This window comes from Pseudomonas sp. 313, assembly GCF_000316965.1.
GTDB lineage: Bacteria > Pseudomonadota > Gammaproteobacteria > Pseudomonadales > Pseudomonadaceae > Chryseomonas > Chryseomonas benzopyrenica.
In genome coordinates this window covers 1-112,808 of the sequence record NZ_ANBZ01000079.1, presented here as the reverse complement: position 1 = coordinate 112,808, position 112,808 = coordinate 1, and the positions used below count along the sequence as shown (strand labels likewise).

The 112,808-nt window shown below is 65.2% G+C and carries 107 protein-coding genes and 5 pseudogenes; 55 read left to right on the top strand and 57 right to left on the bottom strand.

Features of this window, described 5'->3' with window-relative positions; genetic code table 11:
* Positions 1-434 precede the first annotated feature (434 nt).
* From C722_RS0118655 to C722_RS0118635, 8 genes are all read left to right on the top strand, one after another.
* The gene (locus tag C722_RS0118655; RefSeq protein ID WP_017641970.1) at positions 435-3,350 is read left to right on the top strand and encodes a ribonucleoside-diphosphate reductase subunit alpha; all 2,916 of its coding nucleotides are present in this window, start codon (positions 435-437) and stop codon (positions 3,348-3,350) included.
* 179 nt (positions 3,351-3,529) lie between these two features.
* Entirely contained in the window at positions 3,530-4,780 is a 1,251-nt protein-coding gene (locus tag C722_RS0118650; protein WP_017641969.1) for a ribonucleotide-diphosphate reductase subunit beta, read from the top strand.
* A 100-nt stretch (positions 4,781-4,880) separates the two neighbouring features.
* A complete protein-coding gene (locus tag C722_RS26305) occupies positions 4,881-5,312 on the top strand; it encodes a hypothetical protein (protein ID WP_157225854.1) in 432 nt (143 codons plus the stop codon).
* Positions 5,313-5,337: 25 nt separating this feature from the next.
* Entirely contained in the window at positions 5,338-5,508 is a 171-nt protein-coding gene (locus tag C722_RS26300) for a hypothetical protein (RefSeq protein WP_157225853.1), read from the top strand.
* A gap of 316 nt (positions 5,509-5,824) precedes the next feature.
* On the top strand, positions 5,825-6,631 hold the full coding sequence (locus C722_RS25905) for a HAMP domain-containing sensor histidine kinase (protein WP_081594604.1): 807 nt from the start codon (positions 5,825-5,827) through the stop codon (positions 6,629-6,631).
* A gap of 33 nt (positions 6,632-6,664) precedes the next feature.
* Positions 6,665-7,711, top strand: a complete 1,047-nt coding sequence (locus tag C722_RS0118645) for a hypothetical protein (RefSeq protein ID WP_017641968.1) — start codon at positions 6,665-6,667, stop codon at positions 7,709-7,711.
* A 191-nt stretch (positions 7,712-7,902) separates the two neighbouring features.
* Positions 7,903-9,036 (top strand): GGDEF domain-containing protein, encoded by a 1,134-nt coding sequence (locus C722_RS0118640; protein ID WP_017641967.1) that lies wholly within the window; start codon positions 7,903-7,905, stop codon positions 9,034-9,036.
* Positions 9,037-9,084: 48 nt separating this feature from the next.
* The gene (locus C722_RS0118635; protein ID WP_017641966.1) at positions 9,085-9,552 is read left to right on the top strand and encodes a GNAT family N-acetyltransferase; all 468 of its coding nucleotides are present in this window, start codon (positions 9,085-9,087) and stop codon (positions 9,550-9,552) included.
* 62 nt (positions 9,553-9,614) lie between these two features.
* Here the strand turns inward: C722_RS0118635 and C722_RS26295 are convergent, their stop codons facing one another.
* Complete coding sequence (locus tag C722_RS26295) at positions 9,615-10,514, bottom strand: hypothetical protein (RefSeq protein ID WP_157225852.1); 900 nt, start codon at positions 10,512-10,514, stop codon at positions 9,615-9,617.
* 428 nt (positions 10,515-10,942) lie between these two features.
* Entirely contained in the window at positions 10,943-11,686 is a 744-nt protein-coding gene (locus tag C722_RS0118625; protein ID WP_017641964.1) for a class I SAM-dependent methyltransferase, read from the bottom strand.
* A gap of 97 nt (positions 11,687-11,783) precedes the next feature.
* Here C722_RS0118625 and C722_RS0118620 point away from each other — a divergent pair, with 97 nt between their 5' ends.
* Entirely contained in the window at positions 11,784-12,251 is a 468-nt protein-coding gene (locus C722_RS0118620) for an RNA methyltransferase (protein ID WP_026083947.1), read from the top strand.
* On the opposite strand, the gene C722_RS0118615 is transcribed toward C722_RS0118620, so the two are convergent.
* A complete protein-coding gene (locus tag C722_RS0118615) occupies positions 12,248-13,078 on the bottom strand; it encodes an IclR family transcriptional regulator (protein WP_007160504.1) in 831 nt (276 codons plus the stop codon). The two genes, C722_RS0118620 and C722_RS0118615, sit on opposite strands and share 4 nt — an antisense overlap.
* A 239-nt stretch (positions 13,079-13,317) precedes the next feature.
* On the opposite strand from C722_RS0118615, the gene C722_RS0118610 reads away from it, so the two are divergent.
* The 8 genes from C722_RS0118610 to C722_RS0118575 all read left to right on the top strand — a co-directional run bounded on the left by C722_RS0118610 (position 13,318) and on the right by C722_RS0118575 (position 20,270).
* The gene (locus C722_RS0118610) at positions 13,318-14,337 is read left to right on the top strand and encodes an ABC transporter ATP-binding protein (protein ID WP_017641961.1); all 1,020 of its coding nucleotides are present in this window, start codon (positions 13,318-13,320) and stop codon (positions 14,335-14,337) included.
* Positions 14,334-15,200: an ABC transporter permease gene (locus C722_RS0118605; protein ID WP_017641960.1), complete on the top strand. Its 867-nt coding sequence runs from the start codon at positions 14,334-14,336 to the stop codon at positions 15,198-15,200. The genes C722_RS0118610 and C722_RS0118605 overlap by 4 nt, the downstream gene beginning before the upstream one ends.
* Positions 15,201-15,204: 4 nt before the next feature.
* The gene (locus C722_RS0118600) at positions 15,205-16,002 is read left to right on the top strand and encodes an ABC transporter permease (protein WP_017641959.1); all 798 of its coding nucleotides are present in this window, start codon (positions 15,205-15,207) and stop codon (positions 16,000-16,002) included.
* Positions 16,003-16,019: 17 nt separating this feature from the next.
* A complete protein-coding gene (locus C722_RS0118595) occupies positions 16,020-16,310 on the top strand; it encodes a (2Fe-2S)-binding protein (RefSeq protein WP_026083946.1) in 291 nt (96 codons plus the stop codon).
* The gene (locus C722_RS0118590; RefSeq protein ID WP_017641957.1) at positions 16,307-17,668 is read left to right on the top strand and encodes an NAD(P)/FAD-dependent oxidoreductase; all 1,362 of its coding nucleotides are present in this window, start codon (positions 16,307-16,309) and stop codon (positions 17,666-17,668) included. The genes C722_RS0118595 and C722_RS0118590 overlap by 4 nt, the downstream gene beginning before the upstream one ends.
* Positions 17,665-18,801 (top strand): FAD-binding oxidoreductase, encoded by a 1,137-nt coding sequence (locus tag C722_RS0118585; RefSeq protein ID WP_017641956.1) that lies wholly within the window; start codon positions 17,665-17,667, stop codon positions 18,799-18,801. Before C722_RS0118590 ends, C722_RS0118585 begins: the two co-directional genes overlap by 4 nt.
* Positions 18,792-19,820 (top strand): ABC transporter substrate-binding protein, encoded by a 1,029-nt coding sequence (locus C722_RS0118580; RefSeq protein ID WP_017641955.1) that lies wholly within the window; start codon positions 18,792-18,794, stop codon positions 19,818-19,820. The genes C722_RS0118585 and C722_RS0118580 overlap by 10 nt, the downstream gene beginning before the upstream one ends.
* A 102-nt stretch (positions 19,821-19,922) precedes the next feature.
* A complete protein-coding gene (locus tag C722_RS0118575; protein WP_007160512.1) occupies positions 19,923-20,270 on the top strand; it encodes a cupin domain-containing protein in 348 nt (115 codons plus the stop codon).
* A 39-nt stretch (positions 20,271-20,309) separates the two neighbouring features.
* Here C722_RS0118575 and C722_RS0118570 read toward each other — a convergent pair whose 3' ends face one another.
* Together C722_RS0118570 and C722_RS0118565 are read right to left on the bottom strand one after the other, a co-directional pair.
* Positions 20,310-20,933, bottom strand: coding sequence for a glutathione S-transferase family protein (locus C722_RS0118570; protein WP_017641954.1), 624 nt, complete (start codon positions 20,931-20,933; stop codon positions 20,310-20,312).
* Positions 20,927-21,559, bottom strand: coding sequence for a DJ-1/PfpI family protein (locus C722_RS0118565; protein ID WP_017641953.1), 633 nt, complete (start codon positions 21,557-21,559; stop codon positions 20,927-20,929). The genes C722_RS0118570 and C722_RS0118565 overlap by 7 nt, the downstream gene beginning before the upstream one ends.
* Before the next feature lie 243 nt (positions 21,560-21,802).
* On the opposite strand from C722_RS0118565, the gene C722_RS25150 reads away from it, so the two are divergent.
* On the top strand, positions 21,803-22,819 hold the full coding sequence (locus C722_RS25150) for a GGDEF domain-containing protein (RefSeq protein WP_017641952.1): 1,017 nt from the start codon (positions 21,803-21,805) through the stop codon (positions 22,817-22,819).
* 6 nt (positions 22,820-22,825) lie between these two features.
* Here the strand turns inward: C722_RS25150 and C722_RS0118555 are convergent, their stop codons facing one another.
* The 3 genes from C722_RS0118555 to C722_RS0118545 form a co-directional block, all read right to left on the bottom strand.
* Entirely contained in the window at positions 22,826-23,224 is a 399-nt protein-coding gene (locus C722_RS0118555; protein ID WP_017641951.1) for a septal ring lytic transglycosylase RlpA family protein, read from the bottom strand.
* Positions 23,225-23,368: 144 nt separating this feature from the next.
* The gene (locus C722_RS0118550; RefSeq protein WP_017641950.1) at positions 23,369-23,995 is read right to left on the bottom strand and encodes a hemolysin III family protein; all 627 of its coding nucleotides are present in this window, start codon (positions 23,993-23,995) and stop codon (positions 23,369-23,371) included.
* A gap of 29 nt (positions 23,996-24,024) precedes the next feature.
* Complete coding sequence (locus C722_RS0118545) at positions 24,025-25,386, bottom strand: sodium:proton antiporter (protein ID WP_026083945.1); 1,362 nt, start codon at positions 25,384-25,386, stop codon at positions 24,025-24,027.
* Between the two features lie 181 nt (positions 25,387-25,567).
* Here C722_RS0118545 and C722_RS0118540 point away from each other — a divergent pair, with 181 nt between their 5' ends.
* A complete protein-coding gene (locus tag C722_RS0118540) occupies positions 25,568-27,961 on the top strand; it encodes a DEAD/DEAH box helicase (RefSeq protein WP_017641948.1) in 2,394 nt (797 codons plus the stop codon).
* 197 nt (positions 27,962-28,158) lie between these two features.
* Here C722_RS0118540 and C722_RS0118535 read toward each other — a convergent pair whose 3' ends face one another.
* Both C722_RS0118535 and C722_RS0118530 read right to left on the bottom strand, forming a co-directional pair.
* Positions 28,159-28,626: a DUF4442 domain-containing protein gene (locus C722_RS0118535; protein WP_017641947.1), complete on the bottom strand. Its 468-nt coding sequence runs from the start codon at positions 28,624-28,626 to the stop codon at positions 28,159-28,161.
* 157 nt (positions 28,627-28,783) lie between these two features.
* On the bottom strand, positions 28,784-29,974 hold the full coding sequence (locus tag C722_RS0118530) for a sugar transporter (protein WP_017641946.1): 1,191 nt from the start codon (positions 29,972-29,974) through the stop codon (positions 28,784-28,786).
* Positions 29,975-30,391: 417 nt separating this feature from the next.
* Between C722_RS0118530 and C722_RS0118525 the strand changes: the two genes are divergently transcribed.
* Positions 30,392-30,727, top strand: coding sequence for a DUF305 domain-containing protein (locus C722_RS0118525; protein ID WP_017641945.1), 336 nt, complete (start codon positions 30,392-30,394; stop codon positions 30,725-30,727).
* Positions 30,728-30,788: 61 nt separating this feature from the next.
* Positions 30,789-31,169: a VOC family protein gene (locus C722_RS0118520; RefSeq protein ID WP_026083944.1), complete on the top strand. Its 381-nt coding sequence runs from the start codon at positions 30,789-30,791 to the stop codon at positions 31,167-31,169.
* On the opposite strand, the gene C722_RS0118515 is transcribed toward C722_RS0118520, so the two are convergent.
* Positions 31,166-32,014 carry a CAP domain-containing protein gene (locus C722_RS0118515; RefSeq protein ID WP_017641943.1) on the bottom strand — a complete coding sequence of 283 codons (849 nt, stop codon included), beginning with the start codon at positions 32,012-32,014 and terminating at the stop codon, positions 31,166-31,168. The two genes, C722_RS0118520 and C722_RS0118515, sit on opposite strands and share 4 nt — an antisense overlap.
* A gap of 153 nt (positions 32,015-32,167) precedes the next feature.
* Here C722_RS0118515 and C722_RS0118510 point away from each other — a divergent pair, with 153 nt between their 5' ends.
* From C722_RS0118510 to C722_RS0118490, 6 genes and pseudogenes are all read left to right on the top strand, one after another.
* On the top strand, positions 32,168-32,449 hold the full coding sequence (locus tag C722_RS0118510; RefSeq protein WP_007160531.1) for a peptidylprolyl isomerase: 282 nt from the start codon (positions 32,168-32,170) through the stop codon (positions 32,447-32,449).
* 93 nt (positions 32,450-32,542) lie between these two features.
* Complete coding sequence (locus C722_RS0118505) at positions 32,543-32,965, top strand: GFA family protein (RefSeq protein ID WP_017641942.1); 423 nt, start codon at positions 32,543-32,545, stop codon at positions 32,963-32,965.
* A 243-nt stretch (positions 32,966-33,208) separates the two neighbouring features.
* Positions 33,209-34,318 (top strand): annotated as a pseudogene (locus C722_RS27160) (FIST signal transduction protein); the annotation flags it as partial.
* Positions 34,319-34,321: 3 nt separating this feature from the next.
* Entirely contained in the window at positions 34,322-35,242 is a 921-nt protein-coding gene (locus C722_RS27155; RefSeq protein WP_371099825.1) for a methyl-accepting chemotaxis protein, read from the top strand.
* 596 nt (positions 35,243-35,838) lie between these two features.
* A complete protein-coding gene (locus C722_RS0118495; protein WP_017641940.1) occupies positions 35,839-37,434 on the top strand; it encodes an isocitrate lyase in 1,596 nt (531 codons plus the stop codon).
* A 26-nt stretch (positions 37,435-37,460) separates the two neighbouring features.
* Complete coding sequence (locus C722_RS0118490) at positions 37,461-37,790, top strand: hypothetical protein (RefSeq protein WP_017641939.1); 330 nt, start codon at positions 37,461-37,463, stop codon at positions 37,788-37,790.
* Between the two features lie 114 nt (positions 37,791-37,904).
* Here C722_RS0118490 and prpD read toward each other — a convergent pair whose 3' ends face one another.
* From prpD to C722_RS0118470, 4 genes are all read right to left on the bottom strand, one after another.
* Positions 37,905-39,389, bottom strand: coding sequence for a 2-methylcitrate dehydratase (gene prpD / locus C722_RS0118485; RefSeq protein ID WP_017641938.1), 1,485 nt, complete (start codon positions 39,387-39,389; stop codon positions 37,905-37,907).
* A gap of 95 nt (positions 39,390-39,484) precedes the next feature.
* The gene (gene prpC, locus C722_RS0118480) at positions 39,485-40,612 is read right to left on the bottom strand and encodes a 2-methylcitrate synthase (RefSeq protein ID WP_017641937.1); all 1,128 of its coding nucleotides are present in this window, start codon (positions 40,610-40,612) and stop codon (positions 39,485-39,487) included.
* Between the two features lie 54 nt (positions 40,613-40,666).
* Positions 40,667-41,554 carry a methylisocitrate lyase gene (gene prpB / locus C722_RS0118475; protein ID WP_017641936.1) on the bottom strand — a complete coding sequence of 296 codons (888 nt, stop codon included), beginning with the start codon at positions 41,552-41,554 and terminating at the stop codon, positions 40,667-40,669.
* Between the two features lie 4 nt (positions 41,555-41,558).
* Positions 41,559-42,260 (bottom strand): GntR family transcriptional regulator, encoded by a 702-nt coding sequence (locus C722_RS0118470; RefSeq protein WP_017641935.1) that lies wholly within the window; start codon positions 42,258-42,260, stop codon positions 41,559-41,561.
* Positions 42,261-42,414: 154 nt separating this feature from the next.
* On the opposite strand from C722_RS0118470, the gene pabB reads away from it, so the two are divergent.
* Genes pabB through C722_RS0118455 form a run of 3 tightly spaced genes read left to right on the top strand, consistent with a single transcriptional unit; the run spans position 42,415 to position 45,767 of the window.
* Positions 42,415-43,758, top strand: coding sequence for an aminodeoxychorismate synthase component I (gene pabB, locus C722_RS0118465; RefSeq protein ID WP_017641934.1), 1,344 nt, complete (start codon positions 42,415-42,417; stop codon positions 43,756-43,758).
* A 48-nt stretch (positions 43,759-43,806) separates the two neighbouring features.
* Positions 43,807-44,427, top strand: a complete 621-nt coding sequence (locus tag C722_RS0118460; protein WP_017641933.1) for a phosphoadenosine phosphosulfate reductase family protein — start codon at positions 43,807-43,809, stop codon at positions 44,425-44,427.
* Between the two features lie 59 nt (positions 44,428-44,486).
* The gene (locus C722_RS0118455) at positions 44,487-45,767 is read left to right on the top strand and encodes an MFS transporter (protein ID WP_017641932.1); all 1,281 of its coding nucleotides are present in this window, start codon (positions 44,487-44,489) and stop codon (positions 45,765-45,767) included.
* Here C722_RS0118455 and C722_RS0118450 read toward each other — a convergent pair.
* The gene (locus C722_RS0118450) at positions 45,740-47,050 is read right to left on the bottom strand and encodes an MFS transporter (protein ID WP_017641931.1); all 1,311 of its coding nucleotides are present in this window, start codon (positions 47,048-47,050) and stop codon (positions 45,740-45,742) included. The genes C722_RS0118455 and C722_RS0118450 overlap by 28 nt on opposite strands.
* A gap of 268 nt (positions 47,051-47,318) precedes the next feature.
* Here C722_RS0118450 and C722_RS0118445 point away from each other — a divergent pair, with 268 nt between their 5' ends.
* From C722_RS0118445 to C722_RS0118410, 8 genes and pseudogenes are all read left to right on the top strand, one after another.
* Positions 47,319-48,071 carry a FadR/GntR family transcriptional regulator gene (locus tag C722_RS0118445; protein ID WP_017641930.1) on the top strand — a complete coding sequence of 251 codons (753 nt, stop codon included), beginning with the start codon at positions 47,319-47,321 and terminating at the stop codon, positions 48,069-48,071.
* 29 nt (positions 48,072-48,100) lie between these two features.
* A complete protein-coding gene (locus C722_RS0118440; RefSeq protein WP_017641929.1) occupies positions 48,101-48,787 on the top strand; it encodes a FadR/GntR family transcriptional regulator in 687 nt (228 codons plus the stop codon).
* An 80-nt stretch (positions 48,788-48,867) separates the two neighbouring features.
* Positions 48,868-49,737: an SMP-30/gluconolactonase/LRE family protein gene (locus tag C722_RS0118435; protein ID WP_017641928.1), complete on the top strand. Its 870-nt coding sequence runs from the start codon at positions 48,868-48,870 to the stop codon at positions 49,735-49,737.
* Positions 49,738-49,957: 220 nt separating this feature from the next.
* Positions 49,958-50,962, top strand: a complete 1,005-nt coding sequence (locus C722_RS0118430; RefSeq protein ID WP_007160547.1) for a substrate-binding domain-containing protein — start codon at positions 49,958-49,960, stop codon at positions 50,960-50,962.
* 216 nt (positions 50,963-51,178) lie between these two features.
* Entirely contained in the window at positions 51,179-52,705 is a 1,527-nt protein-coding gene (gene araG / locus C722_RS0118425; RefSeq protein ID WP_017641927.1) for an L-arabinose ABC transporter ATP-binding protein AraG, read from the top strand.
* Between the two features lie 44 nt (positions 52,706-52,749).
* Positions 52,750-53,718 (top strand): L-arabinose ABC transporter permease AraH, encoded by a 969-nt coding sequence (araH, locus tag C722_RS0118420; RefSeq protein WP_017641926.1) that lies wholly within the window; start codon positions 52,750-52,752, stop codon positions 53,716-53,718.
* 82 nt (positions 53,719-53,800) lie between these two features.
* A pseudogene (locus C722_RS25145) lies at positions 53,801-55,539 on the top strand (IlvD/Edd family dehydratase).
* Between the two features lie 123 nt (positions 55,540-55,662).
* A complete protein-coding gene (locus C722_RS0118410) occupies positions 55,663-56,811 on the top strand; it encodes an aldose epimerase family protein (RefSeq protein WP_026083941.1) in 1,149 nt (382 codons plus the stop codon).
* Positions 56,812-57,038: 227 nt separating this feature from the next.
* Here C722_RS0118410 and C722_RS0118405 read toward each other — a convergent pair whose 3' ends face one another.
* On the bottom strand, positions 57,039-58,616 hold the full coding sequence (locus C722_RS0118405; protein WP_017641924.1) for an aldehyde dehydrogenase (NADP(+)): 1,578 nt from the start codon (positions 58,614-58,616) through the stop codon (positions 57,039-57,041).
* A 152-nt stretch (positions 58,617-58,768) separates the two neighbouring features.
* On the bottom strand, positions 58,769-59,764 hold the full coding sequence (gene araD1 / locus C722_RS0118400) for an AraD1 family protein (protein ID WP_017641923.1): 996 nt from the start codon (positions 59,762-59,764) through the stop codon (positions 58,769-58,771).
* A 102-nt stretch (positions 59,765-59,866) separates the two neighbouring features.
* Here araD1 and C722_RS0118395 point away from each other — a divergent pair, with 102 nt between their 5' ends.
* A complete protein-coding gene (locus C722_RS0118395; protein WP_017641922.1) occupies positions 59,867-60,790 on the top strand; it encodes a LysR family transcriptional regulator in 924 nt (307 codons plus the stop codon).
* A 243-nt stretch (positions 60,791-61,033) separates the two neighbouring features.
* Here C722_RS0118395 and cysB read toward each other — a convergent pair whose 3' ends face one another.
* The 3 genes from cysB to C722_RS0118380 form a co-directional block, all read right to left on the bottom strand.
* Positions 61,034-62,008 carry an HTH-type transcriptional regulator CysB gene (gene cysB, locus C722_RS0118390; RefSeq protein WP_017641921.1) on the bottom strand — a complete coding sequence of 325 codons (975 nt, stop codon included), beginning with the start codon at positions 62,006-62,008 and terminating at the stop codon, positions 61,034-61,036.
* A 112-nt stretch (positions 62,009-62,120) separates the two neighbouring features.
* Complete coding sequence (locus C722_RS0118385; RefSeq protein ID WP_017641920.1) at positions 62,121-62,603, bottom strand: universal stress protein; 483 nt, start codon at positions 62,601-62,603, stop codon at positions 62,121-62,123.
* A gap of 108 nt (positions 62,604-62,711) precedes the next feature.
* The gene (locus tag C722_RS0118380) at positions 62,712-63,038 is read right to left on the bottom strand and encodes a co-chaperone YbbN (protein WP_017641919.1); all 327 of its coding nucleotides are present in this window, start codon (positions 63,036-63,038) and stop codon (positions 62,712-62,714) included.
* Positions 63,039-63,203: 165 nt separating this feature from the next.
* Between C722_RS0118380 and C722_RS0118375 the strand changes: the two genes are divergently transcribed.
* A complete protein-coding gene (locus C722_RS0118375) occupies positions 63,204-64,283 on the top strand; it encodes a 3-deoxy-7-phosphoheptulonate synthase (RefSeq protein ID WP_017641918.1) in 1,080 nt (359 codons plus the stop codon).
* Positions 64,284-64,341: 58 nt separating this feature from the next.
* On the opposite strand, the gene C722_RS0118370 is transcribed toward C722_RS0118375, so the two are convergent.
* Complete coding sequence (locus tag C722_RS0118370) at positions 64,342-64,623, bottom strand: GNAT family N-acetyltransferase (RefSeq protein ID WP_017641917.1); 282 nt, start codon at positions 64,621-64,623, stop codon at positions 64,342-64,344.
* Positions 64,624-65,071: 448 nt separating this feature from the next.
* Here C722_RS0118370 and C722_RS0118365 point away from each other — a divergent pair, with 448 nt between their 5' ends.
* A complete protein-coding gene (locus tag C722_RS0118365) occupies positions 65,072-65,323 on the top strand; it encodes an Lpp/OprI family alanine-zipper lipoprotein (RefSeq protein ID WP_007160560.1) in 252 nt (83 codons plus the stop codon).
* 124 nt (positions 65,324-65,447) lie between these two features.
* Here C722_RS0118365 and C722_RS0118360 read toward each other — a convergent pair whose 3' ends face one another.
* From C722_RS0118360 to C722_RS0118350, 3 genes are all read right to left on the bottom strand, one after another.
* Positions 65,448-66,425, bottom strand: coding sequence for a L,D-transpeptidase family protein (locus C722_RS0118360; RefSeq protein ID WP_017641916.1), 978 nt, complete (start codon positions 66,423-66,425; stop codon positions 65,448-65,450).
* Positions 66,426-66,499: 74 nt separating this feature from the next.
* A complete protein-coding gene (locus C722_RS0118355; RefSeq protein WP_017641915.1) occupies positions 66,500-66,781 on the bottom strand; it encodes a hypothetical protein in 282 nt (93 codons plus the stop codon).
* A 98-nt stretch (positions 66,782-66,879) separates the two neighbouring features.
* Positions 66,880-67,434 carry an arylesterase gene (locus C722_RS0118350; RefSeq protein ID WP_236712144.1) on the bottom strand — a complete coding sequence of 185 codons (555 nt, stop codon included), beginning with the start codon at positions 67,432-67,434 and terminating at the stop codon, positions 66,880-66,882.
* Positions 67,435-67,582: 148 nt separating this feature from the next.
* Here C722_RS0118350 and C722_RS0118345 point away from each other — a divergent pair, with 148 nt between their 5' ends.
* The 4 genes from C722_RS0118345 to C722_RS0118330 all read left to right on the top strand — a co-directional run bounded on the left by C722_RS0118345 (position 67,583) and on the right by C722_RS0118330 (position 72,516).
* Entirely contained in the window at positions 67,583-68,257 is a 675-nt protein-coding gene (locus C722_RS0118345) for an ABC transporter ATP-binding protein (RefSeq protein ID WP_017641913.1), read from the top strand.
* Positions 68,254-70,764 carry an ABC transporter permease gene (locus C722_RS0118340; RefSeq protein ID WP_017641912.1) on the top strand — a complete coding sequence of 837 codons (2,511 nt, stop codon included), beginning with the start codon at positions 68,254-68,256 and terminating at the stop codon, positions 70,762-70,764. Before C722_RS0118345 ends, C722_RS0118340 begins: the two co-directional genes overlap by 4 nt.
* Positions 70,765-70,767: 3 nt before the next feature.
* Positions 70,768-71,271: a transcription elongation factor GreB gene (gene greB, locus C722_RS0118335; RefSeq protein WP_017641911.1), complete on the top strand. Its 504-nt coding sequence runs from the start codon at positions 70,768-70,770 to the stop codon at positions 71,269-71,271.
* Between the two features lie 114 nt (positions 71,272-71,385).
* Positions 71,386-72,516 carry a diguanylate cyclase gene (locus C722_RS0118330; RefSeq protein WP_081594603.1) on the top strand — a complete coding sequence of 377 codons (1,131 nt, stop codon included), beginning with the start codon at positions 71,386-71,388 and terminating at the stop codon, positions 72,514-72,516.
* On the opposite strand, the gene C722_RS0118325 is transcribed toward C722_RS0118330, so the two are convergent.
* Together C722_RS0118325 and C722_RS0118320 are read right to left on the bottom strand one after the other, a co-directional pair.
* A complete protein-coding gene (locus C722_RS0118325; RefSeq protein ID WP_017641909.1) occupies positions 72,500-72,805 on the bottom strand; it encodes a hypothetical protein in 306 nt (101 codons plus the stop codon). The genes C722_RS0118330 and C722_RS0118325 overlap by 17 nt on opposite strands.
* 153 nt (positions 72,806-72,958) lie before the next feature.
* Entirely contained in the window at positions 72,959-74,389 is a 1,431-nt protein-coding gene (locus C722_RS0118320) for a transglycosylase SLT domain-containing protein (protein ID WP_017641908.1), read from the bottom strand.
* 88 nt (positions 74,390-74,477) lie between these two features.
* On the opposite strand from C722_RS0118320, the gene C722_RS0118315 reads away from it, so the two are divergent.
* The 4 genes and pseudogenes from C722_RS0118315 to C722_RS0118305 all read left to right on the top strand — a co-directional run bounded on the left by C722_RS0118315 (position 74,478) and on the right by C722_RS0118305 (position 76,997).
* Complete coding sequence (locus C722_RS0118315) at positions 74,478-75,308, top strand: TatD family hydrolase (RefSeq protein ID WP_017641907.1); 831 nt, start codon at positions 74,478-74,480, stop codon at positions 75,306-75,308.
* A 160-nt stretch (positions 75,309-75,468) separates the two neighbouring features.
* Positions 75,469-75,879 (top strand): annotated as a pseudogene (locus C722_RS27150) (HAMP domain-containing protein); the annotation flags it as partial.
* A gap of 333 nt (positions 75,880-76,212) precedes the next feature.
* Positions 76,213-76,743: pseudogene (locus tag C722_RS27145) on the top strand (methyl-accepting chemotaxis protein); the annotation flags it as partial.
* A 74-nt stretch (positions 76,744-76,817) separates the two neighbouring features.
* On the top strand, positions 76,818-76,997 hold the full coding sequence (locus C722_RS0118305; RefSeq protein ID WP_017641905.1) for a hypothetical protein: 180 nt from the start codon (positions 76,818-76,820) through the stop codon (positions 76,995-76,997).
* On the opposite strand, the gene C722_RS0118300 is transcribed toward C722_RS0118305, so the two are convergent.
* The 5 genes from C722_RS0118300 to C722_RS0118280 all read right to left on the bottom strand — a co-directional run bounded on the left by C722_RS0118300 (position 76,979) and on the right by C722_RS0118280 (position 82,623).
* Entirely contained in the window at positions 76,979-78,988 is a 2,010-nt protein-coding gene (locus tag C722_RS0118300; protein ID WP_017641904.1) for a DUF3488 and transglutaminase-like domain-containing protein, read from the bottom strand. The genes C722_RS0118305 and C722_RS0118300 overlap by 19 nt on opposite strands.
* A complete protein-coding gene (locus C722_RS0118295; protein ID WP_051226177.1) occupies positions 78,985-79,968 on the bottom strand; it encodes a DUF58 domain-containing protein in 984 nt (327 codons plus the stop codon). The genes C722_RS0118300 and C722_RS0118295 overlap by 4 nt, the downstream gene beginning before the upstream one ends.
* The gene (locus C722_RS0118290; RefSeq protein ID WP_026083939.1) at positions 79,938-80,855 is read right to left on the bottom strand and encodes a MoxR family ATPase; all 918 of its coding nucleotides are present in this window, start codon (positions 80,853-80,855) and stop codon (positions 79,938-79,940) included. Before C722_RS0118290 ends, C722_RS0118295 begins: the two co-directional genes overlap by 31 nt.
* A gap of 103 nt (positions 80,856-80,958) precedes the next feature.
* On the bottom strand, positions 80,959-81,657 hold the full coding sequence (gene pyrF, locus C722_RS0118285) for an orotidine-5'-phosphate decarboxylase (protein WP_017641901.1): 699 nt from the start codon (positions 81,655-81,657) through the stop codon (positions 80,959-80,961).
* A gap of 90 nt (positions 81,658-81,747) precedes the next feature.
* On the bottom strand, positions 81,748-82,623 hold the full coding sequence (locus tag C722_RS0118280) for a LysR family transcriptional regulator (protein WP_017641900.1): 876 nt from the start codon (positions 82,621-82,623) through the stop codon (positions 81,748-81,750).
* Between the two features lie 82 nt (positions 82,624-82,705).
* Here C722_RS0118280 and C722_RS0118275 point away from each other — a divergent pair, with 82 nt between their 5' ends.
* Together C722_RS0118275 and C722_RS25900 are read left to right on the top strand one after the other, a co-directional pair.
* Positions 82,706-83,161, top strand: a complete 456-nt coding sequence (locus C722_RS0118275; protein WP_017641899.1) for a multidrug/biocide efflux PACE transporter — start codon at positions 82,706-82,708, stop codon at positions 83,159-83,161.
* Between the two features lie 48 nt (positions 83,162-83,209).
* Entirely contained in the window at positions 83,210-83,377 is a 168-nt protein-coding gene (locus C722_RS25900; RefSeq protein ID WP_017641898.1) for a DUF2897 family protein, read from the top strand.
* Between the two features lie 60 nt (positions 83,378-83,437).
* Here C722_RS25900 and C722_RS0118265 read toward each other — a convergent pair whose 3' ends face one another.
* The 5 genes from C722_RS0118265 to C722_RS0118245 form a co-directional block, all read right to left on the bottom strand.
* On the bottom strand, positions 83,438-84,547 hold the full coding sequence (locus tag C722_RS0118265; protein ID WP_017641897.1) for a Gfo/Idh/MocA family protein: 1,110 nt from the start codon (positions 84,545-84,547) through the stop codon (positions 83,438-83,440).
* A gap of 113 nt (positions 84,548-84,660) precedes the next feature.
* A complete protein-coding gene (locus tag C722_RS25140; RefSeq protein WP_017641896.1) occupies positions 84,661-85,188 on the bottom strand; it encodes a hypothetical protein in 528 nt (175 codons plus the stop codon).
* 105 nt (positions 85,189-85,293) lie between these two features.
* Positions 85,294-86,727 carry a PLP-dependent aminotransferase family protein gene (locus C722_RS0118255; RefSeq protein WP_017641895.1) on the bottom strand — a complete coding sequence of 478 codons (1,434 nt, stop codon included), beginning with the start codon at positions 86,725-86,727 and terminating at the stop codon, positions 85,294-85,296.
* A 217-nt stretch (positions 86,728-86,944) separates the two neighbouring features.
* A complete protein-coding gene (locus tag C722_RS0118250) occupies positions 86,945-87,874 on the bottom strand; it encodes an electron transfer flavoprotein subunit alpha/FixB family protein (RefSeq protein ID WP_017641894.1) in 930 nt (309 codons plus the stop codon).
* Complete coding sequence (locus C722_RS0118245; RefSeq protein ID WP_017641893.1) at positions 87,874-88,626, bottom strand: electron transfer flavoprotein subunit beta/FixA family protein; 753 nt, start codon at positions 88,624-88,626, stop codon at positions 87,874-87,876. Before C722_RS0118245 ends, C722_RS0118250 begins: the two co-directional genes overlap by 1 nt.
* Before the next feature lie 292 nt (positions 88,627-88,918).
* On the opposite strand from C722_RS0118245, the gene C722_RS0118240 reads away from it, so the two are divergent.
* A complete protein-coding gene (locus tag C722_RS0118240; protein WP_017641892.1) occupies positions 88,919-90,568 on the top strand; it encodes an electron transfer flavoprotein-ubiquinone oxidoreductase in 1,650 nt (549 codons plus the stop codon).
* Between the two features lie 33 nt (positions 90,569-90,601).
* Here the strand turns inward: C722_RS0118240 and C722_RS0118235 are convergent, their stop codons facing one another.
* From C722_RS0118235 to C722_RS0118220, 4 genes are all read right to left on the bottom strand, one after another.
* Positions 90,602-91,162, bottom strand: a complete 561-nt coding sequence (locus C722_RS0118235) for a DUF1285 domain-containing protein (protein ID WP_017641891.1) — start codon at positions 91,160-91,162, stop codon at positions 90,602-90,604.
* 11 nt (positions 91,163-91,173) lie between these two features.
* Positions 91,174-91,788, bottom strand: a complete 615-nt coding sequence (locus tag C722_RS0118230) for a DUF4823 domain-containing protein (protein ID WP_017641890.1) — start codon at positions 91,786-91,788, stop codon at positions 91,174-91,176.
* 87 nt (positions 91,789-91,875) lie between these two features.
* The gene (locus C722_RS0118225; RefSeq protein WP_017641889.1) at positions 91,876-92,844 is read right to left on the bottom strand and encodes a GTP 3',8-cyclase MoaA; all 969 of its coding nucleotides are present in this window, start codon (positions 92,842-92,844) and stop codon (positions 91,876-91,878) included.
* A 65-nt stretch (positions 92,845-92,909) separates the two neighbouring features.
* Complete coding sequence (locus tag C722_RS0118220) at positions 92,910-93,551, bottom strand: TetR/AcrR family transcriptional regulator (RefSeq protein WP_007160588.1); 642 nt, start codon at positions 93,549-93,551, stop codon at positions 92,910-92,912.
* Positions 93,552-93,722: 171 nt separating this feature from the next.
* Here C722_RS0118220 and C722_RS0118215 point away from each other — a divergent pair, with 171 nt between their 5' ends.
* Positions 93,723-94,853 carry an aminotransferase class V-fold PLP-dependent enzyme gene (locus C722_RS0118215; protein ID WP_017641888.1) on the top strand — a complete coding sequence of 377 codons (1,131 nt, stop codon included), beginning with the start codon at positions 93,723-93,725 and terminating at the stop codon, positions 94,851-94,853.
* A 215-nt stretch (positions 94,854-95,068) separates the two neighbouring features.
* Here the strand turns inward: C722_RS0118215 and C722_RS0118210 are convergent, their stop codons facing one another.
* The 13 genes from C722_RS0118210 to C722_RS25895 form a co-directional block, all read right to left on the bottom strand.
* Positions 95,069-95,851, bottom strand: a complete 783-nt coding sequence (locus C722_RS0118210; RefSeq protein WP_017641887.1) for a TatD family hydrolase — start codon at positions 95,849-95,851, stop codon at positions 95,069-95,071.
* A 54-nt stretch (positions 95,852-95,905) separates the two neighbouring features.
* Positions 95,906-96,262 (bottom strand): PilZ domain-containing protein, encoded by a 357-nt coding sequence (locus C722_RS0118205; RefSeq protein ID WP_017641886.1) that lies wholly within the window; start codon positions 96,260-96,262, stop codon positions 95,906-95,908.
* Between the two features lie 39 nt (positions 96,263-96,301).
* Positions 96,302-97,285, bottom strand: coding sequence for a DNA polymerase III subunit delta' (locus C722_RS0118200; protein ID WP_017641885.1), 984 nt, complete (start codon positions 97,283-97,285; stop codon positions 96,302-96,304).
* Positions 97,278-97,916 carry a dTMP kinase gene (gene tmk / locus C722_RS0118195; RefSeq protein ID WP_017641884.1) on the bottom strand — a complete coding sequence of 213 codons (639 nt, stop codon included), beginning with the start codon at positions 97,914-97,916 and terminating at the stop codon, positions 97,278-97,280. Before tmk ends, C722_RS0118200 begins: the two co-directional genes overlap by 8 nt.
* Positions 97,913-98,971, bottom strand: coding sequence for an endolytic transglycosylase MltG (mltG, locus tag C722_RS0118190; protein ID WP_017641883.1), 1,059 nt, complete (start codon positions 98,969-98,971; stop codon positions 97,913-97,915). The genes tmk and mltG overlap by 4 nt, the downstream gene beginning before the upstream one ends.
* A 3-nt stretch (positions 98,972-98,974) precedes the next feature.
* A complete protein-coding gene (gene pabC / locus C722_RS0118185; RefSeq protein ID WP_026083938.1) occupies positions 98,975-99,787 on the bottom strand; it encodes an aminodeoxychorismate lyase in 813 nt (270 codons plus the stop codon).
* Entirely contained in the window at positions 99,787-101,031 is a 1,245-nt protein-coding gene (gene fabF / locus C722_RS0118180) for a beta-ketoacyl-ACP synthase II (RefSeq protein WP_026083937.1), read from the bottom strand. Before fabF ends, pabC begins: the two co-directional genes overlap by 1 nt.
* Positions 101,032-101,168: 137 nt before the next feature.
* Complete coding sequence (gene acpP / locus C722_RS0118175) at positions 101,169-101,405, bottom strand: acyl carrier protein (RefSeq protein WP_007160597.1); 237 nt, start codon at positions 101,403-101,405, stop codon at positions 101,169-101,171.
* A 167-nt stretch (positions 101,406-101,572) separates the two neighbouring features.
* Positions 101,573-102,316, bottom strand: coding sequence for a 3-oxoacyl-ACP reductase FabG (fabG, locus tag C722_RS0118170; RefSeq protein WP_017641880.1), 744 nt, complete (start codon positions 102,314-102,316; stop codon positions 101,573-101,575).
* Positions 102,317-102,330: 14 nt separating this feature from the next.
* The gene (gene fabD, locus C722_RS0118165) at positions 102,331-103,266 is read right to left on the bottom strand and encodes an ACP S-malonyltransferase (RefSeq protein ID WP_017641879.1); all 936 of its coding nucleotides are present in this window, start codon (positions 103,264-103,266) and stop codon (positions 102,331-102,333) included.
* Between the two features lie 82 nt (positions 103,267-103,348).
* Positions 103,349-104,338: a phosphate acyltransferase PlsX gene (gene plsX / locus C722_RS25135; RefSeq protein ID WP_311136205.1), complete on the bottom strand. Its 990-nt coding sequence runs from the start codon at positions 104,336-104,338 to the stop codon at positions 103,349-103,351.
* Between the two features lie 6 nt (positions 104,339-104,344).
* Positions 104,345-104,527, bottom strand: coding sequence for a 50S ribosomal protein L32 (gene rpmF / locus C722_RS0118155; RefSeq protein WP_007160601.1), 183 nt, complete (start codon positions 104,525-104,527; stop codon positions 104,345-104,347).
* Between the two features lie 10 nt (positions 104,528-104,537).
* Entirely contained in the window at positions 104,538-105,065 is a 528-nt protein-coding gene (locus tag C722_RS25895; RefSeq protein WP_081594602.1) for a YceD family protein, read from the bottom strand.
* A gap of 99 nt (positions 105,066-105,164) precedes the next feature.
* Between C722_RS25895 and C722_RS0118150 the strand changes: the two genes are divergently transcribed.
* A complete protein-coding gene (locus tag C722_RS0118150; protein WP_026083935.1) occupies positions 105,165-105,743 on the top strand; it encodes a nucleoside triphosphate pyrophosphatase in 579 nt (192 codons plus the stop codon).
* Positions 105,744-105,761: 18 nt separating this feature from the next.
* Here the strand turns inward: C722_RS0118150 and sppA are convergent, their stop codons facing one another.
* The 3 genes from sppA to rluC are packed head-to-tail and all read right to left on the bottom strand — an operon-like array spanning position 105,762 to position 108,379.
* Positions 105,762-106,754: a signal peptide peptidase SppA gene (gene sppA, locus C722_RS0118145; protein ID WP_017641876.1), complete on the bottom strand. Its 993-nt coding sequence runs from the start codon at positions 106,752-106,754 to the stop codon at positions 105,762-105,764.
* The gene (locus tag C722_RS0118140) at positions 106,747-107,433 is read right to left on the bottom strand and encodes an HAD-IIIA family hydrolase (RefSeq protein WP_017641875.1); all 687 of its coding nucleotides are present in this window, start codon (positions 107,431-107,433) and stop codon (positions 106,747-106,749) included. The genes sppA and C722_RS0118140 overlap by 8 nt, the downstream gene beginning before the upstream one ends.
* Positions 107,426-108,379: a 23S rRNA pseudouridine(955/2504/2580) synthase RluC gene (gene rluC, locus C722_RS0118135; protein WP_017641874.1), complete on the bottom strand. Its 954-nt coding sequence runs from the start codon at positions 108,377-108,379 to the stop codon at positions 107,426-107,428. The genes C722_RS0118140 and rluC overlap by 8 nt, the downstream gene beginning before the upstream one ends.
* 705 nt (positions 108,380-109,084) lie before the next feature.
* On the opposite strand from rluC, the pseudogene rne reads away from it, so the two are divergent.
* A pseudogene (rne, locus tag C722_RS25130) lies at positions 109,085-112,404 on the top strand (ribonuclease E).
* Positions 112,405-112,808: the final 404 nt, after the last annotated feature.

Genomic DNA, 112,808 nt, shown 5'->3' with positions numbered 1-112,808 from the left:
TTAACCACCTCGCTCTGATCCCAGCCTTCACGCGCACTGGCCGGGTACCACCCCCAGGATACCCCCCAGTCCCGAACAGCTTATCCACGTCTTATCCACAGCTGGAAACGTGACAAACGCGACATCTAGTGGCCTTTGCACCCCCGCACCACCATATATAGCAGTTCGTCGGTATAGCCTGGGACGGCGAAACACCCCTCTGTCAAGACTGTCTTCCCTAGCGAGGAGGGCTTATCCTGTCGCCCGAATCATGAATTTCCAGGGTCCCTGACCCCGAACGCCGGCTCCCTCGGGAATCGGTGCCGATACGGCTTTTCGTTGGAATCTTCATTGCTAATGGCGCGACAGGCAGTCGTCGCGCAGGCCCAGGGCCAACACTCTTCCGGATCGCCGGCTCGCCGACGATCCCCTCTTTCCGATCAAGGGAGTTCCGCATGCACACCGACCTGACCCGCGAGCAAGCCCAGCAGGGCCGCCCGGCGCAAGATGACAGCCAGGACCTGGGCGCCACCGCCCCCGGTCAACTGCGCGTCATCAAGCGCAACGGTACCGTCGTCCCCTATACCGACGACAAGATCACCGTGGCCATCAGCAAGGCTTTCCTCGCCGTGGAAGGCGGTACCGCCGCGGCCTCCTCGCGCATCCACACCACCGTCAAGCAGCTCACCGACCAGGTCAGCAGCACCTTCAAGCGCCGCATGCCCTCGGGTGGCACCATCCACATCGAAGAGATTCAGGACCAGGTCGAACTGGCGCTGATGCGCGCCGGCGAGCAGAAGGTCGCCCGCAGCTATGTGATCTACCGTGAGGCCCGCAGCCAGGAGCGCAAGCAGGGCGCCGCCAGCGACATCGCCGAGCCGCACCCGAGCATCCGCGTGACCAAGGCCGACGGCACCACCCAGCCGCTGGACATGGGTCGCCTGAACACCATCATCAGCGAAGCCTGCGAAGGCCTCGAAGAGGTGAACGGCGAGCTGATCCAGAAGGAAACCCTGAAGAACCTGTACGACGGCGTGGCCGAGAAGGACGTCAACACCGCCCTGGTGATGACCGCCCGCACCCTGGTCGAGCGTGAGCCCAACTACTCCTACGTCACCGCCCGCCTGCTGCTGGACAGCCTGCGCGCCGAAGGCCTGAGCTTCCTCGGCGTCGCCGAGTCCGCCACCCACCACGAGATGGCCGACCTCTACGCCAAGGCCCTGCCCGCCTACGTCGCCAAGGGCGTGGAGCTGGAGCTGCTGGACCCGAAACTGGCCAGCTTCGATCTGGAGCGCCTGGGCGCCGCCATCGATCACGAGCGCGACCAGCAGTTCACCTACCTGGGTCTGCAGACCCTGTACGACCGTTACTTCCTGCACAGCCACGGCACCCGCTTCGAGCTGCCGCAGCTGTTCTTCATGCGCGTGGCCATGGGCCTGGCGCACATGGAAAAAGATAAAGAAGCCCGCGCCATCGAGTTCTACAACCTGCTGGCCAGCTTCGACTACATGGCGTCCACCCCGACCCTGTTCAACGCCGGCACCCTGCGTCCGCAGCTGTCCAGCTGCTACCTGACCACCGTGCCCGACGACCTGTCCGGCATCTATGGCGCCATCCACGATAACGCCATGCTGTCGAAGTTCGCTGGCGGCCTGGGCAATGACTGGACCCCGGTACGCGCCCTGGGCTCCTACATCAAGGGCACCAACGGCAAGAGCCAGGGCGTCGTGCCCTTCCTCAAGGTGGTCAACGACACCGCCGTGGCGGTCAACCAGGGGGGCAAGCGCAAGGGCGCGGTCTGCGCCTACCTGGAAACCTGGCACCTGGACATCGAGGAATTCCTCGAACTGCGCAAGAACACCGGTGACGACCGTCGTCGTACCCACGACATGAACACCGCCAACTGGATCCCCGACCTGTTCATGAAGCGCGTCTTCGAGGACGGCAACTGGACCCTGTTCTCCCCCGCCGACGTGCCCGACCTGCACGACCTCTACGGCAAGGCTTTCGAAGAGCGCTACGAGTACTACGAAGCCCTGACCGAGTACGGCAAGCTCAAGCTGCACAAGACCATCAAGGCCAAGGACCTCTGGCGCAAGATGCTCTCCATGCTGTTCGAGACCGGCCACCCGTGGCTGACCTTCAAGGACCCGTGCAACCTGCGCAGCCCGCAGCAGCACGTGGGCGTGGTGCACAGCTCCAACCTCTGCACCGAGATCACCCTGAACACCAACAAGGACGAGATCGCCGTGTGCAACTTGGGTTCGGTGAACCTAGTGAACCACATCGTCGACGGTAAGCTGGACGTGGCCAAGGTCGCCCGTACCGTCAAGACCGCCGTGCGCATGCTCGACAACGTCATCGACATCAACTACTACTCGGTGCCCCAGGCGGAGAACTCCAACCTCAAGCACCGTCCGGTCGGCATGGGCATCATGGGCTTCCAGGATGCGCTGTACCTGCAGCACATCGCCTACGGTTCGGATGCCGCCGTGCAGTTCGCCGACACCTCCATGGAAGTGATCAGCTACTACGCCATCCAGGCCTCCTGTGACCTGGCCGAAGAGCGTGGCAGCTACTCCAGCTTCCCGGGTTCGCTGTGGTCCCAGGGCATCCTGCCGATCGATTCCGAGAAGCGCCTGATCGAAGAGCGCGGCGCCAAGTACATCGAGGTCGACCTGTCCGAGACCCTGGACTGGGCCCCGCTGCGCGAGCGTGCCAAGAAGGGCATCCGCAACTCCAACATCATGGCCATCGCGCCGACCGCGACCATCGCCAACATCACCGGCGTGTCCCAGTCGATCGAGCCGACCTACCAGAACCTCTATGTGAAGTCGAACCTCTCGGGCGAATTCACCGTCATCAACCCCTATCTGGTACGCGACCTCAAGGCCCGCGGCCTGTGGGATTCGGTGATGGTCAACGACCTCAAGTACTACGACGGCTCCGTGCAGCAGATCGAGCGCATCCCGCAGGATCTGAAGGACCTCTACGCCACCGCCTTCGAAGTGGAGACCAAGTGGATCGTCGAGGCCGCCAGCCGTCGCCAGAAGTGGATCGACCAGGCCCAATCGCTGAACCTGTACATCGCCGGCGCCTCGGGCAAGAAGCTCGACGTGACCTACCGCATGGCCTGGTTCCGCGGTCTGAAGACCACCTACTACCTCCGTGCCCTGGCTGCCACCAGTACCGAGAAGTCCACCATCAATACCGGCAAGCTGAACGCCGTGAGCGCCGATCCCATCACCGGCGTCCAGGCCAGTGCAGCGCCCGCCCCGGCGCAGAAAGCCGAAGCTGCTCCCGCCCCCGCACCGGCTCCGGTGCCCAAGGCCTGCAGCCTCGACGATCCCGAGTGCGAAGCCTGCCAGTAACACCCCAAGCCCTCTCCCAGTAGAGGGCTGCTCTTTATCCCCTCTCCCCCGGGAGAGGGCCAGGGTGAGGGCCGAATCCCCCACCCGCGCACCGCTCTTATCCCCTCTCCCTCCGGGAGAGGGTTAGGGTGAGGGCCCGCCGCCCCGCCCCCACCGCACAGCCACCCAGGAGACACCCCATGCTGAACTGGGAAGAATTCGACAAAGACGACGACGCCACCCCCGCCAAGCCCGCGCAGGCCGCTGGCCAGCAGGCGCCCGCCCAGACCGAGCGCCTGGATTCCGAGGGCGACGCCCTGGTCCATGACGCCCGCGCCCTGTCCGCTGACGATTCCGACGCCGTGGCCCGCGCCAAGGCCGCGCTGAACGAGCTGGACATCCAAGAAGGCCTGGACGACCTGGAAGGTTCCTCCGCGCGCGTACACGTCGGCGACAAGCAGATGATCAACGCCCGCGCCGACCTCAACCAGCTCGTACCCTTCAAGTACGACTGGGCCTGGCAGAAGTATCTGGATGGTTGCGCCAACCACTGGATGCCTCAGGAAGTGAACATGAACGCCGACATCGCGACCTGGAAGAGCGCGGACGGCCTCACCGAGGACGAGCGTCGCATCGTCAAGCGCAACCTCGGCTTCTTCTCCACCGCCGACTCGCTGGTCGCCAACAACCTGGTACTGGCCGTCTACCGCCTGATCACCAACCCCGAATGCCGTCAGTACATCCTGCGCCAGGCCTTCGAAGAGGCGATCCACACCCACGCCTACCAGTACTGCATCGAGTCGCTGGGCATGGATGAAGGCGAGATCTTCAACATGTACCACGAGATCCCGAGCGTCGCGAAAAAGGCGAGCTGGGGCCTGAAGTACACCCGCTCCATCTCCGACCCCGAGTTCAAGACCGGCACCCCGGAGACCGATCGCCAGTTCCTCAAGAACCTGATCGCCTACTACTGCGTACTGGAAGGCATCTTCTTCTATTGCGGCTTCACCCAGATCCTCTCCATGGGCCGCCGCAACAAGATGACCGGCACCGCCGAGCAGTTCCAGTACATCCTGCGTGACGAGTCCATGCACCTGAACTTCGGCATCGACATGATCAATCAGATCAAGATCGAGAACCCGAGCCTCTGGGATGCCCAGATGAAGGACGAAGCCACCCAGATGATCCTCCAGGGCACCCAACTGGAGATCGAATACGCCCGTGACACCATGCCCCGCGGCGTACTGGGCATGAACGCGGCGATGATGGAGGACTACCTCAAGTTCATCGCCAACCGCCGCCTGACCCAGATCGGCCTCAAGGAAGAATACCCGGGCGCCACCAACCCCTTCCCCTGGATGAGCGAGATCATGGACCTCAAGAAGGAGAAGAACTTCTTCGAGACCCGCGTAATCGAGTATCAGACCGGTGGAGCGTTGAGCTGGGATTGATGTGACGCATACCCCAGAGTAGATTGCCTTAACCTGTTCAAGGATGCTGGGAATCGATCTTAAACCCCGCTAACAGCGGGGTTTTTTTTGGAGAGAAGAAATGTGGCCATTTAAAAAAACAACTACCTACACACCTCCAACCTTTGATGAGATAAAAAAAAGAGCCAAAATACTTGTAATAGACGATAGCGACTTTGCCTATGCTCCGCTATTCGCACGAGACGGCTACACCATTGAAAAGTGGGACGATATAGAAAACTTAGAAAGATTAGAGAACAACTACTACGACCTTATACTACTAGACATCCAAGGTGTAGGACAAAACGAATCCGAAGAAGAAGGATTCGGAATACTAAAGCATATTCGAGCGAAATCTCCAGCTCAAATTGTAATTGCGTTTTCCAATGCTGATTGGTCGCTAAAATATCAAGAATTTTTTGATTTGGCTGATAAGAAACTAGCTAAAAGTCAAGACTACGTTGAATTCAAAAGGATCGTTGACGACCTTTTTATCTCAAAGATTCAATACTGACTTCTATACAAATAAAATTCAAAACATGAAAAATGTCAGTCAAATAGAAAAACAAAAGCTTATACAAGCCGCAAAATCTTCAATACTAAGCGGAAAACTAGACGATGCTAACAATGTGGCGAAAGGCTTGACAAAAGAAGATGCGCAACTATTTTTAGCAGTAATACAAACAGGTATAGCGGTGCTTGCCTCATGAATAACATTGTCGTTCCGCATGTTTATCAAAAATCCCGCCATGATGGGAGTTTGGTGCGGTGGCCTAACCGGTGCATAATTTGTAAAACAAAAGAGTGCGAAAAACTATTCAACGACGGGAACATGGGGCTCTGCTCTTATGGCTATAATTATATAACCGTCAATAAAATAGTTTTAGCTGGATTCATCTGCCCAGATCACAACTCCCAGTCAAAATCAAAAAGCAAGAATTTGCAGAGCGACAAAAAACAATTAATTAACTTACATTTAATCGAAAGCCAGGCAGCCTTACTGAGGCAACTGGAAATAAAAAGAGCATGCTCCTACAGGAGCAAAAAAGTGCAGCCAGGGATGAGTTTTTAGGAAAAGAATCCTTCAAGGATGAATTTCTTATAGAGCTAAAAGAAGACATTTTAAAAGGGCTATCTTTTGTACACGATTACAAACAAATAAATGCAACGATATCCCAAAACATTAACGTTATAATCGAAACCAAATATTCCGAACTTGATTTCGAAAAAAAGCTAGAGAAAGCCAGCCAGCAAGAGAAAGCGATATATTGGGCTAGTAAGTTTTTGCAAGAAAAACTGAATGTAGCAAAATATTTATTAAATCCAGACTGGATTAACAGAGAGAGTGAAAAAGCGAGTTTCAGATTTCATGGCCTAGCATTAAAATACATAAAGCTCTACGAGGATCTATTTCGCAAAAAAAGTATAAACCTGTCTATTACTGGAACTAGCCACAAATCGGTCTTAGCTAACCCCGAAGCAGTATCGGTGATAATACAGACGCTAGTCGATAATGCTTACAAGTATTCAAAAAAATCTGGAAAAGCTGAAATACACATATCAGATCAAGAAGACCACATTTTGTTCTCGGTTTCTTCTTATGGACCAAGAATATTAGACACTGAAAGGGAGCTCATATTCCTCCCTTTCAAAAGAGCTAAGGATGCTATAAAAACTCAGGAAGAAGGCGCAGGCTACGGCCTCTATATATCGCAGCTAATAGCGAGAAGAATCAATACCATAATAGAGGTAGAGCAGGAAGCACAGCTAAAAGAAAAGCAGGGTCACTGGACAACCTTTTCTATAAATATCCCTTTCACTGATTGGAATTAGCTACTTAAGCTTTATCTGCAGCAAGGACGACCCATGCCCCGCTGGACCGACCAACCCGCCACCGACACGGATGCTGTCTTCGATTTCATCCTCAAGTTCTCCGGCACCTTCTTGCGGCGTCATGCTTCGCTGTTGGCCAAGGTACTGCCGCCGGCCCTCGGCTTCGGGATGTTCCTGGCCTATTTCGCCCGTAATCACTTCTATCCCAGCTTCGATCTCTTCCAGTTTTCGTCACTGTTGCTGGCGGCTGCCTGCCTGGGCTTCCTGACCATTGGCGCCTTCGTTGCCGCACTGTTCCTGCCTGGGGACTGGGTCTATTACCGCTTCATCAATACGGCGGCGATCAAGGAAGACATCACCTACGCCCTGCCCTATCGCGGCGAGGGGCGCTTTCGCAAGATCATGCTGTTGATGGCGGTGGTGTTCTTCGTGCCCTATCTGCTGGCGGGGTTCAGCGATGCGGCCATTCTTTTCGTCGATCCTGAGCTGTTCCTCAGCGTCGCCTTGTTTGCGCCCATCCCCATCACGCTACTGGCGGGCATGGCCATACAGGGGCTGTTCGACTTGCGCCGCTTCAGCTTCCTTAAGTTCGTCTGGGAGGCTTACCTGCCGACGATGGTCGTCGGCCTGTTCATCTTCTGGATGCTGGCCCAGGCCTATCCGCTGGTGAGCGATTGGCAGCCGCTGCTCAAGTGGGGCGCTCTGGCCATCGCCCCCTTCATCATTGCCTTCGTCACGACCATGACATCCATGCTGTTCATCGCCGGCTGGAAGGCGGCGATGATGTTTTCGCTGTTCTTCGCCCTCTTTCTGGCCGGCTATAGCGGTGTGCTCACCACCCTCCCCGAGACCATGGTCAAGACGCTGGGTCTGGGTAACTACCAGGCCAAGGCCATCGTGCTCGACACCTCCTATTGCGCCAAGGAACAGGCCAGGGTGCTGCCTACCGATGAGCAGTGCGTGCTCAAGGACGTCCAGGTGGTCTGGTCGCTGGGCGAGGCCTTCGTGCTGCGGCTGGCGGATGGCAGCACGGCGCGGTTGCCGGCATCGGCGATTCGGACGTTGGTGAAACCCCAGTAACGGACGGTCCGCCTGCGCCAGCCACAGGTCAGGTTTGAATTAGGTTTACTGGCCCGTCATCATGGCGCGCAATCCTCTGCCTCAAGCCCGCGCCTGCCGTGTCGATATGACTGCGGTGCGGCTCCGCTTTGGCGGGTGCTCGTCCCAGGCAGGGAGCGCCCTTTTCGTATCCAGACAGGTCCGATTCGCCCATGGCACTCGATGCCCCCACCATGCTGACCCTCACCATCGCCCTGGCGGCTGCCGCGGCGGGCTATCTGGCCATCGAGTGGCGGTCAGTGCGCGAGTCGGCGTTACTGTACTGGAGCACAGGTTTCGCACTCATTTGCGTGGGTAGCACCCTGGCGCTGTTGCGCAGCCAGGGGCTGTTGCTGGTGGGCATCTGGTTCGCCAATGGGCTGCTGATCTTCGTGCATGGCCTCTTCTTGCTCGGCGTGGCGCGCTTCACCGGGCGCCGCCTGAGTCTGGGCTGGTGGGCCTTCGCTGCGATCTGGCTAGGGATGTTGCTGCTGCCCAATGAGGCCTGGTGGTCCAAGGTGCTGCTGGTGGTGCAGTCGCTCATGATCGGCATCCTGGCGGTGCGGGCGAGTTTGCTGCTGCGGCGGCGCAACGCCGGAGAACGGCAGCTGCGCGTGGTGTTGCTGATCCATGGACTCTTCTATCTGATCAAGATGATTCCGCCGCTCACCCCCGGCGCCCTAATCGACCTGGCGGTCTATCGCGGCGTCATCATCCAGGTCTCGCTGGTAGAGGGGGTGATGGCGGTGATGCTGATCGCCCTGTCGATGACCGGCACGGTGCGCTATCGCCGTGAGCAGCATATCGAGCGTCTGGCGGGCAGCGATCCGCTTACCGGCCTGCATAACCGCCGGGCGCTGGAAGCCGAGGCGCCGCGACTGTTTGGCCAGGCGACACCGGCCCGCCCAGGCGCCCTGCTGCTGATCGATCTGGATAACTTCAAGCTGGTGAACGACCTCCATGGCCATGCGGCCGGCGATGGTCTGCTGATCGCCCTGAGCGACCTGCTGCGTACCGCCCTGCCCCGCCAGGCGCTGGCCGCCCGGCTGGGGGGTGATGAATTCGTGGTGCTGCTGGGTGAGGCAGCTGATGCGGATGTCGTGCGCTTGGCAGACACCCTGCGCCAGCGCTTCAACCAGCTGGCGGCGCAGCGCCTGCGGACACCCGAGCCTGTCACCTTGAGTATCGGCGCCGTGCTGTTCGATCAACCGCCCGAAAGTCTGGCGGCCTTGCTGGAGCGCGGGGACGGTGCCCTCTACGCCGCCAAGCGTGGCGGGCGGGATGGATTGCGGATGAGCCTGGGATAAGGCCGCGCTAATGGCTTAGGCTTGGGCGATCGCCTGACCGGAGCCACCATGCCCATCGCCCTTGAATCTCCCGACCAACCCGAGGTGATCGCCCTGATCGCCGAGCTGGATGCCTATCAGGACGGCCTCTATCCGCCCGAGAGTCGTCATGCCTTGGATCTGACGTCGCTCATGCAGCCGAACGTGCTGTTCCTGGTCGCCCGGGATGACAGCGGCAGTGCCCTGGGCTGTGGGGCCATGGTGCTGCAGGACGACTATGGCGAGATCAAGCGGATGTATGTGAGCCCCAGGGGTCGCGGGCAAGGGTTGGGCGGTCGCCTGTTGGCGGAGCTAGAGCGTGAAGCGACAGGTCGCGGGTGTGAGCTGGCGCGACTGGAGACAGGGCCTTATCAGCCGGAGGCCTTGAGGCTTTATGAATCCGCGGGTTACCAGCGGCGTGGTCCTTTTGGGGCGTATCGGGACGATCCGTTGAGTGTGTTCATGGAGAAGCGGCTGGTACGACCAGCCGCTCCCTAATTGGCGACATAAAAACAATAGGCATCCATAAGGAATAGGTGCTTCCACCGCACCTAAAACGGTCATCTTTTGCAATTTATCCTACTGAAGATATAGCCTTGGTTTTCGTTGGGAACGCCCAAGACAGCCACATCATCATCCAACAACTTCACCTTCCCCATCAAATACTCCTTACCACATACCTCTGCCTTTATGTGAAAAGAAGAAAAAAACAAAGCCCCATTCAAAAATCTCACAGAATGGTCATTAGACAGTAAGTAACCTATAAGCTGCAGTGGCGCAACAGCTGTAATAGCCAAACCAACTACACATGAAGAGTGCACCAAAGAAGAAAATCTCTTTTTTCTTTTCTTAGGCTTTCTTGAGACTGTCAGACCAACACCGGTATAGGCATTATCCTGATTATCTGTGAAGGTCAACCTCGTCAATGCATATGCATATATGATCAAGGCAAAAATCGATAGACCAAAAGTCCAAGACAAGGGGGACAGAACTATCCCCAACCAAGCCATGCCCGTAGCAAATTCAGTTCCAGACACAGTTGTAGCATCTGAAATATAACCATCTGCCCAAACCGCTGACAAAGCCACAGTGACAGAAACGCTAGCTGTGCCTAATACACCCACGAGAAAAGAATTATTTTTTCTGAAGTCAGAAAAATTATACACAACAGACGCCAAGAACAACGAAACACAGCAGAGCAATAAAAGCAGCATCATACCAAACGCCTTTAGCAGCCAACCTCCCGGCCCACCATCTAAAACATAGGACTGACTCACAAATAATAAATACAATAAAACAAATATCAAAACTGGAAATCGATCAGTTATATCACCACGACTCAAACACAGAAACAGAAATCTAAAAACGCCAACACCTTTATGACCTCGAGAGTTTTTATATCTAACCACAACAGCAATTATTGCCGGACTTACAATATATAGAGCCACAATTGAAATCATAAAAAGCCTCACCAAGCCAATTAAAATCTACCATCATTGACAGCGCTTAATGCAGAATCCTCAGCAAGAAATCCGTGCTAACCCTTCCAACATTCAAGCCCTTAGAACTACCAACACGCAGACAATTATATAAACGCGACCACAATATATAGAACACAACCAAAAGAGATACCCCTATTCCCTTAGCCTATGCAATGCACCATGCAAGAAAAAATTATCAAATCAACGCCACACTGAGCTGACGCTTAGGCTCATACACGAACACAGCTATTTATTATTAAATTTTGGTATATAAATTACTATCTGCGCTATCTGAAAATTTCAGCAACCGCAGCAGCCGTAACTCGTCATACATCTTTACTATCAGTAGTCTTACAGAGCCTGAGGATGAGGCGCAGGACCGATCCATGCCCACGCGTATTAGAGCTCTAGCGCCTGACGCAGACGAACAGCGCATTGCCCGCCTCGCCGGCCCAGGGTTCGATGCGCTGGTAGTCGTGCTCCAGCACCTGGACCTCGAAGTGTGGCTCCAGCAGGGCCAGCAATTCGGGGAAGTCCACCGCCACCATGGGATGTTCGTCCTGCCAGGTCTGCTGCTGGCCGGCGTGACGACGTTCGATGCGCAGACGCAGTTGCTGGTGCTCGCCCTCGCCCGGGTAGTGCCAGGCGGAGGCGAAGCTGAAGTGGCCATCGGCCCGCACGACGCTGTGGCCGACGCTGGAGGCATTGTCGATGCGGCGCTTGTCGACGGCGTTGAAGCAGAACAGGCCGCCGGGGGTCAGGGCCGCCTGGACCTGCGTCAAACACGCCTGGAGCCGTGCGAGGCTGCCGCTATAGTGCAGGGAATAGAGAAAGCAGGTGATCAGATCGACCGGCTGCTCCAGCTCGAAGGCGCACATGTCCTGGCAGGAGAACCGGGCCTCGGGGCAACGCAGCGCGGCCTGGGCCAGCATCGGCGGATTGAGGTCCAGCCCGCTGCTCTGGAAGCCGGCATCGAGAAAATGCCGCACATGGGGACCGGTTCCGCAGGCGAGGTCCAGGTGACGGCTGCCGCCATTGCCGAAAAGCCGCTGCAGGCGCAGCACCGCCTGGCTCTGCGCCTGGTAGTCGATGTCGGCGCAGAGCAGGTCGTAGTAGGCCGACAGGTCGGTGTAGAGGGCGGTGGCGGACATCGCAGGGGCTCGGGGCTGGAGATGCGGGCGCGCATCTTAGTCGGTTTTCGCGATGATGGACGCCTTATACTGGCGGTTTTCCCGAGAGTCCCCTGACGTGAGCAACAAGAGATACGCCTGCATCGGCCTGAGCAACCCCAAGTCGCCCTCCAACGTCGGGTCCATCATGAGGGCGGCAGGCTGCTACGGGGTGGCCTCGGTGTTCTATACCGGCACCCGCTACGACCGCGCCAAGGACTTCGTCACCGACACCAAGAAGGTCCACCAGGACATTCCGCTGATCAACATCGACGCCCTGCGCCGCATCCTGCCGCTGGGGTGCGTGCCGGTGGCGGTGGAGCTGGTGGACGGCGCCCGGCCGCTACCCGAGTACACCCATCCCGATCGCGCCCTCTACCTGTTCGGTGCCGAGGACGGCTCCCTGAGTCAGGAGCTGCGCGACTGGTGCGAGGACGTGGTGTACATCCCCACCCAGGGCTGCATGAATCTGGCGGCCACGGTCAACGTGGTGCTCTATGACCGCCTGGCGAAGGGTAATAACACCCGCTCCGGCCCGCTTTTTTAACCAAACCCCTGAGTCGGCCGGCGCAAGACCGGATCGAAGGGGTTGATGCGCGCGGCGATCACCCCGGCTTCGCGGCGGAGCAGTTCGATCACCGTGGGCAGGCGCTGGGCGTTGAGGCGTTCGCTCAGGGTGCCCACGCTCAGGGCCGCCACCGCCCGGCCGTTGCGGTCGAGGATGGGGACGGCGAGGCCCGCCATGCCGGCCAGCACCCCGGTGTTGCGCGCGGCGTAGCCCTGCTGGCGGACGTTGTCGATCTCGGCGCGCAGCAGCACCTCGTCGTAATGATGGGCGTCGCGCAGCCGCGGCAGGTTGTAGCGGATCACCTCTTCGCGTTCTTCCTCGGGCAGGAAGGCCAGGATCGCCAGGGCGCCCTGGCCGCCGCCCAGAGGCACGCGACCGCCGATGTCGCCGGTGAAGGTGCGGATCGGATAGGGTCCTTCGCTGCGGTCCAGGCACATGGCGTCGAAGCCGCTACGCGCCAGCAGGAACAGTGAGTCGCCCAGGGACGCCGACAGCCGCAGCAGACTCGGCCGCGCTAGGTCGCGCAGATTGCCGACCTGGCCAGCGCGAGCCGCCAGGGCGAAGAAGTCCAGGCTCAGCCGGTATCTCTTGCTGCGGGCGCACTGCTCGACCATGCCCTCCTCCACCAGGCCACGCAGCAGCCGGTGGGTGGTGGGTTGCGACAGGCCTACGCGCTCGGCCAGACGGGTGACCTTCTCGCCTTCGGGATCGCCCTCACCGAGAGCGCGCACCACGGCGAACACCCGGCTGATGGCGCCGACGCCTACCTCGCCTACAACCGCCTTTCTTTCACTGGAATCTTCCATCTACCGCGCTCCGAAATATTCCACTGAGTGAATAAACATGAAAAAAGAGTTCATCCAGTGAAAAACCTGCTTGTCCGGCATCCTAGGTCGCCCTTACCTTCAGGTCTATAGGGCGATACTCACAATCACCGGACGCCGCCAGTCGAGCGAGCGCCAACGTCCCAGATCCAGGCTGTCTTTCGCCCTGCCCACACCTTGCCCACCTCTCCCGTGGGCGCGACCGGAGGAGCATTGCGGCCATGGCTTTCCTGACTCTCGACAACCTCAGCAAGCGCTACGGCGACAGCTACGCGGTGGCCGGTTCGACCCTGACCATCGAGCGCGGCGAATTCGTCTCCCTGCTCGGCCCTTCCGGCTGCGGCAAGACCACCACCCTGCAGATGATCGCCGGCTTCGTCGACGTCAGCAGCGGGCGCATCCTGCTCGACGGCCAGGACATCACCCACGCCAAGCCGGCCAGTCGCGGCCTCGGGGTGGTCTTCCAGAGCTACGCGCTGTTCCCGCACATGACGGTGCGCGACAACGTGGCCTTCGGTCTGCGCATGCGCAAGGTGGCGGGCACCGAGCTGGCGCGGCGGGTGGAGGAGGCCCTGGCGCTGGTGCATCTGGGACCGCATGCCGAGCGCTATCCGCGCGAACTCTCCGGCGGTCAGCGCCAGCGGGTGGCCCTGGCGCGGGCGCTGGTGATAGCCCCGCCGGTGCTGCTGCTGGACGAGCCGCTGTCCAACCTGGACGCCCATCTGCGCGAGGAAATGCAGTTCGAGATCCGCCGCATCCAGCGCGAGGTGGGCATCACCACCCTGATGGTGACCCACGACCAGTCCGAGGCGCTGTCCATCAGCGACCGGGTGGTGGTGATGGAGGCCGGGTGCATCACCCAGGTGGATGCGCCCTATCGCCTCTACGAACATCCGCGCAACAGATTCATCTCCGATTTCGTCGGCAAGGCCAACTTGCTGCCCGGCAGCCTGGATGCCCAGGGTCGGCCGCAGATCGCCGCCGGCGGCGCCCTGGCGATCTCGCTGCGGCCGGAAAAGATCGAGTTGCGCCCCGCCGGTGAGGGACGTCTGCAAGGGCGGGTGCTGACCCGTTTCTTCCTCGGCAGCCAGTGGCTGTATCGGCTGGAGACGGCGCTGGGCGAGGTGTCGGTGCTGCGCAGCAACGATGGGCTGCCGCCGCTGGACGAGGGCCAGCGCGTCGGGCTGCACTGGGACGACGGTCTGCTGCGCCGACTGGAAGCCGCGGAGGCCGCCGCATGAGCACCCTGCTGCGCGGCACCGGTCGCGCCTATCTGCTCAGCGCCCCGGCCCTGATGCTGTTCGCCGGACTGCTGCTGGCGCCCCTGGCGCTGACCCTGGCGCTATCCTTCAACGTCTTCGACTACGAGACCGGGATCAAGGAAGGCAGCTACACCCTGGCCCACTACTTGAGCCTGCTGGGCGATCCCTACTTCTACGAGATCTTCCTGCGCACCTTCTGGATCAGCGCCCTGGTCACACTGCTCTGCGTGTTGATCGGGGTACCGGAGGCCATCGTCCTCAGTCGCATGGGCGCGCCCTGGCGCTCGATCTTCCTGATCCTGGTGCTGACGCCGCTGTTGATCTCGGTGGTGGTGCGCGCCTTTGGCTGGAGTCTGCTGCTGGGCGCCGATGGACTGGTCAACCAGGCCATCGTGGCCCTGGGCGGGCGGCCGCTGAAGCTGCTCTACACCCCCTTCGCGGTGATCGTCGGCCTGGTCCACGTGATGCTGCCGTTCATGATCATCCCGGTGTGGACCTCGCTGCAGAAACTCGATCCCGCCGCCGAACAGGCCGCGCTGTCGCTGGGCGCCAGTCACCTGACGGTGCTGCGGCGCATCGTGCTGCCTCAGGTGATGCCCGGGGTGCTGTCGGGAACGCTGATCGTCTTCGGCCTGGCCGCCAGCTCCTTCGCCATCCCCGGCCTGCTGGGCGGACGCCGGCTGAAGATGGTCGCCACCCTGATCTACGACCAGTACCTGGCCGAGCTGAACTGGCCGATGGGCGCCACCCTGGCGGTGGCCCTGCTGCTGCTCAACCTGCTGGTGATGCTGGGCTGGAATCGCCTGGTGGAACGCCGCTACAAACGTGCCCTGGGAGTCTGACCGCATGACCCGCAACGGCCCGCTCGGGCTCGCCTTCCATACCCTGGTGATGGTCTTCATGCTGGCGCCGCTGGTGGTGGTCTGCCTGGTGGCCTTCACCCCGGAGAACACCCTCAGCCTGCCCACCGCCGGCTTCTCGCTGCGCTGGTTCGCCGCCGTGTTCGAGCGGGCGGACTTCCTCACCGCCTTCTACAACAGCCTGCAGCTGGCGGCGCTGTCGGCCACCCTGGCGACGCTGATCGCGGTGCCGGCGGGGCTGGCCATCACCCGCTATCGATTTCCTGGCCAGGGCTTTCTCAACGGCCTGTTCCTCTCGCCGATCATCATCCCGCACCTGGTGCTGGGCGTGGCCATGCTGCGGCTGTTCGCACTGCTGGGGGTGAATGGCAGTTTCAGCTGGCTGGTGCTGGCCCACGTGGTGGTGGTGATCACCCCCTATGTGCTGCGCCTGGTGATCGCCGCCGCCATCGGCATCGACCGCAGCGCCGAGCAGGCCGCCGAGAGCCTGGGCGCCAGTCGCACCACGCTGTTCTGCCGCATCACCCTGCCGATGATCCTGCCCGGGGTGGCCGGCGGCTGGCTGCTGGCCTTCATCAACAGCTTCGACGAGGTGACCCTGTCGATCTTCGTCACCTCGCCGGCGACCCAGACCCTGCCGGTACGGATGTACGTCTACGCCACCGAATCCATCGACCCCATGATGGCGGCGGTGTCGGCGCTGGTGATCGCCCTGACCGCGGCCACCATGATCCTGCTCGACCGCATCTACGGCCTGGATCGCGTGCTGGTGGGCAAACAATGAACAGCCGAGACCCCTCCATGGCACTGCTCAAGCGGGTGGCCGAAGGCGACCGCCCAACCCTGGCCTTCACCCTCGACGGCCAGCCGGCCGAGGGCCTGCAGGGCGATACCCTGCTGACCGCCATCCTCACCCAGAGCGATCACCTGCGCGGCAGCGATTTCGGCGGCGAACCCCGCGCCGGCTTCTGCCTGATGGGCGCCTGCCAGGACTGCTGGGTGCGCCTGGCCGACGGCCGCCGGGTACGTGCCTGCGCCACCTTTCTCGAAGCGGGCCAGCAGGTCAGCCGCGATCCGGGGCGGCCGCTGTGAGCGCCGTCGTGGTGGTGGGCGCCGGGCCAGCGGGCATCCGTGCGGCCCAGACGCTGGTCGCCCATGGCCTGGAGCCGGTGCTGCTGGATGAGAGCGCCCGCGGCGGTGGCCAGATCTATCGCCAGCAACCGGGCAATTTCCGGCGCCCGAGCAAGGCGCTCTATGGCTTCGAAGCGGGCAAGGCCCAGGCGCTGCACGGTGCTTTGACCGAGATGCAGACGACGCTGGACTATCGCCCCGACACCCTGGTGTGGAATGCCGAGCAAAGCGCCCTGGATACCCTGAGCCAGGGCCGCTATGTCGATCGCCTGGCCTTCGACCAGGTGATCGTCGCCACCGGTGCCACCGACCGTATCCTGCCGGTGCCGGGTTGGACCCTGCCCGGCGTCTACAGCCTGGGCGCCGCCCAGGTGGCGCTCAAATTCCAGGGCTGCGCCATCGGCAGCCGCCCGGTGCTGGCCGGTACCGGCCCGTTGCTCTATCTGGTCGCCTATCAATACGCCAAGGCCGGGGCCAAGCCGCTGGCGGTGCTGGACAGCGCGCCCTTCCGCGACCAGGCCGCGGCTACCCCGGCGCTGCTCGGTCAACCGGCCACCTTCGCCAAGGGCCTCTACTACCGCAGCTGGCTGGCGCTGCACGGCGTGCCCGTGCACCAGGGCGCTGAACTCCTTGCCGTCGAAGGCGAACGGCGTGTGGAGGCCGTGCGCTGGCGCGCTGCCGATGGCGAAGCGCATCGGCTGGAATGTGATGCTCTCGGCTTCGGCCAGACACTGCGCAGCGAAACCCAACTGGCCGATCTGCTGGGCTGCGAATTCGCCTGGAATCCGCTCAATCGCGCCTGGCTACCGGTGCGGGACAACGGCGGCCGCAGTAGCCAGGCCGGGGTCTACCTGGCCGGCGACGGCGCCGGTATCCAAGGCGCCGATGCCGCCGAACTGGCCGGTGAGCTGGCCGCCCTGAGCCTGCTGGCCGATCGCGGCCTGGCGGTGGACGCGACGCGGGTCGACGCCTTGCAAGCACGCCTGACCCGCTTCGAGGTCTTTCGCCAGGGCCTGGAGCGCGCCTTCCCCTTCCCCGCGGACTGGGCCGCCAAGGCGCCGGATGAGCTCATGGTCTGTCGCTGCGAGCAGGTCAGCGCTGGCGAGATCCGCGCCGCGGTGGATCAGGGGCACTGGGAGATCAACAGGGTCAAGGCCACCTGCCGGGTCGGCATGGGCCGCTGCCAGGGCCGCCTCTGTGGCGCGGCGGCGGCCGAGCTGATCGCCTGCGCCAGTGGCCGGCCGCTGGACCAGATCGGCCGGTTGCGCGCCCAGGCGCCAATCAAGCCGCTGCCCTTCGGCGTGGAGCTGGCGCCATGAGCCGGCTGGACGTGGATGTCCTGATCATCGGCGGCGGCATCGTCGGCAGCAGCGCGGCGCTGTTCCTGGCCCAGGGCGGCCAGCGCGTCGCCCTGCTGGAACGCAATTTCTGCGGCGCCCAGGCCAGTGGCGTCAACTATGGCGGGGTGCGCCGCCAGGGGCGGCCGCTGGTGCAATTGCCACTGTCCAGCCGTGCCCATCAGCTCTGGGGCGGTCTGCAGGACCTGCTGGGTACCGATGGTGAATACCTCAGATCCGGCCATCTCAAGCTCGCCCGCAGCGAGACCGACTTCGCCTCTCTGCAGGCCTATGCCCAGGCCAGCCAGGGCTTCGACCTCGATCTGCAACTGCTCGACCGCGGCGAATTGCGCCGGCGCTTTCCCTGGGTCGGCGACATCGCCGTGGGCGCCTCCTTCTGCCCCGACGACGGCCACGCCAATCCACGACTGGTCTCCCCGGCCTTCGCCCAGGCGGCTGCCCGCGCCGGTGCCCGAGTCCTCGAACGGACCGCCGTGACCGCCGTCGAGCACGACGGCCAGCGCTTCCAGCTCCGTACTGACAGCGGCCAGACCCTCACCGCGCCCTGGCTGCTGAATTGCGCGGGCGCCTGGGCAGCGGAGCTGGCCGCCCGCTTCGGCGAGCCGGTGCCCCTCACCGCGGCCCATCCGGCCATGCTGGTGACCGAACCGCTGCCGCCCTTCATGACCGCCAGCACCGGTGTGGAAGGCGGCGGCATCTATGCTCGTCAGGTGGCACGGGGCAATTGCGTGCTGGGCGGCGGGCGCGGTTTCGCCCTCGACGCCGATCGCGCCCGCCCCGGCCAGCTGGCCATCCTCGATATCCTGAGAAACGCCGCCGAACTCTATCCGGCGCTCACCGGTGCCCAGGCGATCCGCACCTGGAGCGGCGTCGAGGGTTATCTGCCGGATCACCAGCCGGTGCTCGGCCCCAGTCTCACCACCCCCGGCCTGCTGTACGGCTTCGGCTTTGCCGGCGCGGGCTTCCAGATCGGGCCGGCGGCTGGCGAAGCCCTGGCCGAGTGCATCCTGCAGGGCGCGCCCCGGCACAGCCTGCAGGCCTTTTCCATCGCCCGTTTCCCTTCCCAGCCCAGGAGTTCCCAATCATGCGCCTGACCCCTGCCCTGCTCGTGGCCCTCGCCGGCCTGCCCCTGGCCGCCCTGGCCGAACCGACGCTCTATCTCGGCATGAACGGCGGCACCATGGAGCGCCTCTATGCCGACAGCGTGCTGCCCGCCTTCGAGAAGGCGCACAACGTCAAGGTGGTGATCGTGCCCGGCACCTCGGCGGACATCCTCGCCAAGGTCCAGGCCAGTCCGCAGAAGCCGCCGATCCACGTGATGTTCCTCGACGACGGCATCATGTACCGCGCCATCGGCATGAATCTGTGCAGTCCGCTCAAGCCCAGCGCGAGCCTGGCGCAGATCCCCGACAAGGCCAAGATCAAGGACCAGGCGGCTGCCGTCAGCCTGGGCGTGACAGGGCTTGCCTACAACAGCCGGCTGTTCAAGGAAAAGGGCTGGGCGGCGCCGACCTCCTGGGCCGATCTGGCCGATCCCAAGTACAAGGGCAAGGTGGTGTTCCAATCGCTGTCCTCGTCCACCTTCGGCCTGCACGGCTTCCTGATGTTCAACCGTCTCAAGGGTGGCACCGAGCAGGACGTCGATCCCGGCTTCAAGGCCTGGCCCACCACCGTCGGCCCCAACGTGCTGGAGTACATCCCCAGCTCGGCCAAACTTTCGGAGATGGTGCAGACCGACGAGGCGGCGTTGTTCCCGCTGACGCCCACCCAGGTCACCGCGCTCAAGCTCAAGGGCATCCCGGTGGAATACGCGCCGCCCAAGGAAGGCGCCGTGGTGCTCAACGTCGCCGAATGCGTGACCGCCAACAACGACCAGCCGGAGCTGGCCCAGCAGCTGGCGGAATACCTGCTGACGCCCGAAGCCCAGGCCCCGGCGCTGGAACTGGGCGACCAGATCCCGTCCAACCCCAATACCCCCACCACCGACAAGACCCGTGGCCAGGTGGAGGCCATGCAGAACTACCTGAAGAGCGCCGTGACCATCGACTGGGACGAGGTCAACAAGGTAAGGCCGCAGTGGAACGCCCGCTGGAATCGGCAGGTGGAGCGCTAGTCGGCCGAATAGCGCAAATACGCTGGTCGGTGTCGACCCTGGACAACCCCGGTTCGGGGCGACCCCTCACCCTTGGCGGCTTCCATCACCAGGAGAGCCGCCATGGCCAACCCGCCCATCACCGTTCTGCGCGACACCCAACCCCTGCCCGTGGTCGATGCCTGCAAGTGGGAGCGCATCGAGGGTGAGCCCCATACCGTCAACCTCAATGCCTACACCTCCGATGACGGCAGCAAGATCATGGGCACCTGGATCTGCACCCCCGGCAAGTGGCGCGTCGACTACGTGAAGTGGGAGTACTGCCACTTCCAGGAGGGCTACTGCATCATCACCCCCGATGGCCAGGAACCCATCCACCTCAAGGCCGGCGACATCTTTGTCGTCGAACCCGGCATGAAGGGCACCTGGGAAGTGGTCGAGACGGTGCGCAAGTATTTCGTCTTCGCCTGACGTGCGAGCGGCGCCTGCCGGCGCTGCCCGGCGGGCTGCTCAGGGCGTGGCATCACTGGCATAGCAGGCCCAGGCCGGTCGCGTGGCCAGGCGCGCGAGATAGGCCTCGATGGCTGGTGCCGCGATCCGCTTCATGGGGGTGCTGCGCCAGCGGTGCAGCGACAGCCCCAGGGCGATGTCGGCCAGGCTGAAGCGCTCGCCGACCACATAGGGGCCGTGCTGCGCCAGGTGCGCCTCCAGAATGGCGATACGCCCGTTCCAGGTGGCGATGCCCTGCGCCAGGCGCTGCGGATCGGGCTGCGGCGGCTGTTGCTTCACCAGGGCCAGATAGGCGTAGCTCCAGGCCGGATTGAGTTCGCTGGCCTGCCAGTCCAGCCACTGATCGACCCGTGCCCGTGCCCGCGGTGCGGCGGGATACAACGCCTCGCCGCCCTGGGCGTTGGCCAGGTAGCGCAGGATGCTGTTGGATTCCCAGAGCACGAAGTCGCCGTCCAGCAGCACCGGGATCTGGCCATTGGGATTCCACTGCAGATACTCGGCGGACTGCGCCGAGCGAAAACCGGCGCCCCAGTCTTCACGCTCATAGCCCAGGCCCAGTTCGTCGAGGCACCAGAGCACCTTGCGCACGTTGATCGAAGAGACGCGGCCAAGGACCTTCAGCATGCGCAGGCGACCTCCAGGGGTTCATGGTCGAGATAGGGCTCGATGTTGCCGAGCGCACGCGCCACATAGTCCTCCTTCTCACCCACCGGGGCTACATAGTGCAGCGCCTCGGCAGCTGCCTCGCGGCCCAGCAGCCGGGCGATGACCCAGGCCGCCAGGTAGCTGGAGGCCAGGCAGCCACCGGCGGTGGCCAGATTGCCGCGGGCGAAGAAGGGCTGTGCCAGTACCTCGATGCCGGCCTCCTGTACCCAGGGCTTGGTGGTGAGATCGGTGCAGCCGGGTACGCCGTCGAGCAGGCCGAGACGCGCCAGCAACAGGGTGCCGGAGCACTGGGCGCCGATCAGCTGGCGCACGGGATCGAGCACGGCAAGCTGCTCCAGCAGGTCAGCATCCCGGGCGAGTTCACGCGTCCGGCTGCCGCTGCCCACCAGTACGGCGGTGCAGTCGGCCAGTTCGTCGAAGCCGGCCTGCCGCTCCAGACGGACGCCATTCATGGAGGTCACCCAGGGCGTGGGCGCCAGCAGCGACACCCGCCAGTCCGGACGCTTGATGCGATTGAGGATGCCCAGGGCGATCAGGGAGTCCAGTTCGTTGAAGCCGTCGAAGGTCAGGATGGCGAGGTGCATGGGGCTACCAGGTGCGCGGGGGTGAGCCGAGAGTCTCGGTCTCATCCAGGTGAGTTGGCCAGATACAGCGCCGCGCCAGGCCAGCCATACAGTCAGGCCATTCGCCGGAAACCCTTCTAAACCGCGCCATAGCACCGCCAAGCCACTGGAAGAGATAGCACTTAGACATTACAGTGGCGCCCTTGGCCGAAACGCCTGCCGATTTGCCATCGCCCATCGGCCTTACCCCGTTCCGAGATGTCGATGGACGACGATATTCGTTATGAACAGCATGTCCGGCGGGTGCTGCGCACCCCCCTGCAGGTATTGCAGCCTCTGATGCTGGCGCTGTGGCCGCTGAGTCTGTGGAGCAATCCGCTGATCGGCAGCCCCTACAAGCCACGCTACTTCGCCGTGATGCTGCTGTTGCTGGCGATCAGCGCCCTGCTCAGCGTTGCACGCAGCGCGCGCATGATGAGTCTTACCTTTACCGGCAACATCTGGGCGCTCGCCCTCGCCTTTCGCATCCAGATCCAGGATGGCGGCGCCGTGGGCCACTACTGGAATCTGCCCATCGCCGTGATCATCGTCCTGGGCACCTGCGGCATGACCTATCGTCTCTCCCACTACCTGATCACCCTCGCCGGCGCCGCCTTCATCCTGTTCATCGGTCAGACCCAGCTGGTTCCCACCGCCATGCCAATACACCTGGTCTGGTTGCTGGCCAGTGCCACCCTGGCCATCGGCATCGCCTACAACCACGCCAACAGCCAATGGATGCGACGGACCTTCATTCTCAAGGAGCGCTATCGGATCCTGGCGGAAACCGACGAACTGACCGGGATCGCCAATCGCCGCAAGCTCCTGCAGCAGCTGGACGAGGCTCGCGGCGAGAGCGGGCAGACGCCTGCGCATTTCGTCATGCTCGATATCGACAACTTCAAGGAGATCAACGACCGGCACGGTCATCAGGTCGGCGATCAGGTACTGGTCGCCACGGCGCGGGAAATCGATCAGCTCGATCCGAGGCTGCAGGTCGGTCGCCTGGGTGGCGAGGAATTCGGCCTGCTGATCCGCGGCCTGGACGATGCGCGGGTGAGCCACCTGCTGGAAGTCCTGCGTAACCGCCTGGCCGCCGCCGCCCCTCTGGGCATCAGCTTCAGTGCCGGGGCGCTTCGGCTCGACCCGGAAGTTTCTCTCAACGAGCTGCTGCGGCGGGCGGACGAAGGTCTCTATCAGGCCAAACGCCAGGGCAAAGACCAGATGGTCTGGCCACACTGAGTGGCGTTAATCCAGCTTTTCCACCTTTACCGCGGTGGTGCCGTCGTCGACCATGTCCACCCGCCGCGCAGCGGCCCGTGAGAGGTCGATGATGCGACCCCGGATATAGGGTCCGCGGTCATTGATGCGTACCACCACGGCGCGATCGTTTTCCAGGTTGGTCACCTTGACCCGGGTGCCGAGCGGCAGGGTCTTGTGAGCCGCGACCAGTTCGTTGTTGTTGAAGGTCTCGCCACTGGCGGTTTCCCTGCCGTGGAACTTGCGCGCATAGAAGGACGCCTTGCCGCGCTGTTCGAAGCTGGCGTCCTTCTTGATCGGCGCCGCGACGGTCTTGGCGTCCTTTTCCTGGCAGGCGGTGCAGGCAAGCATCAGGAGCAGTACGAGGGATCTGGGACGGCTGAACACGTTTCACCTTCCTCTTCTTCTTCGTTTTGGGAAAGCAACGCACTGGGGAGTGGATTCAGCTAGCTCTGAGCCGATCCGCTACCCAAGGGTTCGCGAAGTATGGCCATAGGCCGCCATATCTGTGACGAACCCCTCAAGAACGCCCTAGGGCACCGGCAGCACATACCTGAGGATGGCGACGAAGTGCAGGGCGCTGCCGGCCATGACGAAGCCGTGCCAGATGCCATGCCAATGACGAAAGCGGTCGTCGAAGACGAAGAACAGGATGCCGACGGTGTAAAGCACCCCACCGGCCACCAGCCAGGCGAAGCCTTCACCGCCCAGGCGATCCAGCAGCGGCCCCACCGCCACCAGCACGATCCAGCCCATGACGGCGTAGATCACCAGCGACAGGATGCGCGCTTCCGAACGCGGCTTGAGCTCCTGCGCCATGCCGATCAGCGCCAAGCCCCAGACGATGCCGAACAGCGTCCAGCCCCAGGGCCCGCGCAGCGTCACCAGGCAGAACGGCGTGTAGCTGCCGGCGATGAGCAGATAGATCGACAGGTGATCGAGCTTCTGCAACAGGCGTTTCGCCCGCCCCTTCACGCTGTGGTAGAGGGTCGAGACGCTGTAGAGGATCACCAGCGCCACCCCATAGATGGCCACGCTGACGATGCGCCAGGGATCCCCCTGCAGGCTGGCCAGCACCACCAGGGTGACGGCACCGGCCAGGGCCAGCAGGGCACCGATCAGATGGGTCCAGGCATTGAGACGTTCACCGTGATACATGCGTCCTCCGGTATGGGTCGCAAACGGGCTCAGGGTCTCGCCGAGCCCTCGCGACGGGCAGTGAGGCGCTCGTAGCGGTCGAGCAGCGGCTGGATGGAAATCCCGTGGACCGCGATGCTCAAGGCCACCACCGACAGGGTCAGGTCGACGATGGTCCCGGCCCAGTCGGCCGTGACGTGATGCGTGAGCGCGTAGCACAGATAATACAGGCTACCGATGCCGCGGATGCCGAACCAGCCGATCAGTGCCCCCTGCTGGCGATCGATGCGGGTGAAGGGCAGCATGGTCGCCACTCCCAGCGGGCGAATGACCACGAACAGCAAGGCGCCTAGGAGCAGCGCGCGGCTGTCCCAGTGGGTGATGAGCACCACGCCCAGCAGGGTCACCAGGAGCACCTCGAAGGAGCGTTCCACCAGGCTGCCGAAGGCCAGCATGTCGCCCATCATCACCCCGGCGGCCATGCGCGGCTCCTCGATGTCCTCCGCCTTGGCGACCGTGGCGTGCTCCGGTGCGCCGGTGAGATGCCCGATCACCGGCTGCGCCAGGTGCTCGGAAGGCGTTTCCGCATGCCCCGACGTCTGGACTTCCGCCTGGCGCAAACCCAGGCCGGCGGCGAACACCGCGAGAAAGCCGAAGGCGCCGATCTCGTCGGCCAGCACATAGGACAGGGCGATCAGTGCCAGGGCGAGGAAGTCGTTGGGCGAGATGGTGCTGTCGCCATGACGGGTGCGTAGATAGATCATCAGCCGACCCACGCCCTTGCCCATGAAGTAGCCCAGCAGCAGCCCAGCCGGTACACCCCAGACCACGCTCTTGAGAAACCACTCCAGGGTCCAGTCCCATTGCAACTGACCATGTTGCAGTAACAACAGGCCGAGCAGGACGAAGGGAAAAGCGGTGCCGTCGTTGAGGCCTGCCTCGCCGGAGAGACCGAAGCGCACCCGGTCGAAATCCTGGGCGTGGTTGACCTGCACCAGCCCGGCCAGCACCGGATCGGTGGGCGCGAGGATGGCGCCGATCAGCAAGGCCACGCCCCAGGGCAGGCCGAGCAGGTAGTGAGCGACCAGGCAGACGCCGGCGATGCTGAGAATCATCACTGGCCCGGCCAGCAGATAGGCGCCGTGCCAGGAGGAACGATGGAAGGACAGCCGCAGCTTGAGGCCGCTGACGAACAGCGAAAAGAGCACCGCCACCTCGGTCAGGTGGCCGATCCAGGTCGCCGATTGCTGGAAGTTGACCTCGGCCAGCCCCAGGCCGATGGGACTGATGAGCATGCCAAAGGCCAGACAGACCACCGAGGTGGTGACCGGTAGCCAGCGCAAATAGGCGGAGGTCAGGGCGAGGATCATCAACAACGATCCCAATACCCCGACCCAGACGAGAAAAGTCATGTGGGTGGCGTGATCCAGAACAGGAGAGGAAGAGTGGGTGACGGACGCCACCCTCTTGATGGAGACTGCGCCAAGGCCTTGGCGGTGCCCCCTATCTGCCGAATGGCGCACCACGCGGTGACCCCGTGGCTCCGGCCAGGGTCCCATGTCCTAATAGTCCCCCTGGAAAGCCTCTTCTCGCATGAGCGATCACCGCCTCCGCAAGCAACGCCGCCTCGAACGCCTGCAACGCTTCCTCGACTGGGCCGGCCGCACCCATCCCGACTTCGTCGCCAGGCAACAGCATCAGGAACTCTGGTTCAAACCCTACTCGGGTTATCCCCTGCCGCACCTGGGCCGTATCGCCAAGGCCTTCTGGCTGGGTCTCGACGAGGCCGCGGCGGTGGGCGCCGGCAGTGCACCCGATCCCGACCGTCTGCTGGGCCAGGCACTGCTCAGTGCCAGCAAGACCTTCGGCTATCCGGTGGACGTCTTCGGCAGCGAAAAGCTCTTCACCGGCGGCGCGGCGAGCGAGCTGCTCGAACCGCACTGGGCACTGAACCTGGCCGACAGTGACTCCGCCGAGACCTTTGCCGCGGCGGTCGGCCAGCGCCTGGGCGATGCCGTGCGCGAGCGGCTGAGCATCCTGGCGGCACCCTTCGCCGAGATGGCCGAGGAAGATCGTCAGCGCGTGCTGGAGCGGGTACCCCAGGCGCTGATCCGCCTGGACGACTTCCTGCCGCGCGCGGTGGAGGTGCTCAACGAGACGCGCCACGAGTTGAGATTCAATGTGGTGCTGACCCACGAGGACATCCGCCTGGAGATCCCCCGACGGCTGGCGGCCAATCAGGGGCGTCTGCTTGGCGACGCCGATGTGGCCGTGCTCAAGGCGGAGGCCGAGCGGGAATTGCGCGAGCGCTTCGCCGTGATGGTGGGCGAAGCCGATGCCCTGGACTTCGACCTGCACCAGCTCGGCACCCCGCGCCTGCAGGAGCTGATGCGCCTGGAGAGCGACAAGCTGCGTCGCGCCCTGCGCCACGCCGTGGGCCAGCAGCGCGAGAAGATGGCCTTCGCCGTGCTGCTGGAAAACAATCCGCGCTTCGGCCAGTACCACCAGAACTATCCGGCCCGGCGCCTGACCCGCACCTGGACCGCGCTGCTCGGCCCCACCAACAGCGGCAAGACCCACAGGTCCATCGAAGCCATGGCGGCGGTGACCCACGCCATCTACCTGTCACCGTTGCGGCTGATGGCGCTGGAGAACCAGGAGCGCCTGGAATCCCTCGGTGTGCCCTGCTCCCTGGTAACTGGTGAGGAAGAGATCATTCGTCCGGGCGCCACCCACTTCTGCTGCACCGTCGAGGAATTCGCCCGCTTCCGGCGCCAGCAATGGGAGGTGGTGGTGGTCGACGAGGTGCAGATGCTGGCCGATCCGCAACGCGGCTGGGCCTGGGTCGATGCCCTGGTCAGTGCCCATACCAAGCGCCTGCTGATGACCGGTCCGGCGCTGATCGAACCTTCGCTGCGCACCCTCTGCGAGCTGTGCGAGGACCGCCTGGAGATCAAGCCCACCAAGCGCCTGTCGCCGGTTACGGTGGCGCGCCATGCCACCGCCCTGGAGCGCCTGGAGCCCGGGTCGCTGCTGGTGGCCTTCAGCCGGCGGGTGGTGCTGGAGCTCAAGGGCCTGCTGGAGATGGCCGGTCGTCGGGTCTCGGTGGTCTATGGCGCCCTCTCCCCGGAGGTGCGTCGTGAACAGGCGCGGCGATTCCGCGAAGGCGAGACCGAGATCATGGTGGCCACCGATGCGGTGGGCATGGGCCTCAACCTGCCCGCCCACACGCTGTGCTTCTATACCGACGAGAAATTCGACGGGGTGCAGAATCGCCCGCTGCGGGTGCAGGAGGTCAAGCAGATCGGCGGTCGCGCCGGGCGTTTCGGCCATCATGCCGAGGGCGAGATCACCGCGCTGGAACCCCATGTGCTGCGCAACATCAAGCGGCTGTTCCACAGCCCGGACGATCCGGTGGACCTGCACCAGTTCCAGGTGCGACCGAGCCTGGAGCACCTGCGCGCCCTGTCCGACTTCATGGAGGAGCCCAGCCTGCTGCGCACCTGGCTGACCTTCAACCGCAACATCAACTACGGCGATGCCTTCGTCTCGGTGCTCCCCGATGAACTGGCCGAGTGGATCAAGCTGATCGACCTGCCCGGCATCGATTTCCAGCTGCGCTGGATCTTCGCCTGCACGCCGATCCGCGGCGGCCTGGAGGGCCCGGCCAGTGGCCAGGCCCAGCGCTGGCTGCGGATGGTCGCCCGCGGCGAGCCGGTGGATTTGCCGCGCATTCCCATGGGTACCGATCTCGCCGGACTGGAAAGCGCCCTGCACGTGGTGGAGACCTATCTGCACCTGGCGCGCAGTCTGCCCGAGCTGTTTCCCGCGCTGGAACGCGGCCAGGATCATCGCGACCTGCTCAACGACGCCATCACCCGCGAGCTGTCGCGCCGCCGCCGGCCGCGGGGCCAGGAGAAGGGTCAGGGCAAGGGCGGCCGGCGCCAGGGGCGTGGGGAGCGCCGGGGTGGGCGCTTCGGGCGTTAGTTTCGTAGGTTGGCGCTGAGCGCAGCGAAGCCCAACAACGTGGACACCCCTACCCGCGATCGCCTCTCCCCCTTTCCCGCCGGGAGAGGGGGCGGTTGGCCGCGGAGGGTGGATAACGGCGCGGCCTTCCACCGTCTTGCGTTGGGCTTGCCCGTGGAAAACGCTACGCGATTTTTCACGCTACCGGCCGGCCGCTCTTACCGAGACGTCGCCACCGGCAGCCGCGCCTTGAAGCTCCAGGTGAAGAAGAATTCCGCCACCTGCTCGCCACTCTCGTCGGTGCCGACGCTGCGCAGTTGCAGCACCTGGGGCTCGCCCGTCTCCCGGGCCAGCCGCAGCGCCGCAGCGATGGCCTCGCCCTGGTCGCAGCGAAAGACGAGGGTGCCCACGGCCTTCTTGGTGAAGCGGGCGCTCATGGCCACCACCAGCATGGCGTAGCGACTACCGGAACGGCGGATGTGCCGGTCGGCGAGGATGCCGGTGGAAAATTCCGCCGCCATGCCCTCCACCGCCCAGAACATGCTCTTGAAGGGATTCTGGTTCAGCCAGCCATGGGTGACCTGAATCTGGCAGCCGGCATCGTCCAGCTGGCGCAGGCGCAGGCCGGCGATCTTGGCGATGGGCACCTTGGTCCAGACGAAGAGATTGAACAGCAGTCGATTCATGGCGAGCGCATCCGGCAGCCTGGCCAAGGCGCCAGGAGCCCGCAGCTTAGCGCTTCGTCTCGGGCCGCTCCACGACTGACGGGCGCGGCCCGGTAGACAGTTCGCGACCCCTGGGTCGCGTACCCGGGGCGCCTCGTCGAGGAGGCGCCCGCAAGCCTTACAGCGGATTGGCGTTGAGTTGCTCGGCGTAGCGGCGGGTCATGAAGACCGCGAACAGCAGGCCGGCCACCGCCAGGCTGCCGCCGACCAGGCCGACGTAGGGCATGCCGACATGGGTCCCCACCACGCTGCCCAGCAGGGCGCCGCCGCCGATGCCGACGTTGTAGATGCCGGAGAACAGCGCCATGGCGACGTCCGTGGCGTCCTTGGCCAGGGCCAGCACCTTGGCTTGCAGCGCCAGGCCGAAACTCATGATGGCGATGCCCCAGACCACGCTCAGGCCCTCCAGCATGAAGCTCTTCCAGGCGAAGGGCAGCAGCAACAGCAGCGACAGGGCGATGCCGGCGATGGCCGCGACCAGAAAGCCATTGGGGAATCTCAGACTGTAGCGGCTGAACAGCAGCGAACCTATGACCCCGGAACCGCCGAACAGCAGCAGCAAGGCGGTGATCTGCATGCCGCCCATGTCCGCCACTTCCACGGCGAAGGGCTCGATATAGCTGTAGCCGGTGAAATGGGCGGTCACCACCAGGGTGGTGAGCAGGTAGATGCACAGCAGCGCGGGGCGCTTGAACAATACCGGCAGGCTGGCCAGGGAACCGGAATTCTCGCTGGGCAGCAGCGGCAGGTTGCGCGCCAGCCAGAGCACCGTGCCCACCGCCAGCGCCGCGATGGCGACGAAGGTGTAGCGCCAGCCCAACAATTCGCCCAGCACCCGGCCCAACGGGATGCCCAGCACCATGGCCAGGCAGGTACCGGTAGCCAGCAGGCCGAGCGCCTGGGTCTGCTTGCCGACCGGGGCGATGCGCACCGCCAGCGAGGCGGTGATCGACCAGAACACCGCATGGGAGAAGGCTATGCCGATGCGACTGGCCACCAGCACCTCGAAGCTCCAGGCCACCCCGGACAGGCCGTGGCAGGCGACGAACACCGCGAAGACGAACATCAGTAGCCGCCGTCGCTCGATGGAGCGCGTGGCGAGCATCATCGGCAGCGACATCAGGGCGACCACCCAGGCATAGATGGTCAGCATCAGCCCGACCTGCGAGGGACGCATGTCGAAGCTGCGACCGATGTCGCTGAGCAGCGCCACCGGGACAAATTCCGTGGTGTTGAAGATGAAGGCGGCCAGGGCCAGGGCGATGACACCGGACCAGCTGGGCTTCCGGGCTTCGGCGGTAGCATCCATGGGGGGTCTTCTACTCCAGAGCGAAGGGGTGGATAGCGACTTCCGGTCAGAAAGCCGACGACGAAAACCCACGAGCAAAGGCTTGGCCCGCCTGCGACGCCGGGTCGCGAGCGAGAAGTCTGCTGTAGGTAGAGATTGGAATTGGATGTAGTAAAAATTCTACGCTGCTGCGTCGGACCATCACAACCTCTCGCAGTTGCGCCCAGTGATGGCGATCGCCTGGTCGAAGCGGCCAACTGCCTGATCGGCGTCGCTTTTTCGCCCAGGGTTCAGCGCGCCGACCGCCTGGCGCTGCGACAAAACATCGCGAAACCTTTTACCCGGCGCCGGCTCCCAGCGAAACGCGCCGGATGATTTGACCTTACCCCAGGGGCAAGCTCTAGCCTCGGCGTCATCAGCCCAGTCAGGAGTCCGAACATGCGTATCGTCCTTTCCTCCACCCTGCTCGCCCTCACCCTGCTGGCAGGCGGCGTCGCCCAGGCCGCCGAAACCCAGCACCAGAACCACCAGGACATGCAGAAGAGCATGGAGGCCATGCACCAGGGCATGGAAGAAGGCCTCAAGGCCAAGGACCCGGATCTGGCCTTCGCCAAGGGCATGCTGGCCCACCATGAGGGCGCCGTCGACATGGCCCGCTACCAGCTCCAGCACGGCAAGGACCCGGAGATGCGCACGCTGGCCGAGGACATCATCCAGGCCCAGCAGAAGGAGATCGATCAGCTCAATCGCTGGATCAAGGCCCACGCCAAGTGATGGTGCGCCGCGCCCGGGACTGGCACAGTGAAAGACCAGTCCGGTCGCGGAGACCGCCATGCTGATCGATCATCTGGATCATCTGGTCCTGACCACCACGGACCTCGCCGCCTGCGAGGATTTCTACACCCGGGTGCTGGGCATGCGCCTGGAGGTATTCGGTGCGGGGCGCAAGGCGCTGCGCTATGGCAACCAGAAGATCAATCTGCATGAGCGGGGGCACGAATTCGAACCCAAGGCGCACCTGCCGGTGCCGGGCGCCCTCGACCTCTGCTTTATCGCCCACCAGTCGCTGGACGCCGTGATCGCCCATCTCCAACGTGAAGGCTGGCCGATCCTGGAAGGCCCAGTGGCACGCACCGGCGCCACCGGACCGATCCGCTCGGTCTATGTCCGCGATCCCGATCTCAACCTCATCGAGATCGCCGAGTACCCGACCTAGCGCGGCCGGCCGAACACCTGGGTCCAGTAGAGACTGTGGGTGCTGCGCGGATTCAAGGCGTAGGCCGCCCCCATCTCGGTGAACTCCGGATTCATCAGGTTGGCGCAATGCCCCGGGCTGGCCAACCAGCCCTGCATGGCCTGAGCGACCGAACCGGCACCGGCAGCGATGTTCTCGCCGATCCGAGTCCAGCCGTAGCCCTGCTTGGCCACCCGCTCGGCAACGGTGCCGCCGCCGGGCGCCGTGTGGGAGAAGTAGTCGCGGCCGGCCATGTCCTGACTGTGGGCCAGGGCGGCATTGGCCAGGGCCGGATTCCAGCGCAGCGGCGCGGTGGCGGCGAAGCGCCGGGTACCGCAGGTGCGGGCCTGGGCCCGGGCGCGATTGACCTCGGCCAGGACGGCCTTGCCGGCCGTCTGCCAGTCGCCCAGTCCGGCGCTCCCCACCGGGCGCGCCAGCACCAGCTGCCAGCGCGGACCCTGCTGACTCACCCCGATCTGCGCATAGTCGCTGCTGGCCAGCGGCCGGCAATACTGCTGGCGCAGTCCGGCCATGGCCGCCTGGGCGGTGGGGGCGCCCGCCAGCATGATCACCTGCACGGCCGATGCCTGATAACCCGCGGCGCGCAGATCGCCCTGCAGCCGATCGCGACCGGTCAGGCGCACCGCCGCCAGGCGATTGTCGGCGGCGAGCGGCGCCGCGGCGCGGGTGCCCGGGCACCCCTGGGGGGCGGCGCGATAGGCGTTGATCAGACTGACCAGGCGCGCCTCCTCGGGCGTCGCGGCGAGGGCAGCCTGGGTCAGCAGGGTCGTGGTCAGCAGCAGGGACAAGGCGGGGAAACGGGACATGCGCGAGCGGATCCGGAAAAGACGGAAGCGCTATGTACCCGGCCTGAATCCAGGGCGCAAGCCAGACCGGTGGCCAGCCGAGGAACGGATGGCAGTTTGCTTGCAAGGGTGATTGGAGTAGGCTCGCCGGCTCATTCAACAGGAGTCTCTCCCATGGCCAAAGCCTCTGCCCGCCACATCCTGGTTTCCAGCGAAGCCAAGTGCAACGAACTCAAAGCCGCCATCGAAGGGGGCGCCGATTTCGCCCAGGTGGCCAAGGACAACTCCAGCTGCCCCTCCAGCCGCCAGGGCGGTGACCTGGGCACCTTCCGCCCGGGCCAGATGGTCAAGGAATTCGACACCGTGGTGTTCAGCGCGCCGCTGCATCAGGTCCAGGGTCCGGTAAAGACCCAGTTCGGCTATCACCTGGTGGAAGTCACCAGCCGCGAAGATTGATCGCGCCAGTGCTCCCGCTCGCAGCGGGGGCACCTCCCTTCCCTGCGCCCAACCGGCTATCCTGCAGACCTCCTGTCTCACGAGGATAGTGCCATGTCCCTTCCCCTCGAACGTCACGGTCAGTGCCTGTGCGGCGCCGTCCAGCTGGATTGTCGCCTCGACAGCCTTGCCGTCTCGGCCTGTCATTGCCGGACCTGTCGCCGCTGGAGCGGTGGCCCGCTGCTGGCAGTGGACTGTGCTCAGCCACCGGTGATCGGCGGTGGCGATGCCCTGGCCGTCCATGCCTCGTCCGACTGGGCCGAGCGCGGCTTCTGTCGCCACTGCGGCACCCACCTGTTCTACCGCCTCAAGTCCGAGCCGCATTACGCCATTCCGGTGGGCCTGCTCGAAGGCAGCGACTGGTTGCTGGACAGCGAGATCTTCATCGAGGAAAAGCCGGCCTGGTACTGCTTCGCCAACCAGACCCGCCAGCTGACCGGCGCCGAGGCCTTCGCCGAGCACGGCGAACAGGACTAGTCGCCCGCAGTCGCCTTCCGGCGCCAGCCATGACCACCGGTCGCCTCGCTGCGGGCGACCTCGGAGTCCTGCGCACGCTCGTTATCACGCCAAGGCTCATGCCAGAGCCCCGGCCTCTGCCGCCCCCCTGATCCGTTGCGCCCGGTCGCCTGCGGCCTGGGCGCACACCCTATCAAGCCGCCGGCAAACGTGCCGATGCCTGGGTGAGCTCCCTTCCCAGCCTGCCAGACAAGAGGAACAATCATGGGGTTTCTGCAACGCTTCGGCGCGCGTGCCCGCCAGGGCGGTAGCGGCGTGTTCAGCCTGACCTGCTCCGCTCGCGAACTCGGCGACCGCCTCGGCGGCGTCGCCCTCAAGCCCACCTATATCGCCGGCTTCGTTTCGCCACACCTGGACCTGGACGCCATCGCCCGGCAGCTGGCGGGGCGCTTTCCCGGCGCATCCATCAGCCTGTGCACCACCTCCGGCGAACTCTGCGGCACCGAGCAGCGCCTGTATTGCGCCGCCGACGGCGCCTGGGACCGGCTGGTGCTGCAATTCTTCGACGCCTCGGTCATCGCCTCGGCCGAGGTGGTGCACGTTCCGCTGGACAGCGAGGACATCCGCCGTGGCGGACCGCGGCGCAGCATGAAGGAGCGCCTCGCCCGCCTGACCGAGTCGCTCAAGCGCCTGCAGGTGCGCACGCCCATCGATCACCGCGATACCCTGGCCTTCGTGCTGTTCGACGGCCTGTCCGCCTCGGAATCCTTTTTCATGGAGGCGCTGTACGAGTCCGGCCGCTTCCCCTGCCTGTTCGTCGGCGGTTCCGCCGGCGGCAAGGGCGACTTCCGCCAGACGCTGCTGCACGATGGCCGCAAGGCCTATGAAAACCATGCCCAGCTGGTCTTCCTGAAGATGGCCCGGAACACCCGCTTCGGGGTGTTCAAGAGCCAGAATTTCAGCGCCACGCCGCTCAGCCTCAGTGTCCTCACCGCCTCCCTGGAAGAGCGCTACATCAGCCAGGTGGTCGACAGCCGCGGCCAGATCAAGAGCATGGTGGCGGCCCTCTGCGAGGCCCTGAGCTGCCGGGCCGAGCAGCTGGAGCAGCGCCTGGCGGACTATTCCTTCGCCATCCGCGTGGGCGAGGAGCTGTTCGTCCGTTCCATCGCCCGCATCGACTACGAGCGCGAGCGCATCCACCTGTTCTGCGACGTGGCGCCCGGTGAAGAGCTGGTGATGGTCAAGCGCACCTCCCTGGTGGACGCCACCCGCGAGGACTTCGCCCGCTTCCTGCAGGGCAAGAGCGGCACCCCGCTGGTGGGCGTGCTCAACGACTGCATCCTGCGCCGCGCCAACAACGGCGCCGAGTTGCCGCGCATGGGCGAGGTATTCGGCCAGACGCCGGTGGTGGGCTTTTCCACCTTTGGCGAGATCCTTGGCCTGAATCTCAACCAGACGCTCACCGCGGTGTTCTTTTTCCGTACCCCGGAGGGCGCGCCCTTCCGCGACGACTATGTCGACAACTTCGCCGCCCACTACGGCGAGTTCAAGGCCTTCTTCCTGCGCCGACAGATCAAGAAGCTGGCGGGCCTGAGCCAGGTGGTGGTCAACCAGATCGACGAATTCAAGCGGCAGAACTTCACCGGCATCGTGGATGCCCAGGGCCTCGACGACTCCATCCAGGCGGTGTTCGGCGGCCTTGCCGATCTGGGCCAGGTCCTGCGCCAGGCCCACCAGAGTCGCCAGGAGATCGGTGAGCAGCTGCGGCACTACTCCGGCGAACTGCACAGCAGCATGGACGATCTGGCCGGCAACATCCTGCAGCAGGGTGAAGTCACCCGCCAGGCCGACGGCACCGTGCAGAACCTCACCGACCAGGCCGAGGAGGTGGTGCGCAGCGCCAACGAGCTGAGCCAGTCGAGCCTGCGCATCCAGTCCATCGTCCAGGTGATCCAGCAGATCGCCGGCCAGACCAACCTGCTGGCGCTCAACGCGGCCATCGAGGCGGCGCGCGCCGGCGAAAGCGGTCGGGGCTTCGCGGTGGTGGCCGACGAGGTACGCAACCTCGCGGCCATCACCCACAAGAACGCCGCCGAGATCGGGGCCGACATCGACCAGCTGTCCCGCGCCATCAGCGAGGTCGGCGCCCATATCGCCGGCCAGGCCAAGGACGTGGGCTCGCTGCAGGAGCTGCTCGCCGCCCTGCGCGAGTCCGGTCGGCTCACCGCCCAGACCTCCCACCGCACCAAGGACATCGCCGACACCCTGACCGGCCTCACCGCCGCCACGGCACCTTGAGCCCAAGGGACTTACCGTTCGTCGGTACTGACCGGTGAGTCCCGCCGCCTTTGCCTGCCTCTGGCTCTCGCCAGAGGCAGATACCGGAACCCCCCGGATCACCTTCCGAGTGACCGCAAGGTCACGGCCAGTGCCATGGCTTGCGGCCCTGTTTTGCTCAATCCGGCGACCAATGGGTCAGCAATAGACGCCCCAAACCCGCTCCTGGCCGCCTCTACGACTTTTGTAGTGCTTATACGAAAGCACTACAAAACACGGTTGACGACGTGCTCATCTCCTGCAAATCTCTAGTTGCACCGGACGCGAACCCCCTATCCATGCGGGTCGCGCCTGGGCTCAGGGTGACCCTCGGGCCGTCTTGCGTAGTGATGCTCAAGAGGCACTACAAGAGAAGACGACTGAAATGCCGCGCTGCTCGAGGCAGCGTCGCCAGAGGTGACGTCCGGATCCATGCAGGTACGTACGGCGACATGACTCGACAGCTGGGCTGACCTTTCGCCTTCGCGACCGGCATCCGGGGTGGCAACCGCCACCCCGCTGCCGGACGTTGGGAAAAGACTGGTACCCAAGCCAACCTCATCGAGAAGGATCGACTCATGTCCGCTTACGAGAACGACGTTCAGGCCATCGCCGCCCTCAAGACCACTGCCGGCAATCACTGGAGCGCCATCAACCCGGAATACGCCGCGCGGATGCGTCTGCAGAATCGCTTCAAGACCGGTCTCGACATCGCCCGCCACTGCGCGGCCATCCTGCGCCGGGACATGGGCGCCTACGACGCCGACAGCAGCGCCTACACCCAGTCGCTGGGGTGCTGGCACGGCTTCATCGGGCAGCAGAAGCTGATCGCCATCAAGAAGCACCTGGGCAGCACCCAGGGTCGTTACCTCTACCTCTCCGGCTGGATGATCGCCGCGCTGCGCTCGGAATTCGGCCCGTTGCCCGATCAGTCCATGCACGAGAAAACCAGCGTGCCGGCGCTGATCGAAGAGCTCTACACCTTCCTGCGTCAGGCCGACGCCCGCGAGCTGGCCATGCTGTTCCGCGAGCTGGATGCCGCCCGCGCCGCCGACGAGAACGCCAAGGCCGCCGCCATCCAGGCCAAGATCGACAACTACGAGACCCACGTGGTGCCGATCATCGCCGACATCGACGCCGGTTTCGGCAATGCCGAGGCCACCTACCTGCTGGCCAAGAAGATGATCGAAGCCGGAGCCTGCTGCATCCAGCTGGAAAACCAGGTTTCCGACGAGAAACAGTGCGGCCACCAGGACGGCAAGGTCACGGTGCCCCACGAGGACTTCCTGGCCAAGATCAACGCGGTGCGCTACGCCTTCCTCGAACTAGGCGTGGACGAGGGCGTCATCGTCGCCCGCACCGACTCCCTGGGCGCCGGCCTGACCAAGCAGATCGCCGTGAGCAAGCAGCCGGGCGACCTGGGCGACCAGTACAACAGCTTCCTCGACTGCGACGAGGTGGACGCCAGCCAACTGGGCAACGGCGACGTCCTCATCAGCCGCGACGGCAAGCTGCTCAAGCCCAAGCGCCTGGCCAGCGGCCTGTTCCAGTTCCGTGCCGGCAGCGGCGTGGACCGGGTGGTGCTGGACTGCATCACCTCGCTGCAGAACGGCGCCGACCTCCTGTGGATCGAGACCGAGAAGCCCCATGTCGGCCAGATCAAGGCCATGGTCGACCGCATCCGCGAGGTCGTGCCCAACGCCAAGCTGGTCTACAACAACAGCCCGTCGTTCAACTGGACGCTGAGCTTCCGCCAGCAGGTGTTCGACGCCCTGCAGGCCGAGGGCAAGGACGTGTCCGCCTACGACCGCGCCAAGCTGATGAGCGTGGACTACGACGACACCGAACTGGGGCGCCTGGCCGATGCCCGCATCCAGAGCTTCCAGCGCGACGCCGCGCGGGAAGCGGGCATCTTCCACCACCTGATCACCCTGCCCACCTACCACACCGCGGCCCTGTCCACCGACAACCTGGCCAAGGGCTACTTCGCCGAAGAAGGCATGCTGGCCTACGTCAAGGGCGTGCAGCGCCAGGAGATCCGCCAGGGCATCGCCTGCGTCAAGCACCAGAACATGGCCGGCTCGGACATGGGCGACGACCACAAGGAATACTTTGCCGGCGAGGCCGCGCTCAAGGCGGCGGGCAAGGACAACACCATGAACCAGTTCCATTGATCACGGCCACTGCGGAGGACACGCTCATGAACCTGAACGACAACCCCAGCCTGGACGACCTCAAGCAACTCTTCGGCCGGCTCAAGGACAAGAACCACACCCATATCCTCTGGGTCTGCGAGAGCGGCGCGGTGCACGTCGACCGCCTGCCCGGCGGCGAGACGCCCGAGCAGTTCGAGGAGCGCCATCCCAGCCTGCGCATCCGCTTCAAGACCTATAACAAGGGCAGCGGCTACGTCGGCAAGTCGGCCGCGGCGGACGACAACTTCATCAGAAGCGTCCACACCGCCCTACAGGAGCACTGGCGCCTGGCCGGTCGGCAGCAACAGCCGGCCTATGTGGATCGCTACTGCTAGCCATGAAAAAGGGCGCGCCGGGTGATTGACCACCCGCCGCGCCCTGCCCCACCTCCGAGGCGACTCGTCCGCTCCTGCATGGCCTTGCAGGCTCGGGCGAGTCGCCTCTTCTGCTTACAGGACGAACAGATCCACGAAGCGATGCACCGGAGTGGCTTCCAGTCCCGCCTGATCCTTGCACAGCTCGAAGATCTGGGCGCAGCGACCGGCCGGGAAGCGCGTCGCCAGGTTGTTCTGGAACTTGCGCTCCAGCAGCGGAATGCCCTCTTCACGGCGACGGCGATGACCTACCGGGTACTCGATGGCGATCTTCTCGGTACTGCTGCCATCGGTGAAGAACACCTGGAGGGCGTTGGCGATGGAACGCTTGTCGGCTTCCAGGTATTCGCGGCTGTAGCGCTCGTCCTCGACGATCTCCATCTTCTCGCGCAACTGGTCGATGCGCGGATGGGCCTGGTGGAAGGCATCCTCGTAGTGTTCGGCGACCAGATCGCCAAATAGCAGCGGCACGGCGATCATGTACTGCAGGCAGTGGTCACGGTCGGCGGCGTTGGCCATGGGGCCCTGCTTGGAGATGATGCGGATGGCCGATTCGTGGGTGGTCACCACGATCTTCTCGATCTGGTCCACCCGGTCGCAGACCTGGGGATGCAGGATCACCGCGGCCTCGGCGGCGGTCTGGGCGTGGAATTCCGCCGGGAAGCTGATCTTGAACAGCACGTGCTCCATCACGTAGCTGCCGAAGCCCTGGGGGAAGCGGAACTGGCGCTGGTCGACGGGCTTGGTGGCCAAGTCCTTGTTGGTGTGGCTGAACAGCACGTCGTAGAAGCCCCACTGGGGCGCGCTGAGTACGCCAGGGATGCCCATCTCGCCACGCAGGGCGATGTCGGCCAGGCGCACGCCGCGGCTGGAGGCGTCGCCGGCGGCCCAGGACTTGCGGCTGCCGGCATTGGGTGCATGGCGATAGGTGCGCAGCGCCTGGCCATCGACGAAGGCATGGGACAGGGCTGACAGCAGTTGCTCGCGGTTGGCGCCCATCAGCTTGGCGCTGACCGCGGTGGACGCCAGCTTGACCAGGAAGACGTGGTCCAGGCCGACGCGGTTGAAAGAGTTCTCCAGGGCGAACACCCCCTGGATCTCGTGGGCCATGATCATGGCCTCCAGCACCTGGCGCATGGTCAGGGGTGCTTCGCCCTGGGCCACGCGGCGCTGGGAGAGGTGGTCGGCCACCGCCAGGATGGCGCCGAGGTTATCGGAAGGGTGGCCCCATTCGGCCGCCAGCCAGGTGTCATTGTAGTCCAGCCAGCGAATGATGCAGCCGATGTCCCAGGCCGCCTTGACCGGATCCAGGCGATAGCTGGTGCCGGGCACCCGCGCGCCCTGGGGTACCACGGTGCCTTCCACCTGGGGGCCGAGCAGCTTGGTGCACTCGGGGAAGCGCAGGGACAGCAGGCCGCAGCCGAGGGTGTCCATCAGGCAGTTGCGAGCGGTGTCCAGGGCTTCCCGGGATTCCACCTGGTAGTTCAGCACGTAGTCGGCCAGGTCCTGGATGACCTGGTCGTAGTCGGGCCGGTTGTTGAGATCGACGTTGGCGCTCATGGGTTTTGGTTCCTTATCGCGGCCTTGGGCCGCTCCTACAAGTTTGGTCATGGATCGCTCCCGTAGGAGCGGCCCATGGCCGCGATCAGAGATGTTCAGCGATTGGCGATGGGCGTGAAGGCCCGCTGCTCGACACCGATGTAGTCCGCGCTGGGGCGGATGATGCGGTTGTCGGCCCGCTGCTCGAAGACATGGGCACACCAGCCGGCCGTGCGCGAGCAGACGAAGATCGGGGTGAACAGCGGCGTCGGGATGCCGAGGAAGTGATAGGCCGAGGCGTGATAGAAGTCGGCGTTGGGAAACAACCCCTTCTCTTCCTTCATGGTGCGGTCGATGGCTTCCGAGACCGGGAACAGCACCCTGTCGCCCACCTCCGCCGCCAGCTGCCGGGCATAGTCCTTGATCACCTCGTTGCGCGGATCGCTGTCGCGGTAGATGGCGTGGCCGAAGCCCATCACCTTTTCCTTGCGTTCGAGCATCTGCTTGAGACCGGTGACCGCCTCCTCGGGCGAGGCGAAGCGCTCGATCAGGGCCATGGCCGCCTCGTTGGCCCCACCGTGCAGCGGCCCGCGCAGGGAGCCGATGGCGCCGGTGACGCAGGAATAGAGGTCGGACAGCGTCGAGGCGCAGACCCGGGCGGTAAAGGTGGAAGCGTTGAATTCGTGCTCGGCATAGAGAATCAACGAGACGTTCATTACCCGGGCATGCAGGTCGCTGGGTGCCTTGCCATGCAACAGGGTGAGGAAGTGGCTGGCGATGTCCGGGGCGTCACTGCTGCAGTCGATACGGGTGCCGCTCTGGCTGAAGTGATGCCAGTAGAGCAGGATCGCCGGGAAGGCGCCGAGCAGGCGGTCGGCGACCTGTTGCTGGTCGGCGAAGCTGTGCTCCGGCTCCAGGGTGCCCAGCAAGGATGCGCCGGTGCGCATCACGTCCATGGGGTGGGCACTGGCGGGAATGCGCTCCAAGCCTTCCTTGAGTGGCTGCGGCAGGTCGCGCAGAGCAGCCAGGCGCTGGCGATAGGCGTCCAGTTGCGCCTGGGTGGGCAGCTCGCCATAGAGCAACAGGTGGGCCACCTCCTCGAAGTCGGCCCCGGCGGCCAGTTCGCGGATGTCGTAGCCCCGGTAGGTGAGCCCGGCGCCGGTCTTGCCGACGGTGCATAGCGCGGTGCGGCCGGCGACCTGGCCACGCAGGCCGGCGCCGCCGAGGGTTTTGCTGTCTGCCATCGTCTCGCTCCTCTTGGAGTTGTTGTGCGAAAAGCGGGCGTTCAGGGTGGAGCGTCAGGATTTGCCTTGCTGGAACAGGCGATCCAACTGGTCCTCATATCGGTGATAGTCGATGCGGTCGTAGAGTTCGGCGCGGGTCTGCATGGTGTCGACCACCGCCTGCTGGCTGCCGTCGCGGCGGATCGCGGTGTAGACGTTTTCGGCAGCGCGATTGGCGGCCCGGAACGCCGACAGTGGATAGAGCACCAGGCCGACGTCAGCGCTGGCCAGCTCCTCGGTGGTGAACAGCGGCGTGGCGCCGAACTCGGTGATGTTGGCGAGGATCGGCACCCCTACCGCCTGGGCGAACTGGCGGTACATGGGCAGTTCGGTGATGGCCTCGGGAAAGATCATGTCGGCGCCGGCCTCGACGCAGGCGTAGGCGCGATCGATGGCCGCTTGCAGGCCTTCCACGGCCAGGGCATCGGTGCGTGCCATGATGACGAAGTCCGGGTCGGTGCGGGCATCCACCGCGGCCTTGATGCGATCGACCATCTCCTGCTGGCTGACGATTTCCTTGCCGGGTCGATGACCGCAGCGCTTGGCGCCCACCTGATCCTCGATATGCATGGCCGCCGCGCCCGCCTTGATCAAGGCGCGGGTGGTGCGGGCGACGTTGAAGGCCGAGGCACCAAAGCCGGTATCGACGTCCACCAGCAGCGGCAGGTCGCAGACATCGGTGATGCGACGCACGTCGATCAGCACATCTTCCAGGCCGCTGATGCCCAGGTCCGGCAACCCCAGGGAGCCGGCCGCGACCCCGCCGCCGGAGAGGTAGACGGCCTGGAAGCCGGCGCGCTTGGCCAGCAGCGCATGATTGGCGTTGAGGGTGCCGACCACCTGCAGCGGGCGTTCGGCGGCGACGGCGGCGCGGAATTTCTGGCCGGGACTGACGGCAGGCATGGCGTTACCTCGACTGATCGGTGACTAGGGGATGGTGCTGCAGGTTGCGCTTGGAGGCGGCGATGTGGCGGCGCATCAGCAGTTCGGCCAGTTCGCCATCGCCTTCGGCCAGGGCATCGAGGATGCGATGGTGCTCGGCGAAGGCCTGGCGCGGCCGATTGGGGGTGGCGGAGACCTTGAGCCGGTACATGCGCACCAGGTGATAGAGCTCGCCGCAGAGCAGCCGCACCAGCATGCCGTTGCCGCTGGCCTGGATGATGCGGTAGTGGAAGTCGTGGTCGCCTTCCTGCAGGTAGTAACCGGTGCCGGCCTGGAACGCCGGATCGCGCTCGTGGGTATCCAGCAGCTGGCGCAGTTCGTCGATGCCCTGGGGCGTGAGGCGTTCGGCCGCCAGGCGGCAGGCCATGCCTTCGAGGGATTCGCGGATCTCGTAGAGCTCGACCAGCTCAGCCAGACTCAGGGCGGCGACCCGCGCGCCGGCATGGGGCACCCGCACCACCAGGCGCTGGCCTTCCAGCCGGTGGATGGCCTCGCGCAGCGGCCCGCGGCTGATGCCGTAGGTGCGCGCCAACTCGGGCTCGGAAATCTTGCTGCCCGGCGCCACGTCGCCACGGACGATGGCCTCACGGATCCGGCGGAAGACCTGCTCGGAGAGGGTCCCACTGTCGGTCTCGGGCGCTTCGACCTGGAAGGGGCTATCGATCATTGTCGACACCTTTTGTGTTTATGGGTCAGATAACTACGCCTGAACGCCTTTCCCGTCAATCTTTGTCGACAATCCAGCTGTGACAGCCTGTATCTCGCTCTCGCCCCAGGCGGTTCGCTACACTAGCGCGCCGCCCACCCCAGCCGACCTCGCCATGCCCCTCTGCCAGTTGCATCCCCTGCCCTACCACGCCGATCCCACGGTGCGGTTCGCCCTGTTGCAGGGCGAGCCCGGCGCGGTGCTGCTGGACTCCGGGCGGCCGGTAGCCGAGCGCGGTCGCTACGACCTGATGGCGGCCTGGCCGCGCGAAGTGCTGCAACCCGACTTCGGCGAGTCGGGGCGAGCCTTTTTCGCCCGGACACGCACCGCCCTGGCCAGCCTGGGCCAAGCGGACCTGCCGGAGGGCGTGGACCTGCCCTTCGCCGGTGGCCTGCTGGGTTATCTCGGCTATGACTTCGGTCGCCGCCTGGAGCGCCTACCGGACGGCGCCCGCGCTGACCTGCAGCTGCCCGATGCCCGCCTGGGCCTCTATGCCTGGGCGCTGATCAGCGATCATCAGGCGCGGACCAGCCAACTGGTCTTCCATCCCAGGCTGGACGAGACGGAAAGGCAACGCCTGATCGCGCTGTTCGCTGCCGATGCACGCCCCGAGGCCGACGCCTTCCGCCTGACCGCGCCCTTCGCCGCCGACATCGACCGCGCCACCTATCGCCAGCGCATCGAGGCCATCCAGGCCTATATCGCCGCCGGCGACTGCTACCAGGTCAACTTCGCCCAGCGCTTTCGCGCGCCCTTCCAGGGTTCGCCCTGGATCGCCTACCAGGCCCTGCGCGCGGCTTGCCCGACGCCCTTCTCCGGCTATCTGGCACTGGACCGCGGCGCCCTGCTCAGCCATTCGCCGGAGCGTTTCCTGCGGGTGAGCCGCGGCCAGGTGGAAACCCGCCCGATCAAGGGCACCCGGCCGCGCCAGGCAGATGCTGAGGCTGACGCCGCCGAAGCCCGCGCCCTGCTGGCCAGCCCCAAGGATCGCGCCGAGAACCTGATGATCGTCGACCTGCTGCGCAACGACCTCGGCCGCAGCTGTCGGACCGGCTCGGTACGGGTGCCCGAGCTGTTCGCCCTGGAGAGTTATCCCAACGTCCACCACCTGGTCAGCGCCGTCACCGGTGAACTGGCCCCTGGGCTGGACGCCCTGGACCTGCTGGCCGGCAGTTTCCCTGGTGGCTCCATCACCGGGGCACCGAAGATCCGCGCCATGCAGATCATCGACGAGCTGGAAGAGACCCGCCGTGGCCCCTACTGCGGCTCGCTGCTCTATCTGGACGTACGCGGCGAGAGCGACAGCTCCATCCTGATCCGCAGCCTGCTGGCCGAAGACGGGGTACTCAGTTGCTGGGGCGGCGGCGGCATAGTCATGGATTCCCACTGGGAAGACGAATACGCCGAATCCCTGGCCAAGGTGCGGGTGCTGCTGGAGACGCTGGAAGCCCACAGCTGATCCGGCTTTGCTACCATGGGGGCATCCTCTCGCCGGCTGGAGCCCGCCATGTCTCTCGATCTCGCCCGCATCAACGCCGACCTTGGCCGCGATCCCGAAAAGCTCGTCGCCTGGGCCCTGGGGCTGGGTAAAAGTGCCATCGTCACCACCAACTTCCGCCCCTTCGAGGCGGTGATCCTGCACCTGGTCAGCCAGGTCAAGCCGGACATCCCGGTGGTCTGGATGGACAGCGGCTACAACACCCCCGCCACCTACCGTTGCGCCGACGAGATCGTGCGCAAGCTGAACCTCAACCTGGTGACCTACCTGCCCAAGCGCTCCCGCGCCCACCGCGAGGCCATCGACGGCCCGGTGCCGGGGCTGGACGATCCGCGCCATGCCGCCTTCACCGAAGAGGTCAAGCTGGAGCCCTTCGCCCGCGCCCTGCGCGAGACGGCGCCCGAGGTCTGGTTCACCGCCCTGCGCGCCACCGACACCGCGGTGCGTGCCCAGATGGATCCGGTCAGCGTCAATCCGGACGGCCTGATCAAGGTCGCGCCGCTGCTGCACTGGACCTCCAAGGACCTCTACCAGTACCTCACCGCCCACGACCTGCCCAACGAATTCGACTACTTCGACCCCACCAAGGGTGACGAAAACCGCGAGTGCGGCCTGCACCTCGCCCACTGAGTCGATGCCTCCCGCGCGCCCCCTCCCGGGCGCGCCCTGCTCCTGCTGAAACCTCGCCCATGATCGCTTCCCGCCCTATCCACTCCCGCAAGGGCGTCTTTGCCGTGGTGCTCGGCAACGCCGTGGAGTTCTTCGACTTCGGCGTCTACGCCACCTTCGCCGTGCTGATCGGCCAGGTGTTCTTTCCTTCTGACAATCCTTTCGCCAGCCTGATGGCCAGCGTCATCACCTTTGGCGTAGGCTTCGTCGTCCGCCCGCTGGGCGCCATTCTCATCGGCGCCTGGGCCGACCGCGTCGGGCGCAAGCCGGCGATGCTGCTGACCATGGTGCTGATGGCCCTGGGCACCGGTGGCATCGCCGTGCTGCCAGGCTACGAGCAGATCGGTATCGCCGCGCCCATCCTGCTGGTGCTGACGCGCCTGTTGCAGGGCCTGGCCTGGGGTGGCGAAGCCGGCCCGGCCACCACCTACATCCTGGAAGCGGCGCCGCTGCACAAGAGAGGCACCTACGCCTGCTGGCAGGTAGTGGCCCAGGGGCTGGCCGCGGTGGCGGCCGGGCTGATCGGCTATGGCCTGACGCTCTGGCTGACGCCGGAGCAACTGCTGGCCTGGGGCTGGCGCCTGCCCTTCCTGCTGGGCCTGGCGATCCTGCCCATCGGTCTCTATATCCGGCGCGGCCTGGTGGATACCCATGTAGGGGAAACACGAGGTACCGGGGCGGTGCTCGGCGAGGTACTGGCCACGCAGCGGCGACCGCTGCTGCTGGGCCTGCTGATCCTCTCCGGCAGCACCATCACCCAGTACTTCCTCAACTACATGACCACCTTCGCCCTGGTGGAACTGAAGCTGCCGGCCGGGATCGCCATGCTCGCCACCCTGGTGATGGGCGCGGCCATGGCGGTGTGCTCGATCCTGGGCGGCGTGCTCAGTGATCGCTATGGCCGGCGCATCGTGCTGATCCTGCCGCGATTACTGCTGCTGGTGCTGCTCTATCCGGCCCTGGAACTCATCACCCAGGCGCCTGGCTCCGGCACCTTCCTGTTGACCCTGGCGGTGCTCTCCGGCCTGCACGGCATGAGCGGCGCGGCGCTGATCGTGCTGCTCGTGGAAAGCTTTCCCCAACAGGTGCGGGCCACCGGTTTCTCCCTGGTGTACGCGGTAGGCGTGGCGGCCTTCGGCGGCACGGCCCAGATCGTGGTGACCTGGCTGATCGGCGCCACGGGGGATCGCATGGCGCCGGCCGCCTATCTGCTGCTGGCCAATCTGGTCTGTCTCGGCGCCGCCTGGTTCGCCGCCGAGACCTGCCCGGGGCGTCAGCCGGCGGAGCGCTCCGCGGCATAACCCTCTTCCCGACGGTTCTTGCGCTCCAGGCGGGTATAGACGATGCCGGTCAGCAGCAGGCCGAATACCAGCACCGCGGCCAGCAGATAGAGCCCCGAAGCCAGGGTACCGGTCGCGGCCTTGAGCGCGCCGATGCCATAGGGGCCGAGATAGCCGCCGAGGTTGCCCACCGAATTGATCAGGGCGATACCGGCGGCGGCGCTGGCCCCGGCGAAGAAGCGACCCGGCAGGGTCCAGAACAGCGCGGTGAGGGAAAACAGACAGAAGGCCACCACCGACAGCGCCGCCAGCTGCAGCACCGCGGTACCGAACCAGGCACTGCCGGCCATGGCCAGGGCGCCCACGGCATAGAGCACCGCCAGGTGCCCATAGCGATCGCCCAGACGATCGGAACTGCGCGGCACGATGAGCAGGCCGAGGATGCCGAAGGCATAGGGGATGGCGGAGATGAAGCCGGTGGTGAGATCGCTGCCACCGAACTGGTGGATCAGCGTCGGCAGCCACAATCCGAGACCGTAGATGCTCAGGGTCACCGGCAGGTAATACAGCGCTAGCAGCAGTACCCGACGATCCTTGAGCGCATGCAGGGGATTGCCATGGCGGGTCTGGTCGAAAAGGTGCAGGTCCTTTTCTAGCTCCGTGGCCAGCCAACGCTTTTCCTCGGCGTCCAGCCAGGTGACCTGCTGCGGGCCGTCCGGCAGCCGGGTCAGGGTCGGCCAGGCCAGCAGCACCGCCGGGGCGCCGATGCAGAGGAACAGCCACTGCCAACCGTGCAGACCAAGGGCGCCATCCAGCTGCAACAGCATGCCCGACAGCGGTCCCGTCACCAGCATGGCGATGGGCTGGGAGAGGATGAACAGCCCCATGATCTTGCCGCGGTGGCGCACCGGGAACCACTGGGTGAGGTAGTAGAGCACCCCGGGAAAGAAGCCGGCCTCGGCGACCCCTAGCAAGAAGCGCATGACATAGAAACTGTTGGGCCCCTGCACGAAGGCCATGCCCATGGTGATGGCACCCCAGGTGATCAGGATGCGGGCGAACCACCGACGCGCACCGAAGCGTTCCAGCAGGAGGTTGCTGGGCACCTCGAAGAGGAAATAACCGATGAAGAACAGGCCGGCACCGAGGCCATAGGCAGCATCGCCGATGCCGACGTCGGCGCCCATGTGCAGCTTGGCGAAGCCCACGGCAGAGCGGTCGATGTAGGCGACCAGATAGAGCAATACGAGAAAGGGGATCAGCTTACGCGTGATCCGGCGGATGAGGACGGATTCGGGGTGCATGGCGTTCTCCGACTTGTTGTTGTTGTGCGGTTGAAGCGCAGATTGCTCAAAATTTTAACGTACTATCATTGAATCGTTAAACACCCAATTTAGGCCATTAATCGACTCTTAAGGTAATTTTGATAATACTAAAATATTGTTACGAAGTAGGAAATCTTACCTCTTGATTTCCGCTGATCCCCGTTACAGAGCCGCTTGGCCCGCGATAACATCGGTTATCGCGCTGATGGTGTTATAGTGATGGCACGACGACTTCGGATGCCTTTCGATGAATTACAAGACACCGCTGCCGCGCAAAAGCAGACACGCTCGCATCGTCCACGAACTCGGTACTCAGATCGTGTCTGGCCAGTTTTTGCCAGAACAACGCCTGCCTCCCGAGTCGCAACTGTGCGAAGACTACGAGGTGAGCCGGCCCGTCCTGCGGGAAGCCACCAGAGTGCTGGTCGCCAAGGGCTTGGTCAGATCCAAGCCCAAGGTCGGAACCGTTGTGAAGCCACGCAACGAGTGGCATCTGCTCGACCCCGACGTCCTGCATTGGCTGTTGCAGAGTGATTCCCGGCACTCCTTTTTTGAAACCCTGGTCAAGGTGCGTAACATCATCGAGCCGGAGGTCGCTGCCATGGCGGCGGCCAATGCCCAGCCCGAAGACCTGACGGCGATCGAAGAAGCCTATGAGCGCATGGAGCAGGCCGAGGATCTGACCGCCATGGCCGAGCCGGACATGGCCTTTCATCTGTCCATCGCCAATGCCACGCACAACGAGTTGCTCATTCACCTCTACAGCATCATGCTGATCCCGGTACGGGATTACCTGGAACGCTCTGCGGCGCTGTTCAAGGATGAAAGCCTCGGTCTGCTGGTACCGCGACACAAGGCCATCCTGACCGCCATTCAGCATCGCGATCCGATCTGCGCCCGCCATGCCGCCATCGCGCAGCTGGCCGGGGTCGATGACCTGGTCACCGAGACCTTCCGGACGGATCCCTTGTCTGCCAAGGAAGTTTCGTATGATCATTAAGGGCAATAACCCACTCGCGGTATGCCCTCATGTCCAGCAGCTACCACGCTTCCACCGTCGAACAGCTCGGCCAGCGTCTGGCGGCCGGGCAATTCCCACCCGGTAGCTCGCTCAAGGTAGAGGCGGACCTCTGCCAGGAACTCGGCGTCAGCCGTACCATCCTGCGCGAGGCGATCAAGACCCTGGCGGCCAAAGGCATGCTGGAAGTCGGCCCCAAGGTCGGTACCCGGGTCCTGCCGCTCAGCCGCTGGAACCTGTTCGACACCCAGGTGGTGGGCTGGCTGGCCACGGGCGGCCTGCCCGCGCATTTCGTCAAGGACCTGCTGGACCTGCGCCACGCCATCGAGCCGGCCGCAGTGCGCTGGGCCTGCGAAAGAGCCACCCCCGAGCAGGTCCAGGCGATCCAGGTCGCCTACCAACATCTGGAAGCTTCCCTCGACGGCGGCGACTACAACACCGCCGACCAGCGCTTCCACGAATGCGTCCTGGCGGCCAGTCACAATCAGTTCATCGAGCAGATGGTGCCCGCCCTGGGCGCGCTGCTGGCGGCCTCCTTCACCCTGTCGTCGGCCGATCCCGACGAATTGCGGCGTACCCTCCCCCTGCACAAGACCCTTGCCGATGGCATCGCCTCCCGCGATGCCGCGCGTGCCGTCTGGGCCTGCATGATGCTGATCGACAGCGCAGCGGTGACCCTCGCCCGCTATACCGACTGACGTCCCGGTCGGCAACCTCGGCGTCTCTCCAGGTTCCTATGCTTGGATTTTCCGTCCTGCCACAACAAGAGAGGTGAACGATGGATTGGCAGCCGCTGCTTCCCCAGCGCTTCAAACTGGCCGAGGGCCCCTTCTGGGACCAGGAGACCCAGGCGCTCTACTGGGTGGACATCGCCGGCTTCAAGGCCTGCCGCCTGCGCGGCGAGCACTACCAGGAATGGCAATTGGATAGGCCCTGCTCCGCCTTCGTGCCTACAATCCGTGGCGACGCCCTGGTGACCTTGCCGGATGGCGTCTTCCGCCTGGATCTCGATTCCCCGCCAGAGCGTCCCGCCCTGGAGCTGTTCTGCGTCGCCGATCCCGATCCAGGCAATCGCGGCAATGAAGCGCGCTGCGATGCCCAGGGCCGGCTCTGGCTCGGCACCATGCAAAACAATCTCGATGCCCAGGGTGGCGATGTGGCCATTGATCGCCATTCGGGCGGGCTGTTCCGCATCGACCCTGATGGCAGCGTCAGTCGTCACGCCAGCGATCTCGGCATCGCCAACACCCTGGTGTGGAGCGCAGCCGACAACCACGTCATCAGCGCCGATACCCTGAAGGACACCCTCTATCGCTATCCACTGGATGCCAGCGGCAACCTGGGCGAACCCACCGTTTGGGCCGGTCCCCACGAGCGCGGCTCGCCGGATGGCTCGGCCATCGACAGCGAAGGCTGTGTGTGGAACGCGCGCTGGGACGGCAACTGCCTGCTGCGTTTCTCGCCCGAGGGCGAGTTGCTGGAGATCGTCGAGCTGCCGGTCCAGCGCCCCACCAGTTGCGTCTTCGGTGGACCGGATCTGCGCACCCTCTACGTTACCAGCGCCGCCGCCGATGGCGCCCTCGACGGCGCCCTGCTCACGGCGACCGCGCCGGTAGCCGGCATGCCCTGCCACCGTTTCGCCGGCTGATTCATCCTACCGACCCTGGCGCCCTCTGCGGCGCCTTTCAGCGCCAGACCCTATGTAACAGCCTGGTGACAGAGGTGACGAAAAATCCCGTCACCTTTTCCTTGCGCCCGCATTCATCCAATCATACTATCAATAAAGAGCGGCGTCGTCTGACCTCCACGACGGCAGCCCGCCGCCTTGCATTGCCTGGCCACACCAATAAAAACAAGGAGTTCCAGCTATGTTCCGTGTTCCGGGAGTTCGTTCTCTGCTGCGTGCCGCCCTCGCCGCCGGTGCCGTCAGCCTGTCTCTCTCCGCCTTCGCCGCCGATCCGGTCAAGATCGGCTTCCTGGTCAAGCAACCCGAGGAACCCTGGTTCCAGACCGAGTGGGCCTTCGCCGAGAAAGCCGCCAAGGACAAGGGCTTCACCCTGCTCAAGATCGCCGTGCCGGATGGCGAGAAGACCCTCGCCGCCATCGACAGCCTGGCTGCCAACGGCGCCAAGGGCTTCGTGATCTGCCCGCCCGACGTCTCCCTCGGCCCGGCCATCGTGGCCAAGGCCAAGCTCAACGACCTCAAGGTGATGGCGGTGGACGACCGCTTCGTCGACGCCAAGGGCAAGTTCATGGAAGACGTGCCCTACCTGGGCATGGCCGCCTTCGAGGTCGGTCAGCAGCAGGGCGCGGCCATGGCCGCCGAAGCCGAGAAGCGTGGCTGGAAGTGGGATGACACCTATGCGGTGATCAACACCTACAACGAGCTGGATACCGGCAAGAAGCGCACCGACGGTTCGGTGGAAGCCCTGAAGAAGGCCGGCCTGCCCGCCGACCACATCATCTTCGCCCCGCAGAAGACCCTCGACGTGCCTGGCAGCATGGACTCCACCACCTCGGCCCTGGTCAAGCTGCCCTCGGGCGCCAAGCACCTGATCATCGGCGGTATGAACGACAACACCGTGCTGGGCGGCGTCCGTGCCACCGAAAGCGCCGGCTTCAAGGCCGAGCAGGTGATCGGCATCGGCATCAACGGCACCGACGCCATCGGCGAACTGAAGAAACCCAACAGCGGCTTCTTCGGCTCCATGCTGCCCAGCCCCCACGAAGAGGGCTACCAGACCGCCAGCATGATGTACGAGTGGGTGACTACCGGTAAGGAGCCGCCCAAGTACACCGCGATGGACAAGGTCACCCTCATCACCCGCGCCAATTTCCAGCAAGAGCTGGAAAAGATCGGCCTCTGGAAGTGATGACCCCGGCGGCGCCGGTCCTGGCGCCGCCCCCTTTCATATTGGAGCCTTTATTACGATTTAGCGAGCTAGCGACAAACAAGGCGAAAAGGCTTTAGGAAACGCAGTTTACGATTAGTAAATGAGCATTCCGACGGGGCTGGCCCTCCAGAGGCTTTTCAACACAGTTTGGCCGACGCGCAGCAGATCGTAAAAAGGTTGTGACAGGAGTGCCTCATGGCAGCCTTGGAACACACCACCGCCCAGAGCGCCGACAGCCTCGGCTTCGTTGGCATCGGCAAGACCTTTCCCGGCGTCAAGGCGCTCGCCGACATCTCCTTCAGCGTGCGTCCCGGCTCGGTGCACGCCCTCATGGGCGAGAACGGCGCCGGCAAGTCGACCCTGCTGAAGATCCTCAGCGGCTACCACGCTCCCACCACCGGTCACCTCAACATCGACGGCCAGGAGCTGGTGTTCAAGAGCACCGCCGAAGCCATCCGCGCCGGCGTCGCGGTGATCCAGCAGGAACTGCAGCTGGTGCCGGAGATGACCGTCGCCGAGAACCTCTTTCTCGGTCACCTGCCGGCGCGCTACGGCATCGTCAATCGTGGCCACCTGCGCCGCCAGGCCTTGGACCTGCTCAAGGGCCTGGCCGAAGAGATCGACCCCAATACCAAGGTCGGGCGCCTGTCGCTCGGTCAGCGTCAGCTGGTGGAGATCGCCAAGGCGCTCTCCCGCGGCGCCCGCGTCATCGCCTTCGACGAACCCACCAGCTCGCTGTCCGCCCGCGAGACCGATCGGCTGATGACCATCATCGCCCGGCTGCGCGACGAAGGCCGGGTGGTGCTCTATGTCTCCCACCGCATGGAAGAGGTCTTCCGCATCTGCGACGCGGTGACGGTGTTCAAGGACGGTCGCCACGTGCGCACCATCGAGCGCTTGGCCGACATCACCCCCGACCAGCTCATCACCCTGATGGTCGGCCGGGATCTCGCCGACATCTACGACTACCGGCCGCGCGAGATCGGCGGCGGCTGCCTCAAGGTCGAGGGTCTGCTCGGCCAGGGCCTGCAGCAGCCGGTGGGCTTCGAGGTCTGCCAGGGCGAGATCCTCGGCCTGTTCGGCCTGGTCGGCGCCGGCCGCACCGAGCTGCTGCGCCTGCTGGCGGGCCTGGAAAAGCACAAGGCTGGCAGCCTGAGCCTCAAGGGCGCCCCGGTCAGCCTCAGGTCCCCACGCGACGCCATCGCCGCCGGCATCCTGCTGTGCCCGGAAGATCGCAAGAAGGAAGGCATCGTGCCCCTGGCCAGTGTGGCCGAGAACATCAACATCAGCGCCCGCGCCCATCACGCCAGCCTCGGCTGCCTGATCCAGGGCCGCTGGGAAAAGGCCAACGCCGAAAAGCAGATTCGCGCGCTCAACGTGAAGACGCCCCATGCCGGGCAGAAGATCAAGAATCTCTCCGGCGGCAACCAGCAGAAGGCCATTCTCGGTCGCTGGCTGTCGATGCCCATGCAGGTGCTGCTGCTCGACGAACCCACCCGCGGCATCGACGTGGGTGCCAAGTCGGAGATCTACGCCATCATCCATGACCTCGCCGCCCGCGGCATCGCCGTGGTGGTGGTCTCCAGCGACCTGATGGAGGTCATGGGCGTGGCCGACCGCATCCTGGTGATGAGCGAAGGCGCCATCACCGGCGAGGTGGCCCGCGCCGAGTTCAACGACGAGCGGCTGCTGCAGCTCGCCCTGCCCCGTACCCGCGCCTGAGGGCGCGCCTTGCTGGTCGAGATAACAATAAAGAGGTCCTATCCATGTCCGCCCAACCCCACAGCCTGACCCCGCCGCGCCGCGGCTTCGACATGCGTCGCTTCCTCGACGACTGGGCCATGATGCTGGCCGCGCTGGTCATCTTCGCCCTCTGCGCGCTGTGCGTGCAGAACTTCCTCTCGCCGCTGAACATGCGTGGCCTGGGCCTGGCGATTTCCACCGTGGGCATCGCTGCCTGCACCATGCTGTTCTGCCTGGCCTCCGGCCACTTCGACCTCTCGGTGGGCTCGGTCATCGCCTGTGCCGGCGTGGTCGCGGCGGTGGTGATGCGCGACTTCGACAGCGTCTTTCTCGGCGTCGCCGCCGCCCTGGCCATGGGCCTGGTGGTGGGCCTGATCAACGGGCTGGTGATCGCCAAGCTCAAGATCAACGCCTTGATCACGACCTTGGCGACCATGCAGATCGTGCGCGGCCTGGGCTACATCTTCTCCGACGGCAAGGCCGTGGGCGTCTCCCAGGAGCAGTTCTTCGTGTTCGGCAACGGCCAGCTGTTCGGTTTGCCAGTGCCCATCGTCATCACCCTGCTGTGCATCCTGTTCTTTGGCTGGCTGCTCAACTACACCACCTTCGGTCGCAACACCATGGCCATCGGTGGCAACGAGGAAGCCGCGCTGCTGGCCGGCGTCCATGTCGACCGCACCAAGATCATCATCTTCGCCATGCATGGAGTGATCGGCGCCCTGGCCGGCGTGGTCCTGGCCTCGCGCATGACCTCGGGCCAGCCGATGATCGGCCAGGGCTTCGAACTCACGGTGATCTCCGCCTGCGTGCTGGGCGGGGTCTCCCTGGCCGGCGGCATCGGCATGATCCGCCACGTGATCGCCGGCGTGCTGATCCTGGCGATCATCGAGAACGCCATGAACCTGAAGAACATCGACACCTTCTACCAGTACGTCATCCGCGGAACCATCCTGCTGCTGGCGGTGGTGATCGACCGCTTCAAGCAGCGCTAAACCCAGACTCTGCCCTCCCCCGCGGCGCCAGGTGCGCCGTGCCGGGGACCGCTTTGCCCGTGAAATGCCCGAGGACAAGACAATGACCACGCCCAAACGCCCGCTCCGCTCCGCCCAGTGGTTTGGCAGCAACGACAAGAACGGCTTCATGTACCGCAGCTGGATGAAGAATCAGGGCATCCCGGACCATGAATTCCAGGGCAAGCCCGTCATCGGCATCTGCAACACCTGGTCCGAACTGACCCCCTGCAACGCCCACTTCCGCAAGATCGCCGAACACGTCAAGCGCGGCATCTACGAAGCCGGCGGCTTTCCGGTGGAATTCCCGGTGTTCTCCAATGGCGAATCCAACCTCAGACCCACCGCCATGCTGACCCGCAACCTGGCCAGCATGGACGTGGAAGAAGCCATCCGCGGCAATCCGGTGGACGCGGTGGTGCTGCTCACCGGCTGCGACAAGACCACGCCGGCGCTGCTGATGGGCGCCGCCAGCTGTGACGTGCCGGCCATCGTCGTCACCGGTGGCCCCATGCTCAACGGCAAGCACCACGGTCGCGACATCGGCGCTGGCACCATCGTCTGGCAGATGCACGAGGCCTACAAGGCGGGCGCCATCGACCTCAACGAATTCCTCTCCGCCGAAGCCGGGATGTCACGCTCGGCCGGCACCTGCAACACCATGGGCACCGCCTCCACCATGGCCTGCATGGCCGAAGCCCTGGGTACCTCGCTGCCGCACAACGCCGCCATCCCGGCGGTGGATTCGCGTCGCTACGTACTGGCGCACCTGTCCGGCATGCGCATCGTCGAGATGGTGGAAGAAGACCTGCGGCTGTCGAAGATCCTCACCAAGGAAGCCTTCGAGAACGCCATTCGCGTCAACGCCGCCATCGGCGGTTCCACCAACGCGGTGATCCATCTCAAGGCCATCGCCGGCCGCATCGGCGTGGACCTGGAGCTGGACGACTGGACCCGGGTCGGCCGCGGCACCCCCACCATCGTCGATCTGCAGCCCTCCGGCCGCTTCCTGATGGAGGAGTTCTACTATGCCGGCGGCCTGCCGGCAGTGATCCGCCGCATGGGCGAAGCCAAGCTGCTGCCCCACCCGAGGCCCTGACCGCCAACGGCAAGAGCCTCTGGGCCAACTGCGCCGAGGCGCCCATCTACGGCAACGACGAGGTCATCCGCGCCCTGGACAACCCGCTACGCGCCGACGGCGGCATCTGCGTGCTGCGCGGCAACCTGGCACCCAAGGGCGCGGTGCTCAAGCCCTCGGCCGCGACCCCGGCGCTCATGCAGCATCGCGGTCGCGCCGTGGTGTTCGAGAACCTGGAAGACTACAAGGCGCGCATCGTCGACCCGGACCTGGATATCGACGAGACCTGCGTGATGGTGCTGAAGAACTGCGGACCCAAAGGGTATCCGGGCATGGCCGAGGTGGGCAACATGGGCCTGCCAGCCAAGCTCCTGGCCAAGGGCATCACCGACATGGTGCGCATCTCCGACGCCCGCATGAGCGGCACCGCCTACGGCACCGTGGTCCTGCACGTGGCGCCCGAGGCCTCGGCCGGGGGTCCGCTGGCCGTGGTACGCGAAGGCGACATGATCGAGCTGGACTGCGCTTCCGGCCGCCTGCACCTGGACATTCCCGACGAAGAACTGGCTGCGCGCCTGGCCGACTGGCAACCGCCGGCGGATCAGCTGCTGGCCGGCGGCTACCGGCGCCTCTACGTCAACCACGTGCTGCAGGCCGACGAAGGCTGCGACTTCGACTTCCTGGTCGGCTGCCGCGGTTCCGAAGTGCCACGCCACTCCCATTGACCGGCTCTACCCCCTCTCCCACCGGGAGAGGGTCGGGGTGAGGGGCTGGCGCAGCCTCTCTTTCCGGAACTCGGGGCCCTCTGCCCCACTCTTGCACAACAACAAACCGAAAAGGTGGTCGAGATGAAACGCACGTTAGCCCTCACCGGACTTGGACTGTCACTCATGATCAGCACCCTTACCGCCCAGGCGGCCGGCCTCACCAGCCAGCAGTCGAGCTTTGGCAAGCTGCCCGATGGCACTCCCATCGAGAAGTTCGTCCTGACCAATAGCCATGGCATGCAGGCCACGGTCATCACCTACGGTGGCGTGCTGCAGGCGCTCAAGGTGCCCGACCGCAAGGGCCATGGCGAAGACGTGGTCCTGGGCTTCGATGACGTCCAGGGTTATCTCGACAACCCCACCGTATTCTTTGGCGCCACCATCGGCCGCTTCGGCAACCGCATCGCCGAGGGCCGTTTCAGTCTCGACGGCAAGAGCTACCAGATCCCCCAGAACGACAAGACCAACGCCCTGCACGGCGGCCCCCAGGGGTTCAATACCAAGGTGTGGAAGGCCGAGCCGGCCAAGGGCGACGGCTGGGTCGGCGTGACCCTGAGCTATGTCTCCCCCGATGGCGAGATGGGCTTTCCCGGCACCCTGACCACCCAGGTGACCTATCAACTGGACGAGCACAACCAGCTGACCCTCAAGTACCGCGCCACCACCGACAAGCCGACGGTGCTCAACCTGACCAACCACAGCTACTTCAACCTGGCGGGCGCTGGCAGTGGCACCGTGCTCAAGCAGGTGGCGATGCTCAATGCCGACAAATACACGCCAGTGACCGCCAAGCTGATCCCCACCGGCGAATTGCCGCCCGTGGCCGACACGCCCATGGACTTCCGCAAGCCGACCGCCATCGGCAAGCACATCGCCGACGACAACCAGCAACTGAAGTACGCCGAACCCAAGCAGGGTGGCTATGACTTCAACTGGGTGCTCAACACCGCTGGCGATCTGCAGAAAGCCGCTGCCGTGGTGACCGACCCGGGCTCCGGCCGCACCCTGACCCTCTACACCACCGAACCAGGCGTGCAGTTCTATACCGGCAACTTCCTGGAGGGGAACATCAAGGGCAAGGCCGGCAAGACCTATGGCCACTGGGGTGCCTTCACCCTGGAAACCCAGCACTACCCGGATGCCCCCAACCAGCCCAACTTCCCCACCACCCGCCTGGATCCCGGCCAGACCTACACCCAGACGACCATCTTCAAGTTCGCCAGCAAGTAAGGCTGCTCCTGATGCAAGAAAGGCCGCTCTCAGGAGCGGCCTTTTCTGTTGGGCTCGTGCCGGGCGCTTCCCTCACCCCAACCCTCTCCCAGAGGGAGAGAGGGTTGCTCCGACGCGGCCCGTAGCCTGGTGCCTGGTAGCGTGGAAAGCAGCGAGCCTTTTCCACCACCCAATAAAAAACCCGGCGTCTCGCGACACCGGGTCTTCTTTCACTCAAGACAGCGCGATCAGATCGCGGCCTTGGTGTTCTCGCCGTTCACCAGGCGCTGGATACCCAGCGGGTTGGCGTTCTGCAGGGCTTCCGGCAGGAAAGCATCCGGGTAGTTCTGGTAGCACACCGGGCGCAGGAAGCGATCGATGGCCAGAGTGCCGACCGAAGTGCCGCGGGCATCGGAGGTCGCCGGATAGGGACCGCCATGGACCATGGCATCGCAGACTTCCACGCCGGTGGGATAGCCGTTGAGCAGCAGGCGACCGGCTTTCTGCTCCAGCAGGCCGATGATGGCCTCGAAGCGCTGCAGATCGGCCGGTTCGGCCAGCAGGGTGGCGGTCAGCTGACCGTGCAGGCCTTGCAGCGCCTGCTGCAGCTGGGCTTCGTCGGCTACCTCGACCACCACCGTGGTGGGGCCGAAGACTTCTTCCTGCAGCAGCTCGTCGCTTTCCAGCAGCAGACTCACGTCAGCCTTGAACAGCTGCGGACGGGCCTGGTTGCCTTCCTGGTTGGCGCCGGCCAGGTGTTGTACACCCGAATGAGCCAGCAGCGCCGCGACGCCCTTCTCGTAGCTCTTCAGGGTGCCCGGATTGAGCATGGTCTGGGGTGCCTGCTCGTTCATGGCACCGGCCAGGCGCTCCAGGAAGCTGCTGAATTCTGGCGAACGCACGCCGATGACCAGGCCAGGATTGGTGCAGAACTGGCCACAGCCCAGCACCACGGAGGCCGCGAGTTCACCGCTGATGGCGTCGGCACGGGCCTTGAGCGCCTCGGGCAGCACGACTACCGGGTTGATGCTGGACATCTCGGCGAAGACCGGGATGGGTTGCGGACGAGCCGCGGCCATGTCGCACAGGGCACGACCACCACGCAGGGAGCCAGTGAAGCCCACGGCCTGGATGGCCGGATGCTTGACCAGTTGCTCGCCCACGCCACCGCCGTAGATCATGTTGAACACGCCCTTGGGCATGCCGGTCTTCTCGGCGGCGCGGATCACCGCGTCGGCCACGTATTCGGCGGTGACCATATGGCCACTGTGGGCCTTGAACACCACCGGGCAACCGGCGGCCAGGGCCGCGGCGGTATCGCCACCGGCGGTGGAAAAGGCCAGCGGGAAGTTGCTGGCGCCAAAGACGGCTACCGGACCCAGGCCGATGCGGTACTGACGCAGGTCAGGACGCGGCAGCGGCTTGCGATCGGGCAGCGCGGTGTCGATACGGGCACCGTGGAAGTCACCGCGGCGCAGCACCTTGGCGAACAGGCGCATCTGGCCGCTGGTACGGCCACGCTCGCCCTGAATACGGCCAGCCGGCAGCGCGGTTTCCTGGCAAACCAGCTGGACGAAATCATCGCCTAGGGCATCCAGTTCGTCGGCGATGGCATCAAGGAAGGCCGCGCGCTTCTCGGCGCTCAGCTTGCGGTACAGGGGCGCGGCCTGCTCGGCGGCACGGGCGGCGGCATCGACTTCGGCCGCGGACGCCTGGAAGAATTCGTAGGGCAGTTTCTCGCCGGTCGTGGCGTCGATGCTATAGACCCGCACCTCGCCCTCGCCGCTGCGAGCGCCACCGATGTAGTTCTTGCCTTGGATCTGCATTGTTCTCGACTCCTTATACCTAGGGGTTCAGGGAAGACCACCCGCCTCGGGGCGGTCTTCGAAAGGGTGGCACGCTCAGCGTCTGAGCGGCCGGACCAGCCTGTGCGATACCCACTCTAGCATTCGCATAGTCAGCAGTCATCATACAACTATCAGAGTTGGCGGACCTGCCCTGGCTGGAAGGCTGCCGTGCCGGTCTTGACGCCATTGCTCAGCGGCTCGCCGAATTCCGGCACCGCGATCTCGAATCTGTCGCCCGGCTCGACGCGGACGCCATCGGCGAAGGACAGGGTCGCCGTGCCGAAGAAATGCACATGGACATCGCCCGGCCGCAGGAACTGCGCATACTTGAAGTGGTGATATTCCAGGTTCTCCAGGCTGTGGCACATGTTGTCCTCGCCCGAAAGAAACTCCTTCTCCCAGACCACTTGCTCGCCGCGACGGATGCGGCTGGTACCCACCAGATGGCGTGGCAATTCCCCAGTACGCAACGCCGGACCAAAGCTGCAATAGCGTAGTTTGGAATGGGCCAGATAGAGATAGTTCTTGCGCTCCAGCACGTGGTCGGAGAATTCGTTGCCCACCGCATAACCCAGGCGATAGGGCTTGCCGTCGTCGCCGATCACATAGAGACCGGTCAACTCGGGCTCTTCCCCCGCGTCCTCGGCGAACTCCGGCAGCGGGATGTCGGCACCTGGGCGCACCAGGATGCCGCCGTCGCCCTTGTAGAACCATTCCGGTTGGGCACCGGCGGTGCCGGTCGCGGGCCGACCGCCCTCCACGCCCCATTTGAACATGCGCATGGAGTCGGTCAGCTTGGCCTCTTCCTGGCTGTTCTGCTGGTGCATCTTGTCGCGGGTAGCGGCGCTGCCCAGGTGGGTCAGGCCGGTTCCGGTGACCAGGCAGTGCGCCGGATCTTCATGGTCCAGCGGCGGCAGCAGACGGCCGCCGTCGAGCAGCTCGGCATAGGCTGGTCCGGGCTCCAGGCCCAGGGTCTGCACCTGAGACTCTAGCGAAACGCCGGCACGGATGGCCTGCAGCGCCAGGGTCCGGGTGCTGGTGGCACCGCGGACCTGCTGGACTTCGCCGCGCTCGACCACGCCGACGCGACGCTGGCCCTGTTGGTCTTCGAACTGAATCAGGTGCATGGCATTCTCCTTGTTGGTTATCGCCTGAGGAAGACTTTACTCGGCGCTACAGGGCCTGCCTAATGAGAACTCCCTATCCCGTGATAACCAACGGTTATTCCCATGCTGCCATCCCTGGGCTCCATCGCCTCTCGCCTACGCCTGCGTCAACTACGGTTGCTGATCGCCCTCGACGAAGAAGGCTCGCTGCACAAGGCCGCCGAACGCATCGCCATTTCCCAGCCCGGGGCCACCAAGGCCCTGCACGAAATCGAAAGCACCCTGGGCGCCACCCTCTTCCTGCGCACCCACCAGGGCCTACAGCCCAATGACCTGGGCCGCTGCGTGATCCGCTATGCACGACTGATCGAGAGCGACCTGGCCCATCTGCGCGAAGAGATGCTCGGCATCCTCCAGGGGGAAGGCGGCCGTCTGGCAGTGGGGGTGATCATGGGCGCCGTGCCGCGATTGATCGCCGCGGTGTCCCGCCTGGGCGCGGCGCAACCCCAGCTCGGCATCGAGATCATCGAGGACACCAGTGTGCGCCTGCTCGATTTGCTCGACGCCGGCCGCATCGAACTGGCCATCTGCCGCAGCAGCGTCAGCCGTCGTCCGGATGCCTATGACTGCCTGGAGGTGCGCGAAGAGCGGCTGGAGATCGTCTGCCATCCCCGCCATCCCCTGGCCGAGGCGCCAGAGCTGAGCCTGGCCGACCTGGTCGACAGTCGCTGGATCGTCTATCCGGCCAATCTGCCGATGCGCCTGACCCTGGAACGGGAATTCCGCGCGGCGGAGCTGGAGTTTCCTCGCTATCCGGTGGAAACCGCCTCCACCTTCACCCTGCTCGGCTTGCTGCAGGAAGACCCCAACCAGGTGGCCATGCTGCCCAGCGACATCGCCCAGTTCGGCGCAAGACACGGCCTGCTGCGACGCCTGCCGGTGGTCCAGCGCACCCGCAACGAACCCTATTCGATCCTGGTCCGCCAGGGCGCGGGATTGTCGGCGGCCGCGCAGCTGCTGCTGGAGCAGTGGCGGTTGGCGGGGTGAGGTAACGCATCGTGGCCATGGCGGTTCGCCGATGCGGCCGCTCCTACGGATGGAAGCACGACGGCTTGTTGCGATTTCGCCGAGGCTGACGTGACTGAACGCCTGCTCGGATAGCCCCCTCTCCCCTCGGGAGAGGGTTGGGGTGAGGGTGTCCCCTTCAGCGCGGTCTCCAGTGGAAAAGGCTACGCCGTTTTCCACGCTACGTGCTGCTGCGGCCGCGATGATTTCAGCGAGAGGAAGCCCTCAATACGTCGGCAGCGTCACCCCATGGAACAGCGTCTCCAGCTCCTGGCGGGTCGGCGTCTGCATGGCCTCGGTCAACACATCGCGGGTCAGGTGTGGCGCGAAGCGGCCGATGAAGTCGCACATGAAGCCGCGCAGGAAGGTGCCGCGGCGCAGGCCAATCTTGGTCACGCTGGCTTCGAAGAGGTGGCTGGCGTCCAGGCAGACCAGGTCGGCATCGGCTTTGTGATCCACCGCCATGTCGGCGACGATGCCCACGCCCAGGCCCAGGCGCACATAGGTCTTGATCACGTCGGCGTCCGCGGCGGTCAGCACCACGTTGGGTTCCAGCCCGTGACGGGCAAAGGCCTCGTCGAGCTTGGAGCGCCCGGTGAAGCCGAAGACGTAGGTCACCAGCGGCTGTTCCGCCAGTTGTTCCAGGGTCAGATTCTCGACCTTGGCCAACGGATGGTTCTGCGGAACGATGACGCAACGGTTCCAGCGATAGCAGGGCATCATCACCAGATCATTGAAGCGCTCCAGGCCTTCGGTAGCGATGGCGAAGTCGACGGTGCCGTCGGCGGCCATCTCGGCGATCTGGGTCGGCGAGCCCTGATGCATGTGCAGGGCCACGTCCGGATACTGCTTGATGAACTCGCTGATCACGTCCGGCAGCGCATAGCGCGCCTGGGTGTGGGTGGTGGCGATGGACAGGGTGCCCTTGCGCTCGTTGGAGAATTCCTGGGCGATCTGCTTGATGCTCTCGCACTTGCGCAGGATCTCGCCCGCGGTCTGGATGATGCGCTCGCCGGCCGGCGTTACCCGGGTCAGGTGCTTGCCGCTGCGGGCGAAGACCTCGACCCCCAGCTCGTCCTCGAGCAGGCGGATCTGCTTGCTGATGCCGGGCTGCGAGGTATAGAGGCTCTGGGCCGTGGCGGAGACGTTCAGATCGTGGTGGGCGACTTCCCAGATATATCGCAACTGTTGCAGCTTCATGCCGGCTCCTCGCTGACCCATGCGCAAGCATATAACAGTAAAGCAGGCTTCAAGCTTTTTCTAGACCGAAATCGAATTAAGTCGCTGGGGGACAAGGGCTGACGCTGGCGGATCACCCCTGGCGCAGCGGCACCAGGTACACAGGGATGCGCGCGGTCTGCAGCAGGCGGCTGGCAGTACGACCCAACGGCGCGACCTGGGCATCGCCCTGGCTGCGACTGCCGATCACCAGCAAATCCGCGGCGAACTCCTGAGCCTGCTTGAGGATGACCACTGGCGGATCGCCCTGCACCACCCGTACGGCCCTCACCAGGCCCACGGTGGCGGGGGTTTCCTGCAGGTCCTCGCGCAGGGACTCGAACACCTGCTGTTCGATGGTCTCCAGGACGAGGTCCAGACCGCCATTGCGCAGGCGATCCAGAGATTCGCCATCCAGATACTGCTGCAGCAGGGTGGAGGCCAGGAGGCCGAGCGGCTCCACCACATGGACGACATACAGCCGGGCCTGATGGATGCGAGCGAGATTCAAGGCGTGCTGAAAGACATAGGACGAACACAGGCCCAAGTCCGTGGCATAGAGCAGCGAGCGGATCACGATTCCTCCTGGCCAGATCAGCCGATCGGGCCGGTACGACGCGGGATAGCCTTCTCCAGCGTAGCAGGGGATTGCCGTTTGCGCTGCGAACCGCACGTTAGAGCCCTTTCAGGGCAGCTCCTCGGGCTCGCGCTCCGCGGCGGTCAGGATCGCCGCCACCAGCGCCGGCTCCCGCAGCGGCGCCTGCACCGGGCCGAGGAAATCGCCATCCCGGACCAGGAACAACGCCGGCAGATGAAAGACGCCATAGCGCTGCACCAGTCCCCCGCTGCGCTCGGCATCCACCCAGTACAGTCGCTCGACCGGCAACGTCGCCGCGGGCAGCACCTGGCGTGCCAGGCGGCAGGTGGCGCAGCCAGCGCTGGTAAAGATCAGCAGCGAGCGCCCAGGCGCCGCCAGCAGGGCGGCATCCGCCGTGCCATCGTCCAATTCCATCGCTTCCTCGTCGCGATCATCGCCAAAGCCCGCCCTCGGGCGCGCCAATAGCGTCGTAACCATTGTGAGCAGGCGGGACACGCGTTAAGGTGCCCCACCCTCTCCACCGTATTTTGCCTGCACGGGCCCCGTCCTGTCGCAGCGCCGTGACCGACGAGTAGCACCATGGCCGCACAGCCCCGCCTTAACGACCTCAACATCGAAGCCAACGAGCCGCTCATCACGCCCGAGCAGCTCAAACAGGAGATCCCGCTGAGCGATCTCGCCGCCGACACCGTCGCCCAGGGCCGCCAGGTCATCCGCGACATCCTCGACGGCAAGGACCATCGCCTGTTCGTGGTGATCGGCCCCTGCTCGATCCATGACATCAAGGCCGCCCACGAATACGCCGAGCGGCTCAAGACCCTGGCCGCCCAGGTCAGCGACAGCCTCTATCTGGTCATGCGCGTCTACTTCGAGAAACCCCGGACCACGGTGGGCTGGAAGGGTCTGATCAACGATCCCTATCTGGACGACTCCTTCAAGATCCAGGACGGCCTGCACATCGGCCGCCAGCTGCTGCTGGACCTGGCGGAAAAGGGCCTGCCCACCGCCACCGAGGCCCTGGATCCCATCTCCCCCCAGTACCTGCAGGACCTGATCAGCTGGTCGGCGATCGGCGCCCGCACCACCGAATCCCAGACCCACCGGGAAATGGCCTCGGGCCTCTCCTCCGCGGTCGGATTCAAGAACGGCACCGACGGCAGCCTGACCGTGGCCATCAATGCCCTGCAGTCGGTCTCCAGCCCGCACCGCTTCCTGGGTATCGACCAGCGCGGCCAGGTCTCGGTGGTGATGACCAAGGGCAATCCCTACGGCCACGTGGTGCTGCGCGGCGGCAACGGCAAGCCCAACTACGATTCGGTCAGCGTCACCCTGTGCGAGCAGGCGCTGGTCAAGGCCAAGGTCAAGCCGAACATCATGGTCGACTGCAGCCACGCCAACTCCAATAAGGATGCGGCCCTGCAGCCGCTGGTGATGGACAACGTCGCCAACCAGATCGTCGAGGGCAACAATTCCATCGTCGGCCTGATGGTGGAAAGTCACCTGGGCTTCGGCAGCCAGCCGATTCCGGCGGATCTGTCGCAGCTGGAGTACGGCGTCTCGGTGACCGACGCCTGCATCGACTGGGCCATGACCGAGAAGAGCATTCTCGACATGCACCGCAAGCTCAAGGATGTGCTGCCGCGCCGCGCGCGCAGCTGATCCAGCAGCGGATACGAAAACGCCGGGCTCAGCCCGGCGTTTTTCATGGCGCGGCCATTCAGGCCAGCGGCGTCACCTGGCCACGCCGCTCCAGGTAGTGCTCCACATAGGAGCAGGAGGGAATGACGCTGTAGCCGCGACTCTCGGCGTAGTTCAGCGCATGCTCGGTCAGCCGCGCTGCCAGGCCGCGCCCACGCAGGGCATCGGGTACGAAGGTGCGATAGAAATCCATCGTCTGCTTGCCCAGATCCATATAGGCGAGATAGGCGCGCTGGCCGTCGACGGAAAGCTGGAACTGATGATTGGCTTCATCGTGTTCCACGTGCAGGGACTCGTTCATGACTACTCCTTGGCGGTTTGGCTCCGCCTTATCCATTGTTATCGGTGTACCCGAAGACGAGAACGCACCCTTCCTGTGCGGGACTGAGCCACAGCGCGTCAGACCCCTCCGGAAGAAGCAGGTTCTGACCAGCCGTCGCACCGAGAAATCACACTATATCAGGCGGCATACGCGGGAGCAGGCGCGGCTTTGAACTTGACAACTTCCGGTCATCCTCTAACGTTTTGTTTTGAAACGTTCGTGGCTTTCAGCCATCCAAGCAGTTGCTGATACCGGCTGCACGCATTCGGGGACGAACTCGGGGGAGCGAAGGAGGATTTCCGCAAAAAATCTTTCTTCAACGGGTTTAGCTCAGTTTACTTACGACCGGTAATGAGTAGTATGTAGCCGCAATTTTCCACCTGGAAAATTGATCTTAAAACAGGATGTCTACCTCAAGGGGTTTACGATGAACAATGCTCTGAAATTCGCCGCCCTGGCTCTGGCCGCTGCTCTGGCCACTGGTTGCAGCACCGCTAACAAGGAAAGCGAAGCTCGCCTGACCGCTACCGAAGACGCCGCTGCCCGCGCCCAGGCTCGTGCTGACGAAGCCTACCGTCACGCTGACGAGGCTCTGGCCGCCGCTCAGAAAGCTCAGCAGACCGCTGACGAAGCCAACGAGCGCGCCCTGCGTATGCTGGAAAAAGCCAGCCGCAAGTAAGCGCCTCGGCTGGAAAGGCGAGTGGCAACAGTCGCCTTTCCCGGAGCAAACAAAAAAGCCCGCCACTCTCAGATGGCGGGCTTTTTGTTTGCCTGGCCGGCTGAGCGCGCTCAGCCAGTCCAGCTCACAGCGACTTGGCGGGCGCCTTGGCCACCGTACCGGTAACCATGCCGGCAGGCAGGTCGGCGATTTCCACCGGCAGGCCGTCCTGGCCCTGGACCACGTCACGCACCGTGTTCCAATTCACCGCGCTGTTGGCCTGCAGCAGGTCGTCACGCTTGATCAACGCATTGACCACCGCGGCCTGACGGTCGATCTCGGTCGGATCGCCCTTCACCGTCACCGGCTGGTGAGCTTCCAGGTAGAGCTTGCCCTGGCTCACGCCGAACTTGTAGGGCTCATCGATGATGCGCACCGGGGTACCCACGGGCAGCATGCTGACCAGTTCGGTCACATTGAAGTTGTACATGCGGAAGCAGCCATGGCTGACCTGCATGCCGATGCCGAATTTCTTGTCCGAGCCGTGGATCAGATAGCCCGGCAGGGTCAGACGGATCTTGTAGGGACCCAGGGGGTTGTCCGGACCAGGCGGCACCACCTTGGGCAGCGGATCGCCTTCGGCGGCATGCTCGGCACGCACCGACTCCGGCGGATACCAGGCCGGATCCTTGATCTTGTCCACCACCTTGGTCACGCCGATGGGCGAGCCCCAGCCTTCGCGGCCGATGCCCAGCGGATAGGTGAACACCGAGTGACCACCCTTGGGGTAGTAGTACATACGGTACTCGGCGATGTTGATGACGATGCCTTCGCGCGGGCCGGGCGGCAGGATGAAGCGCGTCGGCAGCACGATCTCGGTACCGGCGCCCGGCAGCCAGGCATCCACGCCCGGGTTGGCGGCCACCATCTCGGTGTAGCCCAGGTCGTACTTCTGGCCGAGGTCGGCAAAGGTGTCTTCGTAGGCGGCCTTGATGACCTGAACCTCGCCGACCACGTCTTCACCGGGCGGCGGCAGCGGCAACTCCAGTGCCTGCGCCGTACCCGCGCTCAACAGACCAAACAGCGAGAGGGAACCGACCAGGGTCGAAACGCGCGCGGGCATGGGATGAATCCTTGCAAGGAGCAAAAAGGTGACGGCGCGAATTGTACACGCCTCGATCCGCGTCCGGCAGGGCCTCAAAAAGCCTGTAACGGATTGGGCAGCCCCCGTTTGGCGCCTTGCAACCGCTGCAGGCAGGCCGGGCACAGGGTCTTGAGCGCCAGTCCGCGGCGATCCAGCGGGTGCAGCCGCGGCCGCGCCGGCAGCAGGGTGCCGCACAGGGTCCGGTCGGTAGGCGAGCCCAGCTCCAGCTGCCGGGCGACGATATGGACCCGACCCTCGCGGCAGGCGAACAGGTCGAGCTGGGCATCGGGCTGGATCAGCTGATAACCGTGCATGGACCGGGAAAGGCGGGACATCGGGATACTCCAGGGGCGGTTCCGCCGGGCGGTCGATTGGCCGGACCGGCGGGGCGCGCAACCTTAGCGGAAAGCCCCGTCGGGGAAAAGTCCGACGTTCAGTCGCGCAGCAGCGGCTGCAGCTGCGGCCAGGCGTTGTCCAGCAGCCGTTGCTGGGCATTGGCTTGGGGATGAATGCCGTCCGGCTGCATGAAGGCGGGATCGCCCCCTACCCCTTCGAGCAGGAAGGGCACCAGGGCCACCTGCTGGGCCTTGGCCACGTCCGTGTAGACCTGGGCGAAGCCGTCGGTATAGCGCGGCCCGTAGTTGGGTGGCAGGCGCATGCCCAGCAGCAGGACACGGGCACCCTGGGCCTTGGCCTGCGCCACCAGGGCCGTGAGGTTGCGCTCGATCTGGGCCAGGGGCTGACCGCGCAGGCCGTCGTTGCCGCCCAGCTCGATGGCCACCACCTCGGGCTGGTGATCGGCCAGCAGTCTGGGCAGTCGCGCCAGGCCACCGGTGGTGGTGTCGCCGCTGATGGAGGCATTCACCACCTGATAGTCGAGCTGTTGCTCCTGCAGGCGCCGCTCCAGCAGCCGCACCCAGCCCTGACCCTCGGCCAGGCCGTAGCCAGCGCTGATGCTGTCGCCCACCACCAGCAGGGTGCGCGCCATGGCCAGCGGTGTCAGGGTCAGACAGAGCAGGGCCAGCAGCCAGGCAATGCCTTGGCGCAAAGGTGCGCTGGACTTCGTCCGGCTTTTTGACTCTAACTCGCCACAGCCGCCCGCGTGCGGGCCCCTCGAATACGGCATCGGATACCTCATGAGCGAAGTCATTTTGCTGGCACGCGACCTTAGCAAGGTCGTCACGGGCGCGGAAGGCGCGCTGCCAATCCTCCAGGCGCTGGATCTGCAACTGGAAGCCGGCGACAGTTTGGCCATCGTCGGCAGCTCGGGTTCCGGCAAGTCCACCCTGCTGGGGCTGCTGGCCGGTCTCGACCTGCCCAGCAGCGGCGAGGTGCATCTCGCCGGCCAGCGCCTGGACACCCTCGACGAAGACGCCCGCGCCCGCCTGCGTGCGGAACGGGTGGGCTTCGTCTTCCAGTCCTTCCAGTTGCTGGACAGCCTCACCGCGCTGGAAAACGTCATGCTGCCGCTGGAGCTGGAGGGTGCGCGCCAGGCCCGCGAGCAGGCGGTGGCCCTGCTCGAACGGGTCGGCCTGGGCGAGCGACTGCGGCACTACCCGCGCCAGCTCTCCGGGGGCGAGCAGCAGCGGGTGGCCCTGGCCCGCGCCTTCGCCCCGCGCCCCAGTATCCTCTTCGCCGACGAGCCCACCGGCAATCTCGACAGCCGCACCGGCGCCCACATCAGCGATCTGCTGTTCGAGCTCAATCGCGAGCGGGGCACGACCCTGGTGCTGGTGACCCATGACGAGCGCCTGGCCGCGCGTTGCGCCCGCCAACTGCGCCTGGAAGGCGGCCGGCAGGTCGCGGCATGAGGCGTACCGGTCTACCGCTGACGCGGCTGTTCGGACTGGCCTGGCGCCAGAGTCTGCGCGAGCTCCGCGCCGGCGAGATCCGCATGCTCTGCCTGGCGCTGGTGGTGGCGGTCGCCGCCAGCGTCGCCATCGGCTACTTCACCGCCCGCCTCGGCGCGGGCATGGAGAATCGCGCCAGCGAATTCCTCGCCGCCGACCTGGTGCTGCTGGGCAGCGAACCGGCGCGACCGGAGCAGGTGGACGCCGGTCTGCGGCTCAGCCTCGACCACAGCCGCTCGCTCAACTTCAGCACCATGGCGGCGGGTGCCGAGGCCCTGCAGCTGGCCAGCGTCAAGGCGGTCCAAGCCAACTTTCCGCTGCGCGGCGAGGTGCGCAGCGCCGTGGCGCTGGAGGCGCCCGACCAGCCGGGTGGCGCCCCGTCGCCCGGGGAGGCCTGGGTCGAGCCGCGCCTGCTGCTGGCCTTGGACGCCAAGGTCGGGGATCGTCTGGACATTGGGCGCAAGGCCCTCACCATCACCCGGGTGCTCACCTATGAACCGGATCGCGCCGGTGACTTCTACAGCCTGACGCCGCGGGTGCTGATCAATCTCGACGACGTGGCCGCCACCGGGGTCATCCAGCCCGGCAGCCGGGTGCGCTATCGCGAACTCTGGCGCGGCGAAGCCCAGGCCCTGGCCGCCTATCGCCAGGCGCTCACGCCGGCTCTCGCCGCCAACCAGCGCTTCGAGGGACCGGGCGACGGCAATCGGCAGCTGGGTAACGCTCTGGAGCGCGCCCAGCGCTATCTCGGCCTGGCCAGTCTGGTGGCGGTGGTGCTGGCGGGCGTGGCCGTGGCGCTGTCAGCCAATCGCTTCGCCACGCGGCGCTTCGACGCCAGCGCCCTGCTGCGTTGCCTGGGCCTGACCCGCCGTGATGCCCTGCTGCTCTATGGCCTGCAACTGGGCCTGCTGGGGCTGGCGGCTAGTCTGCTCGGCGCCCTGCTCGGCTGGCTGGCACAGCTGGTGTTGTTCGAACTGCTGCACGGACTCCTGCCAGCGCGCCTGCCAGCGGCCGGAATCGGTCCGGCGCTGGCTGGCATGGGTACCGGGCTGGTAGCCCTGGTGGGCTTCGCCCTACCGCCCCTGGCCGCCCTGGGCCGGGTACCGCCGCTGCGGGTGTTGCGCAGCGATCTGCAACCCGTGCCCCTGCGGACCTGGCTGGTCTACGGCTGCGCCCTGCTCGCCCTGGGGCTGATCATGTGGCGCCTGTCGCTGGATCTGCGCCTGACCCTGGCGCTGCTGGTGGGCGGCCTGGTCGCCGGCCTGCTGTTCGGCAGCCTGCTGTACCTGGCCCTGCGCGGCCTGCGTCGGGCCATGCAAGGTGCGCCCCTGGCCTGGCGGCTGGGTCTGGGCCAGTTGCTGCGTCATCCGCTGGCGGCGGTGGGCCAGACCCTGGCCTTCGGCCTGATCCTGCTGGCCATGAGCCTGGTGGTGCTGCTGCGGGGCGAGCTGTTGGAACGCTGGCAGGCGCAACTGCCAGCCGAAGCGCCCAATCACTTCGCCCTCAATGTGCTGCCGGACGAGCGCCAGGCCTTCGCCTCGGCGGTGGCTGGCCTTTCACCCCACGCCAGTCCGCTCTACCCCATTGTCCAGGGCCGCCTGGTCAGCGTGAAAGGGCATCCGGCCCAGGAAGGCCTGGAGGACGACTCCCGCGGCGGTCGCGCCACTCGACGCGACCTCAATCTGACCTGGTCGGCTGGGTTGCCGGACGGCAACCGCCTGGAAGCCGGTCAATGGTGGGATGCGCTGCCCGCCGGCGATCTGCCCGGCGTCTCGCTGGAAAGCGAGCTGGCGCGCAGCCTCGGCGTTGGGCTGGGCGACACCCTGGGCTTCGTCATCGGCGACCGTCAGATCGAGGCGCGGGTCACCAGCCTGCGCCAGGTCGGCTGGGACAACTTCCAGCCCAACTTCTTTGTCATCTTCGCCCCGGGCGCCCTGGAGGACGTGCCTTTCACCTACCTGGGCAGCTTCTACCTGCCGCCGGGTCATGACCGCGAGTTGCTGGCCCTGGCCCGGCAATTCCCGGCGGTGACCCTGCTGCCCATCGACGCCCTGCTCGATCAGCTGCGCAGCATCCTGCGCCAGGTCAGCGTGGCGGTGGAATTCGTGCTCCTGTTCGTGCTGGCCGCCGGTATCGCCGTGCTGCTGGCCGGCTTGCAGGCGACCCTCGACGAGCGCATTCGCCAGGGTGCCCTCCTGCGTGCGCTGGGCGCCCGGCGCGAGTTGCTGCAACGAGCGCGGCGGACCGAATTCATCCTGCTCGGCGGCGCCAGCGGCTTGCTCGCGGCGCTCGGTTGCGAGATCGTCAGCGCCCTGCTCTACCGGCTGGCCTTCGACCTGGACTGGCAACCCCATCCCTGGCTGCTGCTCTTGCCGGTGCTGGGCGCCCTGCTGGTCGGCGCGGCCGGTCTGCTGGGCACGCGGCGGGCCATTACCGCCAGTCCGTTACTCATCCTGAGAGAAAGCTGATCCATGAGTCGTTATCGTCCGCCGCGCACCGCCGGCACGCCGCTGATCACCGCCGCCGGCGAAGCCCGGCTGCGCGCCGAACTCCACGAGCTGTGGAACGTGCGCCGGCCCCAGGTCACCCAGGCGGTGAGCGAGGCGGCCGCCCTGGGTGATCGTTCGGAGAACGCCGAGTACATCTACGGCAAGAAGATGCTGCGCGAGATCGACAGCCGGGTACGCTTCCTGCGCAAACGCCTGGAAAATCTCAAGGTGATCGACGAGCGGCCCGCCGATCCGACCAAGGTCTACTTCGGCGCCTGGGTCACCCTGGAAGACGAAGCGGGCGCCGAAAAGCGCTACCGCATCGTCGGCCCGGACGAACTGGACCTCAGGCAGAATCTCATCAGCATCGACTCGCCCCTGGCGCGCGCCCTGGTGGGCAAGGCACTGGACGCGGAAGTCCGCCTGCAGACGCCGGCCGGCGAACAGTGCTGGTATATCGTCGAGATCGAGTACCTCGATAACTGATCGCTTCGGCAGGCGCTTCCGTCTGAAAAAATGTGATTCAAGTCACATAAATAGGGCAACATCTAGGGCGCAACCGGCGGAGGACCGCCACCTTCTCAAGCAAGGATTCGCTGCATGAGAGCGCCGACGCTTTACGCTTTGCCCAATCAACGCCTACTGCGCTGGCTCGTGACCAGCCGGGACCCGCTCGACGAAAATCTGCTGCGGCAGCTGCTGGCCGGCCCGTTTTCCTCGCGGGGCTCTATGTTCGTCGGGGCCCTGAACAGTCTGTTGATCAGTTGGACCTGCGCCCTCCTGCATCCCACGCCCTTGTTCATCGGCTGGATGATTCTCGATACCCTGATCTGGATCACCCGCCTGTTGCTGCTGCACTGCATCCAGCTGATGGAAGGGCTCGCGCCGCCGCGGCTCAGCGAAGTCTCCCTGCTACTCGGGCTGCTGTGGACGGCCACCCTGGGCCTGGGCACGGCCGCCTGCGTCCTCAGCGGCGATGTGGTGCTGCAGGTGCTGGGCTGTACCTCGGCGGTGGCCATGAACGGTGCCATCACCATGCGCAACCAGGGCATCCCGCGCTATGCCTTCTTGCAGATCCTGCTGACCGACATTCCGATGAAACTGGCCACCCTGTTCCAGCCCGAGCCCATGCTGCGACTGTTCCTGCTGCAGGCACCGCTCTATCTGACGGCCAACTGGATGCTGCTGGACAGGCTCAACCGCACCCTGGTGCGCGCCCTGATGGCCGAAGTCGATAGCCGTTGGCATGCCACTCACGACAGCCTGACCGGACTCTACAATCGCGCTGGCATTCTCGCGCTGCTCGAAGGCGCCCTGTACCGGCCTCGCTCGGAGTCCGGGCGCGTGGCCGTCTTCTATATCGATCTGGACGACTTCAAGGGCGTGAACGACTCCCAGGGCCATGCTGCCGGCGATCGTCTGCTGCAAGCCTGCGGCGAGGTGTTGACCCTGAGCGTGCGGCAGAGCGATTTCGCCGGACGCCTGGGCGGCGACGAGTTTCTGCTGGTGATGCAAGACGCCACCGAAGACGGGGCTCGGGACCTGGCCCGGCGTATCCTCGGACGCCTGGTGTCACAGGGCACGAGCGTGAGCATCGGCATCGCCCTGCAGCGGGCCATGGAGGACAGCCCGACCCTGCTGGCGCGGGCGGACCAGGCGCTCTACACCACCAAGCTCGGCGGCAAGGGCGGCTTCAAGCTGGCGGATACCTGTGCTAGCGCCGTCGGGTAATCACGCCCTGGCGCGCCACCCGAGTCAATTCCCGCACCAGGGCGGCGAGATCGGCTTGGCCCGGCGACTGCACCACGGCGAAGTCGAAGCTGTCGTCGCCGAAGCCGCGCAACTGCTCGGCGCGGTCGGCGAAACGGATCTGCAGGGTACGGCTGTGGGGCCAGCGCTTGGGCCAGCCTTCGAGATAGCGCAGCAGGGTGGGCTGATCGGGACCGCCGAGCAGGATGGCCGGATGACAGGCGAGCTTGCCCTGGGTGAGCGGGGTAAGGCGTAGCGGGAGCGGTAGCATGGACGAAATTCCGCCTCGTGGATCCAGCTGGGCGGTAGTACGAGGCCTGTTCCGTCCAGCGCTTTAGCGGTATTTGGGAGCGCCCCGCAAGTTGCTGTTTAAATCGGCGCAGGATCATCCTAGGGAGGGCTCGACCGCCCTGTCAAGCGACCCTCAACCGTCTTCGTGCCTGGCACCTTTGGCGTTCGTCGTGGCCACTGCCGGCGCTTCGAGACGCGCTCGTTCGCGACTGAAGGCCACCCGATACTTGTTGACGCTGGCCACGTAGTTGACCACCCCGATGCCCACCTCCTCGGCGGCGATGCGTTCGACCTGGAAGAACCAGCGATCACCGTCCAGCCCCTGTTTGCGGGCCTTGGCCCTGAGCGCCTGGACACGCTCCGGGCCCAGATTGTAGGCCGCCAGGGTAAAGGCACGGCGTTCGCGCTCGGTCAGGCGTGGACTGGAAAAGAATTCCCGGCGCAGGCGAGCCAGATAACGGGTGGCGGCCTTGACGTTGTCTTCGGCGGAATGCAGGTTGCGCACCCCGACACTGCGCGCCGCCCGGGGGGTGATCTGCAGCAATCCTGCGGCGCGTCCGGCGCCGCGGGCGTGGGGATCCAGGCCGGACTCCTTGTAGGCCATGGCGGCCAGGGTCAGCCAGTCGAAGTCGTAGGCCTTGGCGTAGCGTTGCAGCAGCGGTCGCACCTGGGCCAGGCGCTTGCGGTCGTGGGCTTGCAGCGGATCGCGCACCTGGTAGCGGCGCGCAGAAGCCTGACGAAAGGCCTTGTCGTCATCATGCGCCTGGGGTTGCCGGGCGAAGGCCCGTATCCGTTCGGCGAGCTGGTGCGCCGGGGTGCGCAGATACCAGAGCTGTGCCTGGTCATGGGCCACCACCACCCGATCGGCCACCCGCAGACGCGACAGCACCCGCGCCCAGCGGTGGGCCAGCCCGGACTCGACGACGGTGAGCGGATAGATGCCGGCCTGGGTCAGTTCCAGGACGTCTTCCACCGCCAGGGTAGGATCGGCCCACTCGACCTGTACCGGCCGCAGCCGGCGCCTTTCCAGCTGGGCGTTGAGCCGTGCCAGGGCCGGTCCGGCGGCGCTGCCCTGGGGCAGCACCACCCGGCGCCCGGCCAGTTGTTCCAGCTGACGCGGCAGGCGCTGGCCGCGCCCACCCACCACCACCAGGCTGGTGGGCGCCGCCACCGACGCGGCGATCAGCGCCGAATGCGGCGGTGGCAGCAGGGTTTCGCCCGGCGCCACCAGATCGCCCTCGCCTCTCTGCAGCGCCGCCAGCAGATCGTCCTTGGCCTTGGGGACAAGGACCAGGCGCAACGGCCGGCCCCCGGGTTGGTGCCGCAGGTAGCGGGCGAAGGCCTCCAGACGCCGATACTCGATGCCCAGGGCCTGACCGTTCCATTCGCCGGAGCTGTGGCGACTCTGGTTGACCAGGACGCGCAATTCTCCGGCACGCTCGATGGCGACCAGATCGCGGGCCGCGACATGGCGCGGCGCCTCGGGTGGCAGGGCGCCGAGCCGCGCCTGGACGGAACCGGCGAGCAGGCAGCCGAGGATGGCAAGGGTGAATCGAAACGGCATCCAGGACTCCTGACCTGGCCGGGACAGCGCCGATAGCACCCGGACTACGGATAGAATGAGAGAACAAAGTCTGTAGAAGGTCCGCACCATGCAATTGATCGACATCGGCGTCAACCTCACCCACCCCAGTCTGCTCAAGGAAGTGGACGCGGTGATCGAGCGGGCCCAGGCCGCCGGTGTGATGCAACTGGTGCTGACCGGTACCACCCTGGAAGACAGCGAGAACGCCCTCAATCTCTGCCTGCGCCTGGACGCAGGCGAAGCGCTGTTCAGCACCGCCGGCGTCCATCCCCACGAAGCCTCGACCTGGAACGCGGCCGCTGCCAGGACCCTGCGTGACCTGGTCAGCCAACCCAAGGTGCGGGCCCTGGGCGAATGCGGCCTGGATTTCAATCGCGACTTCACCCCGCGACCGCAGCAGGAGCGCTGCTTCGAGGAACAGCTGGCGCTGGCCGCCGAATTACACCGCCCGGTGTTTCTCCATGAGCGCGACGCCAGCGAGCGAATGCTGGCGATCCTGCGCGACTATCGCGACCATCTGCCGGCGGCGGTGGTGCACTGCTTCACCGGCGAGCGCAAGGCGCTCTATGGCTATCTGGATCTCGACCTGCACCTGGGCATCACCGGCTGGATCTGCGACGAGCGCCGTGGCCTGCACCTGCACGAGCTGGTCGGGCAGATCCCGGTCGGGCGGCTGATGCTGGAAACCGATGCCCCCTACCTGCTGCCACGCACCCTCAGACCCAAGCCGCGCCATGGCCACAACGAACCGGCCTTCCTCCCCGAGATCCTGCGTACCGTGGCGCGCCTGCGCGACGAAACGGCCGAGCAGACCGCCCTGCACACCACCGCCACCGCTCGTGCCTTCTTTGCGCTGCCGGAGATCGCCGTGCCAGAGCGGGTCGAGGAATTCGACTAGGCGCAGGACGCCGCTGCGCTAAAGTCGAGGCCGCGCGGGCCGTTAAACTCAGGGCTTGTTCCACGGCGTTGCGCCCCTGTTCGCGGGACGTTGACGCCAGTCAAGATCCGGGGCGCGCCGGCCTGCCAGGCTGTGCGGCCCCGCCGACTGGAGGCCCCCTATGTTTGCCTGGCTGCGCGATATCTCTCTCAAGTACAAGTTCTGGGCGGTCAATGCCGTCGCCTTCGTCACCAGCCTGCTGCTGGTGCTGTTCGCCATGCAGCTGGAAGTCTCCGGTCGCGCCGAACAGCTCAAGGCGGTCAAGGCCGCCGTGGGCGACGCGGCGGCCAAGCTGAGCGCCCCGACCTTCGGCGACATCTTCATCGCCCGGGCGCCGGAATACGCCCTGGCCGTGGGTGTGCTGATGCTGGTGCTGCTGGTGGCCTCGCAGCTCTTGATCCGCTTCATCCTCGGCAATCTGCAACGCCTCAAGGACACCATGCTGCGGGTGGAGCGCGACGGCAATCTCACCGCCCGGGTCGAGGTGCGCGGGCATGACGAGGTCGGGCAGATGACCCAGGCCTTCAACGCCATGCAGGACAGCTACACCCGCGTCGTCGGTACCGTGGCCGCCAGCGCCTCGCGGTTGGACGAAGGCGCCGGGCGCCTGGCCAGCGGCATGCAGGGCGTCCGCGGCGGCATGCAGGATCAACAGCACGAGACCGATCAGGCCGCCACCGCCATCAACGAGATGAGCGCCACCGTGCAGCAGATCGCCGAGCACGCCGCCGGCACCCGCGACCAGTCCCAGGAAGCCGACCGCCTGGCCGGCGCCGGCCAGCAGGCGGTGGAGCGCGTCAGCCATTCTATCGCCGACCTGTCCCAGGGCGTGCAGCAGACCGCGGTGATGATCCAGGAGCTGGCCGAGAACAGCGAGCGCATCACCAGCGTGGTCAACGTCATCCACGGTATCGCCGAGCAGACCAACCTCCTGGCGCTCAACGCCGCCATCGAAGCCGCCCGCGCCGGCGAGGCCGGCCGTGGCTTCGCCGTGGTGGCCGACGAGGTACGCAACCTGGCCAAGCGCGTCCAGGGTTCCACCGACGAGATCACCCGCATGGTCGACGGTCTCCAGGCGGGCACCCGCGATGCCGTGGAATTCATGCGCGAGAGTTCGCTCAAGGCCGACGACTGCGTGGTCCAGGCCGGCGCCGCCGGGCAGGCCCTGGCCGACATCACCGCCGCCGTGACCCTGATGCGCGACAGCAACACCCAGATCGCCGTGGCCGCGGAACAGCAAGCTCAGGTGGCGGAAGAGATGAGCAGGTCGGTTGTAGGCATCCGCGATGTCACGGAAAGGACCATGCTGCTGACGCAGGAGTCGGCCAGCACCAGCACCGAACTGGCCGCCCTCGCAGGAACCCTGAATCAGGCGATCCGCCAGTTGCGCCTATAGCCTCCATAGCGAGAGCGCATTCGCACGGTTGCCCGACAGGCGGCAAGATGCCCGCACGTTTTCGGAGAACCGTCATGCGCTCGGTCACCACCCTCACTTCCGCCGTGCTGTTGTTGCTGGGCCTGGGCTGCATTGCCCAGGCGCTGGGCAATGCACACCCTCAACCGCTGATCCTGGCGGCCGTCGTCTGCCTGGTAGCCTTCGCCCTGCAAGCGCCTGACGCCCTTCCCGTGCCTCAGTCGCTGCGCGCCTGACGGCCACGCAGCTGGCGTTTCAATCGCTTCAGCGTCCCGGCCAGAGCCGCCGTGTCCTGCGGCCGACCGGCATAGCGCTGCGCCTGGAATTCCTGGGCAAAGGCCAGGATCGCCGCGCGTGCCGCTGGCAGTTCCGCCATGGCGCGCCCGGCGAAGCGGCCAGCCGTTTCGCCGCTTTTGCGCGTCACCCCCTGGCGTGCCAGCAGGCGTTCGAACTGGGCGAAGCGTGCCAGCAAGGGATCCCGGGTCCGCTGCCAGGGCTTGAGCACCAGCAGCGTCATCACCCCGAGCACGCCCAATACCAGCAGCGCCAGGAGCAGCCCCAGCCGTTGCAATGAGCCCTCGCCGAGCAACCGCTTGAGCAATTCGCCCTGGGTATCCTCCTGGTAGTTGAGCACCCACCGCTGCCAGCCGTAGTTGATCCGGTCCCAGCCCAGACGCAGCTCATTGAGCCAGGCCAAGTCGCGATAGCGATTGGCGGCGAAGGGGTTGTCCGCGAGGAATTCACTGGCCGCGCCCTGGGCCGCCAGAGCCTCCTGCAAGCCGCGCTCGACCCGCTCGGGCGCCACTTGGGCAGTAGGATCGACGCTGATCCAGCCCCGCCCCGGCAGCCAGTACTCCACCCAGGCATGGGCATCGAATTGCTGCACCAGCAGATAGCCACCCGCGGCATTGAATTCGCCACCTTGGTAGCCCGCCACCACCCGCGCCGGGATACCCGCCACCCGCAAGGCGAAGGTCATGGCGCCGGCATAGTGGGCGCAGAAACCGCGACGGTTATCGAAGAGAAAGGCGTCGATGGCATCGACGCTGGCCGTGGGCGGCTGCAGGGTGTAGACGAAGGGCTGCTGGCGGAAGTAGGCCAGGATCGCCTGGGCCAGGGCTTCAGGGGTCGGCGCACGCGCCTTGAGCCCGGTCACCCAGGCGCGGGTGCGCGGCTCGCCGCCGCTGGGCAGCTGTAGCGCTCGGCGCTGGCTGGACGCGGACAGCCGCTCCGCCTCGCGGGTCGCCTGTGGCCAACTGGATACCCGATAGAGCAACGCCTGGTCCACCGGACGGCGGCGCTGCAGATGGAAGTCGCTGGCCAGGCGCACGTCACGCTGATCGCTGCGCGCCACGTCCAGGCCATAGAGCCAGGGTCGACCGCTCGGCTCCATCACCACCTGATAGTCCAGCCGGGGTCCAACGGGCGTCCAGGCCGGCTCCGGACTCCAGGCCGTGTCGGGGTCGACCGACCAGCGCGCGCCGTCGAAGCGCTCGTAGGTGGTGGCCCGCCAATATAGGTCGCGCTGCGCCGGCCGCTCGCCGTCGAAGCTCACCCTGAACACCCGCTCGGCGGACTGCGACAGCTGGGCGATCTCCCCGGGCGCCATGCTGTCGCCCAGCCCGGTGCGCGCCTGGTCGCCCGGTTGCGGCAGCGACCACAGCGGACCGATACGGGGAAACACCAGGAACAGCAGCAGCATCAGCGGCACCGCCTGCAGCAGCAGCGTGACGGCGACCCTGAGGGTCGCCAGCGGGCGGCTGGCCAGGATGCTCTGCTGCAACCCGATCAACGCCGCCACCAGGGCGGTCACCGGCAGCAGGCTGTAGAGCGCGGCGAGCAGGCCGTCCTCGAACAGGTAGGCGATCACTACGGAAAAGAAACCCAGGTAGATCACCACCAGGGCATCGCGGCGACTGTGCATCTCGATCAGTTTGAGGGCGAAGGTCACCAGCAGCAGCACGGCGCCGGCGTCCAGGCCGATGAAGGAGCCGCGCGACAGCCAGATGCCGCCCATGGTCAAAAGCAGCAGGCCGCCCTTTTCGATCCGCGTCGGCGCCCGCACCCTCATGCGAAACAGCAGCACCCGCCAGCCGGCGCAAAAGGCCCAGAGCAGCCCGACCCAGGGCGGCAGATGGGTGAGGTGCGGCAGGATCACCAGGGCCTGGGCCACTAGCAGCCAGATCAGGGCGATGCGCGGAATGGGTTGCGGCACGGCGCCACTCATGCCGGCCGCCCGAACAGGGCCAGAGCCTGCAGCGCCGCGTCGCGATGGCTTTCGCCGCTAGCCGGCGGCAGCTCTACCCCGGGCACCCTCAGGCCGAAGCGCAGCTGGCGAGCGCTGCAATCGAGCACCGCCTGGCACAGCCAGGACAGCCGCGTCTCGGTGTCGCCATGGAGCACGCTGAAATCCAGCCAGAGTTCGCTACCGGCCAGGGCGGTGAAGTCCTTGACCAGCAGGCCCTGGCCTCGGGAAAAGGCCTTCCAGTCCAGCCGCCGACGCGAATCGCCCGGCTGATAGGGCCGCAGCCCCTGGAAGTCGTCGGCGCCCTGCCCCGTCTGGCGCTGGCCCTCTTCGCTTCCGGCAGCCTGGCCACTGCGCAGCGGTGTCGTGGTCGCCAGTGGCTGCGGGTAGATCAGGGCGCGTACGTCCAGGTCCAACCAGCTCCAGGCGACGAACAGGCCAAGGGGGAAACGGCTCTCCACCCGCAGTCGCCCGGGCCTCAGCCAGCCACGGCTCGGCGCCGGATGAAAGACCTGCAGGGCGACGCTCTCCCCCGCTGGTACGTCGCTGAGCATCAGCGGCTCGTTGCGCCAGCCCAGGGCGATCCCCTGGTGCGCGCGGCGATCGCTCTCCAGGCGCAGGCGAAAGCCGACGGCCTCTCCGGCGAACACCGGGCTGGCGCCGCCACTGGCCAGTTGCAGGCCGGCCAGGTTGCGATAGGTGTGCAACATGGCCACCAGCGCCAGGGAAAACAGCAGGAAGGTCAGGCCATAGGCCAGGCTGTTCTGGTAGTTGATGCCGGCCAGCAGCATCAGCAGCAGGGCGATGGCGAAGGCGCCGCCCTGGCGGGTGGGCAGAATGAAGATGCGCCGCTGATCGAGGGTGATGCGCGTGGCCGGGGGAATCCGTCGGGCCAGCCAGCCGTCTCGATAGCGCTGCCAGGCGCCGCCGGTCACAGCGCCGGGACTTCGCGCAGCAGCCATTGCACCAGGGCGCCGCCACCGTGCCCGGCGGGATCGGCGATGTCGCGCAGGCGATGCCCGGCCACCGCTGGCAGCACCGTCTGGACATCCTCGGGCAGCACATGGTCACGGCCCGCCAGCAGCGCCCAAGCCCGCGCCGCGGCCAGCAGCGCCAGGCTGCCGCGGGGCGACAGGCCGAGGGCGAAGGAGGTCTGGGTGCGGGTGGCTTCCACCAGGCGCAGTACGTAGTCCACCACCGCCTCGCTGGCATGGATGCGCGGCACCTCGGCCTGGATCAGCCGCAGCTGGGCATGATCCAGCAGTGGCTCCAGCCGCGGCAGCTGGTCGCGTCCGGAACCACCGAGCAGCAGGGCGCGTTCCGCAGCGCGGCCGGGATAACCGAGCGACAGCCGCATCAGGAAGCGGTCGAGTTGGGATTCCGGCAGGGCGAAGGTGCCGCCCTGGGAGACCGGATTCTGGGTGGCGATGACGAAGAAGGGATCGGGCAAGGGCCGGGTGGCGCCCTCGATGGTCACCTGCCCCTCTTCCATGGCTTCCAGCAGCGCGCTCTGGCTCTTGGGCGTGGCGCGATTGATCTCGTCGGCCAGCAGCAACTCGGCGAACACCGGCCCGGGATGGAAGACGAACTGGCCGCTGTCGCGATCGAACACCGAGGTGCCGAGGATATCGCCGGGCAAGAGATCCGAGGTGAACTGGATACGCTGGAAGGACAGCCCCAACACCTTGGCCAGGGCATGGCTGAGGGTGGTTTTGCCCATGCCGGGCAGGTCTTCGATCAGCAGGTGCCCCCGTGCCAGCAGGCAGGCCAGCGCCAGCCTGACCTGGGTTTCCTTGCCCAACAAAACGCCGTCTACCGCCTTGAGACAGGCGTTCAACCTATCGTGCATACCCTGAGGTCTCTCGCCTTGCGCCGACGCGAGAAGGCGTCGGCCTGCAGAACGAGAATAGCAGCACCTTTTGCTGGCGACCGCCGCCCTGGAGGTTTACCGCTTATTTCAGGGTGGCGAGGATGTCTTCCACGGCGCGCGCCGGATCGGCGGCACGGGCGATGGGTCGACCGATCACCAGGTAGTCGGAGCCGGCGCCCAGCGCCTCGCGTGGAGTCAGGATGCGGCGCTGGTCGTCCAGGGCGCTGCCGGCTGGGCGGATGCCGGGAGTGACCAGTTGCAGCGCCGGTTGCGCGGCCTTGAGCGCCGAGGCCTCCTGGGCCGAGCACACCAGGCCGTCCATTCCCGCGCGGGCGGCGAGGCCGGCCAGGCGCAAGACCTGCTCCTGGGGATCCACGTCCAGGCCGATGTCGGCCAGGTCCTCACGCTCCATGCTGGTCAGCACGGTGACACCGATCAGCAGCGGCTTGGGGCCCTGGAAGGCCTCCAGGGTCTCGCGACAGGCGGTCATCATGCGCAGGCCACCCGAGCAGTGGACATTGACCATCCAGACGCCCATTTCCGCCGCGGCCTTGACCGCCATGGCGGTGGTATTGGGGATGTCGTGGAATTTCAGGTCGAGGAAGACTTCGAAGCCACGCGTGCGCAGGGCTTCCACCACCCCGGCGGCGCTGGCGGTGAACAGCTCCTTGCCGACCTTGACCCGGCAGCTGGCGGGGTCGAGCCGGTCGGCCAGCGCCAGGGCAGCGGACGACGAAGGGAAATCCAGGGCGACGATGATGGGAGACGGGCAGGCGGACATGGGAGCTCTCGGCAAAACGGCAAAGGCCGGCATTTTCGCAGAAAAGCGCCGCGCCGGCACTTGGCCGCTGTCTGCATGCGCCCCCCTCCTTCAACTCGGCTTGAGCAATCGCTCGCGCAGCCAGTTGCCCGCCGGACCCAGCGGCCGCCGCCGCGACCAGACCACGTCCACCGCCACCCGTTGCGGCCAGCCCGGCACGGCCAGCTCCACCAGGCGGCCCTGGCCGAAGGTCGTCACCAGCCACAGCGGCAGCTCGGCCCAGCCGAAGCCCTGCACCGCCATGTCCAGCAGCAGCAGATAGTCCGGGGCCGACCAGCAGCGGCCACGGGTATCCGGCAGGCGGCTGACCTGCTGGGAGGCCTCGGTCACGGTGCTCAGACGGAGCAACCGGTAGGGTGCCAGGTCAGCCGGTGTGACCCGCTCCAGCGCGGCCAGCGGATGATCGGCAGCGACATAGAGGCCAAAGGTCACCAGGCCATCCAGGGTCGCCGCCTCGATATCCGCCGGATAGGGTGGCTGACCCGCCAGCAGGCCCAGGTCCGCCCGCCCCTGCACCAGGTTGAGCACATCGGCGTCCTCGGCGATCAGGCATTCGAATTCGAGATCCGGATAGCGCTGGTCCAGCTCCGTCAGCAGCGCCTCATAGCGGGTGGGCTGATAGGTATCGGAGATCACCAGGGTCAGGCGTGGCTCCACCCCGGCCGCCAGCTGGGTGGCGCGATTGGCCAGGCGATCGTGAGCCGATAGCACGGCGCGGGCCTGGTCGAGCAGTTGCTCGCCGGCCGCCGTGAGCAGGGGATAGCGGCCTTGGCGATCGAACAGCAGCACACCCAGTTCGTCTTCCAGCCGGGCAATGCTCTCGCTGATACTGGACTGGCGCTTGCCCAGCACCCGCGCTGCCGCACTGAAGGAGCCTGCTGCAGCGGCCTCGACGAAGGCCTCCAGGGCTTCGGCATTGGGATACATATCGGCTCAGCCTATGGATACCATTTTGATCTCCCTAGCTTAACCGATGAGACTGAAGGCCTGTCCATCGTGGAGTCGTCTCATGTCCAGCCCGCTCACCCAGCGTCCCGCCAGCGCCCGCATCCTGCACGCCCTGCTGTTCGAGGGAATCGCGGTACTGCTTGCCACCCCAACCCTTGCCTGGCTGCTGGATCGGTCTCTAGGGCACATGGGCCTGCTCACCGCAGCCTTTTCCGCCATCGCCATGCTTTGGAACCTGGTGTTCAATCTGGGCTTCGATCGGCTGCAACAGCGCCTGGGCTTCACCCGTGGCCTGGGTGTACGGCTGCTGCACGCCCTCGGCTTCGAAGGTGGCTTGATCCTGGTGCTGGTGCCACTGGCCGCCTGGTGGCTGTCCATCAGCCTGTGGCAGGCCCTGCTGCTGGATCTGGGACTGATCCTGTTCTTCCTGCCCTATACCCTGGCGTTCAACTGGCTCTACGACCTGGGTTATGCCGCCTGGCTGAAGCGTACGAACACGACTTGCCGGGCGCACTGATAAGCTCTCCCGTGGTCGAAGCCTTACAGCCACTCAAGGAGAAGAAAGATGCCCTGGTATGCCTGGTTGATCCTGCTGGTCGCCATCGGCTCGGTGGTCGGCAGCCTGCTCATGCTCAAGGACACGGCCCGCAAGGTGCCCTTGACCGACGAACAGAAATCCAAGATCCGGCAGCGCAATGCCGAGATGGATGCCAAGGAGGCCCAGGACCGCTAAGCGCACCCTGGATCCCAGACAAGGCCCTGCCACACCAGCGTGCTGCAGGGCCTTGCTTCGTCAGGACTCCAACGGCGCCTTGGTATTGACGTACTCTGGCACCTGCGCCAGCGGCAGGCTGCGTACCTGCTCACGGGTCGGTCCCTGGCGTTTGGGTAGCGGGTCTAGGCGTTGCGGCTGACCGCTTTCCAGGGCGCGCTCGATGGCAGCCAGCACGCGCACGTCGCGCCAGCCCTCCTCCCCGTCCATTTCCGGCTGCCGATCCTGCAGGATGCAATCGGAGAAATAGGCCGTCTCGCCGCCGAAGTGGTCCACCACCTGCGCCTTGAATTCCTCGGTCTCCCCGTCCACGGTCAGGCGATAGCTGATGGCGACGCCTTCACCGAAGCCAAAGCACGGCGAGGCCTCGATCTCGCCCTCGCGGCCCACCAGCTGGAAACGCTCGGTATTGGGACCACTGAAGCTGACGGTAAAGCTCGCCAGCCGCTCTTCGGGGAAGCGCAGGGTCACGGCCACGGCATCCCAGGTCGTGACATCGCGCCCGGGTGTTTGCACGCCCACCGCACTGACTTCGATGGGTTCGTCGGCAAAGAGCGCCCGCACGGCATTGAGCGGATAGGGCCCCATGTCGGTGACCGGGCCGGCCCAGAAGCCGCTCTGCGCGCGGTGGTTGGCCGTATCGACCGGCTGGGTGAAGGTCGCGGTGAACAGGCGCGGATCGCCGATCTCGCCCTTGCGCACGCGCTCGATCATCTCCACCGTGCCCGGCTCACAGTGCAGGCGGTAGGCGATCATCAGCTTGGCTCCGGAGCGCTCCGCCGCGGCATTGATCGCCTGGCATTCTTCCTCGCTGATCGCCATGGGCTTTTCCAGCAGGACGTGAATGCCGGCGTCCAGCGCCGGTACGGCGAATTCCAGATGGCGGAAATTGGGCGTGGCCAAGTAAATGGCATCGATCTCGCCGGATGACAGTAGCGCCGGGAATTCTTCGTAGCTGTAGCTCTTGAGGCCGTACTTGGCGGCCAAGTCCCGCGCCTTGATGGGATCGCCGGTGACCAGAGCGGTCATCTCGGAGTTGCCGGTCTGGCCGACCCCAGGCATAAAGGCGCCCTGGGAAATCCAGCCACCACCTACCACCGCATAACGAATCTTGCCTGTCGCACTGGGCATGGAACGCTCCCGAATCCAGGCGGACGTTGTGTCCGCCACCTGAACTGTCGGCAAGCGTCGTGGCGAGTAAGTTCCGGACCGCTGTTCAACAACGGCAGGCCGTCCTCATCGAACTAGCGGCGAAAGCGCAACTCGACTTCCGCGCCTTCGAAATCGTCGCTGCGATCCCGGCTGATCACTCGACCGCCCAGTTCGAAACGACCAGGGTCGTCCTCCTTGCGAAACAGCTGCGGCAGCAGACCTGCTTCGGCCACGCTGTTTTCAACCCGTTTGGCAGCCCCGGGATGCGATCTCAAGGCCTGAGGCGTATCGGCCTCACTGGGTACGCTGAGGTCGAGCGGATGGGCCGGCGTCGGCGTGGCCTTGGGCACGGCAGGTTTCTTGAGTTGACTGTTCTTGGCCAGGTCCCGCTTTTTCGGCGGCGGCGCAGGCAGCACCAAGGCCTTAGCCGGGAGCGGATCCAGCCGATACGCGCGCAGATCGGCGGCAGTGGCGGGTGGCGCTTTGCTCACCGGCGACTGGGCCATCGGCGCAGGCGTTGGTGCGGAAGAGGTCTTGGCCGTCGTTGGCGGCGAATCATTGTCGCAACCCACCAGCAGCAGGGGCACTGCCAGCGCCATCATCGCCAGGTATTCACGCATGGGCCCACCACTCAAGGCATCGCGCCTGGACCGGAGCGGCAGACGCGACAGGAGTCAGTCACTACAACCGACCTTCCTGGCCGGCAGCGGGTTCCGAGGGCGCCGCTAGGCGGCCAGGGTTTCCTGGCAGAGCTGACGGGCGAGCAGTCCGAGGGTCATCAGCGCCCGCTGGGCATCACGCCCCCAGGGCAGCCCGCAATTGAGGCGGATGCAGTGGTTGAATTGGTCGGTGTTGCTGAAGATCATGCCCGGGGCGATGCTCACCCCCTGATCCAGCGCCCGCTGATGCAGCAGGCGGGTATCCACCCGCATCGGCAGGCTGACCCAAAGGATGAAGCCACCCTTGGGCCGACTCATCTGGGTGCCCTCCGGGAAGTGCTCCTGGATCGCCAGCTGGAAGGCGGTCATGTTGCGCCGGTATTCCTGGCGAATGGCGCGCAGGTGGCGATCATAGCCACCGTTCTCCAGATAGGCCGAGACGCCCATCTGGGTCACGCTGCAAGCGGAATGGGTGGTAAAGGTCTGCAGCCGGCAGATGTCTTCCTGATAGGGTCCGGCCACCACCCAACCGATGCGCACCCCGGGTGAGAGGGTCTTGGAAAAGCTCGAGCAGTAGATAACGCGCCCCTGCTTGTCGAGAGCCTTGAGCGCCTTGGAGCCGCTCTCATAGGTCAGTTCGCCGTAGATGTCGTCCTCGACGATGGCGATGTTGCGCTCGGCCGCCAGCCTGAGCAGCTGCTTCTGCCGTGCCTCGGGCATGCTGCCACCCAGGGGATTGCTCAGGCGCGCGGTGACCACCAGGGCCTTGACCGGCCACTGGCTGGCCGCCAGTTGCAGCGCCTCGACGCTGAGCCCGGTCTCGGGGTCGCAGGGGATCTCGATCACCTTGAGGCCGAGCACCTCGGCCAGTTGCAACAGACCATAGTAGGACGGTGACTCGGTGGCGATCAGATCGCCCGGCTTGGTCAGCACCCGCAGCGACATCTGCAGGGCATCCACGCAGCCATGGGTGATCACCACCTCCTCCGGCCCCACCACCACCCCGGCATCGCGCAGACGGATCGCCACCTGACGGCGCAGGGGCTCGAAGCCCGGACTGTGCAGATAGGAGAAAGCCGCACGGGCCTGGAAGCGGGTGACCTTGGACAGTTGCTGGTGCAGCGCCCGCAGCGGCAGGTAATCGGTCTGGGGCACGGCCATGCCCAGGGGCACCACCCCTTCGCGCCGGGATTCGGCGAGGACCTGGCTGATGATGCCGGCGCGGGTCACCAGGCTCGGTCGCTCCACCGTGGCGATATCCGGCGTCGGCGCGGTCAGCGCCGGAGTCTGGTGCACATAGAATCCCGACTGCGGTCGGGCACGGATCAGGCCCTGGTCTTCCAGGGTGGCATAGGCCTGCAGGACACTGGCATGGCTCACGCCCAGCTGCTGACTCAGCTTGCGCACCGACGGCACCCGCTCGCCGGGCTTGTAGACCCCCGTGCGGATATCGTTCGCCAATTGCTGGGCGATGCGCTGATAGAGCAACAGGTTGGTCATGGCGTCTTCCTGGACGAGAGCGGAACAGTAGCAGGCTATTCTGGAGGTATACCGGTACAGCTAGCCTCGACCTTACCGCTTCCCTTCCCGGGGCGGCAATGTCCAAAAACGACAAGGAACCGGCGCACCCCTCCTTGACGCCAAGGGCTCTGCCGAGAGGCTTGCCGCGCCCATGAAAAAGCCCGCCAAAGGGCGGGCTCTTGGCTGGCGAAAAACCTTAGATGGCCTTTTCCAGCTCCGGGATCAGTTCGAACAGATCGCCTACCAGGCCATAGTCGGCCACCTGGAAGATCGGCGCCTCCTCGTCCTTGTTGATGGCGACGATCACCTTGGAGTCTTTCATGCCCGCCAGGTGCTGGATGGCACCGGAGATGCCGACGGCGATGTACAGCTGGGGCGCGACGATCTTGCCGGTCTGGCCGACCTGCATGTCGTTGGGCACGAAGCCGGCGTCCACCGCGGCGCGCGAGGCACCTACCGCCGCGCCCAGCTTGTCGGCCAGGGCGTAGAGGATCTTGAAGTTGTCGCCGTTCTGCAGACCGCGGCCACCGGAGACCACCACCTTGGCGGCGCCCAGCTCGGGACGATCGGACTTGGCCAGCTCTTCGCCGACGAAGCTGGAAACACCAGCGTCCTTGACCAGGCTCACGGCTTCGATGGCGGCGGAACCACCTTCGGCGGCGACCGGGTCGAAACCGGTGGCGCGCACGGTGATCACCTTGACCGGGGCCGTGGAGCGCACGGTGGCGATGGCGTTACCGGCATAGATCGGCCGCTTGAAGGTGTCGGCGGATTCGACGGCGATGATCTCGGAGATCTGGTCGACGTCCAGCAGCGCGGCCACGCGCGGCAGGAAGTTCTTGCCATTGGTGCTGGCGGCGGCCAGCACGTGGCTATAGTTGGCGGCCAGCTCGACCACCAGCGGCGCGACGTTTTCCGGCAGCTGATGGGCATAGGCGGCGTTGTCGGCCAGCAGCACCTTGCTAACGCCAGCGATCTTGGCGGCGGCCTCGGCGACCGGCTCGGCATTCTGGCCGGCGACCAGTACATGGATATCGCCGCCGATGGCCTGGGCCGCGGCCACGGTATTCAGGGTGGCGCCGAAGAGGCTGGCGTTGTCGTGGTCGGCAATGACGAGAATGGCCATCAGATCACCTTCGCTTCGTTCTTGAGTTTTTCGACCAGTTCGGCCACGGACTTGACCTTGATGCCTGCCTGGCGACCGGCCGGGGCTTCCACCTTGACCACCTCGTAGGAGGCGTTCACCGCCACGCCCAGGGCGTCCGGGGTCAGGGTTTCCAGCGGCTTCTTCTTGGCCTTCATGATGTTGGGCAGCGAGGCGTAGCGTGGCTCGTTCAGGCGCAGATCGGTGGTCACCACCGCCGGCAGCTTGAGCGATACCGTCTGCAGACCGCCATCGATTTCGCGGGTCACGTTGAGGCCATCACCGGCCTGCTCCACCTTGGAGGCGAAGGTGCCCTGGGCGAAGCCGGTGAGGGCCGCCAGCATCTGGCCAGTTTGGTTGTTGTCACTGTCGATGGCCTGCTTGCCAAGGATCACCAGCTGGGGCTGTTCCTTGTCGACCACCGCCTTGAGCAGCTTGGCCGTGGTGAGCGACGACAGCTCGGCGGTACCGGTGTCGATCAGCACGGCGCGATCGGCGCCCAGTGCCAGGGCGGTACGCAGCTGTTCCTGCGCCTGGGCGGGACCTGCGGTCACCACCACGATCTCGCTGGCGATACCCTTTTCCTTCAGGCGCACCGCTTCTTCCACGGCGATCTCGCAGAAGGGGTTCATGGACATCTTGACGTTGGCCAGGTCGACACCGGTCTGGTCGGCCTTGACGCGGACCTTGACGTTGTAGTCCACCACGCGTTTGACAGCTACGAGAACCTTCATGAATCCCTCGATTTATTCTGGTGAATAAACAGGACGCCAAGGCGACCTTGCGTTGGACACGACCCCTGCCGCTCCAACCTTGTTGCAAATTCTTCTTATGTTGACCTCCACGGCAGCAGGGGTCAACGCGACAGTCCGTCAGGGGCTGGTAACTCCCGAGTCTAACAGGCTTGCAGAAAATTTAAACAAACGTTTGAATGGGTGCCAGGGAGCACGCCGGATATAATGAAGTCTTTTGTTGCACCCCTACATAAATAACCAGATCGTGAGTTTTGCCTGAGGAGAGTAAGCCGTGGAACGCGAATACATGGAATTCGACGTGGTGATCGTCGGGGCCGGCCCCGCGGGCCTGTCCGCGGCCTGTCGCCTCAAGCAGCAGGCCGCCGAAAACGGCCAGGAAATCAGTGTGTGCGTGGTCGAGAAAGGCTCCGAGGTCGGTGCCCACATTCTCTCCGGTGCGGTCTTCGAACCCCGCGCCCTGGACGAGCTCTTTCCCAACTGGAAGGAACTCGGCGCGCCCCTGAACACCCCGGTCAAACGCGACGACATCTACCTGCTCAAGGATGATCGTCAGGCGACCAAGGTGCCGAATTTCTTCGTGCCCAAGCCCATGCACAACGAGGGCAACTACATCATTTCCCTGGGCAATCTGTGCCGCTGGCTCGGCCAGCAGGCCGAAGCCCTGGGCGTGGAGATCTATCCGGGCTTCGCCGCCCAGGAGCCGCTGATCGATGAGCAGGGCGTGGTGCGCGGCATCATCACCGGCGACCTGGGCGTGGATCGCGAAGGCCAGCCCAAGGAGGGGGTCTACACCCCCGGCATGGAGCTGCGCGGCAAGTACACCCTGTTCGCCGAAGGCTGCCGTGGCCATCTGGGCAAGCAGCTGGGCCAGAAATTCAAGCTTGGCGAAGGTGCCGATCCGCAGCACTACGGCATCGGCATCAAGGAGCTGTGGGAGATCGATCCGGCCAAGCACGAGCAGGGCCTGGTGATCCATACCTCCGGCTGGCCGCTGGACAAGGAGAATCCGGGTGGTTCCTTCCTCTATCACCTGGAAGACAACCAGGTGGTGGTTGGTCTGATCGTCGACCTGGCCTACAGCAATCCGCACCTCTCGCCCTACGACGAATTCCAGCGCTACAAGCACCACCCGGTGGTGGCCCAGTACCTGGAAGGCGGCAAGCGCGTCTCCTATGGCGCCCGTGCCCTGGTCAAGGGTGGCCTGAATTCCCTGCCGAAGATGGTCTTTCCCGGTGGCGCCCTGATCGGTTGCGACCTGGGCACCCTCAACCCGGCCAAGATCAAGGGCAGCCACACCGCCATGAAGTCCGGCATGCTCGCCGCCGACGCCATCGTCGCCGCCCTGGCAGCCGGTCGCGAGGGTGACGAACTCCAGGGTTACGTGGATGGCTTCAAGGGCAGCTGGGTGCAGGAAGAACTCCATGCCAGCCGCAACTTCGGTCCGGCCATGCACAAGTTCGGTCCGCTGCTGGGCCCGGCCTTCGCCTTCGTCGAGCACAACCTGCTGGGTGGCGCCCTGCCCTTCACCCTGCACGACCGACGCATGGACCACACCTGCCTGAAGAAGGCCGACGAGGCGCAACGCATCAGCTATCCCAAGCCGGATGGCAAGCTGAGCTTCGACAAGCTGTCCTCGGTGTTCCTCTCCAACACCAACCACGAGGAAGACCAGCCGGTTCACCTGAAGCTCAAGGACCCGTCGATTCCCATCGCGCAGAATCTGCCGTTGTACGACGAACCGGCGCAGCGCTATTGCCCGGCCGGGGTCTACGAGGTGGTCCGCGATGGCGGCGAGCCGCGCTTCCAGATCAATGCCCAGAACTGCGTCCACTGCAAGACCTGCGACATCAAGGATCCGGCGCAGAACATCACCTGGGTGGCGCCGGAAGGCAGCGGTGGTCCCAACTACCCCAACATGTAAGCGTAAAAAAAAGGGCCCTTCGGGGCCCTTTCTCTATTCAACGGGCGCGACGGGAAAGAAGCTGCCGCGACTCCAGAGGCCGAGCCAGGCCCGGCCCTCGTGGGTGCCCTCCTCGACCCTCTCCATCAGCCGATAGAACACCGCCCGATTGAGCCGCGCGTCCAGCCCGCCACGCACCCGTACATAGGGTGCCGGCTGGTCATCCTGTTCTTCGAAGCGCAGCGGATGCTCGGCAGCGACGGCGACCCTGTCGCCCACGTTGGTGACCAGATCCAGGGCCTGCGCCTTGCCACTGCCACTCCACTCGACGTCCACGACCAGGAAGGGCACGTCTTCCACCTGGATGCCCACGCATTCCACGGGCGTCACCAGTACATAGCGCTCGGGATCGCGACGCAGGATGGTAGAGAACAGGCGCACCATGGCCGGGCGGGTGATGGGCGTACCCCGGTGGTACCAGGTCCCATCACGGGCGATGCGCATGTCGATGTCGCCACAGAAGGGCGGATGCCAGAGGTCCACGGGCGGCAGACTGCCCTCTTCGCCCGTCGGCAGTTGCGCCAACAGGTTGCGCGTCACATCGGCCTGGCTCACGTCTTTTTCCTCTAGCGACTGCCCAACCCTAGCAGGCGTTGGGCGTATTGATTGAGCGCTGGTCCGAGCAGGTCTTCCGGGCGCTCGTCATAGAACGTCAGGAAACCGCCACGACTACGGATCCGTGCGGTGTCCACCAGGCGAAAGGTGGCGACCTCCACCAGCATCATCTGCACGACGCTGCGATCGCGACCGACCCGCCCGATATCGTCCTGATCTTCCCACTCCTCCCACGTGCCGATGCGATCGTCTGCGCCGGCGAAGCGGGTATAGAGCACATAGTGGGCGCCCAGTTGCCGGGCCTTGGCCATGGCTTCATCGAAGCCCTCGGGCTTGTCCGCGCGCCTTACCCGCGGGAAAAACTCCACGAAGCCCTTGAAGGCCTCTTCGGCTACCACGTTGGGTCGAGCATAAGGATGGCCGATGGGTACGAAGGCGCCCTGGGCTATGTAGATATAGGAGTCGGCCTGCAAGCGAAAGTTGTTCAGCCGCTGGGTCTTGCTGTAGTCGAGCAGCCCCGCGTCGCGCAGGTGGTACTCGACACCGGACGCCATGTCGCTGACGTTCATGCAGCCACCCAGGCAGGCCAGCAGCACGGAAATGAAGAGAAAACGCAGTTTGACCATGAAAAGCAGACCCCTGTCCGGCGCCAAGTTGTCGTCGATACAGGGGCCTTAGCAGCTTTCGCGCCAGCTCCAGGCGCAACGGGTGAATCAGCCGCCGATGATCTTCATGACGGTCACGCCGCCCGAGAAGGCCACATCCTGCTTGTCGCCCAAGGCCTTGACCAGCAACCGCTGCAACGCCGGCAGGGCCAGATGACGCGGCTTGTCCAGCAGATCGCCGACATAGTGGCGGTTGCTCGACGACAGGCAGCCATGCAGCCAGCCGGTGGACGACAGGCGCAGCCGCGAGCAGGTCCGGCAGAAGGGCACGCTTTCATTGGCGATGATGCCGAAGTGACCGCCCGACTCGACGCGATAGCGCAGCGCGGTGGAATCCACCGGTGCATCGGCCTGCACATAGGCATGGCGCGAACCGATGATCTCCAGCAATTCGGCAAGGGGCACCAGCTGGTTATTGAAGGTCGCGGGATTCTTGGCCAGGTGCCCCATGCGCATCAGCTCGATGAATCTGAGCTCGAAACCGCGCTCCAGGCAGTAGTCCAGCAACGGTAGCACCTGGTCGAGATTCTGGCCACGCAGGGGCACCATGTTGAGCTTGATCTTGAGTCCGGCAGCACGCGCCGCTTCGAGTCCGGCCAGCACCGTGGCCAGGTCACCACCGCGCGCCAGACGGGGAAAGGCCTCGGCGTCGAGGGTATCGAGCGAGACGTTGAGGCGCCGGATGCCGTGATCGATGAGGAAGTCCAGCTTGCGTGGCAGCAGCTGACCATTGGTGGTCAGGCTAATGTCCTTGAGACCGAGCTGGGAGACACGGGCGAGAAAGGGCTCCAGCCGCGGCGTGACCAGGGGTTCGCCCCCGGTGATGCGCAGCCGTTCGATGCCGGCGGCATCGATGAGGTATTCCACGCCCCGGGCCATGGTCTCGGCACTGAGTTCGTCCTGCGCCGCCACAAGCCGCTTGCCGTTGGGCACGCAGTACGTACAGGCATAGTTGCAGGCCGCCGTGAGGCTGATCCGCAAGTTGCGAAACGCCCTACCCTGGCGGTCGACGATCATCTTGGGGGTACTCCACTAGAACAAGAGAAAAGGGATGACGCGGCATCCCTTGCCTCTATCGGACCCTAGGATCGGACAGGCGTTTCGACGTCTCGCTTGCGGCGGTTGCCCATGCGCACGCCGATCTCCATGAGGAACTGGAAGAAACCTTCCTGATCCTCCAGCACGTCGCGCCAGAACGGCGAATGGTAAAGGGCCACGGCCCCGTGCACCAGCGCCCAGGCGGCGCAGTAATGGAAATAGGGCGGGACGTCCTCGAGCTTGCCTTCGTCGATCCGACCTTCGATCAGGCTGGTCAGCCGCTGGAAATTGGAGGTGCGGATGCTGTGCAGCTGCTCGACCAGTTCGGGCACCTGACGCGTCTTGACCACCTTTTCCTCGAGTCGATCGAACAGGCGATAGCGCTGCGGATCGCTCATGCGGAATTCGAAATAGGCGCGGGAGAGCGCTTCGCGATCCCGGGCGACGTTGTCCGACTGGAACAGCTCGGCCAGGTCCCGCTCGTAATCCAGCATCAGGCGCAGATAGATCTCGGCCTTGGAATTGAAGTGCTTGTAGATGGTGCCTTTGCCGATACCGACCGCCTCGGCGATCATCTCGACGGTAACGCTGTCTTCTCCTTCGGAGAGAAACAATTGCAGAGCGGTATCGAGGATTTCCTGTTCGCGGCGACGGAACTCGCGGACTTTGCGGGATTCTTTCTGCATGGCAGCCCACTTGTTGTTTTGAAAAGGGATAGGGCCTTCGAATCGCCAGTTGCCCCTCGGCATACCGGCACTTCGTCACACCTTGGGCGAGCTCCACCGAAAGCATCGGTGAACCGCGCGGGCGCGCCCCTTATTATGCCCCATCACACCCAGATTGTACGGATCGAGTCAATGTCTTCCTGGAAGCACGAATTCCCTCAGGCCTACGCCATGAGATACCTCAACCACGCGGCCGTGGCCCCGTGGCCCAAGCGCGCCGCGCAGGCCGTCACCGAATTCGCCGCCGAGAACTGCCAGTATGGTGCGCGCAACTATCCGACCTGGCTGGTCCTGGAGCAGCGCCTGCGCGATCGCCTGACCCGCCTGCTCAATGCGCCGTCCAGCAGCGACATCGCCCTGGTGAAGAACACCTCCGAGGCCCTCTCCTTCGTGGCCTTTGGCCTGGACTGGCAGAGTGGCGACCAGGTGGTGATCAGCGACGAGGAGTTCCCCTCCAATCGGGTGGTCTGGGAAGCCTTGGCGCGTTTTGGCGTCGAGGTGGTGGAAGTCAACCTGGGTGACACCCCCGAAGCCAATCTGCTGGCCGCCTGTGGTCCGCGCACCCGACTCATGGCCATCAGCGCCGTGCAGTACGCCAGTGGCCTGCGGCTGGATCTGCCTCAGTTGGGCCAGGGCTGCGACGCCAAGGGCGTGCTGCTGTGCGTCGATGCCATCCAGCAACTGGGCGCCCTGCCCTTCGATGCCCAGGCCTGCAACTGCGCCTTCGCCATGGCCGATGGCCACAAGTGGATGCTTGGCCCGGAAGGCCTGGGGGTCTTCTATTGCCGCGCCGATCTGCGCGAGCAATTGAAACTGCACGAATACGGCTGGCACATGCTGGACAACGCCGGCGACTACAGCCAGCGCGAATGGCAACCGGCCAAGACGGCGATGCGCTTCGAGTGCGGCAGCCCCAACATGCTGGGTGCCGTGGCCCTGGAGGCGAGTCTGTCACTGCTGGAAGATGCCGGCATGGAGCAGGTCGGTAAGGACTTGCTGGCGCGGATCGAGCTGCTCGACAGCCATATCCGTCGCCTGCCCGGCGCGATCCTGCATTCGCCGGTCAATGCCGAGCGCCGCTCAGGCATCCTCACCTTCTCGCTCGAAGGCTGGGACAACCGCCAACTGTTCGAACGCCTCAAGACCGCCGACGTGGTCTGCGCCCAGCGAGGTCCGGGCATTCGCCTATCGCCGCACTTCTATACCAGCGAGCACGTGCTGGAGCAGACCCTGGATCTGGTGGGGGCGCTGGCGCGCTTCTAATGGTCGAAAGGCACGGGATAGCCAGTGTTGGGGCAGCGCTATTCCAAAACTGTTTAAAAAACGTCCAATCCCGACTGGACCTTTCCCCGCGCTGGCCAATACTCAAGTGACTGGCCGCGTCGACCCCCGCGGCGCGGGCCAGGGAGGCGGTTCTCTGTCTTGGCGATCCGCTGGTCCGGCCCGGGTATCCCAGGATACCCGGGCCATTTTTTTGCCTAGAGGGCAGCGCGGGGAAACAGCCGGCGGAAGTTGGCGGTGGTCTGCTCGGCAAGGGTTGCCAAGCTCACCCCTCGCACGTCGGCCAGACATTGAGCGACCTCGACCACGAATTGCGGCAGATTGGCCTTGCCGCGGTGAGGTACCGGGGCCAGATAGGGCGAATCGGTTTCCACCAGCAGGCGATCGGCCGGCACCTGGCGCGCGACGTCGCGCAGCTCGGCGGCATTGCGAAAGGTCAGGATGCCGGAAAAGGAGATGTAGAAGCCCAGGTCCAGAGCGGCCTTGGCCGTTGCCCAGTCCTCGGTGAAGCAGTGCAGCACCCCGGCGCCCGGCAGGTCGGCGGCGCCCAGCATCGCCAGGGTGTCGGCGCGCGCTTCCCGGGTATGGATCACCAGGGGCAGCGCCGTGCGGCGGGCCGCTTCGAGGTGCAGGGCGAAGGACTGCTGCTGGATCTCGGCGGTGTCGGGCTGGTAGTGATAGTCGAGGCCGGTCTCGCCGATGGCGGCGACGCGCGGATGGGCCAGCCGCTCCAGCAGCCAGTCGAGATCGATGGCGCTGCCCTGGGCGGCATCCAGCGGGTGAATGCCCACCGCGCAGTGGACATCGGCATAGCGTTCGGCCAGGGCCTGCACCGTGGGCGCGTTGCCGGCATCGACGCCGATGCAGAGGAACTGGCTGACGCCCCGAGCGCGCGCAGCATCCAGCGCTGCATCCAGGGAGCCGTCATGAAGGGAAAGATCGAGTCGATCCAGGTGACAGTGGGAGTCGACGAAGTGCACGAGAAATAGCCTTGAATCAGGAGAGGCCCCGCCCCGAGCGGGACGGCGACAGTCTCACATGGTATGGGTGGGACGGTCCGACTTCAGCGAGCCGGCCAGATAGGTTTCGATCTTGTTGCGCGCGGTATTGTCGCCTTCGTTGAACTGCACGCCGACTCCGGCGGCTCTATTGCCCTGGGCGCCCTTGGGGGTGATCCAAACCACCTTGCCGGCAACCGGAATCTTGTCCGGCTCGTCCATCAGGTTGAGCAGCATGAAGACCTCGTCACCCAACTTGTAGGTCTTGCCCGTGGGAATGAACAGGCCACCGTTGCGGATGAAGGGCATGTAGGCGGCATAGAGCACCGACTTGTCCTTGATGGTGAGGGACAGGATGCCATTACGGGGGCCCAGGTTCTGCGGCAAACTCATGAGATTCTCTCGAGACAGGCAAGACGAACGCGCGGATCGCTAGCGTCCGGGCACCAGGCCGGCCCAGCGGATCAACAGCGATTCCAGCAACAATACGCGGTTGAGGTTGGCTTTGCCCAGCACCTTCTGCCGCTCGGCATGCAGCCATTCCTGCAGGGCCAGCACCTCGTGCGGCACGCTCTTCTCAGCCAGGTAACCCAGCACCTTGGCCATGTCCGGCGCGGCTTCGGCATCGGCGCCACCCCACTGCTGACGCAGCACGCCATGGGTCCATTCGCAGAACCAGTCGAGCAGCAGCGGCAGGGGTACGGCGTTCCAGCTCTCGGCCAGTTGACTGGGTGCTGCCTGGCGCTTGAGCAGGCGCTTCACCCCTTCCACCACCAGGGCCCGGCGGGCGAGCACGTCCTCGCCATGCAGACGCAGGGCTGCCAGCGGCGAGCCGCCGGCCAGCACCAGCAACTGGGTGCGGATTTCCGCGTCCAGGTCAGGCAAGCATTCGCCCAGCCAGGTGAGACTCTCGGCGCGCGAGGGCACCGGACAGGCCTGCTGCACACAGCGGCTGCGCACGGTGGGCAGCAGACGACTCGGCTGGTGGCTCACCAGCAGCAGCACGGTAGCGCCCGAGGGCTCTTCCAGACTTTTGAGCAGGGCATTGGCGGCATTGAGGTTCATCGCCTCGACCGGCTCCAGCAGGATCAGCTTGCGCCCACCCAACTGGGCGGTCTGGGAGACGAAGTCCACCAGGCCGCGGATCTGATCGACACGGATGGGCTTCTCGGCCTCTTCCGGCTGGATCACACAATAATCGGGGTGCGTACCTGCCCTCAGGAGCGAGCACGCCTTGCACTGGCCGCAGGCGGCATCGCCCTGGGGCGCCTGGCAGAGCAGCAACGCGGCCAAGCGCTCGGCCAGGTCGCGCTTGCCGATGCCGCGGGGACCATGCAGGAGATAGGCATGAGCATGCTGCCGCCGGGACGAGATCCGCGCCCAGAGCGCCTGCTGCCAGGGATAGACGTCAGCCACCTGACGTCGGCTCCAGGGTGGCGACCAGGGCGCGCAGCTCCGCCTGTACCTCGGCCAGGCTGCGCGAGGCATCGATCAGGCGATAACGCGCTGGCACGGCCTGGGCGCGGTCCAGATAGGTCTGGCGCACCGCTTCGAAAAAGGCGCGCTGCTCCTGCTCGAATCTGTCCAGGGCACCACGGCGGGCCGCCCGGGCCAGGCCGATCTCCACCGGCAGATCGAATACCAGGGTCAGGTCGGGTTGCAGATCGCCCAGCACGAAGGCTTCCAGCGTGGCGATGCGCTCCACGGGGACACCGCGACCGCCGCCCTGGTAGGCATAGGTCGCATCGACGAAGCGATCGCAGAGCACCAAGGCACCCCGCGCCAGGGCGGGCCGGACGACCTGGGCCAGATGCTGGGCACGGGCGGCGAACATCAGCAGCAATTCGGTATCCACGGCCATGGGCTCGGCGGCCGGCGCCAGCAGGATCTCGCGGATGCGCTCGGCCAGCGGCGTGCCACCCGGCTCGCGGGTCAGCACCACTTCACGCCCACTGGCGCCGAGGAGTTCGGCGAGATAGTCGCGGTTGGTGCTCTTGCCCGCGCCCTCGGGGCCTTCGAGGGTGATGAACAGGCCGTTTGCCGTCATGGGGTTTCCTTGGTTTCGGGCGTCTGCGGAGCGGGACTGGAGCGATAGTCGGAGCGCCGCTTGAGCTGGAAGTCGCGGACCGCCTGATTGTGCGCCTCCAGGTCCTTGGAAAAGACATGGCTGCCATCGCCACGGGCGACGAAATACAGGCTGTCGCCATCCTTGGGATGCAGCGCCGCATGGATGGCTTCGCGTCCCGGCATGGCGATCGGCGTCGGCGGCAATCCCGCGTTGAGATAGGTGTTGTAGGGCGAGGGCTCGCGCAGATCGGCGCGGGTGATCCGGCCGTTATAGCGCTCGCCCATGCCGTAGATCACCGTGGGATCGGTCTGCAGCAGCATGCCGGCCGCCAGGCGCCGGACGAAGACGCCGGCGATCTCGTCGCGCTCTTCGGGCACGCCGGTCTCTTTCTCCACCAGCGACGCCATGATCAGTGCCTGGTAGGCGTCCTTGTAGGGCACCGCGGGATCGCGCTCCTGCCATTCCTGGTCGAGTACGGCCTGCAGGCGCTGATTGGCCTGGCGCAACAGATCCGACTCGCGCTGGCCCTTCACATAGCGATAGGTATCGGGAAAGAAGCGCCCCTCGGGATGCTGGCCCTCCAGCCCCAGGCGTTTCATCAGGGCGGCATCGTCCAGCTCGGCGGTATCGTGTTCGAGCTTGGGCTGCCGCGCCAGGGCAGCGCGCACCTGCCGGAAATTCCAGCCTTCCACCAGGGTGAGGCCGTACTGCACCACCTCGCCCTTGCGCCAGAGGCCGAACAGCTGCTCCACGGTCATGCCCGGGGTCAGGCGGTATTCACCGCTATGCAGCGTCTGCCCTGCCAGATTGAAGCGCCAGTACAGGCGTAGCCAGAAGGCGCCGTCGAGCACCCCCTGCTCTTCCAGGCGCAGCAGACTGCCGCCTGGGCTCGCCCCCTTGGGGATCTCGATCAGTTGCTCGCCGTCGACCTTCAGCGGCTGAATCAGCGCCTGGTGCTGGCGCCAACCGGCCAGGACCAGCAGCAGGCCGCCAGCGGCCAGCAGCGCCGTAAGCAGAGCTCTCGCCTTACGCATCGGCTATTCCAGAATCTCGTTTATCGAACCTTGCAGTTTACGGGTCACCGGCCCCACGGACCAGTTCGCGGCTGCGTACCGGCGCACGGGCCAGATACCGTATTGGCTGTTGCAGAGGAAAACTTCGTCGGCACCGAGCAGGTCATCCCGCGACAGCGATAGCACCTCGGTCGGGATGCCCTCCGCGGCGGCGATGTCGAGCAGCAGGCCACGCATCACGCCGGCCACGCCACAGCCGTCGAGCGCGGGAGTCAGCAGCCGCCCCGCGCGGACCAGGAACAGATTACTGAACACCCCTTCGATCGGCCTGCCGTCCTGAGCCAGCATCAGGCCTTCGGCATACTCGGTGCTACTCCACTCCCCACGCGCCAGCACCTGTTCGAGTCGATTCAGGTGCTTGAGTCCGGCCAGCAACGGCTGGTGCGCCAGGCGAGTGGTGCAGGGATAGAGGGCGATGCCCTCGGCGGCATGGACTGCCGGATAGGCCGGTGCCGGGGAGCCCAGCAACAGCCGTCGTACCTCGGGCTCGGCCGGCGGGGCATAACCGCGCAGGCCATTACCACGGGTGAGCAGCAGCTTGGCGACACCCTCTCCCAGCAGCGTCGCATAGGCGCGGATCTCGGCGTCCAGCTGCGCGATGTCGCCGGGAATACGCAGCCGCTGGCAACCCGTGGCCAGCCGCTGCAGGTGACGGTCCAACAGACGCGGCTGGCCCCGGCGTACCGCGATGGTCTCGAACAGCCCATCGCCATAGGCCAGACCCCGGTCGCGTTGCAGGCCGGGATCCAGCGGTTGGCCATTGAGCCAGTCCTGGATCAAGCGTCGAAGCGCCGGAACACCAGACTACCGTTGGTGCCACCAAAGCCGAACGAATTGGACAGGGCCACTTCGATGGGCCGCTGCCGCGCCTCGTGGGGCACGAAGTCCAGATCGCAGCCGTCGCTGGGATGGTCCAGGTTGATGGTGGGCGGCGCCACCTGATCGCGCAGGGCGAGTACCGTGAAGATGGCCTCCACCGCACCCGCGGCACCCAGCAGGTGACCGGTCATGGACTTGGTGGAACTCACGCTCAGACGCTTGGCCTGCTCACCGAACACCTGCTTGAGGGCAGCCACTTCAGCCAGGTCGCCGGCTGGCGTGGAGGTGCCATGGGCGTTGACGTAGTCGACCGCTTCCGGCGCGATGCCGGCGTCCTTGAGGGTCGCTCTCATACAGCGCGCGGCACCCGCGCCGTCTTCCGGCGGTGCGGTCATGTGGAAGGCGTCCGCGCTCATGCCGAAACCAATCAGCTCGGCATAGATGCGGGCGCCCCGCGCCTTGGCGTGCTCGTACTCTTCCAGCACCAGGGCGCCGGCGCCATCGGACAGCACGAAGCCATCACGGTCGCGATCCCAGGGCCGGCTGGCGCGGGTCGGATCGTCGTTGCGGGTCGACAGGGCACGCGCCGCGCCGAAGCCACCCAGCCCCAGACCCGAGGTCGCCATCTCCGAACCGCCGGCGACCATGACATCGGCCTCGTCGTAGGCGATGTTGCGCGCCGCCATGCCGATGCAATGCGTCGCCGTGGTGCAGGCGGTGGCGATGGCATAGTTGGGACCCTGCAGACCCAGATGGATCGACAGGAAACCGGACACCATGTTGATGATGGAGCCCGGGACGAAAAAGGGGGAAATACGGCGTGGACCCTGGGCGAGCAGCGACTGGCAATTCGCCTCGATATTGGTCAGTCCGCCGATGCCGGAACCCATGGCGACACCCATGCGCTCGCGATTGCCATCGTTGACCTCGATACCGCTGTCACGCATGGCCTGGAAGCTGGCAGCGAGACCGTATTGGATGAACAGATCCAGCTTGCGGGCTTCCTTCGCGGACAGGTACTGCTCCACGTCGAATCCCTTGACCGATCCGCCGATCCGCGTGCTGAAGGCAGAGACGTCCATATGCTCGATCGGCGCGATACCGCTGCGACCGGCCAGGATGCCTTCCCAGCTGCTCGCCACATCGGCGCCAAGCGGCGATACCATGCCCATACCCGTGATCACGACACGTCTACGCGACACACCCAACTCCTCTTGTCCTTCCGGGGCGGCCACCCCTCTTAAAAAAAGCCGATTCCAGCGATCTTGACCTTGGACCTAAAGAAAAGCCGCACGCCCTACAGGACGTGCGGCTTCTTGTGTCCGAAACTGGCGACTACTTATTGCTGGTGAGCAACGATGTAGTCGATAGCTTCCTGGACGGTGGTGATCTTCTCAGCCTGCTCGTCCGGGATTTCGGTCTCGAATTCCTCTTCCAGAGCCATCACCAGTTCGACGGTGTCAAGGGAGTCGGCGCCCAGATCCTCGACGAAGGAAGCGCTGTTGGTAACTTCCTCTTCCTTCACGCCGAGCTGCTCAGCGACGATCTTCTTAACGCGTTCTTCGATGGTGCTCATACCGTGTTCTCACTCCTAAAGGAAAAATCCGCACAACGGATTGCGCGTAAGTGTATAGAAAGGGATTTCCGTATTTCAAGCTGACGCGACATCAAGACGTATGCACGGCCATTGCTGGTCCGACAGTTTACCAGCTTAGCGCAATAGCCGCGCGGGGGTAACGCCGGTCAGCTCATGTACATTCCGCCGTTCACGGGGATCGTGGCGCCGGTCACATAGGCCGCGCCCTCGCCGGCCAGGAAGCCGACCACCTTGGCGATCTCGTCGGCCTGGCCGAGGCGGCCGGCCGGGATCTGGGTCAGCAGCGCGGTGCGCTGGGCTTCCGGCAGTTCACGGGTCATGTCGGTGTCGATGAAGCCAGGCGCAACGGCGTTGACGGTGATGTTGCGCGAACCCACCTCGCGAGCCAGCGCCCGGGTGAAGCCCTCGAGACCGGCCTTGGCGGCGGCGTAGTTGGCTTGGCCGGCATTGCCCATGGCTCCCACCACCGAGCCGATGCTGACGATGCGACCCCAGCGGCCCTTGGTCATGCCCTTGAGCACAGCCTTGGACAGGCGGAACAGGCTGTTGAGGTTGGTATCGATCACGTCGAACCACTCGTCGTCCTTCATCCGCAGCATCAGGTTGTCGCGGGTGATGCCGGCGTTGTTGACCAGGATCGACGGGGCGCCGAATTGTGCCTGGACCTGCTCGAGGGCAGCCGCGACGGAGGCGTTGTCGGAGACGTTGAGCACCAGACCGGTGCCTTCGATACCGTTGGCCTTGAGCGACTCGGCGATGCGCTGGGCGCCCGCCTCACTGGTCGCGGTGCCGATCACAGTGGCGCCCAGGCGGCCCAGTTCCAGGGCGATGGCTTGACCGATACCACGGGTGGCGCCCGTGACCAGGGCGACCTTACCTTGCAGACTCATCTCGTTTCCTCGATTCAAAAAGCCGCGCGCGCGGCGGCGAAGGCGTCGGGGGTGTCCAGGGCCAGCGTTTCCACGCCCTTGACGCATCTCTTGTTCAGACCGGCCAGCACCTTGCCGGGGCCGCACTCCACCAGGTGGGTGACGCCCTGGGCAGCCAGGTACTGCACGGATTCGACCCAGCGCACCGGACTGTAGAGCTGGGCCAGCAGATCCTGCTGGAGGCTGTCCAGGTCGGTGTTGACGCCGGCATTGACGTTTTGCACCACCGGAATCTCCGGCTGGCTCCAGGTGCAGCCGCGTACGTCCTCGGCGAACCGCTCGGCCGCCGGGCGCATCAGCTCGCAGTGGGACGGCACGCTGACCGGCAGGGCCACGGCGCGCTTGGCACCCAGCGCCTTGCAAGCCTCGATGGCGCGCGCTACCGCGGCGGCGGCACCGGCGATCACCACCTGACCCGGGGCATTGAAATTGACGGCGCTCACGACCTCGCCCTGGGCGGCTTCGGCACAGGCGGCCAGCACCTGGGCATCTTCCAGACCCAGGATGGCGGCCATGCCACCCTGCCCGGCCGGCACGGCCTGCTGCATCAGCTCACCGCGACGCGCCACCAGGCGTACCGCCTCGGCGAACGGCAGGCTGCCCGCGGCAACCAGCGCCGAGTACTCGCCCAGGCTGTGACCGGCGACATAGGCCGGCTTGGTGCCGCCTTCGGCCAGCCACAGACGCCACAACGCGATGGAGGCGGTCAGGATGGCGGGCTGGGTACGGTCGGTCTGGTTGAGCGACTCCTGGGGGCCCTGCTGGGTCAGCGCCCAGAGGTCGTAGCCGAGGACGGCGGAGGCTTCAGCGAAGGTTTCGCCGATCAGCGCATGGTGCGTGGCCAACTCACCCAGCATGCCCAGGGCCTGGGAACCCTGACCGGGAAAGACGAAAGCGAGAGAGGCGGACATAGGCAGGTCTCTTGTAGGTCCATTGCTGGCGAAACCGCGATTCCGCCACTGACAGACTGAGATGTCGGTGTCGACCGGTCGGTCACACCGCTTTCAGAGCCGCCAAGTTTAACCGGATACGGCCAGGCAGATCAGTCTCCACGTCGCGCAGAGCGCGCTCGATGGCCTGAACGAGACCGACTTCGCCTGCCGCGCCATGGCTCTTCACCACCACCGCGTTCAAGCCGAGAAAGCTCGCGCCATTGTGCAGCTCCGGATTCCAATGACGGAAACGGCGGGCCAGCCAGGGTTGCAGCAACCGACGTTCGAGCCAGGAGGCCGTGCCACTGCGCTCGACCAACAGGCGCAGCAGCGCCTCGCCGGACTTGAGCACGGCGTTGCCGGTGAAGCCATCGCAGACCACCACGTCGGCTGCGGCGGCATAGAGATCGCTGCCTTCGACGAAGCCGATGAAATCGAAGGCCTGACTCTGAGCGAGGCGCCGGGCGGCGTCCTGGATCACCGGCGTGCCCTTGCCCGGTTCGCGCCCGACGTTCAGTAGCGCGACCCTTGGCCGCACCAGACCCCGCGCCTGGGCCGCCCCCGCGCCCAGATAGGCGAACTGCACCAGCTGTTCGGCCGAGGTGTCGAGGTTGGCGCCGAGATCCAGCAGCAGCGTCTGATGCCTGTCCCGCCCGGGCAGCGCCGATACCATGGCGGGTCGATCGATGTCCGGCAGCGTCCCGAGCAGCTGTCGCGCGAGCGCCATCCAGGCCCCGGTATTGCCGGCACTCAGGCAGCCCTGGGCACGCCCCTGCTGGACCGCTTCGAGGGCGGCATGCATGGAGGTCCGGGTGCGACTTCGTACCACAGCAGCGGGTCGCTCATCGGGCCCGACGAGGGCATCGACGTATTCGAACTGCAGGCGGTTGGCGAGGGAGGCAGGCGGTGACCAGGCCGACAGGGCGTCGCGCTGACCACAGAGGAGAAGCTGTAAGGCGGGGAAACGCTCGAGAGCGTCGAGTGCAGCAGGAACAATGCAGCGGGAACCGAAGTCCCCGCCCATTGCATCGATCGCGATGACGATTTCGATCGAGGATTACTCGTCGGAACCCTTGTCGATCACTTTGCGACCGCGGTAGAAACCGTCGGGCGACACGTGGTGGCGCAGGTGAACTTCACCGGTGCTCTTTTCCACGGACAGAGCGTTCGCTTCGAGGGCGTCGTGCGAACGACGCATGTCGCGAGCGGAACGGGATTTTTTGTTCTGCTGAACAGCCATGATTTAACTCCTAAACGTTTGGGTCACGCTTCAACTGCGCAAGTACACTGAACGGGTTGGGTCGCTTTTCCTCGTCCGCCGGCTCTTCGGGCGCCTCGAAACCTTCCGGATGTTGGCAAGCACCTTCCGGATGCACAGGGATGATCGGCAGAGCGAGCAACAGCTCTTCTTCGATCAGGCTATGCAGATCCAGGGGTTCTTCACCAACCTCCAGGGCATCGTAACCCTGTGGCAAGGCATCGGCCGACTTCCCTTCCCAGAGCACGGCGAAATCGAATTCGCTGCTAATAGGAAGCACTGCCGGCTCCAGACAACGCTGGCAAATCATCTCGACCGCGGTATCCAGGACACCATGGATGACGAATTGCTTTTGTTGATCACGCCCGAAGTCGAGGACGACGGCTACCGCGCCTTCGGACTTCACGAGCTGCTCGCCGACACGCCGCATGTTCGCGAGAGGCAGCTCACCCTTGAGGGTTACGCCGCGATCCGCCAATTTGCGAGGATCGACCTGAGGTGGAATTGGCCCATTCAACATAAGCGCGCCATTATAGGGACGGCCTTACGGCTGTCAAAGGAAATTAACCCCGAAGCGATTCCGACCGACCTCTGGTCGACCGCGCCCGAGAACAAACCGATGCCTCTCATTCTACTCGCTTCCAGCTCACCTTACCGCCGCCAATTGCTGGAAAGGTTGCACCTGCCCTTCGCCCACCAGTCGCCGGACATCGACGAGACGCCGCTACCCGGCGAAAGCCCCCGGGCGCTGGTGGAGCGACTGGCGCGGGCCAAGGCTGCCGCCCTGGCCGACCAGCCCGCGCCCACGCTCATCATCGGCTCGGATCAGGCAACCGCCATTGATGGCGAGATTCTCGGCAAGCCCTTGACGCATGAACGGGCCCACCAGCAACTGGCCCGCGCCAGTGGCCAGACGCTGGTATTCCATACCGGACTCGCCCTGCTGGACAGTCGCACCGGCGAGTGCCGTAGCGAGGTGGTGGATTTCCAGGTGCGCTTTCGCCCGCTCGACGCGGCGACGATCGACCGCTACCTGTTGGCGGAACAGCCCTATGACTGCGCCGGCAGCTTCAAGGCCGAGGGCCTCGGCATCGCGCTCTTCGACGCCATGCAGGGAGAGGATCCGACCAGTCTGATCGGCCTCCCCCTCATTCGGCTCGCCGCGCTGCTGCGCGAGGCAGGACTGCAGGTCCCCTGAGACCTGCTGGACGCTGCCCTAGCGCAGCGTCGGACCCTGCCAGCCCATATAGAGGGCCAGACGCTCGGCGACGCTGGCGCCCAGGCGCTTGGCGAAGCGATCAAAGGGCGAATCTTCCTGGGTATAGTCCACCAGCCGCTCTTGCTTGATCACATCCCGCGCCACGTAGCTGGCACTGCCCAGGCCATCGATCAGTCCCAGGGTCAGGGCTTGCTCGCCGGACCAGACCAATCCGGAGAACAACTCGGGATGATCCTCGACCTTGAGCCGGTCGCCACGCCCTTTCTTGACGCTGTCGATGAACTGCTGATGGGTGGTATCCAGCACCTGCTGCCAGAAGCGGGTTTCCTCGGGCTTCTGCGGCTGGAAGGGATCGAGGAAAGCCTTGTGCTCGCCAGAGGTGTAGACGCGCCGCTCCACACCCAGCTTTTCCATGGTGCCGACGAAGCCGAAGGAAGCCGCGGTCACGCCGATGGAGCCGACCAGGCTGGCCTTGTCGGCATAGATGGCATCGGCCGCACTGGCCACATAGTAGGCGCCCGAGGCACCCAGGTCGGTGATCACCGCGTACAGCTTGATGTCCGGATGCAGGCCGCGCAGGCGCTTGATCTCGTCATAGATATAGCCGGATTGCACCGGACTGCCGCCTGGGCTGTTGATGCGCAGTACCACGCCACGGGTGTTGCTGTCGTCGAAGGCCTTGCGCAGGGCCGTAACTACATTGTCGGCACTGGCCTTCTCGTCGTCGGCGATCACGCCCTTGAGCTCGATGAGCGCGGTATGGGCACCGGACTCGGTCACCCCCCCCTTCTTGCCCAACGACAGCAGCGGCGTGAACAGCACCAGCATGACGATCAGGTAGGCGAAGGTCAGCAGCTTGAAAAAGATGCCCCAGCGCCGCGCCCGCCGCTGCTCGCGCACACTGGCGAGCATGGTCTTCTCGATCAGGGCCCAGGTCTTGTCGTCCGCCGGACGCGCACGCCCATTGTCTTCCTTCCACTCGTCAGCCATGCCCTACCTCACTCCTGCCCACAACGTTGTCACCCAGCCACAGCGCCAGGTCCGCGAAAGCTTCGATCACCAGGCGCGGTCCGAAATCCCTCAGCACCTCGGCCGGCTGGGCACCATAGGCGACCCCGACCGCAGCGACCCCGGCACGCCGGGCCATTTCCAGGTCGAACACCGCATCTCCCACCAGCAGGGCACGCTCCGGGGCGACACCGCAATGGGCGAGGATCTCCTGCACCATCTGCGGATCGGGCTTGCCAGCTGTCTCGTCGGCGCAACGGGTGATATCGAAGAACTCGCTCAGGCCATGCTGCTGCAGCGAGCGGGCCAGCCCACGCCGGCTCTTTCCGGTCGCCACGGCCAGTTGGTAACCCTGGGCGCGAAAACGCTGCAGCCCACTCATCACCTCCGGAAACAGGGGCGATGCCTCCTGTTCGCGGCGGACGAACTCGGCGCTGTAGGCATCGCGAAAGCCCTCGATCTGCGCCGGAGTCACCAGGTGCGGATAGAGGGTCTGGATGGCCGCGACCAGCTCCAGGCCGATGATGCCCTTGATGGCCATGTCGCTACGCGGCGGCAGCCCCAGCTGTTCGGCCGCCACGTGCATCACCTCGACGATCCGGCCGATGGAATCCGCCAGGGTGCCGTCCCAGTCGAAGATCAGCAGCTGGTAGTCAGGCATCCAGCCGCTCCAGCGTCTGGCTCCAGGTGCCGTCGACCGGCGCTTCCAGGCGCAGCTCACCGCCTTCGGGCAAGGGGATCACCAGACTCGCCGAGTGCAGGAACAGCCGCTTGCCGCCCAGCTCGCGAATCTCCTGAGAGAAGTCTTCATCACCGTATTTGGGATCACCGGCGATGGCGTGCCCGGCATGACGGGCATGGACGCGGATCTGATGGGTACGACCGGTCACCGGCCGCGCCTCGACCAGGGTGGCGAATTCCCCATAGCGCCGCAGCACGCGGAATTCGGTGAGCGCTTCCTTGCCTTCGTCGTTGACCTCGACCATGCGCTCGCCGGATCTGAGCGTGTTCTTCAGCAGCGGCGCATTGATTTTCTTCTTGGCCGCCGGCCAATGGCCGCGCACCAGGGCGTGATAGCGCTTGTCGACGCCATCGCCACGCAAGGCCTCGTGCAGGAAACGCAGCATGCTGCGTTTCTTGGCGATCATCAGCAGGCCCGAGGTATCCCGGTCGAGACGATGGACCAGCTCGATATCGCGGGCCTCGGGACGCAGCTGGCGAAAGACCTCGATGACCCCGCCGGTCAGGCCACTGCCGCCGTGTACGGCGATCCCGGCCGGCTTGTTGATGACGATGAGGGCCTTGTCCTCGTGGACGATGGACTCTTCCAAGCGCTCGAGCAGCCCCTTGGCCAGGGGTGCCGGCTCGCCGGGCTCGGACAGCCGCAGCGGCGGTACGCGAATCTGGTCGCCGGCCTGTAGACGATAGTCGGGCTTGATGCGCCCCTTGTTCACCCGCACTTCGCCCTTGCGCAGGATGCGATAGATGAGGGTCTTGGGCGCGCCCTTGAGTTGGGTACGCAGGAAGTTGTCGATACGCTGGCCGGCATAGTCGGCGGGCACATCGAGCAGTTGAACGCCGGTGCTGGGAGAAGGAGGCTTAGTCATCGGCAGATGATAGCAATTTTCCCTTATTTGAAGCACTTAAAGCTTGCTGCTATAGTCCGGAGGCGGTTATCAGTCCTGTCTGGATGGCACCGCTCGCGAGGCCGTCGATTCCGCCCGCGAATAATAGGCTGCAAATGCAATAGTCACTGGACGTCTGGCCGTCCAGCAGACCGCCGACTCTGCCCAAGGGGGTGAGTGGCGAGCTGCGATCCGCCTGGTAACCAAGGCAGCGGCACCCAGGGTGCCAGCTGTAAAACGACAACCGCTCCGGACCTTGCGGGCGGCACCAGATTCCTGAAGATTGTGTGCAGGATGGAGATGCACAACCAGCGTATCGCGTAGCCTGACAGTACGCCTGCAGCCCGCTTCGCGCCCAGCTTCGGCCAAGGTGACGATCGCAGGTGGAAGCCTCAAGGCCAACGGCCGATGCTCCAACCGCGACACCTGACACGAATCCCGCGACGACCCGGCTGCCCGAGCCTTTCGGCTGTCACGCCCGCACCATGCCTGGTTGATTCCTCCTTCTGCGGAGCTGCAAAGGCAGTCGCTCAAGCGCCTGCAGGAGACGTAGTCGCGGCACGCCCCCGGGCCTGCTGCTGGACACGAAGACCGGAGCTACTCCGGTTTCGATACGACCCCGTGCACCCTTCTCCTGAATCCTGTTGCCACCACGCGGGCCGAGAGCCTGGAACGTAGTGGTATTACATGAAGAGAATGCTCATCAACGCGACCCAGCCCGAGGAATTGCGGGTTGCCTTGGTCGACGGTCAACGCCTGTTCGATCTGGACATCGAGTCCGGAGCCCGCGAACAGAAAAAGGCCAACATCTACAAAGGCCGCATCACCCGCATCGAACCCAGCCTGGAAGCCGCCTTCGTCGACTTCGGCGCCGATCGCCACGGCTTCCTGCCGCTGAAGGAAATCTCCCGGGAATACTTCAAGAAGAACCCGGAAGGCCGCGTCAACATCAAGGAAGTGCTCTCCGAAGGCCAGGAAGTAGTCGTCCAGGTCGAAAAGGAAGAGCGCGGCAACAAGGGCGCCGCCCTGACCACCTTCATCAGCCTTGCCGGTCGCTACCTGGTGCTGATGCCCAACAATCCCCGCGCGGGCGGCATCTCCCGTCGCATCGAGGGTGAAGAGCGCAACGAACTGCGCGAAGCCCTGAACGGCCTGAACGCTCCGGGCGACATGGGCCTGATCGTGCGCACCGCCGGCCTGGGCCGCAGCACCGAAGAGCTGCAGTGGGACCTCGATTACCTGCTGCAACTCTGGTCCGCCATCAACGAAGCCTCGGGCGAGCGCAAGGGTCCCTTCCTGATCTATCAGGAAAGCAACGTCATCATTCGCGCCATCCGCGACTACCTGCGCCAGGACATCGGCGAGGTCCTGGTCGACAGCGTCGAAGCCCAGGAAGAGGCCCTGAGCTTCATCCGCCAGGTGATGCCGCAGTACGCCAGCAAGATCAAGCTGTACCAGGACAGCGTCCCGCTGTTCAATCGCTTCCAGATCGAAAGCCAGATCGAGACCGCCTTCCAGCGCGAAGTGAAGCTGCCGTCGGGTGGCTCCATCGTCATCGACCCCACCGAAGCCCTGGTGTCCATCGACATCAACTCGGCGCGCGCCACCAAGGGTGGCGACATCGAAGAAACCGCCCTGCAGACCAACCTGGAAGCGGCTGAGGAAATCGCCCGCCAGCTGCGCCTGCGCGACATCGGCGGCCTGATCGTCATCGACTTCATCGACATGACCCCGGTCAAAAACCAGCGCGCCGTGGAAGATCGTGTCCGCGAAGCCCTGGAAGCCGACCGCGCTCGCGTGCAGATCGGTCGCATCTCCCGCTTCGGCCTGCTGGAAATGTCCCGTCAGCGCCTGCGCCCTTCCCTGCGGGAAACCAGCGGCATCGTCTGCCCCCGTTGCAACGGCCAGGGCATCATCCGCGATGTGGAATCCCTGTCGCTGGCCATCCTGCGCCTGATCGAGGAAGAAGCCCTCAAGGATCGCACCGCCGAGGTCCGTGCCCACGTACCCATCCAGGTCGCGTCCTTCCTGCTCAACGAGAAGCGCAACAGCATCACCAAGATCGAGTTGCGTACCCGCGTGCGCATCATCATCCTGCCAGACGATCACATCGAGACCCCGCACTTCGAAGTGCAGCGTCTGCGTGACGACAATCCCGAGCTGCTGAACAGCCAGTCCAGCTACGAGATGGCCAATACCGAAGCCGAAGAGGTGCAACCGGTCAGCTCCACCCGCACCCTGGTGCGCCAGGAAGCGGCGGTGAAGGTCGCGCCCGAGCGCGCGCCGGCCCCTACTCCGGTCACCGCCGAAGTCGTGGCGCCCGCCGCCCCCGCAGCCAAGGCCACTACCGAGCCGAACCTGTTCAAGGGCCTGGTGAAGTCCCTGGTCAGCCTGTTCGCCGGCAAGACCGAAGAGCAGCCGATGGCCGATAAGGCCGTTGCCGCGCCGGTCGCCGCCAAGAGCAGCGACGAGCAGCGCAGCCAGGACGAGCGCCGCAACGGTCGCCAGCAGAATCGCCGCCGCGAAGGCCGTCGTGACGACGAGCGCAAGCCGCGTGAAGAGCGTCAGCCCCGCGCTGACCGTGGCGAGCGTAGCGAGCGCCCGGCCCGCGAAGAGCGCAAGCCGCGTGAAGAGCGTCAGCCCCGCGAAGAGCGTCAGGCCCGCGAAGATCGTCCGGCTCGCGAGGAGCGTCAGCCCCGTGAAGAGCGCGCCAACCGCGAAGAGCGTCAACCGCGTGAAGAACGCCAGCCCGCGAGGAGCGTCAGCCGCGCGAAGAGCGCCAGCCCCGTGAGGAGCGCGCCTCTCGCGAAGAGCGTCAGCCGCGTGAAGAGCGTCAGCCCCGCGAAGAGCGCCAACCTCGTGAGGAGCGTCAGCCCCGCGAAGAGCGCCAACCTCGTGAGGAGCGTCAGCCCCGCGAAGAGCGCGTGAGTGCCGAAGAGCGTCCGGCTCGCGAAGAGCGCAAGCCGCGTGAAGAGCGTCAATCGCGCGAAGAACGCAAGGTGCGCGAAGAGCGTCAGGAAGCGGCCAGTGCCGAAGAGCTGAACGAGGAAGAGGTACTGGACGGCAACGAGGAGCTGGAAGAAGGCGAAGAGCGTCCGCGTCGCCGTTCCCGCGGTCAGCGTCGTCGCAGCAACCGTCGCGAGCGTCAGCGTGATGCCAACGGCAACTTCATCGAAGACGAAGAGCAGAGTACTGCAGCCACCGATGCCCCTGTCGCGCCGGCCGCGGTCGCCCTGGGTACCGCCGTCGTGGTCAGCGAAAGCGTGACCGCCATTGCTACCCAGGAAGAGGTTCGTGACGTTCGCCAGCAGGAACCGACAGTCGCTGCCGACACCACTCCTGCCGCCGCCGAAGCGACTCAGGAAGCTGCGCTGGAGCAGCCTGCCGCCGACGCCCCTGCCCAGCCGGAGATCCTCACCCCCCAGGTGAGCCAGCTGCAGGACGAGCGTGCACCGCATCAGGAAGTGGAAATCGCCGCACCGGTCGCCGAGCAGGTCGCTCCGGTAACTGCAACCGCGCCCATCCCCACAGCACCGGTCGAGACCGACGCGGCAGAATCGGCTGCAGGTCGCGCCTCCAATGATCCGCGCGAGCGTCGTCGCCGTGAGCGCCTGGCCCGTGAAGCTGAGGCTGCCCGTGCCAAGCAGGCCGAGCAGGCCGAGCAGGATGCGCAAGCCCCTGCCCTGGGCGCCATCGCGGAAACCGAGGAAACCTTCGCTACCGCAGCGGTAGGGACCGTAGAGCCGCAGCAGGCACCCGAGGCTCAGCCCGTCCAGGCCGCCGAAGAGCTGCCCGCCGCTGAAGCCGAGTCCGCGCCAATCGTGGTGGAAGAGCCCGTCGAAGTCGTGCCTAGCCCTGCCCAGGAAGAAGCGGCCAACGTCGCCCTGACCGGTGAGCACGATAGCTCCGCCGAAGCCCCCAAGGCCGACACGGTGCAGGCAGATGAAGCCGCTCAGGCCGAGATCGACCGCAAGCGTAACGAGTCGCGGGAAAACCACACCCGCTGATTCTGGCGGTAGATGAAAAAGGGCGCCTTGGCGCCCTTTTTCATGCCCGGAATTCAAGGAGGTGCCAGGGCCTGCGGTAGCTGGTAAGCCCCACCCACGCCGCCCGGATACATCCCCACGGGTTGGCGCTGAGCGTAGCAAAGCCCAATGCCAGCACGGATGCATTGCTTGCTTGTTGGGCCTCGACGATAGAGCCGTCTCAGCCCAACCTACGTTGCCTAGGCACAACTCCGTAGGTTGGCGCTGAGCGTAGCAAAGCCCAATGCCAGCAGGGATGCATTGCTTGCTTGCTGGGCTTCGACGATAGAGCCGTCTCAGCCCAACCTACGTTGCCTAGGCACAACCCCGTAGGTTGGCGCTGAGCGTAGCGAAGCCCAACGCCAGCAGGGATGCACTGCTTGCTT

Bases quoted from the DNA above. Each gene is read 5' to 3' on its own strand.
- C722_RS0118655 (WP_017641970.1), top strand. From the start codon at position 435: ATGCACACCGACCTGACCCGCGAGCAAGCCCAGCAGGGCCGCCCGGCG.
- C722_RS0118650 (WP_017641969.1), top strand. From the start codon at position 3,530: ATGCTGAACTGGGAAGAATTCGACAAAGACGACGACGCCACCCCCGCC.
- C722_RS26305 (WP_157225854.1), top strand. From the start codon at position 4,881: ATGTGGCCATTTAAAAAAACAACTACCTACACACCTCCAACCTTTGAT.
- C722_RS26300 (WP_157225853.1), top strand. From the start codon at position 5,338: ATGAAAAATGTCAGTCAAATAGAAAAACAAAAGCTTATACAAGCCGCA.
- C722_RS25905 (WP_081594604.1), top strand. From the start codon at position 5,825: ATGCTCCTACAGGAGCAAAAAAGTGCAGCCAGGGATGAGTTTTTAGGA.
- C722_RS0118645 (WP_017641968.1), top strand. From the start codon at position 6,665: ATGCCCCGCTGGACCGACCAACCCGCCACCGACACGGATGCTGTCTTC.
- C722_RS0118640 (WP_017641967.1), top strand. From the start codon at position 7,903: ATGGCACTCGATGCCCCCACCATGCTGACCCTCACCATCGCCCTGGCG.
- C722_RS0118635 (WP_017641966.1), top strand. From the start codon at position 9,085: ATGCCCATCGCCCTTGAATCTCCCGACCAACCCGAGGTGATCGCCCTG.
- C722_RS26295 (WP_157225852.1), bottom strand. From the start codon at position 10,514: ATGATTTCAATTGTGGCTCTATATATTGTAAGTCCGGCAATAATTGCT.
- C722_RS0118625 (WP_017641964.1), bottom strand. From the start codon at position 11,686: ATGTCCGCCACCGCCCTCTACACCGACCTGTCGGCCTACTACGACCTG.
- C722_RS0118615 (WP_007160504.1), bottom strand. From the start codon at position 13,078: ATGGAAGATTCCAGTGAAAGAAAGGCGGTTGTAGGCGAGGTAGGCGTC.
- C722_RS0118610 (WP_017641961.1), top strand. From the start codon at position 13,318: ATGGCTTTCCTGACTCTCGACAACCTCAGCAAGCGCTACGGCGACAGC.
- C722_RS0118605 (WP_017641960.1), top strand. From the start codon at position 14,334: ATGAGCACCCTGCTGCGCGGCACCGGTCGCGCCTATCTGCTCAGCGCC.
- C722_RS0118600 (WP_017641959.1), top strand. From the start codon at position 15,205: ATGACCCGCAACGGCCCGCTCGGGCTCGCCTTCCATACCCTGGTGATG.
- C722_RS0118595 (WP_026083946.1), top strand. From the start codon at position 16,020: ATGGCACTGCTCAAGCGGGTGGCCGAAGGCGACCGCCCAACCCTGGCC.
- C722_RS0118585 (WP_017641956.1), top strand. From the start codon at position 17,665: ATGAGCCGGCTGGACGTGGATGTCCTGATCATCGGCGGCGGCATCGTC.
- C722_RS0118580 (WP_017641955.1), top strand. From the start codon at position 18,792: ATGCGCCTGACCCCTGCCCTGCTCGTGGCCCTCGCCGGCCTGCCCCTG.
- C722_RS0118575 (WP_007160512.1), top strand. From the start codon at position 19,923: ATGGCCAACCCGCCCATCACCGTTCTGCGCGACACCCAACCCCTGCCC.
- C722_RS0118570 (WP_017641954.1), bottom strand. From the start codon at position 20,933: ATGCTGAAGGTCCTTGGCCGCGTCTCTTCGATCAACGTGCGCAAGGTG.
- C722_RS0118565 (WP_017641953.1), bottom strand. From the start codon at position 21,559: ATGCACCTCGCCATCCTGACCTTCGACGGCTTCAACGAACTGGACTCC.
- C722_RS25150 (WP_017641952.1), top strand. From the start codon at position 21,803: ATGGACGACGATATTCGTTATGAACAGCATGTCCGGCGGGTGCTGCGC.
- C722_RS0118550 (WP_017641950.1), bottom strand. From the start codon at position 23,995: ATGTATCACGGTGAACGTCTCAATGCCTGGACCCATCTGATCGGTGCC.
- C722_RS0118545 (WP_026083945.1), bottom strand. From the start codon at position 25,386: ATGACTTTTCTCGTCTGGGTCGGGGTATTGGGATCGTTGTTGATGATC.
- C722_RS0118540 (WP_017641948.1), top strand. From the start codon at position 25,568: ATGAGCGATCACCGCCTCCGCAAGCAACGCCGCCTCGAACGCCTGCAA.
- C722_RS0118535 (WP_017641947.1), bottom strand. From the start codon at position 28,626: ATGAATCGACTGCTGTTCAATCTCTTCGTCTGGACCAAGGTGCCCATC.
- C722_RS0118530 (WP_017641946.1), bottom strand. From the start codon at position 29,974: ATGGATGCTACCGCCGAAGCCCGGAAGCCCAGCTGGTCCGGTGTCATC.
- C722_RS0118525 (WP_017641945.1), top strand. From the start codon at position 30,392: ATGCGTATCGTCCTTTCCTCCACCCTGCTCGCCCTCACCCTGCTGGCA.
- C722_RS0118515 (WP_017641943.1), bottom strand. From the start codon at position 32,014: ATGTCCCGTTTCCCCGCCTTGTCCCTGCTGCTGACCACGACCCTGCTG.
- C722_RS0118510 (WP_007160531.1), top strand. From the start codon at position 32,168: ATGGCCAAAGCCTCTGCCCGCCACATCCTGGTTTCCAGCGAAGCCAAG.
- C722_RS0118505 (WP_017641942.1), top strand. From the start codon at position 32,543: ATGTCCCTTCCCCTCGAACGTCACGGTCAGTGCCTGTGCGGCGCCGTC.
- C722_RS27155 (WP_371099825.1), top strand. From the start codon at position 34,322: ATGGGCGAGGTATTCGGCCAGACGCCGGTGGTGGGCTTTTCCACCTTT.
- C722_RS0118495 (WP_017641940.1), top strand. From the start codon at position 35,839: ATGTCCGCTTACGAGAACGACGTTCAGGCCATCGCCGCCCTCAAGACC.
- C722_RS0118490 (WP_017641939.1), top strand. From the start codon at position 37,461: ATGAACCTGAACGACAACCCCAGCCTGGACGACCTCAAGCAACTCTTC.
- prpD (WP_017641938.1), bottom strand. From the start codon at position 39,389: ATGAGCGCCAACGTCGATCTCAACAACCGGCCCGACTACGACCAGGTC.
- prpC (WP_017641937.1), bottom strand. From the start codon at position 40,612: ATGGCAGACAGCAAAACCCTCGGCGGCGCCGGCCTGCGTGGCCAGGTC.
- prpB (WP_017641936.1), bottom strand. From the start codon at position 41,554: ATGCCTGCCGTCAGTCCCGGCCAGAAATTCCGCGCCGCCGTCGCCGCC.
- C722_RS0118470 (WP_017641935.1), bottom strand. From the start codon at position 42,260: ATGATCGATAGCCCCTTCCAGGTCGAAGCGCCCGAGACCGACAGTGGG.
- pabB (WP_017641934.1), top strand. From the start codon at position 42,415: ATGCCCCTCTGCCAGTTGCATCCCCTGCCCTACCACGCCGATCCCACG.
- C722_RS0118460 (WP_017641933.1), top strand. From the start codon at position 43,807: ATGTCTCTCGATCTCGCCCGCATCAACGCCGACCTTGGCCGCGATCCC.
- C722_RS0118455 (WP_017641932.1), top strand. From the start codon at position 44,487: ATGATCGCTTCCCGCCCTATCCACTCCCGCAAGGGCGTCTTTGCCGTG.
- C722_RS0118450 (WP_017641931.1), bottom strand. From the start codon at position 47,050: ATGCACCCCGAATCCGTCCTCATCCGCCGGATCACGCGTAAGCTGATC.
- C722_RS0118445 (WP_017641930.1), top strand. From the start codon at position 47,319: ATGAATTACAAGACACCGCTGCCGCGCAAAAGCAGACACGCTCGCATC.
- C722_RS0118440 (WP_017641929.1), top strand. From the start codon at position 48,101: ATGTCCAGCAGCTACCACGCTTCCACCGTCGAACAGCTCGGCCAGCGT.
- C722_RS0118435 (WP_017641928.1), top strand. From the start codon at position 48,868: ATGGATTGGCAGCCGCTGCTTCCCCAGCGCTTCAAACTGGCCGAGGGC.
- C722_RS0118430 (WP_007160547.1), top strand. From the start codon at position 49,958: ATGTTCCGTGTTCCGGGAGTTCGTTCTCTGCTGCGTGCCGCCCTCGCC.
- araG (WP_017641927.1), top strand. From the start codon at position 51,179: ATGGCAGCCTTGGAACACACCACCGCCCAGAGCGCCGACAGCCTCGGC.
- araH (WP_017641926.1), top strand. From the start codon at position 52,750: ATGTCCGCCCAACCCCACAGCCTGACCCCGCCGCGCCGCGGCTTCGAC.
- C722_RS0118410 (WP_026083941.1), top strand. From the start codon at position 55,663: ATGAAACGCACGTTAGCCCTCACCGGACTTGGACTGTCACTCATGATC.
- C722_RS0118405 (WP_017641924.1), bottom strand. From the start codon at position 58,616: ATGCAGATCCAAGGCAAGAACTACATCGGTGGCGCTCGCAGCGGCGAG.
- araD1 (WP_017641923.1), bottom strand. From the start codon at position 59,764: ATGCACCTGATTCAGTTCGAAGACCAACAGGGCCAGCGTCGCGTCGGC.
- C722_RS0118395 (WP_017641922.1), top strand. From the start codon at position 59,867: ATGCTGCCATCCCTGGGCTCCATCGCCTCTCGCCTACGCCTGCGTCAA.
- cysB (WP_017641921.1), bottom strand. From the start codon at position 62,008: ATGAAGCTGCAACAGTTGCGATATATCTGGGAAGTCGCCCACCACGAT.
- C722_RS0118380 (WP_017641919.1), bottom strand. From the start codon at position 63,038: ATGGAATTGGACGATGGCACGGCGGATGCCGCCCTGCTGGCGGCGCCT.
- C722_RS0118375 (WP_017641918.1), top strand. From the start codon at position 63,204: ATGGCCGCACAGCCCCGCCTTAACGACCTCAACATCGAAGCCAACGAG.
- C722_RS0118370 (WP_017641917.1), bottom strand. From the start codon at position 64,623: ATGAACGAGTCCCTGCACGTGGAACACGATGAAGCCAATCATCAGTTC.
- C722_RS0118365 (WP_007160560.1), top strand. From the start codon at position 65,072: ATGAACAATGCTCTGAAATTCGCCGCCCTGGCTCTGGCCGCTGCTCTG.
- C722_RS0118360 (WP_017641916.1), bottom strand. From the start codon at position 66,425: ATGCCCGCGCGCGTTTCGACCCTGGTCGGTTCCCTCTCGCTGTTTGGT.
- C722_RS0118355 (WP_017641915.1), bottom strand. From the start codon at position 66,781: ATGTCCCGCCTTTCCCGGTCCATGCACGGTTATCAGCTGATCCAGCCC.
- C722_RS0118350 (WP_236712144.1), bottom strand. From the start codon at position 67,434: ATGGCGCGCACCCTGCTGGTGGTGGGCGACAGCATCAGCGCTGGCTAC.
- C722_RS0118345 (WP_017641913.1), top strand. From the start codon at position 67,583: ATGAGCGAAGTCATTTTGCTGGCACGCGACCTTAGCAAGGTCGTCACG.
- C722_RS0118340 (WP_017641912.1), top strand. From the start codon at position 68,254: ATGAGGCGTACCGGTCTACCGCTGACGCGGCTGTTCGGACTGGCCTGG.
- greB (WP_017641911.1), top strand. From the start codon at position 70,768: ATGAGTCGTTATCGTCCGCCGCGCACCGCCGGCACGCCGCTGATCACC.
- C722_RS0118330 (WP_081594603.1), top strand. From the start codon at position 71,386: ATGAGAGCGCCGACGCTTTACGCTTTGCCCAATCAACGCCTACTGCGC.
- C722_RS0118325 (WP_017641909.1), bottom strand. From the start codon at position 72,805: ATGCTACCGCTCCCGCTACGCCTTACCCCGCTCACCCAGGGCAAGCTC.
- C722_RS0118320 (WP_017641908.1), bottom strand. From the start codon at position 74,389: ATGCCGTTTCGATTCACCCTTGCCATCCTCGGCTGCCTGCTCGCCGGT.
- C722_RS0118315 (WP_017641907.1), top strand. From the start codon at position 74,478: ATGCAATTGATCGACATCGGCGTCAACCTCACCCACCCCAGTCTGCTC.
- C722_RS0118305 (WP_017641905.1), top strand. From the start codon at position 76,818: ATGCGCTCGGTCACCACCCTCACTTCCGCCGTGCTGTTGTTGCTGGGC.
- C722_RS0118300 (WP_017641904.1), bottom strand. From the start codon at position 78,988: ATGAGTGGCGCCGTGCCGCAACCCATTCCGCGCATCGCCCTGATCTGG.
- C722_RS0118295 (WP_051226177.1), bottom strand. From the start codon at position 79,968: ATGGCTGCTGCGCGAAGTCCCGGCGCTGTGACCGGCGGCGCCTGGCAG.
- C722_RS0118290 (WP_026083939.1), bottom strand. From the start codon at position 80,855: ATGCACGATAGGTTGAACGCCTGTCTCAAGGCGGTAGACGGCGTTTTG.
- pyrF (WP_017641901.1), bottom strand. From the start codon at position 81,657: ATGTCCGCCTGCCCGTCTCCCATCATCGTCGCCCTGGATTTCCCTTCG.
- C722_RS0118280 (WP_017641900.1), bottom strand. From the start codon at position 82,623: ATGTATCCCAATGCCGAAGCCCTGGAGGCCTTCGTCGAGGCCGCTGCA.
- C722_RS0118275 (WP_017641899.1), top strand. From the start codon at position 82,706: ATGTCCAGCCCGCTCACCCAGCGTCCCGCCAGCGCCCGCATCCTGCAC.
- C722_RS25900 (WP_017641898.1), top strand. From the start codon at position 83,210: ATGCCCTGGTATGCCTGGTTGATCCTGCTGGTCGCCATCGGCTCGGTG.
- C722_RS0118265 (WP_017641897.1), bottom strand. From the start codon at position 84,547: ATGCCCAGTGCGACAGGCAAGATTCGTTATGCGGTGGTAGGTGGTGGC.
- C722_RS25140 (WP_017641896.1), bottom strand. From the start codon at position 85,188: ATGCGTGAATACCTGGCGATGATGGCGCTGGCAGTGCCCCTGCTGCTG.
- C722_RS0118255 (WP_017641895.1), bottom strand. From the start codon at position 86,727: ATGACCAACCTGTTGCTCTATCAGCGCATCGCCCAGCAATTGGCGAAC.
- C722_RS0118250 (WP_017641894.1), bottom strand. From the start codon at position 87,874: ATGGCCATTCTCGTCATTGCCGACCACGACAACGCCAGCCTCTTCGGC.
- C722_RS0118245 (WP_017641893.1), bottom strand. From the start codon at position 88,626: ATGAAGGTTCTCGTAGCTGTCAAACGCGTGGTGGACTACAACGTCAAG.
- C722_RS0118230 (WP_017641890.1), bottom strand. From the start codon at position 91,788: ATGGTCAAACTGCGTTTTCTCTTCATTTCCGTGCTGCTGGCCTGCCTG.
- C722_RS0118225 (WP_017641889.1), bottom strand. From the start codon at position 92,844: ATGATCGTCGACCGCCAGGGTAGGGCGTTTCGCAACTTGCGGATCAGC.
- C722_RS0118220 (WP_007160588.1), bottom strand. From the start codon at position 93,551: ATGCAGAAAGAATCCCGCAAAGTCCGCGAGTTCCGTCGCCGCGAACAG.
- C722_RS0118215 (WP_017641888.1), top strand. From the start codon at position 93,723: ATGTCTTCCTGGAAGCACGAATTCCCTCAGGCCTACGCCATGAGATAC.
- C722_RS0118205 (WP_017641886.1), bottom strand. From the start codon at position 96,262: ATGAGTTTGCCGCAGAACCTGGGCCCCCGTAATGGCATCCTGTCCCTC.
- tmk (WP_017641884.1), bottom strand. From the start codon at position 97,916: ATGACGGCAAACGGCCTGTTCATCACCCTCGAAGGCCCCGAGGGCGCG.
- mltG (WP_017641883.1), bottom strand. From the start codon at position 98,971: ATGCGTAAGGCGAGAGCTCTGCTTACGGCGCTGCTGGCCGCTGGCGGC.
- acpP (WP_007160597.1), bottom strand. From the start codon at position 101,405: ATGAGCACCATCGAAGAACGCGTTAAGAAGATCGTCGCTGAGCAGCTC.
- fabG (WP_017641880.1), bottom strand. From the start codon at position 102,316: ATGAGTCTGCAAGGTAAGGTCGCCCTGGTCACGGGCGCCACCCGTGGT.
- fabD (WP_017641879.1), bottom strand. From the start codon at position 103,266: ATGTCCGCCTCTCTCGCTTTCGTCTTTCCCGGTCAGGGTTCCCAGGCC.
- rpmF (WP_007160601.1), bottom strand. From the start codon at position 104,527: ATGGCTGTTCAGCAGAACAAAAAATCCCGTTCCGCTCGCGACATGCGT.
- C722_RS25895 (WP_081594602.1), bottom strand. From the start codon at position 105,065: ATGTTGAATGGGCCAATTCCACCTCAGGTCGATCCTCGCAAATTGGCG.
- C722_RS0118150 (WP_026083935.1), top strand. From the start codon at position 105,165: ATGCCTCTCATTCTACTCGCTTCCAGCTCACCTTACCGCCGCCAATTG.
- sppA (WP_017641876.1), bottom strand. From the start codon at position 106,754: ATGGCTGACGAGTGGAAGGAAGACAATGGGCGTGCGCGTCCGGCGGAC.
- C722_RS0118140 (WP_017641875.1), bottom strand. From the start codon at position 107,433: ATGCCTGACTACCAGCTGCTGATCTTCGACTGGGACGGCACCCTGGCG.
- rluC (WP_017641874.1), bottom strand. From the start codon at position 108,379: ATGACTAAGCCTCCTTCTCCCAGCACCGGCGTTCAACTGCTCGATGTG.